At 73.2% G+C, this 112,718-nt stretch carries 107 protein-coding genes and 5 pseudogenes (1 of these 112 cut by a window edge); 58 read left to right on the top strand and 54 right to left on the bottom strand.

From position 1 onward, the window contains the following. Nucleotides 1-3, bottom strand: the start of a protein-coding gene (locus BU52_RS04095) for a PHP domain-containing protein (protein WP_037928220.1). Its footprint begins 1,038 nt before the window's first position; the window shows 3 of its 1,041 coding nt (coding positions 1-3); it begins with the start codon at nt 1-3; its stop codon lies off the left edge, out of view. 124 nt (nt 4-127) lie between these two features. Between BU52_RS04095 and BU52_RS04100 the strand changes: the two genes are divergently transcribed. After that, nucleotides 128-937: an SDR family oxidoreductase gene (locus tag BU52_RS04100; RefSeq protein ID WP_051857933.1), complete on the top strand. Its 810-nt coding sequence runs from the start codon at nt 128-130 to the stop codon at nt 935-937. 54 nt (nt 938-991) lie between these two features. Beyond that, on the top strand, nt 992-1,267 hold the full coding sequence (locus BU52_RS04105; RefSeq protein ID WP_037928223.1) for a hypothetical protein: 276 nt from the start codon (nt 992-994) through the stop codon (nt 1,265-1,267). Between the two features lie 124 nt (nt 1,268-1,391). Here the strand turns inward: BU52_RS04105 and BU52_RS04110 are convergent, their stop codons facing one another. The 3 genes from BU52_RS04110 to BU52_RS04120 all read right to left on the bottom strand — a co-directional run bounded on the left by BU52_RS04110 (nt 1,392) and on the right by BU52_RS04120 (nt 3,119). Continuing rightward, a complete protein-coding gene (locus tag BU52_RS04110; protein WP_037928226.1) occupies nt 1,392-1,868 on the bottom strand; it encodes a VanZ family protein in 477 nt (158 codons plus the stop codon). A gap of 61 nt (nt 1,869-1,929) precedes the next feature. After that, on the bottom strand, nt 1,930-2,592 hold the full coding sequence (locus BU52_RS04115; RefSeq protein WP_037928228.1) for a DUF4230 domain-containing protein: 663 nt from the start codon (nt 2,590-2,592) through the stop codon (nt 1,930-1,932). 146 nt (nt 2,593-2,738) lie between these two features. Further along, on the bottom strand, nt 2,739-3,119 hold the full coding sequence (locus tag BU52_RS04120; RefSeq protein ID WP_037928230.1) for an anti-sigma factor antagonist: 381 nt from the start codon (nt 3,117-3,119) through the stop codon (nt 2,739-2,741). Between the two features lie 261 nt (nt 3,120-3,380). On the opposite strand from BU52_RS04120, the gene BU52_RS04125 reads away from it, so the two are divergent. Further along, nucleotides 3,381-3,773 carry a VOC family protein gene (locus tag BU52_RS04125; protein ID WP_037928232.1) on the top strand — a complete coding sequence of 131 codons (393 nt, stop codon included), beginning with the start codon at nt 3,381-3,383 and terminating at the stop codon, nt 3,771-3,773. A gap of 7 nt (nt 3,774-3,780) precedes the next feature. Here the strand turns inward: BU52_RS04125 and BU52_RS04130 are convergent, their stop codons facing one another. Both BU52_RS04130 and BU52_RS04135 read right to left on the bottom strand, forming a co-directional pair. Further along, on the bottom strand, nt 3,781-4,080 hold the full coding sequence (locus tag BU52_RS04130) for a DUF4235 domain-containing protein (RefSeq protein WP_037928234.1): 300 nt from the start codon (nt 4,078-4,080) through the stop codon (nt 3,781-3,783). Between the two features lie 68 nt (nt 4,081-4,148). Then, the gene (locus BU52_RS04135; RefSeq protein ID WP_037928235.1) at nt 4,149-5,174 is read right to left on the bottom strand and encodes a glutathione S-transferase family protein; all 1,026 of its coding nucleotides are present in this window, start codon (nt 5,172-5,174) and stop codon (nt 4,149-4,151) included. 101 nt (nt 5,175-5,275) lie between these two features. Here BU52_RS04135 and BU52_RS04140 point away from each other — a divergent pair, with 101 nt between their 5' ends. Further along, nucleotides 5,276-6,232, top strand: a complete 957-nt coding sequence (locus BU52_RS04140) for a cation diffusion facilitator family transporter (protein ID WP_107061084.1) — start codon at nt 5,276-5,278, stop codon at nt 6,230-6,232. Between the two features lie 78 nt (nt 6,233-6,310). Here BU52_RS04140 and BU52_RS04145 read toward each other — a convergent pair whose 3' ends face one another. Continuing rightward, nucleotides 6,311-6,754, bottom strand: a complete 444-nt coding sequence (locus BU52_RS04145) for a nitroreductase family deazaflavin-dependent oxidoreductase (RefSeq protein WP_037928239.1) — start codon at nt 6,752-6,754, stop codon at nt 6,311-6,313. A 93-nt stretch (nt 6,755-6,847) separates the two neighbouring features. Then, nucleotides 6,848-7,214, bottom strand: a pseudogene (locus BU52_RS33000) (hypothetical protein). Between the two features lie 129 nt (nt 7,215-7,343). On the opposite strand from BU52_RS33000, the gene BU52_RS04155 reads away from it, so the two are divergent. Further along, a complete protein-coding gene (locus tag BU52_RS04155; protein WP_051857895.1) occupies nt 7,344-7,868 on the top strand; it encodes a flavoprotein in 525 nt (174 codons plus the stop codon). Nucleotides 7,869-8,040: 172 nt separating this feature from the next. Here the strand turns inward: BU52_RS04155 and BU52_RS33220 are convergent. Beyond that, nucleotides 8,041-8,526 (bottom strand): annotated as a pseudogene (locus BU52_RS33220) (DUF4232 domain-containing protein); the annotation flags it as partial. Nucleotides 8,527-8,591: 65 nt separating this feature from the next. Beyond that, nucleotides 8,592-10,970 carry a SpoIIE family protein phosphatase gene (locus BU52_RS04160; protein ID WP_037928246.1) on the bottom strand — a complete coding sequence of 793 codons (2,379 nt, stop codon included), beginning with the start codon at nt 10,968-10,970 and terminating at the stop codon, nt 8,592-8,594. Between the two features lie 232 nt (nt 10,971-11,202). Between BU52_RS04160 and BU52_RS04165 the strand changes: the two genes are divergently transcribed. From BU52_RS04165 to BU52_RS04180, 4 genes are all read left to right on the top strand, one after another. Further along, nucleotides 11,203-13,443 (top strand): glycoside hydrolase family 9 protein, encoded by a 2,241-nt coding sequence (locus tag BU52_RS04165; RefSeq protein WP_037928248.1) that lies wholly within the window; start codon nt 11,203-11,205, stop codon nt 13,441-13,443. Between the two features lie 175 nt (nt 13,444-13,618). Then, on the top strand, nt 13,619-13,864 hold the full coding sequence (locus BU52_RS04170) for a hypothetical protein (RefSeq protein WP_037928250.1): 246 nt from the start codon (nt 13,619-13,621) through the stop codon (nt 13,862-13,864). Nucleotides 13,865-13,867: 3 nt separating this feature from the next. Next, nucleotides 13,868-14,245, top strand: coding sequence for a toxin Doc (locus tag BU52_RS04175; RefSeq protein WP_037928251.1), 378 nt, complete (start codon nt 13,868-13,870; stop codon nt 14,243-14,245). A gap of 585 nt (nt 14,246-14,830) precedes the next feature. Next, entirely contained in the window at nt 14,831-16,471 is a 1,641-nt protein-coding gene (locus BU52_RS04180) for an RICIN domain-containing protein (protein WP_037928254.1), read from the top strand. Between the two features lie 114 nt (nt 16,472-16,585). Here BU52_RS04180 and BU52_RS04185 read toward each other — a convergent pair whose 3' ends face one another. After that, nucleotides 16,586-17,755, bottom strand: coding sequence for a lactate 2-monooxygenase (locus BU52_RS04185; protein ID WP_037928257.1), 1,170 nt, complete (start codon nt 17,753-17,755; stop codon nt 16,586-16,588). A 406-nt stretch (nt 17,756-18,161) separates the two neighbouring features. Between BU52_RS04185 and BU52_RS04190 the strand changes: the two genes are divergently transcribed. Then, nucleotides 18,162-18,596 (top strand): subtilase-type protease inhibitor, encoded by a 435-nt coding sequence (locus BU52_RS04190; protein WP_037928260.1) that lies wholly within the window; start codon nt 18,162-18,164, stop codon nt 18,594-18,596. 154 nt (nt 18,597-18,750) lie between these two features. Here BU52_RS04190 and BU52_RS04195 read toward each other — a convergent pair whose 3' ends face one another. Genes BU52_RS04195 through BU52_RS04205 form a run of 3 tightly spaced genes read right to left on the bottom strand, consistent with a single transcriptional unit; the run spans nt 18,751 to nt 20,618 of the window. Then, nucleotides 18,751-18,948 carry a CDGSH iron-sulfur domain-containing protein gene (locus BU52_RS04195; RefSeq protein ID WP_037928263.1) on the bottom strand — a complete coding sequence of 66 codons (198 nt, stop codon included), beginning with the start codon at nt 18,946-18,948 and terminating at the stop codon, nt 18,751-18,753. Then, entirely contained in the window at nt 18,929-19,624 is a 696-nt protein-coding gene (locus BU52_RS04200) for a HemK2/MTQ2 family protein methyltransferase (RefSeq protein WP_051857896.1), read from the bottom strand. Before BU52_RS04200 ends, BU52_RS04195 begins: the two co-directional genes overlap by 20 nt. Beyond that, a complete protein-coding gene (locus BU52_RS04205; protein WP_037928268.1) occupies nt 19,605-20,618 on the bottom strand; it encodes an iron-containing redox enzyme family protein in 1,014 nt (337 codons plus the stop codon). The genes BU52_RS04200 and BU52_RS04205 overlap by 20 nt, the downstream gene beginning before the upstream one ends. 79 nt (nt 20,619-20,697) lie before the next feature. On the opposite strand from BU52_RS04205, the pseudogene BU52_RS04210 reads away from it, so the two are divergent. Beyond that, nucleotides 20,698-21,306 (top strand): annotated as a pseudogene (locus BU52_RS04210) (flavodoxin family protein). Nucleotides 21,307-21,319: 13 nt separating this feature from the next. On the opposite strand, the gene BU52_RS04215 reads toward BU52_RS04210, so the two are convergent. The 6 genes from BU52_RS04215 to BU52_RS04240 all read right to left on the bottom strand — a co-directional run bounded on the left by BU52_RS04215 (nt 21,320) and on the right by BU52_RS04240 (nt 28,791). Continuing rightward, nucleotides 21,320-21,499, bottom strand: coding sequence for a hypothetical protein (locus BU52_RS04215; RefSeq protein WP_037928271.1), 180 nt, complete (start codon nt 21,497-21,499; stop codon nt 21,320-21,322). 28 nt (nt 21,500-21,527) lie between these two features. After that, nucleotides 21,528-22,538, bottom strand: coding sequence for a Ppx/GppA phosphatase family protein (locus tag BU52_RS04220; protein WP_037928273.1), 1,011 nt, complete (start codon nt 22,536-22,538; stop codon nt 21,528-21,530). A gap of 73 nt (nt 22,539-22,611) precedes the next feature. Then, complete coding sequence (locus tag BU52_RS04225; protein ID WP_037928276.1) at nt 22,612-25,437, bottom strand: NHLP bacteriocin export ABC transporter permease/ATPase subunit; 2,826 nt, start codon at nt 25,435-25,437, stop codon at nt 22,612-22,614. Between the two features lies 1 nt (nt 25,438). Beyond that, entirely contained in the window at nt 25,439-27,661 is a 2,223-nt protein-coding gene (locus BU52_RS04230; protein WP_037928279.1) for an NHLP family bacteriocin export ABC transporter peptidase/permease/ATPase subunit, read from the bottom strand. Continuing rightward, nucleotides 27,658-28,464: an HlyD family efflux transporter periplasmic adaptor subunit gene (locus tag BU52_RS04235; protein WP_037928282.1), complete on the bottom strand. Its 807-nt coding sequence runs from the start codon at nt 28,462-28,464 to the stop codon at nt 27,658-27,660. Before BU52_RS04235 ends, BU52_RS04230 begins: the two co-directional genes overlap by 4 nt. Nucleotides 28,465-28,575: 111 nt before the next feature. Then, nucleotides 28,576-28,791 (bottom strand): hypothetical protein, encoded by a 216-nt coding sequence (locus tag BU52_RS04240; protein WP_037928285.1) that lies wholly within the window; start codon nt 28,789-28,791, stop codon nt 28,576-28,578. Nucleotides 28,792-29,358: 567 nt separating this feature from the next. Here BU52_RS04240 and BU52_RS04245 point away from each other — a divergent pair. After that, entirely contained in the window at nt 29,359-30,651 is a 1,293-nt protein-coding gene (locus tag BU52_RS04245) for a S1 family peptidase (RefSeq protein WP_037928288.1), read from the top strand. A 154-nt stretch (nt 30,652-30,805) separates the two neighbouring features. Here BU52_RS04245 and BU52_RS37260 read toward each other — a convergent pair. Next, a pseudogene (locus tag BU52_RS37260) lies at nt 30,806-31,340 on the bottom strand (PAS sensor protein); the annotation flags it as partial. Nucleotides 31,341-31,518: 178 nt separating this feature from the next. Between BU52_RS37260 and BU52_RS04260 the strand changes: the two are divergent. Beyond that, the gene (locus BU52_RS04260; RefSeq protein WP_037928296.1) at nt 31,519-33,960 is read left to right on the top strand and encodes a SpoIIE family protein phosphatase; all 2,442 of its coding nucleotides are present in this window, start codon (nt 31,519-31,521) and stop codon (nt 33,958-33,960) included. Nucleotides 33,961-34,018: 58 nt separating this feature from the next. Here the strand turns inward: BU52_RS04260 and BU52_RS04265 are convergent, their stop codons facing one another. Further along, nucleotides 34,019-34,711, bottom strand: coding sequence for a type 1 glutamine amidotransferase domain-containing protein (locus tag BU52_RS04265; RefSeq protein ID WP_037928299.1), 693 nt, complete (start codon nt 34,709-34,711; stop codon nt 34,019-34,021). Between the two features lie 363 nt (nt 34,712-35,074). Between BU52_RS04265 and BU52_RS04270 the strand changes: the two genes are divergently transcribed. Further along, nucleotides 35,075-35,254 carry a hypothetical protein gene (locus tag BU52_RS04270; protein ID WP_037928302.1) on the top strand — a complete coding sequence of 60 codons (180 nt, stop codon included), beginning with the start codon at nt 35,075-35,077 and terminating at the stop codon, nt 35,252-35,254. A 57-nt stretch (nt 35,255-35,311) separates the two neighbouring features. Then, nucleotides 35,312-35,812 carry a metallophosphoesterase family protein gene (locus BU52_RS04275; protein WP_037928854.1) on the top strand — a complete coding sequence of 167 codons (501 nt, stop codon included), beginning with the start codon at nt 35,312-35,314 and terminating at the stop codon, nt 35,810-35,812. Nucleotides 35,813-35,996: 184 nt separating this feature from the next. Here the strand turns inward: BU52_RS04275 and BU52_RS04280 are convergent, their stop codons facing one another. Next, nucleotides 35,997-37,259: a YncE family protein gene (locus BU52_RS04280; protein ID WP_037928305.1), complete on the bottom strand. Its 1,263-nt coding sequence runs from the start codon at nt 37,257-37,259 to the stop codon at nt 35,997-35,999. Nucleotides 37,260-37,450: 191 nt separating this feature from the next. Here BU52_RS04280 and BU52_RS04285 point away from each other — a divergent pair, with 191 nt between their 5' ends. Further along, nucleotides 37,451-38,134, top strand: coding sequence for a TetR/AcrR family transcriptional regulator (locus BU52_RS04285; protein WP_037928309.1), 684 nt, complete (start codon nt 37,451-37,453; stop codon nt 38,132-38,134). A 122-nt stretch (nt 38,135-38,256) separates the two neighbouring features. Here BU52_RS04285 and BU52_RS04290 read toward each other — a convergent pair whose 3' ends face one another. After that, the gene (locus BU52_RS04290) at nt 38,257-38,622 is read right to left on the bottom strand and encodes a nuclear transport factor 2 family protein (RefSeq protein WP_037928312.1); all 366 of its coding nucleotides are present in this window, start codon (nt 38,620-38,622) and stop codon (nt 38,257-38,259) included. 121 nt (nt 38,623-38,743) lie between these two features. Further along, nucleotides 38,744-40,498, bottom strand: a complete 1,755-nt coding sequence (locus BU52_RS04295; RefSeq protein ID WP_037928315.1) for an ABC transporter ATP-binding protein — start codon at nt 40,496-40,498, stop codon at nt 38,744-38,746. 133 nt (nt 40,499-40,631) lie between these two features. Between BU52_RS04295 and BU52_RS04300 the strand changes: the two genes are divergently transcribed. The 7 genes from BU52_RS04300 to BU52_RS36135 all read left to right on the top strand — a co-directional run bounded on the left by BU52_RS04300 (nt 40,632) and on the right by BU52_RS36135 (nt 45,868). Beyond that, nucleotides 40,632-41,720, top strand: a complete 1,089-nt coding sequence (locus BU52_RS04300) for an S-(hydroxymethyl)mycothiol dehydrogenase (protein ID WP_037928318.1) — start codon at nt 40,632-40,634, stop codon at nt 41,718-41,720. Continuing rightward, nucleotides 41,720-42,349, top strand: coding sequence for an MBL fold metallo-hydrolase (locus tag BU52_RS04305; protein WP_037928320.1), 630 nt, complete (start codon nt 41,720-41,722; stop codon nt 42,347-42,349). The genes BU52_RS04300 and BU52_RS04305 overlap by 1 nt, the downstream gene beginning before the upstream one ends. 101 nt (nt 42,350-42,450) lie before the next feature. After that, nucleotides 42,451-43,365, top strand: a complete 915-nt coding sequence (locus BU52_RS04310; RefSeq protein WP_037928323.1) for an SDR family oxidoreductase — start codon at nt 42,451-42,453, stop codon at nt 43,363-43,365. Between the two features lie 50 nt (nt 43,366-43,415). Further along, entirely contained in the window at nt 43,416-44,213 is a 798-nt protein-coding gene (locus tag BU52_RS04315; protein WP_037928326.1) for an SDR family NAD(P)-dependent oxidoreductase, read from the top strand. Between the two features lie 132 nt (nt 44,214-44,345). After that, nucleotides 44,346-45,041 (top strand): L,D-transpeptidase family protein, encoded by a 696-nt coding sequence (locus BU52_RS04320; RefSeq protein ID WP_037928329.1) that lies wholly within the window; start codon nt 44,346-44,348, stop codon nt 45,039-45,041. Nucleotides 45,042-45,203: 162 nt separating this feature from the next. Next, nucleotides 45,204-45,389: a hypothetical protein gene (locus BU52_RS04325; RefSeq protein WP_037928332.1), complete on the top strand. Its 186-nt coding sequence runs from the start codon at nt 45,204-45,206 to the stop codon at nt 45,387-45,389. A 239-nt stretch (nt 45,390-45,628) separates the two neighbouring features. Further along, nucleotides 45,629-45,868, top strand: coding sequence for a hypothetical protein (locus BU52_RS36135; RefSeq protein ID WP_037928334.1), 240 nt, complete (start codon nt 45,629-45,631; stop codon nt 45,866-45,868). An 82-nt stretch (nt 45,869-45,950) separates the two neighbouring features. On the opposite strand, the gene BU52_RS04335 is transcribed toward BU52_RS36135, so the two are convergent. After that, nucleotides 45,951-47,330, bottom strand: coding sequence for a S1 family peptidase (locus BU52_RS04335; RefSeq protein WP_037928336.1), 1,380 nt, complete (start codon nt 47,328-47,330; stop codon nt 45,951-45,953). 208 nt (nt 47,331-47,538) lie between these two features. Here BU52_RS04335 and BU52_RS04340 point away from each other — a divergent pair, with 208 nt between their 5' ends. The 3 genes from BU52_RS04340 to BU52_RS04350 are packed head-to-tail and all read left to right on the top strand — an operon-like array spanning nt 47,539 to nt 49,853. After that, nucleotides 47,539-48,738, top strand: a complete 1,200-nt coding sequence (locus BU52_RS04340) for a MalY/PatB family protein (protein WP_037928339.1) — start codon at nt 47,539-47,541, stop codon at nt 48,736-48,738. Further along, nucleotides 48,731-49,462, top strand: a complete 732-nt coding sequence (locus BU52_RS04345; RefSeq protein WP_037928342.1) for a class I SAM-dependent methyltransferase — start codon at nt 48,731-48,733, stop codon at nt 49,460-49,462. Before BU52_RS04340 ends, BU52_RS04345 begins: the two co-directional genes overlap by 8 nt. Nucleotides 49,463-49,472: 10 nt before the next feature. After that, a complete protein-coding gene (locus BU52_RS04350; RefSeq protein WP_037928345.1) occupies nt 49,473-49,853 on the top strand; it encodes a PPOX class F420-dependent oxidoreductase in 381 nt (126 codons plus the stop codon). 42 nt (nt 49,854-49,895) lie between these two features. On the opposite strand, the gene BU52_RS04355 is transcribed toward BU52_RS04350, so the two are convergent. Together BU52_RS04355 and BU52_RS04360 are read right to left on the bottom strand one after the other, a co-directional pair. Next, entirely contained in the window at nt 49,896-50,312 is a 417-nt protein-coding gene (locus tag BU52_RS04355; RefSeq protein ID WP_037928346.1) for a Zn-ribbon domain-containing OB-fold protein, read from the bottom strand. Between the two features lie 163 nt (nt 50,313-50,475). Next, the gene (locus BU52_RS04360; RefSeq protein WP_037928348.1) at nt 50,476-51,195 is read right to left on the bottom strand and encodes a TetR family transcriptional regulator; all 720 of its coding nucleotides are present in this window, start codon (nt 51,193-51,195) and stop codon (nt 50,476-50,478) included. Nucleotides 51,196-51,326: 131 nt separating this feature from the next. Between BU52_RS04360 and BU52_RS04365 the strand changes: the two genes are divergently transcribed. Both BU52_RS04365 and BU52_RS33230 read left to right on the top strand, forming a co-directional pair. Beyond that, on the top strand, nt 51,327-52,172 hold the full coding sequence (locus BU52_RS04365; protein WP_037928349.1) for an ATP-grasp domain-containing protein: 846 nt from the start codon (nt 51,327-51,329) through the stop codon (nt 52,170-52,172). 137 nt (nt 52,173-52,309) lie between these two features. After that, nucleotides 52,310-52,879 carry a peptidoglycan-binding protein gene (locus tag BU52_RS33230; RefSeq protein WP_235216259.1) on the top strand — a complete coding sequence of 190 codons (570 nt, stop codon included), beginning with the start codon at nt 52,310-52,312 and terminating at the stop codon, nt 52,877-52,879. 13 nt (nt 52,880-52,892) lie between these two features. Here the strand turns inward: BU52_RS33230 and BU52_RS04375 are convergent, their stop codons facing one another. From BU52_RS04375 to BU52_RS04385, 3 genes are all read right to left on the bottom strand, one after another. Further along, on the bottom strand, nt 52,893-55,208 hold the full coding sequence (locus BU52_RS04375) for a PP2C family protein-serine/threonine phosphatase (protein WP_051857936.1): 2,316 nt from the start codon (nt 55,206-55,208) through the stop codon (nt 52,893-52,895). 188 nt (nt 55,209-55,396) lie between these two features. Further along, nucleotides 55,397-55,771, bottom strand: a complete 375-nt coding sequence (locus BU52_RS04380) for a hypothetical protein (RefSeq protein ID WP_200881149.1) — start codon at nt 55,769-55,771, stop codon at nt 55,397-55,399. A 397-nt stretch (nt 55,772-56,168) separates the two neighbouring features. Further along, nucleotides 56,169-57,086, bottom strand: a complete 918-nt coding sequence (locus BU52_RS04385; RefSeq protein ID WP_037928355.1) for a MurR/RpiR family transcriptional regulator — start codon at nt 57,084-57,086, stop codon at nt 56,169-56,171. Between the two features lie 176 nt (nt 57,087-57,262). Between BU52_RS04385 and BU52_RS35520 the strand changes: the two genes are divergently transcribed. Together BU52_RS35520 and BU52_RS04390 are read left to right on the top strand one after the other, a co-directional pair. Further along, entirely contained in the window at nt 57,263-57,427 is a 165-nt protein-coding gene (locus BU52_RS35520) for a hypothetical protein (RefSeq protein WP_167343493.1), read from the top strand. Between the two features lie 42 nt (nt 57,428-57,469). Continuing rightward, nucleotides 57,470-57,886: a DUF3662 domain-containing protein gene (locus tag BU52_RS04390; protein WP_037928358.1), complete on the top strand. Its 417-nt coding sequence runs from the start codon at nt 57,470-57,472 to the stop codon at nt 57,884-57,886. A gap of 13 nt (nt 57,887-57,899) precedes the next feature. On the opposite strand, the gene BU52_RS04395 is transcribed toward BU52_RS04390, so the two are convergent. The 3 genes from BU52_RS04395 to BU52_RS04405 all read right to left on the bottom strand — a co-directional run bounded on the left by BU52_RS04395 (nt 57,900) and on the right by BU52_RS04405 (nt 60,817). Further along, a complete protein-coding gene (locus tag BU52_RS04395) occupies nt 57,900-59,465 on the bottom strand; it encodes an ArnT family glycosyltransferase (protein WP_037928868.1) in 1,566 nt (521 codons plus the stop codon). Between the two features lie 143 nt (nt 59,466-59,608). After that, nucleotides 59,609-60,112: a GNAT family N-acetyltransferase gene (locus tag BU52_RS04400; RefSeq protein WP_037928360.1), complete on the bottom strand. Its 504-nt coding sequence runs from the start codon at nt 60,110-60,112 to the stop codon at nt 59,609-59,611. A 15-nt stretch (nt 60,113-60,127) separates the two neighbouring features. Continuing rightward, entirely contained in the window at nt 60,128-60,817 is a 690-nt protein-coding gene (locus BU52_RS04405) for a nucleoside/nucleotide kinase family protein (RefSeq protein ID WP_051857898.1), read from the bottom strand. 98 nt (nt 60,818-60,915) lie between these two features. Between BU52_RS04405 and BU52_RS04410 the strand changes: the two genes are divergently transcribed. The 3 genes from BU52_RS04410 (at nt 60,916) to BU52_RS04420 (ending at nt 64,010) form a co-directional block, all read left to right on the top strand. Continuing rightward, nucleotides 60,916-61,653 (top strand): HAD family hydrolase, encoded by a 738-nt coding sequence (locus tag BU52_RS04410; protein WP_037928363.1) that lies wholly within the window; start codon nt 60,916-60,918, stop codon nt 61,651-61,653. Between the two features lie 179 nt (nt 61,654-61,832). Continuing rightward, nucleotides 61,833-63,329, top strand: coding sequence for a hypothetical protein (locus tag BU52_RS04415; RefSeq protein WP_037928366.1), 1,497 nt, complete (start codon nt 61,833-61,835; stop codon nt 63,327-63,329). 192 nt (nt 63,330-63,521) lie between these two features. After that, nucleotides 63,522-64,010: a DUF5709 domain-containing protein gene (locus BU52_RS04420; RefSeq protein ID WP_037928368.1), complete on the top strand. Its 489-nt coding sequence runs from the start codon at nt 63,522-63,524 to the stop codon at nt 64,008-64,010. A gap of 82 nt (nt 64,011-64,092) precedes the next feature. Here BU52_RS04420 and BU52_RS04425 read toward each other — a convergent pair whose 3' ends face one another. Next, nucleotides 64,093-64,299, bottom strand: coding sequence for a hypothetical protein (locus BU52_RS04425; RefSeq protein WP_037928371.1), 207 nt, complete (start codon nt 64,297-64,299; stop codon nt 64,093-64,095). A 372-nt stretch (nt 64,300-64,671) separates the two neighbouring features. Further along, nucleotides 64,672-65,562 carry a Gfo/Idh/MocA family protein gene (locus BU52_RS04430; RefSeq protein WP_037928374.1) on the bottom strand — a complete coding sequence of 297 codons (891 nt, stop codon included), beginning with the start codon at nt 65,560-65,562 and terminating at the stop codon, nt 64,672-64,674. A gap of 411 nt (nt 65,563-65,973) precedes the next feature. Between BU52_RS04430 and BU52_RS33235 the strand changes: the two are divergent. Both BU52_RS33235 and BU52_RS04440 read left to right on the top strand, forming a co-directional pair. After that, nucleotides 65,974-66,078, top strand: a pseudogene (locus BU52_RS33235) (ABC transporter ATP-binding protein); the annotation flags it as partial. 113 nt (nt 66,079-66,191) lie between these two features. Then, nucleotides 66,192-66,449 carry a DUF5133 domain-containing protein gene (locus BU52_RS04440; RefSeq protein WP_037928382.1) on the top strand — a complete coding sequence of 86 codons (258 nt, stop codon included), beginning with the start codon at nt 66,192-66,194 and terminating at the stop codon, nt 66,447-66,449. 30 nt (nt 66,450-66,479) lie between these two features. On the opposite strand, the gene BU52_RS04445 is transcribed toward BU52_RS04440, so the two are convergent. Then, complete coding sequence (locus BU52_RS04445; RefSeq protein WP_037928877.1) at nt 66,480-67,451, bottom strand: GlxA family transcriptional regulator; 972 nt, start codon at nt 67,449-67,451, stop codon at nt 66,480-66,482. Between the two features lie 188 nt (nt 67,452-67,639). On the opposite strand from BU52_RS04445, the gene BU52_RS04450 reads away from it, so the two are divergent. Together BU52_RS04450 and BU52_RS04455 are read left to right on the top strand one after the other, a co-directional pair. Continuing rightward, nucleotides 67,640-68,113 carry a membrane protein gene (locus BU52_RS04450; RefSeq protein ID WP_037928385.1) on the top strand — a complete coding sequence of 158 codons (474 nt, stop codon included), beginning with the start codon at nt 67,640-67,642 and terminating at the stop codon, nt 68,111-68,113. Nucleotides 68,114-68,217: 104 nt separating this feature from the next. Continuing rightward, nucleotides 68,218-68,433 (top strand): hypothetical protein, encoded by a 216-nt coding sequence (locus BU52_RS04455; RefSeq protein ID WP_037928388.1) that lies wholly within the window; start codon nt 68,218-68,220, stop codon nt 68,431-68,433. A 21-nt stretch (nt 68,434-68,454) separates the two neighbouring features. Here BU52_RS04455 and tgmB read toward each other — a convergent pair whose 3' ends face one another. The 4 genes from tgmB to BU52_RS04475 all read right to left on the bottom strand — a co-directional run bounded on the left by tgmB (nt 68,455) and on the right by BU52_RS04475 (nt 71,526). Next, nucleotides 68,455-69,438 carry an ATP-grasp ribosomal peptide maturase gene (tgmB, locus tag BU52_RS04460; RefSeq protein WP_037928390.1) on the bottom strand — a complete coding sequence of 328 codons (984 nt, stop codon included), beginning with the start codon at nt 69,436-69,438 and terminating at the stop codon, nt 68,455-68,457. 16 nt (nt 69,439-69,454) lie between these two features. Continuing rightward, a complete protein-coding gene (gene tgmA, locus BU52_RS04465) occupies nt 69,455-69,646 on the bottom strand; it encodes a putative ATP-grasp-modified RiPP (protein WP_004935783.1) in 192 nt (63 codons plus the stop codon). 120 nt (nt 69,647-69,766) lie between these two features. Beyond that, nucleotides 69,767-70,093 (bottom strand): YkvA family protein, encoded by a 327-nt coding sequence (locus BU52_RS04470; RefSeq protein ID WP_037928880.1) that lies wholly within the window; start codon nt 70,091-70,093, stop codon nt 69,767-69,769. Between the two features lie 290 nt (nt 70,094-70,383). Beyond that, nucleotides 70,384-71,526 carry a hypothetical protein gene (locus tag BU52_RS04475; RefSeq protein ID WP_037928396.1) on the bottom strand — a complete coding sequence of 381 codons (1,143 nt, stop codon included), beginning with the start codon at nt 71,524-71,526 and terminating at the stop codon, nt 70,384-70,386. Nucleotides 71,527-71,974: 448 nt separating this feature from the next. Between BU52_RS04475 and BU52_RS04480 the strand changes: the two genes are divergently transcribed. From BU52_RS04480 to BU52_RS04495, 4 genes are all read left to right on the top strand, one after another. Then, nucleotides 71,975-72,379, top strand: coding sequence for a hypothetical protein (locus BU52_RS04480; RefSeq protein WP_037928399.1), 405 nt, complete (start codon nt 71,975-71,977; stop codon nt 72,377-72,379). Beyond that, nucleotides 72,376-73,155, top strand: a complete 780-nt coding sequence (locus BU52_RS04485) for a hypothetical protein (protein ID WP_037928402.1) — start codon at nt 72,376-72,378, stop codon at nt 73,153-73,155. The genes BU52_RS04480 and BU52_RS04485 overlap by 4 nt, the downstream gene beginning before the upstream one ends. A gap of 38 nt (nt 73,156-73,193) precedes the next feature. Beyond that, entirely contained in the window at nt 73,194-73,718 is a 525-nt protein-coding gene (locus BU52_RS04490) for a roadblock/LC7 domain-containing protein (RefSeq protein WP_037928405.1), read from the top strand. Between the two features lie 86 nt (nt 73,719-73,804). After that, a complete protein-coding gene (locus BU52_RS04495; protein ID WP_037928407.1) occupies nt 73,805-74,179 on the top strand; it encodes a roadblock/LC7 domain-containing protein in 375 nt (124 codons plus the stop codon). Nucleotides 74,180-74,238: 59 nt separating this feature from the next. Here the strand turns inward: BU52_RS04495 and BU52_RS04500 are convergent, their stop codons facing one another. Next, nucleotides 74,239-75,441, bottom strand: coding sequence for a globin domain-containing protein (locus tag BU52_RS04500; protein ID WP_037928412.1), 1,203 nt, complete (start codon nt 75,439-75,441; stop codon nt 74,239-74,241). A gap of 341 nt (nt 75,442-75,782) precedes the next feature. On the opposite strand from BU52_RS04500, the gene BU52_RS04505 reads away from it, so the two are divergent. Continuing rightward, on the top strand, nt 75,783-77,513 hold the full coding sequence (locus BU52_RS04505; protein WP_037928414.1) for a sensor histidine kinase: 1,731 nt from the start codon (nt 75,783-75,785) through the stop codon (nt 77,511-77,513). 81 nt (nt 77,514-77,594) lie between these two features. Next, nucleotides 77,595-79,967 carry a glycoside hydrolase family 65 protein gene (locus tag BU52_RS04510; RefSeq protein ID WP_037928419.1) on the top strand — a complete coding sequence of 791 codons (2,373 nt, stop codon included), beginning with the start codon at nt 77,595-77,597 and terminating at the stop codon, nt 79,965-79,967. 78 nt (nt 79,968-80,045) lie between these two features. Here the strand turns inward: BU52_RS04510 and BU52_RS04515 are convergent, their stop codons facing one another. From BU52_RS04515 to BU52_RS04530, 4 genes are all read right to left on the bottom strand, one after another. Beyond that, the gene (locus tag BU52_RS04515; protein WP_037928421.1) at nt 80,046-81,410 is read right to left on the bottom strand and encodes an FAD-dependent oxidoreductase; all 1,365 of its coding nucleotides are present in this window, start codon (nt 81,408-81,410) and stop codon (nt 80,046-80,048) included. Nucleotides 81,411-81,544: 134 nt separating this feature from the next. Further along, nucleotides 81,545-84,283, bottom strand: coding sequence for a SpoIIE family protein phosphatase (locus tag BU52_RS04520; RefSeq protein WP_107061079.1), 2,739 nt, complete (start codon nt 84,281-84,283; stop codon nt 81,545-81,547). Between the two features lie 183 nt (nt 84,284-84,466). Beyond that, a complete protein-coding gene (locus BU52_RS04525; RefSeq protein ID WP_037928426.1) occupies nt 84,467-85,012 on the bottom strand; it encodes a hypothetical protein in 546 nt (181 codons plus the stop codon). A gap of 29 nt (nt 85,013-85,041) precedes the next feature. Next, a complete protein-coding gene (locus tag BU52_RS04530) occupies nt 85,042-85,626 on the bottom strand; it encodes an ATP-binding protein (RefSeq protein WP_037928428.1) in 585 nt (194 codons plus the stop codon). Between the two features lie 167 nt (nt 85,627-85,793). Here BU52_RS04530 and BU52_RS04535 point away from each other — a divergent pair, with 167 nt between their 5' ends. Both BU52_RS04535 and BU52_RS04540 read left to right on the top strand, forming a co-directional pair. Further along, nucleotides 85,794-86,024, top strand: a complete 231-nt coding sequence (locus BU52_RS04535) for a DUF397 domain-containing protein (RefSeq protein WP_037928431.1) — start codon at nt 85,794-85,796, stop codon at nt 86,022-86,024. A 154-nt stretch (nt 86,025-86,178) separates the two neighbouring features. Beyond that, a complete protein-coding gene (locus BU52_RS04540; protein ID WP_037928882.1) occupies nt 86,179-87,093 on the top strand; it encodes a helix-turn-helix domain-containing protein in 915 nt (304 codons plus the stop codon). A 121-nt stretch (nt 87,094-87,214) separates the two neighbouring features. On the opposite strand, the gene BU52_RS04545 is transcribed toward BU52_RS04540, so the two are convergent. Then, complete coding sequence (locus BU52_RS04545) at nt 87,215-88,036, bottom strand: SAM-dependent methyltransferase (protein WP_037928434.1); 822 nt, start codon at nt 88,034-88,036, stop codon at nt 87,215-87,217. Nucleotides 88,037-88,265: 229 nt separating this feature from the next. On the opposite strand from BU52_RS04545, the gene BU52_RS04550 reads away from it, so the two are divergent. From BU52_RS04550 to BU52_RS04560, 3 genes are all read left to right on the top strand, one after another. After that, nucleotides 88,266-90,668 (top strand): molybdopterin oxidoreductase family protein, encoded by a 2,403-nt coding sequence (locus BU52_RS04550; protein WP_037928440.1) that lies wholly within the window; start codon nt 88,266-88,268, stop codon nt 90,666-90,668. Beyond that, nucleotides 90,665-91,156: a hypothetical protein gene (locus BU52_RS04555; protein WP_037928443.1), complete on the top strand. Its 492-nt coding sequence runs from the start codon at nt 90,665-90,667 to the stop codon at nt 91,154-91,156. Before BU52_RS04550 ends, BU52_RS04555 begins: the two co-directional genes overlap by 4 nt. A 144-nt stretch (nt 91,157-91,300) precedes the next feature. Beyond that, on the top strand, nt 91,301-92,986 hold the full coding sequence (locus BU52_RS04560) for a tetratricopeptide repeat protein (RefSeq protein ID WP_037928446.1): 1,686 nt from the start codon (nt 91,301-91,303) through the stop codon (nt 92,984-92,986). 57 nt (nt 92,987-93,043) lie between these two features. Here BU52_RS04560 and BU52_RS04565 read toward each other — a convergent pair whose 3' ends face one another. Next, nucleotides 93,044-93,226 carry a hypothetical protein gene (locus BU52_RS04565; protein ID WP_235216254.1) on the bottom strand — a complete coding sequence of 61 codons (183 nt, stop codon included), beginning with the start codon at nt 93,224-93,226 and terminating at the stop codon, nt 93,044-93,046. 138 nt (nt 93,227-93,364) lie between these two features. Here BU52_RS04565 and BU52_RS04570 point away from each other — a divergent pair, with 138 nt between their 5' ends. From BU52_RS04570 to BU52_RS04610, 9 genes are all read left to right on the top strand, one after another. After that, a complete protein-coding gene (locus BU52_RS04570) occupies nt 93,365-93,577 on the top strand; it encodes a hypothetical protein (protein WP_037928451.1) in 213 nt (70 codons plus the stop codon). Between the two features lie 324 nt (nt 93,578-93,901). Beyond that, complete coding sequence (bdeA, locus tag BU52_RS04575; protein ID WP_037928452.1) at nt 93,902-94,804, top strand: bis(hydroxyethyl) terephthalate hydrolase; 903 nt, start codon at nt 93,902-93,904, stop codon at nt 94,802-94,804. Between the two features lie 225 nt (nt 94,805-95,029). Continuing rightward, nucleotides 95,030-97,783, top strand: a complete 2,754-nt coding sequence (locus BU52_RS04580; RefSeq protein WP_037928888.1) for a helix-turn-helix transcriptional regulator — start codon at nt 95,030-95,032, stop codon at nt 97,781-97,783. A gap of 142 nt (nt 97,784-97,925) precedes the next feature. After that, a complete protein-coding gene (locus BU52_RS04585) occupies nt 97,926-99,185 on the top strand; it encodes a helix-turn-helix domain-containing protein (RefSeq protein ID WP_037928455.1) in 1,260 nt (419 codons plus the stop codon). Between the two features lie 347 nt (nt 99,186-99,532). Beyond that, nucleotides 99,533-100,315, top strand: a complete 783-nt coding sequence (locus BU52_RS04590) for an ABC transporter ATP-binding protein (RefSeq protein ID WP_037928458.1) — start codon at nt 99,533-99,535, stop codon at nt 100,313-100,315. Next, nucleotides 100,312-101,115 carry an ABC transporter ATP-binding protein gene (locus tag BU52_RS04595; protein ID WP_037928460.1) on the top strand — a complete coding sequence of 268 codons (804 nt, stop codon included), beginning with the start codon at nt 100,312-100,314 and terminating at the stop codon, nt 101,113-101,115. Before BU52_RS04590 ends, BU52_RS04595 begins: the two co-directional genes overlap by 4 nt. Continuing rightward, nucleotides 101,112-102,008: a branched-chain amino acid ABC transporter permease gene (locus BU52_RS04600; protein WP_037928463.1), complete on the top strand. Its 897-nt coding sequence runs from the start codon at nt 101,112-101,114 to the stop codon at nt 102,006-102,008. Before BU52_RS04595 ends, BU52_RS04600 begins: the two co-directional genes overlap by 4 nt. Beyond that, the gene (locus BU52_RS04605) at nt 102,001-103,146 is read left to right on the top strand and encodes a branched-chain amino acid ABC transporter permease (RefSeq protein WP_037928466.1); all 1,146 of its coding nucleotides are present in this window, start codon (nt 102,001-102,003) and stop codon (nt 103,144-103,146) included. The genes BU52_RS04600 and BU52_RS04605 overlap by 8 nt, the downstream gene beginning before the upstream one ends. After that, nucleotides 103,143-104,420: an ABC transporter substrate-binding protein gene (locus tag BU52_RS04610; protein ID WP_037928470.1), complete on the top strand. Its 1,278-nt coding sequence runs from the start codon at nt 103,143-103,145 to the stop codon at nt 104,418-104,420. The genes BU52_RS04605 and BU52_RS04610 overlap by 4 nt, the downstream gene beginning before the upstream one ends. Nucleotides 104,421-104,468: 48 nt before the next feature. Here BU52_RS04610 and BU52_RS04615 read toward each other — a convergent pair whose 3' ends face one another. Beyond that, the gene (locus tag BU52_RS04615; protein ID WP_037928474.1) at nt 104,469-104,951 is read right to left on the bottom strand and encodes an MSMEG_6728 family protein; all 483 of its coding nucleotides are present in this window, start codon (nt 104,949-104,951) and stop codon (nt 104,469-104,471) included. Between the two features lie 104 nt (nt 104,952-105,055). Further along, nucleotides 105,056-106,099, bottom strand: coding sequence for an L-glyceraldehyde 3-phosphate reductase (mgrA, locus tag BU52_RS04620; protein WP_037928477.1), 1,044 nt, complete (start codon nt 106,097-106,099; stop codon nt 105,056-105,058). Between the two features lie 229 nt (nt 106,100-106,328). Here mgrA and BU52_RS04625 point away from each other — a divergent pair, with 229 nt between their 5' ends. Continuing rightward, nucleotides 106,329-106,895: a snapalysin family zinc-dependent metalloprotease gene (locus BU52_RS04625; RefSeq protein ID WP_037928480.1), complete on the top strand. Its 567-nt coding sequence runs from the start codon at nt 106,329-106,331 to the stop codon at nt 106,893-106,895. A 252-nt stretch (nt 106,896-107,147) separates the two neighbouring features. Here the strand turns inward: BU52_RS04625 and BU52_RS04630 are convergent, their stop codons facing one another. From BU52_RS04630 to BU52_RS04645, 4 genes are all read right to left on the bottom strand, one after another. Next, the gene (locus BU52_RS04630) at nt 107,148-108,470 is read right to left on the bottom strand and encodes a lipase family protein (RefSeq protein WP_037928483.1); all 1,323 of its coding nucleotides are present in this window, start codon (nt 108,468-108,470) and stop codon (nt 107,148-107,150) included. Between the two features lie 163 nt (nt 108,471-108,633). Then, complete coding sequence (locus BU52_RS04635; protein ID WP_037928486.1) at nt 108,634-109,809, bottom strand: S1 family peptidase; 1,176 nt, start codon at nt 109,807-109,809, stop codon at nt 108,634-108,636. Nucleotides 109,810-110,005: 196 nt separating this feature from the next. Further along, entirely contained in the window at nt 110,006-110,914 is a 909-nt protein-coding gene (locus BU52_RS04640; protein ID WP_037928489.1) for a hypothetical protein, read from the bottom strand. Nucleotides 110,915-111,346: 432 nt separating this feature from the next. Then, nucleotides 111,347-112,657, bottom strand: a complete 1,311-nt coding sequence (locus BU52_RS04645) for a cation:proton antiporter (protein ID WP_037928492.1) — start codon at nt 112,655-112,657, stop codon at nt 111,347-111,349. Nucleotides 112,658-112,718: the final 61 nt, after the last annotated feature.

Raw genomic sequence — 112,718 nt, forward strand, 5'->3', positions numbered from 1 at the left:
CATCGCCACCTCCTGGCTCCAGGGTTCCCCAGGGCGCGTACGGCCGCACGGCGGAAGCGGGGGTTGGTTCCGTGCGGGCGGGGGTACTGCGATGCGGCGCACCCGCACCGCCGACCAGGAGGCCCGCATGTCACACCCCACCGCCCCGAGCACCAGGGCCGCCGTGATCACCGGCGCCGACTCCGGCATCGGCCGGGCCACCGCCGTGCGCCTGGCCGCCGCGGGCATGGACGTGGGTATCACCTGGCACAGTGACCGCGAGGGTGCGGAGGAGACCGCCGAGGAGGTCCGGGCGCACGGACGGCGGGCCGAGGTCGCGCCCATGGACCTCACCCGGCTGCCCGGGGCGGCGGACACCGTCGACGAACTGTGCGGTCGCCTGGGCCGGGTCGACGTGCTGGTCAACAACGCCGGTACGGGCACGATGACGCCCTTCCTCGACCTGGACCTGTCCACGGTGCGCGAGGTGCTCGACGTGGATCTGATCGGCCCGTTCCTGTGCGGGCAGAAGGCGGCGCGCCACATGATCCGGCAGGGCGACGGGGGCCGCATCGTCAACGTGACGTCCGTGCACGAGCACCAGCCCCGGGTGGGGGCGGCGCCGTACTGCGCCGCCAAGGGCGGTCTCGGGCTTCTCACCCAGGTCATGGCGCTGGAGCTCGCCGAGCACGGCATCACCGTCAACGCGGTCGCCCCGGGCGAGATCGCCACCCCCATGACCGGTCAGGAGGACACCGACCCGCACACCGAGCGCCGTCCCGGTGTCCCTCTCGGACGGCCGGGAGACGCGCGTGAGGTGGCCGCGGTCATCGCCTTCCTCGCCGGGCCCGACGCCTCGTACGTCACCGGTGCCTCCTGGAGCGTGGACGGCGGGATGCTCCGCATGGGCCCGCAGGCCGGGTCGCACCTGACCGGCGACGACTGGCGCAGGCCCTGAGCGCCGGTGCGCCCGGACGCCGCGTCCGCACCGTTTGCGCTCTACCCTCGAGGCATGACCGAAAGCGCGAGCCCGTACATGTCGCACCCGCGGATCATGGTGCTCGGGGTACAGCCCGGGACTCCGCCGTTCCGCATCGTGGAGATCGACGGACAGGTGGTCGGCGAGGCGAGGAGCGTCACCGACGTGCTGCACGCCGCCGCCGCGTTCGGGATCACGGTTCACGACCTGGACGATCCGGACGTGGTCCGCTGGGTGGGCGGGGACAAGTTCACCTGGACCCTGCGCCAGGCTCCCCGCGCCCGCCAGAGGCAGGAGGAGCGGCCCTAGGCAGGCGCTCTCTTCGTCTCCCGGCTTCCCCGCGCGGACAGGTGGCCCGGGGGGAGCCCGGCTGCCCACGGACGCACGGGACCGGTGGCCGGTGGCGGCGCTCACCCCACGGCGCCGGCGGCCGTCAGGCCTTCGGCTTCCGAGCGTGCACCGCCCGGCTGAGGCGCCGGCCGAGGAGCAGATACCCGATCAGCGCCCCGCCCGTGTTCAGGATGACGTCGTCGATGTCGAAGGCGCGTCCGGTCACCAGGGCGCCCTGGGCGGACTCCACCAGCAGCATCACGACGGCCGTCAGCACGAGCACCCGCAGGAATCCGCGGGTGCGCGGCGCGACGACCGGCGCGAGCACGCCGAACGGCACGCCGAGCAGGATGTTGCCGCCGATCTGGCGCACGGCGTCGCGCAGCCCGGGCTGGTCGAGATAGGCCCGCAGGGAGCGCCCCGGACGCAGGTTCGTGTGGGTCAGCGCCTCCGAGGCGGGGGAGGGCTGCAGGGTGAGCCGGGCCAGGACCACCGCGAAGACGACCATGAAGACGATGGCGCACAGCAGCACCAGGAGCCGCAGGGGCAGAGGGAGCGGACGTGGGGCGGCGCGGTCCATCGTGTTTCCTCCAGCTGTCAACTTCCGTGTGGGACAGGGCGCTTACCCGTGGAGAGGGAGGTCAGTCGCCATAGGTGACCCGCACCTCCTTGAACCCCAGTGAGCGCAGCAGGTTTTCGAGCATCTCGGTGGTGTTGGACTCGGCCCGCCCGGTGAGACCGCTCTCCTTCGCCGCGTCGCCGATGTGCCGCACCGCGAGCTTCTGCACGGCCTGTTCACTGTGGGGGTTGTCGGAGAAGAGGTCGCCCAGCCGGTCGAGCAGCCCGCGTTGCTTGGAGACGGCGTAGGACCGCTCCGGGTCCAGCGCCGGGGTGCCCAGGCGGGCGTGGGGCAGCCGCAGTGTGGCGGAGGTACGGTCGTCGTCGACCCGTACGTCGTCCCCGTCCAGCGCGCCGAGGTCGACATAGGCGTCCACGGTGCCGGCGCCGACGTACAGGGTGCGGCTGCCGCGAACCGCGTCGGGCAGGAACTTCGCGTCCTTCTCCAGGTCCACCACGACCTGGAAATTGCCCGAGGCGGCCTCGTAGCGGCTGATGTCCTGGATGGACTCCAGGAGTGCGGGTCCGGAGCGGTCCCGGGTCTCCGTTCCGAACAGGTCCTTCAGCCCGGGCAGCACGCTCAGCCGGAGCCCGGCGAACAGCACGGCCAGCAGCAGCACCACCGAGCCGACCACCTTCACCCACCCGGGTACGCGGCCGGTCGGTCCCTTCACGGGATTCGTCATGGCGACGGCCCTCCTTCCTCCCGTCCTGATGCCCCCCAGTTCCAAGAGCAGACAGGGGAGTTGACGAACGGGAGACCGCAGCGGAAGCACATCGGGGGCGCACGGTGGGTGATCCGGTCACCGGGCCGCCGGCGGGCATCGGCGGCTCAGAAAGTGCCGGGGGCGGACTCGGGCTGTTCCAGGGCCGCGTCCAGGGTCGGCCACGGGGGCAGCAGCCGGGACAGGCCGGTGACGCGGAGCATCCGCAGCGTCAGGGCGTGGGTGCAGACGAGACGCAGGCTGCCGGGCCCTTCCGTGGTCCGGTGCAGGGCCCGGTAGAGCAGGCGCAGCCCCGAGCAGTCGAAGAACTCGACACGGGTCAGGTCGATCACGACCCGCGTGTCCGGTTCGGCGGTCGCCCTGTCCAGATGCGGGACGATCTCCTCGGCCGCGGCGATGTCGATCTCACCGCGGAACTCCAGCACCGTGTGTCCCCGGTCCCGACGGACGCGCAGATGCCGGGTCAGCGGCGCAGGTTCGTACCGCACGACGCCATCGCCTCCAGCCTGCTCCGTGCAGCGGGGGAGGGGAGCGGGCCCCACACCGTCCCCCGCCCTGCAAGTTACCTTCGAACGAATGAATTTGAGCATGTTCGATTGACATATGTCTCCGCATGGCGACCAAGTTTCTTTTCCCGTCTCTTCGGCGCCCCTTCGGCGCCGCCGGACCGACTGAAACCGGCGAGCGGGGACAGGTGTCACCTACAGGGCGGGGCGGAGGCGCCCCGCGCCGGACCTCGCGGAGGAGACATGACACTGGTGACGACGGGTGTGGTGGTGCTGGACTGCGCCGAGCCCGAGAAACTCGCCGAGTTCTACAAGGAGTTGCTGGCCGCCGAGGAGGCCGACGCCAACGCCAACCGGGTGGAGATCCGGGCCGCCGACGGCTTCCGCCTGGCCCTGCGCCGCGACGTCAACGCCACCGCGCCCAGCTGGCCCCGCCCGGAGAACTCGCTCCAGGCGCACCTGGAGTTCGTGGTGGACGACCTCGACGAGGTGGAACGCCGGATCGTCAGCCTCGGGGGCCGCCCGCTGGACACGGGCGACCCCGCGGGGCCCGCCGAGGAGCGCGGTTACGCCGACCCGGCGGGCCATTCCTTCACCGTCCGCCGGGGCACCCCGACGGCGCCCAAGCAGGGCTGACCGGCTGTCAGTCGCGGCCGCCCTTGTCCGGGACCGGCCAGGTGCCCGTGGAGCGTTCGATCGCCTTGGCGCCCGCACGGTCCACGGCACTGCGCACCACCGCGAAGATGGCGCCCTGGATTGCCGCGGCCAGCAGGATCTCGCCCCACTTGCGGTCCCGGTCGAGTGCGTCCGGCGCGTCGTCCTCGTGCCGGACGATCTTCCAGGTCTTCTGGAAGGCCATCCCGGCCACGGTGCCGCTCGTCCAGCCCAGCGCGAAACCGATGGGCTTGTACGCGAGGGGCAGCTTCTTGCTCTTCTTCGCCACGTGGATCTCCTAGGTCGGCTCTGTCGTTTCGTCGGTCGATGGTTCTTGGGGCAGGGCGGCCGGGGAGGTCAGGGGTGGCCCCGTGCCGGGATCCGTTCGCCGTCCCGCACCGGCCCCGGCGGGGTGCCGTCCCCGAACGGCCTGCCGCCCAGTTCCTCGCGGTGGTGCGGCGCCGTCCAGCCGGACAGGTCGGGACCGAGCGGCACGATGCCGGACGGGTTGATGCCGGTGTGCACCTGGTAGTAGTGCCGCTTGATGTGGTCGAAGTCCACGGTGTCTCCGAAGCCGGGCGTCCGGTACAGGTCACGGACGTATGCCCACAGCACCCGGTTCTCCGTCAGTTTCCACCGGTTGCACTTGAAGTGGCCGTGGTACACCGCGTCGAACCGCACCAGGGTGGTGAACAGCCTGATGTCCGCCTCGGTGATGGTGTCGCCGACCAGGTACCGCTGCCGCTCCAGCCGCTCGGCCAGCAGCTCCAGGCGCCGGAACAGGGCCGTGCACGCCTCCTCGTACTCCTTCTGTCCGGTCGCGAAACCCGCCCGGTAGACACCGTTGTTGACGTCCCGGAAGACGTCGTCCATCACCGCGTCGATCTCGTCGCGCAGCGCCTTCGGATACAGGTCGGGTGCCCCCTCGCGGTGCAGCGCGGTCCACTCGGTGGCGAGATCGAGGGTGATCTGCTGGTAGTCGTTGGTGACCAGTCTCCCGTCGGCCGTGTCCACGATCGCCGGCACGCTCACCCCACCGGGGTAGCCCGTCCCGCGCCGGTCGTACGCCTCGCTCAGGTACCGGATGCCGAGGACCGGGTCACGGCCGTCCGGATCCAGGGTGAAGCGCCAGCTCCGGTCGTCCTGGAGCGGATCCGTGACGGCCAGGGACAGCGCGTCCTCCAGGCCGAGCAGCCGCCGGGACACCAGGGCCCGGCTCGCCCACGGGCAGGCCCGGCTCACCACGAGCCGGTAGCGCCCGGCCTCCACCGGCCAGCCGTCCCTGCCGTCCGCGGTGATCCGGTCCGCGAAGTGGGCCTTCGACCTGCTGAACGCCTTCCTGCCGTAGGAACTGTTGCCGCCGCCCCCGTCGTCGCGGCCCATGGTGTTCTCCTTGTCGCCGTCGGGATGTCCCTGTGACCGCGTTCCCCGTTTTCGGCCGACGGCACGGTGTGCGCTGGGCCGACCGGGGCAACCGGCCGAGGGTGAGTACTCGATCGGATCGCAGAACCCGGATCACCGTGCTGGTGGCGCTCGCAGCCAATCTGGTGATCGCCCTCGCCAAGGCGGTCGGAGGCCTCGCCGCGTCGTCCCCGGCGCTGCTGTCGGAAGCGGCGCACTCGGTCGCCGACAGCACGAACGAGGTGTTCCTGCTGGCCGCTCTGCGGCGCAGCCGGCGCCCGGCCGACCGCCGTCACCCGTTCGGGTACGGCAAGGAGCGGTTCTTCTGGTCGCTGCTCGCCGCCGTCGGAATCTTCGTCATGGGCGGCTGCTTCTCGTTCTACCAGGGCGTCGGGGCGCTCAGGAACGGGAGCGAGGAGCATCTGGGCGGCTATGTCGCCGGACTGATCGTGCTCGGTGTCGCCCTGCTCGCCGAGGGCGGCTCGCTGCTGCGGGCCGTGTACCAGGTGCGCAGGCAGGGCGGCGGACTCCACGACCCCGCGCTGCGCACGGTGATCGCCGAGGACGGCACCGCGGTGGTCGGCGTCACCCTGGCCATGGCCGGCATGGCGCTGCACATGATCACCGGGCAGGTGGTGTGGGAGGCGTCCGCGTCGCTGGCCATCGGGGTGCTGCTGGTCTACGTCGCCTACCGGCTCGGGCGTGAGGCCCGTGACCAGCTGATCGGCGAGGCCGCCGACCCGGAGGCGAGCGGGCGCATCAGGGAACTGCTGCGGGCACAGCCCGAGATCGACAGCGTGGAGGCTCTCCTCACCATGAAGACCGGCCTGGACACCATGCTGGTGGCCGCGCGCGTCGACCTGATGCCGGGACTGGACAGCGAGCGGGTGGAGGAGGTCGCCGTGCGCATCAAGCGGTCCATCGCCCACACCTTCCCCGAGGCGGACCAGATCTTCCTCGACGTCACCGAGCGGGGCGCCCCGGAGGCGTGCGAGGCATGGGAAAGCCCCGCCGCGACGGGGGAACGCGACGGGGCCTGAGGCACGGATGCCCGGCAGCCGGCGCTTCATGCGCACCGGGACGGAGAATCCCGGTTCCGCCCGCCGGGCCCGCACCCGTCAGTCCCGCTCGTGCCGTTCCAGCACGAAGACGGGGATCTCACGGTCCGTCTTCTTCTGGTAGTCGGCGTACGGCGGATAGGCCGCGACGGCGCGCTTCCACCACTCGGCCTTCTCCTCCCCGGTGACCTCACGGGCCGTCATGTCCCATTTCCCGGGCCCGTCCTGGACCTCGACGTGCGGGTCGGCCTTGAGGTTGTGGTACCAGACCGGGTGCTTGGGCGCGCCGCCCAGCGAGGCCACGGCCGCGTAGCGCCCCTCGTGCTCGACCCGCATCACCGGCGTCTTGCGCAGCTTGCCGCTCTTCGCGCCCCGGCTGGTCAGCAGGATGACGGGCATCCCCTGCATCGTCGTTCCCCGCGTGCCGCCGGAGCTCTCGTACAGCTCCACCTGTTCGCGCACCCAATTCGTCGGACTGGGTTCGTACTCGCCCTGGAGAGGCATGGCATCCGTCCCATCGTTCTGGCGTACTGCGGCTGAGTCGATCATCCGGAGAACACCACCGCACGCGGGATTCATCCGGACCGGGCCCGGGCGTCAGCCGCCATCCGCCATCCGCAGCGCGAGCGCCGTCATCACCCCGCTCGCCACCAGCGCGGTCACCGGACGGCCCCGGCGGCCGGTCGGGGCCCGGCCGAGCAGGGCGCCGCCCCCTGCCGGCAGCACCAGCACGCAGAGCCGGGGCCGGTCCGAGCGCCGGCTGCGGGACCGCCGCGAGGGCCGAGCCGCCCGGCGTGGCGGCGAGGGCGTACATCCCGTCGGCCGTGGCGACGCCCAGGGCCGCGCAGACCCCGGTGCGCAGGGAGGTACGGGCGGTGAGGGAGACGAGGTACGCGCCGACGGCACCCACGGGGACGGCGATGCCGTAGCCGGCGAGCAGCCCCACGAGAAGCGCCGCCGTCACCGGAGCGGCGGTGTCGGTCCCTCCCACGGGCCGACAGCAGCGGGAGTGGACGGGTCCTCATGGCAGGATCCTGTGGTTCCCCTCCGGGGACGGGCATGCGGTTTTCCGGGAAGTGACTAGGGTGTGCGGATGGCCCGGAAGCCCTTCCTCCATGTCGTGGTCTGCGCCGCGGGTGTCGCCGCGGACGTCAGCAAGCTGATCACCTGCGCGCAGGAGCGCGACTGGGAGGTCGGGGTCGTCGCGACACCGGCCGCCATGAACGGCTTCTTCGACACCGCCGCCGTCGAGACGCTGACCGGCCGGCCGATCAGGTCCGCCTGGCGCACCCCGGGCGAGCCGAGTCCGTTCCCCGCCCCGGACGCCGTGGTGGTCGCACCCGCCACCTTCAACACCGTCAACAAGTGGGCCGCCGGAATCGCGGACACGCTCGCCCTCGGCACCCTGTGCGAAGCCGCCGGTCTCGGCGTACCGATCGCCGTCCTGCCCTGCGTGGCCGGCGCGCTGGCCGCCCATCCCGCCTACCGGGACAGTCTCACCCGGCTGCGCGGCATGGGCGTGCGCTTCGGTGATCCGTACGCGGGCGGGGCCGAACCGGACGGCGGGCGGCCGGACTTCGGCTGGGAGCGGGCGCTGGACCTGCTGCGGCGGGACTGACGCGCCCGCCTGGACCGCGCGGCGGGCGTCCACCACTGAGCGAGGGGGTCAGGGACCGCTGCCGGGCCGCAGCACCGTGAGGCACACCGAGGAGGTGTTGCCGGACACCGGGACCGCGCCGGCCCGCCACGGCACCCTCGAACGGGTCCCGTTCATCCGGTGGAGTGACGAGGAGCGCCGCCGGGGTCGCCGCGCGTGCGCCGCTGACCCCGGGGCTCGCGTACCGCATGCCCGCCCGGACGCTGTCGCCGGATGCCGGCGTCACGGTCGCCGCGTCACCGGGCGCGCGCTCCGGGTCCCGGCCCAGCCGCTCGCCGGCCGCGTCCGCGAAGGCGGCGCCCGGATACCCGCGGAGGGTGCGGGTGCGCGAGGAGACGTTCGTCAGCACGACGGGGACGTTGCGCTGTCCCGCTCCCGGGTCCAGGCGGCCGGCCGTGGCGCTCAGGTCGGCGGTGCGGCACCTGGTTGCGGGACGGCCGGTGCGGCCGGTCGCCGTCCGGGTCCCGGGGCCGGGTGAAGCGGCGGATCCGCTCGCGACCGCGCTCCCCGGGGAGTTCCCCGGACGTGGGGACGGCGGACGCCGAGGGCCGGTCGGGGGCTCCTCGGGATCCGCTCCCGGTGGCGCAGGAGACCGGCGCGGCGAACACGGCGTGCGCACCCGCCCCCCCGACGGCCACCCGCCGCGACCCGTCCGTCATGGGGCACCCGCCTCATGTCCCGGTGTCACATCTCGTCCGCCAGGGTCAGTTCCGACCAGATGGTCTTGCCCTCGGCCGTGTGCCTGCTGCCCCAGCGCTGGGTGAGCTGGGCGACCAGCAGCAGGCCGCGCCCGCCCTCGTCCCACGTCTTGGCCCGGCGCAGGTGCGGGGCGGTGTGGCTGGTGTCGGACACCTCGCAGATCAGCGTCGAGGCGTCGTGGATCAGCCGCAGCCGGATGGGCGGGGCGCCGTACCGGATGGCGTTGGTGACCAGCTCGCTCACCACCAGTTCCGCGGTGAACGAGGCCTCGGTCAGCGCCCAGGTGCCCAGCTGGTCGAGGACCTGCTTGCGGATGGGGGCCACCAGCGCCGGGTCGGAGGGAATGTCCCAGGTGGCGACCTGCGCCGCCGGCAGCCCATGGGTACGGGCCAGCAGCAGGGCCACGTCGTCGGTCGCGCCGCCCGGCGAGAGCACGGTCTGCAGGACGCGGTCGCAGGTCTCGTCGAGCGGGCCGGTGGCGTGGGACAGCGCCTCGCGCAGCAAGGCGTGACCGGCCTCGGGGTCCCGCCCGCGCGACTCCACCAGCCCGTCGGTGTAGAACGCCAGCACCGCTTCGTCGGGCAGCTCCAGCTCGGCCGACTCGAACGGAAGCCCGCCCACGCCCAGCGGCGGGCCGGACGGCAGCTCCAGGTGCCGGGCCGCACCGCCCGGCGGGATCATGACCGGCGCGGGATGCCCCGCCCGGGCCAGGGTGCAGCGCCGCGACACCGGGTCGTACACCGCGTACAGGCAGGTCGCGCCGACCTCCCCGTGCCCGGGGTCGCCGCCCGACTCCTGCGACAGGTGGTGGACCAGGTCGTCCAGGTGGGTGAGGAGTTCGTCCGGGGCCAGGTCGATGTCGGCGAGGGTGCGTACCGCGGTGCGCAGCCGGCCCATGGTCGCGGACGCCTGGATGCCGTGTCCCACCACGTCCCCGACCACCATGGCCACCCGCATCCCGGACAGCGGGATGACGTCGAACCAGTCGCCGCCCACACCGGTGCGCGCGGCCGGCAGATAGCGGGTGGCCGCCTCCACGGCGGGCGTGCGCGGCAGGGTGCGGGGGAGCAGGCTGCGCTGGAGGGCGAGGGTGGTCTCGCGCTCGCGGGAGTAGCGGCGCGCGTTGTCGATGCAGACGGCGGCACGCGCGGTGACCTCCTCGGCCAGCAGCACGTCGTCGTGGGTGAACGCCTCGGGGTGGCTGAAGCGGGTGAAGGCGGCGACGCCGAGCGTGGTCCCGCGGGCCTGGAGCGGGACGGACAGGATCGCGTGCACGCCGTGCTGCAGGATCTCCCGGGCCCGCACGTCGTCCACGGCGAGCCACGGGTCGAGTTCGCCGGAGGACACCGAGGCCATGATGCTGTGACCCGCGATCAGTGAGTCGGCATGGGGCGCGGCGGCCGGGTAGACGACCACCTCGCCCACTTCGGTGGTCGCCTCGGGGTTGCCCGGCGTGCGGGACTGGTGGGCGACCCGGCGCAGCGAGACCGGCGCGGTCAGCGGGTGGACGGGCTCACCCCCGGGCTCGTCGGGCTCCAGCAGGTCCACGCTGACGAAGTCGGCCAGCGCGGGGACGCAGACCTCCGCCAGCTCCTGCGCCGTCCGGGCGACGTCCAGGGTGGTGCCGACGCGCATGCTGGCCTCGTTGACCAGTTGCAGCCGCTCCCGCCCCCGGTACTGCTCGGTGAAGTCGTGCACCGTCACGCACACGCCCCGCACGCGACGGGTCCGGTCGGTGAGCGGCGCGAGCCGCGCCAGCCAGGCGTGCGCACGGTCCTCGCCGGTCGCCTTCATGTAGGTCTGCATCTCGTACGGCCGGCCGGTGCGCAGCACCTGGCTCAGGTGCCGCTCGAGTTCGGCGTGCTGCGGACGGCTGCCGACGTCGGTGGGCCTGAGCCCGCGCAGATGGGCGGCCGGCAGCCCGAGGAGGAACGCCATGGCGTCGTTGACCCCGTGCAGTCGCAGCCCTTCGTCGAAGACCATCGCCGCGCAGGGGGACTGGAACACCGCCGCCCTGACCAGCGGATCGTCGGGCAGTTCGTGGTCCGAGGTCTCCAGCGGGGTGACGGCGAGCCACTCGCCGGGGCCGTTGCCCGACGGCTTTCTGTGATGGGCGAGCATCCACACGGTGACCGTGTCGCCGTCGCGGCGCCGCAGCACCAGGGTGCCGCTCCAGCGGGTGGCCGGCAGCCGGGGCGGGACCGCCGAATCGGCCAGCAGGCCGGCGGCCGGACGGCCGACGACCTCCTCGGCCGGATAGCCCAGCAGCAGGCGCGCACCCTCGTTCCACCGCACGAGCGTGCCGTCGGAGGCGATGACGGCCCGGGCCGTCACGGCATCGTCGAACGGGTCCTCCGGCCTCATCGCCACTCCATCGCGCACACTCACCGTGAACCGGTGCATCGCCAGGGTCCCAGCCTAGTGCGTCGGGGCGCGCCGCGAACGCGAGGACTCCGCCCGGGTGCGCACCGGGCGGACCGTCACCAGTCCCGTCCCAACCGTTGACGGACCGTCACACCTGCCACAACCATGGTCCGCGTACGGTGATGGGAGCGCTCCCATCACCCGGCCCCCGCCTCCCCAGAGGAGCCCATACGTGAACAGACGCCGCACCGCACTGCTGTCCCTGACCGGCCTGCTGGCGACCGCCCTCACCGCGCTGCCCGCCCCGGCCGGCGCCGACGAGGTCGAGCAGGTCCGCAACGGAACCTTCGACAACGGCACCGACCCCTGGTGGGCCTCCGCCGGCGTCACCGCGGAGCCGTCCGAGGGACGCCTGTGCGCCGACGTCCCCGGCGGCACCACCAACCGCTGGGACGCGGCCGTCGGCCAGAACGACATCACCCTGGTCAAGGGGGAGTCCTACCGCTTCTCGTTCAGCGCGACCGGCGCGCCCGCGGGCCACGTCGTGCGCGCGGTCGTCGGCCTGCAGGTGGAGCCGTACGACACCTACTACGAGGTGTCCCCGCAGCTCAGCGTCTCGGGCGACACCTACTCGTACACCTTCACCTCGCCCGTCGACACCGCACGGGGACAGGTCGGCTTCCAGCTCGGCGGCAGCGCGGACCCCTGGCGGTTCTGCGTGGACGACGTGTCCCTCCTGGGAGGGGTCGCCCCCGAGCCGTACGAACCGGACACCGGACCCCGCATCCGGGTCAACCAGGTCGCCTACCTGCCCGCGGGGCCCAAGAACGCCACCCTGGTCACCGACGCCACCGAGCGGCTGCCCTGGCGGCTGAAGGACGAAGGGGGCCGTGTGGTGCGGCGGGGCTGGACCGTGCCGCGCGGCACCGACGGCTCCTCCGGCCAGAACGTCCACTCCGTCGACTTCGGCGCCCACCGGGTGCGGGGGACCGGCTACACCCTGGTCGTAGACGGTGAGACCAGCCGGCCCTTCGACATCGACGCGACGGCCTACGAGCGGCTGCGGCTGGACTCGGCGAAGTACTACTACACCCAGCGCAGTGGCACCGCGATCCGCGACGACCTGCGTCCCGGCTACGGCCGCCCGGCCGGACACGTGGACGTGGCCCCCAACCAGGGGGACGGCGGGGTGCCGTGTCAGCCCGGAGTCTGTGACTACACCCTCGACGTCACCGGCGGCTGGTACGACGCCGGCGACCACGGCAAGTACGTCGTCAACGGCGGCATCAGCACCTGGGAGGTGCTCAGCACCTACGAGCGCGCCCGGCACGCCCGCACCGGCGAGGCGGACAGGCTGGGCGACGGGACGCTGGACATCCCGGAGAGCGGCAACAAGATCCCGGACATCCTCGACGAGGCCCGCTGGGAGCTGGAGTTCCTGCTGAAGATGCAGGTCCCCGACGGTGAGCCGCTGGCCGGAATGGCCCACCACAAGATCCACGACGAGCAGTGGACCGGACTGCCCCTGCTGCCCGGCGACGACCCGCAGAAGCGGGAACTGCACCCGCCGACCACCGCCGCCACCCTGAACCTCGCGGCCACGGCCGCACAAGCGGCACGGCTCTACCGCTCCTACGACAAGCAGTTCGCGGCCACGGCCCTGGCGGCGGCCCGCAAGGCCTGGGCGGCGGCCCTCGCCCACCCGGACCTCCTCGCCGACCCGGACGACGGGGTCGGTGGCGGCGCCTACCCCGACGACACCGTGGCCGACGAGTTCTACTGGGCGGCCGCCGAGCTCTACATCACCACGGGGGAAAGGCAGTTCGAGGAGTACGTGCTGAGCTCCCCGGTGCACACCGCCGACATCTTCGGCCCCCTCGGCTTCGACTGGGCACGCACCGCCGCGGCCGGCCGGCTGGACCTCGCGACCGTGCCGAACCGGCTGCCCGGCCGGGACAAGGTCCGCCGCTCCGTCGTCAAGGGCGCCGACGGCTACCTGGCCACGCTGAAGGCCCACCCGTACGGCATGCCGTACGCGCCGGCCGGCAACGTCTACGACTGGGGCTCCAGCCACCAGGTCCTCAACAACGCGGTGGTCCTCGCCACGGCCTACGACCTCACCGGGGCCTCCAAGTACCGGGACGGCGCGCTGCAGAGCATGGACTACATCCTGGGCCGCAACGCCCTGAACATCTCGTACGTCACCGGATACGGCGAGGTCAACGCGCACAACCAGCACAGCCGCTGGTACGCCCGCCAGCTCGACCCGAACCTGCCGAACCCGCCCGCCGGCACGCTCTCCGGCGGACCCAACTCCAGCATCCAGGACCCCTTCGCGCAGTCCAAACTCCAGGGCTGTGTCGGTCAGTTCTGCTTCATCGACGACATCCAGTCCTGGTCGACCAACGAGCACACCATCAACTGGAACGCGGCGCTGACCCGGATGGCCTCCTTCGTGGCCGATCAGGGCTGAGGCCGCTCCTCCCCGCGGGCCGGCGGCCACTCGGCCGCCGGCCCCTGCCCCACCGGTTCCGCAGGTGACCCGCGTCTCGGCGGGACGGTCCTGCCGTGTGTCTGTGGGTACCCCTTCGTCTACCGCTTGAGCTGGGCATATTTACGGGTCAGTACCCGCGCGGTACCGTGAACCCATGCCAGCTCTCAACGTGGAGTTCAGCGACCGCGAGCTCGAGGACCTGCGGCAGATCGCCAAGGAGCGGGGTACGTCCATGAAGGCGCTCGTGCGGGAGGCGGCCGCGGCGGACATAGCCCGCCACCGTGCCCTGCAGGAGGGCGCGGAGGCCTTCCGCCGGTTCTTCGCCTCCCACAAGGACGAGTTCGCCGCCGCCTTCCCGGACGACGAATCTCCCGCCAAGGGCGCGGGGCGGGCCGCCTGACCGATGGCACCCGAGCTGCACATCGACGTGCCCTGGCTGCTCCAGCGGCACGAGGAGGTCCTTCCGGACCAGCCCACCGTCACCGACTTCTCCGCCCTCGTCGCGGCCGTCGCCCGGCACCGCGTCGACCCGCCCCGGCTGGGTGTGAACTCCGACGCGGCCTGGCGGGCGGCCGCCCTGCTGCACACCCTGGCCGTCCTCCGGCCGCTGCCCTCGGCCAACGCACGCTTCGCCTGCGCCACGGCCGTGGCCTACATGTTCGTCAGCGGGGCCGGTATCGACCCGCCCTACGGCGCCCTGGTCGACCTCGCGCGCGATCTGATCTCCGGCGAGGCCGATGTCTACGCCGCGGCCGACCGGCTGCGCTCCTGGCAGATCTGAGCCCGCTTCGAGCGGCGCGCGGAGGGTCCGGCCCTCTGGCCGCCGGCCGAGGGCGGGAGGGTCGGGGCCGGTGGCCGTGCGCGCAGGGGAGCCGCCGTCCCTGCGCGTGACCTCCGAGAAGGGCCGTGACCAGTCGACTGCGTTCCGGCGTGCGCCGGGAGCGTGCGTGGAGCGCCGGCGCGAGCGCCGCATGCACACGGGGTGCGGCGCGTGCCGGGCGGACGGGCGGACGGGCGAGGAGGTGGGCGCCGGGCGTCCCCTGCGTCGTCCCGGATGTGAAGGCCGGGAATAACCAGGTCGGAAAGCCGGAGCGAGGATGGTCGGCCGCCTTCCCTTTCTGACTTTCTGTCAACGCGCGGATGTTGCCCGGCCGCCTTGTTGGCCGACTGCGGGTTGTGCGAGAGTGAGCCACCCGTGAGGGGGTAAAGGCCGGTGACGCAAGCGAGTTGAGGAACCGGATCCGATTCGCCGCAGGTGAATTCGCGCCCCCCGCGCCACGCCAAAGAGGTATGCACCAATCGGGCTTCCTTTTCGGCGTCGGAAATCGCTCGAATGTCACATGCGCTGTGGGAAGGAACCATCTCGGTGCACACCCCCCACCCCCCTCGACCTCCGTATCCCCCGCCGGGCGGGGACCCCGGGGAATCCGACGAGGCCCTCGCCGCCCTGCTGCGGGGCCGTCCGGAGGGCGAGGCCACCCGTGCCGTCGCGCTGCTGACGGCACGGCACTGGCAGTCGATGCACGACTACGCGGCGGTCTGCCTCGCCTCGTCCGGGCAGACCGCCGCGATGGTCTGCGCGGCCGCCCTGCACCAGGTGCTGGACCGGATCGCCACAGGTGAATCGGCCGTCGCCCTCCGGCCGGTGCTGCTGGTGGGGGTACGGGACACGGTCCGGGAGTGGGCCGCCGACGATCGAATAGCAGCAGTTCTGCCGGCGTTGCAGAAACCGGCCGGTGGCCGCGGCATGCGTGCGGCGGCGAGCATGACTCCGGAAAACCGCGCACTCGCTCATCGGGCATTCCGCACCCTGCCCGCACTCGCGCGCTGTTTGCTGTGGCACGTCGAGGTCGAGGCGGAGCCGATTTCCGTACCGGCCGGTCTGCTGGGCATGGATCCCGACATCGCGTCGGGCGCACTCGAACAGGCACGGGACACATTCCGTCACGGTTGTGTCCACGCCCATCAAGAACTGGCACCGACGAAGGACTGCCGCTTCTACAACCGTCTCCTCGACGTCCCCATCCGCCGCGGCGGAGCCCTGCTGCCGGACGTCCGGCAGCATCTGGCGGAGTGCCGCTACTGCCGGAACGCGGCAGAACAACTGAGCCACTTCGAGGGCGGTCTGGGCACGCTGATCGCCGAGGCGATGCTCGGGTGGGGGGCCCGGCGCTATCTCGACTCGCGTCCGAGGCGCGCGGCGGCCGGACCGCGCGGCGGCCGGGCGGCCCGCCGGCGCCGGGGCGGGGACGGTCCCTCCGGCAGCGGCAGGCACCGGCTGCTGTCCCGGATCCCCGTCCCGGACCGCCTCGCGGGCCTCGCGCTCCCGGACCCGGTGCGTTCCACCAGGACCCTGCTCACCGGCCTCGGCGCGGTGTCCGCCGGGGTGCTGGTGAGCATGCTCATCGCCGGATCCTCCACTCCGGACGGGGGCGCGGCCGACCCGACGGGCTCCCACGGCGCGGCGGGCGGCCGTGCCGCCCTCCCGTCCGCGTCCCCGCCCGGTGCCGCCGGACTCCCCACCGCCCCGGGCCGCACCCGGCTGCGCCATGTCGCCTCGGGCCTGTGCCTCGACACCCGGGGCGAACCCCAGGACGGTTCCGGGACGCGGCTGGCGGACTGCTCCTCGGAGTGGACCCAGCAGTGGACCTACGAGGACGACGGGCTGCTGCGCAACGTGGCCGACCCGGGCCTGTGCCTGGACTCGCACAAGGACGCCGGTGTCGTCGTCCTCGGAACCTGCGCCGACACCGGGGACCGGCGTCGCGACGACGTACGCTACGACCTCACGTCCCAGGGCGAGTTGCTGCCCCGCTGGGACGGACAGCTGGCCCTGACGCCCGCGACCCTTGACGCGAACGCCGACATCGTCGTCAAGGTACGCGACCGGACGGTGAACCAGCGCTGGGCGGCCGAGGCCGTACGGACCGCCACGGAATCCCTCTCCCTCACCGGCACGGACACCCCGCCGGCCCGACGGGCGGAACTGGCCGAACCGCCGGCGTGAGCACGCGCGGCCGGGTCGGGCCCTCCCGGGAGCCCGCCCCGGCCGCGCGGCACGCGACTCGGAGCGGCGGCCGGCATGCGGCGGAGCCGCCGGTGACGTATCACCCCGCGACCGTCAGACCGGGACGTCCGTGAGATCGCCGGGGCCGATCGTGGACGGTGTGGCGTGGCCCGACAGGGCGAGGGTGAGGTCGAGTTCGGCGAGCAGGCAACGGATCACGTGTTCGACGCCCGCCCGGCCGTCGAGTCCGAGCCCGTAGACGTACGGGCGCCCCAGCAGCACCGCCCGCGCACCGAGGGCGAGTGCCTTGAAGACGTCGTCCCCCGTGCGGACGCCGCTGTCGAACAGCACGGTGAGGCGGTCACCGACGGCCTCCGCCACGCCGGGCAGCGCGTCCGCCGCCGCGATCGCCCCGGCCACCTGACGGCCGCCGTGGTTGGACACCACCACGCCGTCCATTCCGGCGTCGGCGGCGAGCCGGGCGTCGTCGGGGTGGAGCACCCCCTTGAGCACGATCGGGCCGTCCCAGTTCTCCCGCAGGAACGCCAGGTCCGGCCATGACTTGGCGGGGTCGGCGAACATGCCGACGAAGTGCATCACCGCCGCGTTCGGGTCCTCGTGCACCGGTTTGGCCAGTCCCGCGAGGAACGCGGGGTCCGAGAAGTAGTTGGCGGTGCCCACGCCGTGCAGGAACGGCAGATAGGCCCGGTCGAGGTCGCGCGGGCGCCAGGACAGCAGGGGGGTGTCCAGCGTGACGACGAGCGCCGTGAACCCGGCGGCCCTCGCCCGGCCCAGGAAGCTCCGGGCCACCTCCACGTCCTTCGGCCAGTACAGCTGGAACCAGCGTTCCGCCCCGCCCATCGCCTCCGCGACCTGCTCCATCGGAGTGCTGGACGCGGAGGACAGGACGAACGGCACACCCTGCGCCGCGGCCGCGCGGGCGGCCGCGGACTCGGCGTCCGGATGCATGATCGACAGCACGCCGACCGGTGCCAGCGCCAGGGGCGCCGGCAGCGCACGGCCCAGCACCTCCACCGACAGATCGCGTTCGTGAACGTCCCGCAGCATGCGTGGCACGATCCGGCGCCGCTCGAACGCGGCCCGGTTGGCCCGCGCGGTGCTGCCGTCGCCCGCGCTGCCGGCGACGTACCCGACAGGACCGGGGCCGAGCCGCTGCTCGGTCAGCTCCTCCAGCCGGGTCAGATCGGTCGGCAGTCGCGGTACGGCACCCGTCATCCCGTTCAGGTAGATCTCGTACTGGAAGTCGGCCCAGTGCTTCGCCATACGTCCCGCCCTGTCTCCTCGAACCGTCTCGTCCCGACGCATACTGGCCGGTATGCGCGGGGCCCGTCCAGCGAGGGGCGACCGGCATGACCAAAGTGCGGGTGTTCCATGAACACAAGGGGACGTGGAGCGGTCTCCCTGCGGCAGATTCGGAATGTTTCAGGCCGTTTAAGCAGCAGCGGGTATTCGGCCATCCGGCACCTTCGCATATGCGACGACCGCCAGGTTGCAGGGCCGAGCCCTTGGCGCTCTGTCACTTCGCGCCACTGATTCAACACGCAAGGTTACTGAAACGTGCAGGGTCGATGTGAGTTTCCGCCGTGGACTCGGCAGACTCCGGCACGCCGGTTCGGCTCCACCGAGCACGGGCCGGCGACCCGTCGAACGAAGCGGAAGGATGCACACAATGCGGAACACCGCGCGCTGGGCCACCACCCTCGGCCTTACGGCCGCAGCCGTCTGCGCTCCCCTGTCGGGGGCGGCGCTGGCTGCTCCGGGAGATGCCCCGTCCGCGCTCTACGCCCCCTCGGCCCTGGTGCTCACCGTGGGCCACGGCGACAGCGCCGCGACCGTCACGCCGGAACGCGCGGTCACCCTGACCTGTGCGCCCGGCCCCTCGGGCACCCACCCGGCCGCCGAGTCGGCCTGCGCGGACCTGAACGGTGTCGGCGGCGACCTCGACGCGCTGACGATGAGGGACGGCGTCTTCTGCACACAGCAGTACGACCCGGTGCTCGTCACCGTCGACGGGGTGTGGCAGGGACAGCGCGTCTCCTACGAACGGATCTTCTCCAACGCGTGCGTGATGAGTGCTCACGGTTCGAGCCTCTTCGCGTTCTGAGACCGGGATCGCACGGTTCCCGTGACCGCGCGGCGGCCCGCAGACTTGGGGAGTGCGAGCCCCCTCGCGGAACGTGCGATCCCTGCAAGGAGGCCGACGGGCGGAGTGGGGCCGCCCGCCGGCCTCCGGGCGCTTCAGGGAGGACCGTGCGTCCTCACGCCCGGTCCCGGTGACTGGTGTCGCACCACGGATGGCGCCTGCTGCGGCGACAGGTGCACAGGGCCACACGGAAGCGGTCGGAGGACACCACCGTCCCGTCCTCCAGTTCCACCTCCACCGGCCCCTCCAGCAGCAGCGGCCCCTTGCGCTGCACGGTGACGCGTCGCGGGGCGTCAGACGGGGAGTTCGGCACGGACCACCACCAGCTCTTCCTCGTTGTCCGCCGCGGGCAACAGCCCCCGCTCCCGCAGCCACACCTCCCGGTCCCGCAGTACCGGACCGAACGCGATGCGCCGGCGCCGGGTCACCGCGGCCTTCATCCCGGCCGTCCGCAGCCGGCCGAGCGTCTGCTCGGGACCGCTGAGCGCGGACTGCACGAGCAGCACCACACCGCCGGGCCGCAGCAGCGCCGGGGCCTCCCGGCAGATCCGGTCCAGTACGAGCCGCCCGTCACCGCCCGCGTCCCAGGCCCGGGCGGCGCCGCGCGGCCGCCCGCGCCCGTCGGGGGCCGGAACGTACGGGGGATTGGCGAGAATCAGGTCGAAGGACCGGCCCCGCACCGGATCGAACAGGTTCCCCTGCCGGACCCGGACGGGCACGCCGGCCCGCAGCGCGTTCAGCCGCGTCGCGCACACCGCGCGCCACGACACGTCGACCGCGGTCACGCGGCTGCCGCGCCGGGCGGCGGTCACGGCCAGCGCGCCTGACCCGGTTCCCACGTCGAGCACGTCCGCACCCGGCGGGACGGGCTCCTCGACCAGGGCGCCGGCCAGCAGTTCGGTGTCCTCTTGAGGCGCGTACACGCCCGGCGGTACGAGTGATTTCACAGACCGCCGAGTACCCCCGTGCTCAGGAGGTATGGGTGACATCCTGAGGCAGGGGCGTGCGCAGACAGGAACGCCCCGCCCGCCAGTCGGCGAGCAGCCGGTCGCCGAGCAGGTCCTCGGTGAACACCGTGGCGTCGACGCCGAAGGCGATGTCCCGTTCGAGGTGCGGCTCGTCCTCCAGCAGACCGCCGATGACGTCGTGGCGCACCACCTGCTCGTGCACCGCGTCCGCCTCCACGTGCTCGTCGTAGAAGTGTTCGGCCGCGGGGCCCGCGCCCGTGCGGCGCATCGCCTCCGCGAGCCGCCGGGAACCGGGCGAGGAGGTGATCTCGACCGTCGCGAAGTGGCCCACCAGCGCTCCCCTGAGGGCGCGGTGCAGACCGAAGAGCGACATGAGGTTCACCGTGACGAGGACCTCGGCGCGGGCGGCGTCGAGATAACGGCCGTACGTGGTGTCCAGGCCCAGGTCGGTCATCAGCTCGGCGAACAGGTGGGCATGCACCCGGTCGGCCCGGCCGCCGCCGTACTCGTCGAACTCCACCGCCGCCATCGCCGCCTTGGCCCGTCCCCGCAGCCGCGGCAGCACCCAGGCGTGCGGGTCGGCCTCCTTCAGGTGGTACAGGGACCGCAGGGCGGCGTACTCGCGCAACTGCCACAGCTCGCCCTTGTCGCGCAGGAAGTGACTGACACCCGTGCCGTCCACCGGTTCCACCAGGAGTCCGGCGAGCGCGTCCTCGACGCTGTCGTGGCGCCGGGCGTCCGCACGGAGAGCGCCGAGGAAGCGCTCCTCCAGGGCGGCGCGGGTGCGCAGCAGCGCGGGGTCCCATTCGAGGTCGGGGGACACGCCCGCGAACCCGCGGTAGTGCAGTTCGTAGCAGAGGTACAGGGCGAGCTGGAGGTCGTCGCCGTACACCGGGGCGGCCGCGACGTCCCGCTCGGCGGGCAGCGGGCCGTCGCCCCGCAGATGGTTCTCCACGGCCAGGCTGAGGGGGCCGCGCGGTGCGGGCAGAAGGGGTTCCGATCGGGGGTGGTCCATGGGGCCCGGGTACCCGGACGGCGCACGGGCACCCCTGCTCGCGTGGCACCGGGCCGCCGACGGGGTACCCCATGACACCATGAAGGCATTAGTGATCAACTGCACCCTCAAGAAGTCACCCGAGACCTCCAACACCGAGGCACTGTTCCGGACCGTCACCGAGGAGCTGGAGAAGGAGGGCGTCGAGGTCGGCGTCGTCCGCGCGGTCGACCTGGACATCGCTCCGGGCGTGGTCAGCGAGGCCGTGCACGAGGGCGACGACTGGCCGGACGTGCACGCGCGACTGCTGGAGAGCGAGATCCTCGTCATCGCGACACCGACCTGGCTCGGACAGCCGTCGTCGGTCAGCAAGCGGGTCCTGGAGCGGATGGACGCCATGTTGTCCGAGACGGACGACCAGGGCCGGCCCGTCGCCTACAACCGGGTCGCCGGCGTGGTGGTCACCGGCAACGAGGACGGTGCGCACCACGTCATCAGCGAGATCACCGGCGGTCTGCAGGACATCGGCTACACCATCCCCGGCCAGGCGTGGACCTACTGGAACCAGGGCCCCGGCCCTGGACCGAGCTTCCTCTAGGGCGGGAGCGGCCACGACTGGTCCCGCAAGACGGGGCGTGCCATGGCCGCCAACCTGCTGGGCGTGGCACGGGCCCTCGAGGCCAGGCCGCTGGGCCCGCCACCCCCGTAGGAGGAGGCAGGGCTCATCCCTCGCCCTCGGATTCCTCCTGCGCCCGTGCGTTGGGCGTGATGGCCTCGCCGGCCTCACCGCGGTGCCGGCGGCTGTCGGGAGAGTCATGGGTGCGGCGCGCGGCCTCCTCGGCCTCGCTCAGCACCTCCTCGACGGCCGTCTCGGGCTTCTTTCCGTCGTCCTGCCGGGACACGGGGTCTCCCTTCGTCGTGCGTTTCCGGTCAGCCGCGCGCGCCCGCGACGCGCAGGGGCACGGGGTCGTCGGCGGCCGTCTCCTTCTCGTTGAGGCGGGTGATCTCCGCCCACCAGGACGGACCCTCCTCGATGTGGCGCAACAGCACCCCCTCACGCAGCGCCCACGGGCAGATCGTCACCGTCCGCAGCCCGGTCAGCTTCATCGCCGTGTGGGCCACGACCGCGCCCGCCAGGCTCTGCACCGAGCGCGGTGCGGAGATGCCGGGCAGCCGGGCGCGCTCGGACGCGGGCAGGGCGGCCAGGCGGTCGATCGCCACGCGCAGGTCGCCGCTGGAGAGCTCGCGCTCCACGAACGGTCCGTGCCGGCCGGGAGCCGCGCCGCACAGCCGCCCCAGCTGCTGGAAGGTGCGGGAGGTGGCGACCGCCGTGCGCGGTCCCTCCCAGCGGATCCGCGCCGCCGCGTCCCGCAGCTGGTGACGCACGCGGCGGCGCAGCGCCCGCACCCGCTCCAGCGACGGAGGGTCCTCGTCCTCGAAGTACTCGTGCGTCAGCCGGGCCGCGCCCAGCGGCAGCGAGGCCGCGAAGTCGGGCAGCCTGCCGCGCCCGAAGGCGACCTCCAGCGACCCCCCGCCGATGTCCAGCAGCGCCAGCGGCCCGCAGCGCCAGCCCATCCAGCGGCGTGCGGCGAGGAACGTGAGTTCCGCCTCGACCTCGCCCGGCAGGGTGCACAGATCGACGCCCGTGCGCTCCCGGACCGTGCGCAGCACCGCCTGCCGGTTGGGGGCCCCGCGCACCACGGCCGTGGCGAAGGCCACCGGCCCCGACGCGCCCCAGCGCGTGGCGGTCCTGTCCGCCGCGGCCACGGCCTCCACCAGGTCCTCCACGGCCCGCTCCGGGACCGGCCCGCCCGGCGTGACCTGTTCGGACAGCCTGAGCCGCCACTTGGACGTGTGGACCGGCAGCGGCGCACCGCCCTCCGTGTCCGACACGACGAGTCTGACGGTCTTCGATCCGACGTCCACCACGCTGGTTCGCATGGCACGTGGGTACCCAATTACCGCGTGGATCAACGGACCGGCCGCCCGGGGCGGCGAAGACGCGCCACGGGCCTCACGCGAGCTGCCGCCGCACGAGCTCGTGCAGCCGCCCGCCGGTGTCGGCGAGCAGCCGGGCGGGCGGGCCCTGCTGGACCACCTTGCCGCCCTCCATCACGATCACCCGGTCCGCGTCCAGGACCGTCGACAGCCGGTGCGCGATGACGACACGTGTCGCCTCCAGCGCCTTGGTGCTCTCGATCACCGTGCGCTGCGTCTCGTTGTCCAGGGCACTGGTCGCCTCGTCGAAGAAGAGGATCCGCGGCCGGCGGATCAGCGCCTGGGCGATCATCAGGCGCTGGCGCTGGCCGCCGGAGACCGCACCACTGCCGGACACCAGGGTGTGCAGCCCCATCGGCATCCGCCGGATGTCGTCGGCCAGCCCCGCCATCTCCGCCGCCGCCATCGCCTCCTCCGGCGTGTACGGCTCCGTCCCGCAGATGACGTCCAGGACGGACCCGGTGAACGGCTGCGCGTGCTGGAGCACCACACCGCACTGCCGGCGCACCGCCGACTGGTCGAGCGCGGCCAGATCCTGGCCGTCGTACAGCACACCGCCCGACACCGGCCGGTCGAAGCCGATCAGCAGCCGCAGCAGCGTGGACTTGCCGCAGCCGCTCGGACCGACCACCGCCACGAACTCGCCCGGCCGCACCTCGAAGGACACGTCGTCCAGGACCAGCGGCCCGTCGTCCGAGTAGCGGAACGACAGCCGCCGCGCCTCGATCGCCCCGGACAACGGGCCCGGCCGGGTGCTCGCCGCGCGCACCTCAGGGGTGGCGTCCAGCACCGGCCTGATCTGCTCGAACAGCGGAAGCGCCGCCACCGCGGAGACGAACGCGCCGGTCAGCTGGGTGACCGAGGTCAGCACCATCGTCACCGACGTGCTGAAGGTGAGGAACTCCGCCGCCGTCATCGAGCCGCGCGCCGGTCCCGCCAGCAGCATGAACATCGCCAGCGTGCACAGCGGCAGGTAGACCGCGCCCAGGACCGCCGTCAGGTTCCTGATCCGGCCGGCCTTCTGCTGGAGCTCACGGCTGCGGGCGAACTCCGACGCCCAGGCGGCGTACGCGTAGTTCTCCGCCGCCGCCACCCGCAGCTTCGGAAGACCGCGCAAGGTCTGGAAGGCCTGGTTGTTCAGCTTGTTGGTGAGCACCACCAGGCGCCGCTGCCAGCGCACCTGCCACAGCCCGAGCCCGAGGAACACGCCCGCGACGACGACCAGCATCCCGATCGCGGCCAGCGCCATCGGCACGCTGAACCACAGCAGCAGCGCCAGGTTCACCGCCCCCACGGTGACCGACTGGGCCACCGTGGGGCCCACCCCGGCCAGCAGCCGGCGGACGGCGCTGATACCCATGGCCGCGCTCGCCAGCTCACCGGTGGAGCGCTCGGTGAAGAACCGGGTCGGCAGCCGCAGTAGCCTGTCCCACACCGCCGGCTGGAGCGTGGCCTCCACCCGGCCCTCGAGGCGCAGCAGGGTGAGGTTCTGCAGCAGCATGAAGGCGGCCGCCACCACACTGCCGAGGATCACCGCGAGACACACCTGCACGATCAGCCCGGTCTGCGCCTTCGGCACGAACTCGCCGAGGACCTTCCCGGTCGCGAGGGGCACCAGGGCCCCGACGGCCACCGTCACCAGACCGCTCAGCAGCAGCCCGGTCAGATCACCCCGCGTTCCCGTCATGCAGAACCGCATCAGCCGCAGCGGGCCCAGGCGCCGCTCGGGCAGGGGGCGGTAGAGCATCACCGCGCGGGGCTCGAACTCCTCGGCGTTCGCCCTCTCGACCGGGGTCTCCCTGCCGGTCGAGGGATGCACCGCCACGTATCCGCCGCGCCGCCACAGCAGTGCCACGGGCGCACCCGACAGGGCCCGGTGCCCCACCAGTGGACCGACGTCCTCCCGCCACCAGCGGCCGGTCAGGCGCACGACACGGGTGCGCACCCGGGACGCCAGGGCGATCCGCTCGACCGGATCGAGCCGGTCCCCGCCGGTACCGGACTGCGCGGGCGCGGCGAGCGTGATCCCGGCCGTCCGCGCCACCAGCGTGCAGGCCGCGTACGTGGCGTCCGCGTCGGCCGCCGTCGTGCGCTGCCCACGCCGCTCGCCGATCGCGGCGAGCAGGGTCCGGTCGGCCTGTGCGCGGACCGCCTCACCGGCCCGGATGCCCTCGGCGGTCCGCGTCTCGTGGGTCTGCTCCAGTTGCTCGATCCACCGGTCCAGCGTGGTCATCAGCCGGTACTGCTGGTCGACCATGCTCTGCCACAGTGCCGGGTCCATCAGCAGGTCGGCCGCCGCCTCCGCTCCGTACAGCGCGCCGTACTGCACGCTGCCCGGCGGCACCTGCATCCAGAACACGTCGTCGTCCGTGGGGGCCGCGGCCCCTTCCGCGGCCATCGGCGCCTGGAACAGGACGGACAGGCTCCGTCCCACGCCCAGCGCGAGCGCGTACTCCAGCGGGCTCGTCGTCGGCGGTACGTACTGCGGGTTGCCGTACTCGTCGTACGACCAGGTCTGGGTGCTCGCCGGCTGGTACAGCTCGCGCAGCCCGATGCGGTGCACCACGCAGTCCCGCAGCGGACGCGCCACCAGCGTGTGCGCCGGGCCGGCCACCGGGCCCGGCACCAGCGAGCCCGCCTCCAGCCGGCCCAGGTGGTGCCAGTGGCCCTGTTGCCCGGCGTCCACCGCGAAGAGGTCCACGGCACCGGACGCGATCAGCCACAGCACCTGCGGCCCCTCCAGGTCCAGCCGGGCGAACCCGGAACAGTCGACCGGTGTGCCCAGCGACCCCAGCGCGCCCAGGACGAGGTCACCGTCCCGCCCCTCGTGCACGGCCGTCATCTCATCGCTCCCTGACCAGCGCCGCGTACGCGCCGCCGCGCGCCACCAGTTCCTCGTGCCGTCCGCGCTCCACGACCGTGCCGTGGTCCAGGACGACGATCTCGTCGCTGTCGCGCACCGTGCTCAGCCGGTGGGCGATCACCACGCACGCACAGCCGCGCCTGCGCAGGTTGTCCATGACCACCAGCTCGGTCTCGGCGTCCAGCGCGCTGGTCACCTCGTCCAGCACGAGGATGCTCGGCCTGCGCACCAGCGCCCGCGCGATCTCCAGGCGCTGGCGCTGCCCGCCGGAGAAGTTCCGGCCGTCCTGCTCGACCGGGCTGTGGATGCCGCCCGGCCGGCGCACGATCACGTCGTACAGCGCCGCGTCCCTGAGCGCCTCCACCACGGCCTCGTCCGGGATCGACGGGTCCCACAGCGCCACGTTGTCGCGGACGGTGCCCTCGAACAGGAACACGTCCTGGTCGACGAACGAGACGGAGGCTGCCAGCGCCCCGCGCGGGATGTCCTCGATGCGCCGGCCGTCGATCCGGATCACGCCCTCCCACGGCGTGTACAGGCCCGAGATCAGCCGTGACACCGTGGACTTCCCGCTGCCTGAGCCGCCCACCAGCGCCACCTGCTGGCCGGGGCCCACGGTCAGGTCGAACCCGGTCAGCAGCGGCTCGTCCAGCGGGTTGTAGCCGAAGGTGAGGTCCTGCAGCTCGACGTGACCGCGCAGCCGGCGGGTCGACTCGCCGGCTCCGGGACGGCCGTACAGCGGGTCCGCCCGGAAGTTCTCCACGTCCTTCAGCCGGGCCACGTCCGCGGCGAAGTCCTGGATCCGGCCCGCGACGCCGTTGAGCCGGGTCAGCGGAGCGGTGAACCGGGTGACCAGCGCCTGGAAGGCCACCAGCAGACCGACCGAGATGTGCCCCTCGACCGCCCGCATGCCGCCGATCCACAGGATCAGGGCGCTGTTCAGCGTGGCCAGGGTCGGCGCGACGATACCGAGCCAGGCGCTCGGCACCCCGAGCCGCTGCTGCTCCTCCAGGGTGGTCGCGTGCTGCCCGGCCCACTTGCGGAAGTAGCCGTCCTCGCCGCCGGTCGCCTTCATCGTCTCGATCAGCTGCAGACCCGTGTACGCCGTGTTGGTGAGCCGCGCGGTGTCCGCCCGCAGCTTCGCCGTACGGGTCGCGCGCAACCGGATGACGACCCGCATCGCCACGATGTTCAGCAGCGCCACACCGATACCCACGAAGGTCAGCTGCGGGTCGTACGTGTACAGCAGGACCGCGTACAGCACGACCACGACCGCGTCCACGCCCGCCGCCGACAGATCGCGCGCCAGCGTCTCGGCCACCGCGTCGTTGGACTGCAGCCGCTGCACCAGGTCGGCCGGGCTGCGCTGGGCGAAGAACGTCACCGGCAACCGCAGCAGATGGCGCAGGAAGCGGGCACTGGAGAGCGTCGACGAGATGAGCCGGCCGCGCAGCAGGTTGCCCTGCTGGAGCCAGGTCAGCACCAGTGTGAGGAGCACGCACGCGCCCATCGACGTGAACAGCACGTCCAGTGTCGAGGTCCGGCCGCCGATCAGGAACTCGTCGATGAAGGAGCGGCTGAGTCCCGGCACCGCCGCGCCCACCGCCACCAGCAGCAGACTCGACAGCACCACCGCGGGCATGGTGCCCGCCGTGCCGCGCAGCCGGGCCGGCATCGCACCGAGCACGCCCGGCTTGCGGCCGCCCCGGCTGAAGCCGTCACCGGGTTCCATCACCAGGACGACACCGGTGAAGCTGCCGTCGAACTCCTCCAGGGGAACGAACCGGCGTCCCTTGCCGGGGTCGTTGACGTACACGCCGCGGCGTCCGAACCGGCGGCCCATGCCGTCGTAGACGACGTAGTGGTTGAACTCCCAGAACAGGATGGCCGGCGCCGTCACCTCGGCGAGGGCGGCCAGGTCCATCTGCATGCCCTTCGCGGTCAGCCCGTAACCGCGGGCCGCCTTCAGCAGGTTGCTGGCGCGTGAGCCGTCCCGCGAGACGCCGCAGGCGATGCGCAGTTCCTCCAGTGGGACGTGGCGGCCGTAGTGGCCGAGCACCATCGCGAGGGAGGCGGCGCCGCACTCCACGGCCTCCATCTGCAGCACGGTGGGCGTACGGACGGTCTTCCCCCGCGGTTTGGGCACCTTGCGCCTCGGCGGGGCTGCCCGGCGTCTGCCGCGGTTCTCCTGGGCGGTGGTCACGGCAGCAGCCAGTCGACGGGGCGCTTGTCGGCCAGCCGCACCGAACCCGTGGCCAGGGTCATCGAGGTCAGTTCGAACGGCGGTCCCTCCGCCGAGGACCACTCGTAACCGCTCTTCGTCGCGGCCGACTTCCTCAGTTCGACCGTGACCGCCACCGGCCTGCCCTCCTTGGTGAACTGCTCGCCGAGCCGCCGGTCGCCGAGGAAGGCGGCGATGCGCTGGGCGGACTGGGCGGTGCGGTCCACCGACCGCACCGTGCCGCGCAGCACGCCGTACTCCTGGCTCGGGACCGACTGCACGGTCAGGTCGACGGAGGCGTGCGCCGGGATGCCGGCGGCGCTCTCGGCGGGGACGTACACCGTCGCGTACAGGGGGGCGTCCTCGCGGGCGACCTTCTCCACGGCGGCGACGTCCGCGCCGGTGCCGATGATCTGCCCGGTGCTGGCGGCGAGCGCGGTGATCCGGCCCGCGTCGAGGGTGCGGACGACCGTGTCACCCCGCTCGGTGCGCACCTTCAGGACGGGGGAGCCGGCCGGCAGCCGCCGGCCCTCCTCCACCAGGACGGCGGTGACCTGGCCGGCGACGGGGCTCTGCAGGACGTAACTGCCCTGCCCGTACGTGAGGACGGCGGGCGCGCCGACGGTGGACGTGACCGATCCGGTCAGCGCCCACACCGAGGCCGCCGCCATCGCGACCACGGTCACGGACAGCACCAGCCAGCCCTGCGGGCGGGCGAAGCGCACCGGGAGATCGAGCTCCTCCGGCGACTGGAGCCTGGCGAGGGCTTGTTGGCGGAACTGCACGGGTTGTGCCTCACCTGGGTGAACTGTGCGACGTGACGGGGAGACCGCGGCCGCGCCACGAAGTCCCGGAGCCGGGGGGCGGCTCCGGGACTCGGCGACGCGAGGGCGCGATCAGAGACCGGCGACCAGGTTGGTGACCGGGGCGGTGCTCAGGCCGGTGGCACCCTCGACGGTGCCGACGGCGGTGTCGACCAGGCCGGACACCGGGGCGATGCCGTCCACCGCGCCCGTGAGGGTGTTCACGGCGTTCACGGACAGGCCGCCGGAGACGTTGTCGAGGTCGGCGTCGGAGATCTCGACGGTCTCGACCTGGGGGGTGGAGTTCATGATGGAACTTCCCTTCGTATGGAATGTCACAAGGGGGGAGCGGCCCCCCTCCGGGGACGGATGAAGGCCGCGACCGCGGGCGCCGGACGCCCGTCGCCGGGAGTCCGGAACGGCCTTGCGGTGCGATGGATCAAAGCACGCTGCGGGCGGGCGCTTCCAATCAATCAAACGTCTCACCAGGCAACTTGCGTCGCTGGGGCGCGCAAGCGTGCAGACGGGGGCACGGGTCGGCGGCGAGTTCTTCACACGTTCCACCGCATCGCCCCGTCCGGCCACTTGCCTCCCGTGGCCGGAATCCGGCACACCGGCGCCAGAGGCGTGACGCGGGCGGCCGGGGTGTGGACGCCCGCGGACTCCCGTGACCGGGTTGGGCATTCGCTGTGCAGATTCCCTGAAGCCGGGATTCCGCTCCGCGTCCGGCACGCACCGCGCACGACCGGTCCCGGTGCGTGAGGGCCGGACGGGATTGAACGCGCCCGGCGCCACGTGCGTACCAACAGCCATCCAGGCGCCCCGAACGCCGCCGAACGGCGGCACGACTCCCGTCCCCCCAGGAGGTCGAGTAGTTTGAGTCACAAGCGAATTCCGAAGCGCAAGGCCGCGATAGCGGTGGGCGGTGCGGTGGCGCTCGGAGCCGCCGCGATCCTGCTCCCGAACGCCAACGCGTCGCAGGACGGCGCGTCGGACGCCGCCGCGGCGGCGCCGAAGACCCTCAAGGCGGGCGACGCCTCGGATCTCGCCTCCCAGCTCGCCGGGCTCCTCGGCGACGCGTTCGCCGGCTCCTACTACGACGGCGAGAACAAGCAACTCGTCGTCAACGTCGTACCGGGCGACAACAACAACGTCGTCGTGCAGGCCAAGAAGGCGGGCGCGGCCGTCCGCGAGGTCGACAACAGCATGACCGAACTGCAGGCGGGGGCGCGGACGCTGAAGGCGGAGGCGACCATCCCGGGCACCTCGTGGGCGGTGGACCCGCGGACCAACAAGATCCTCGTCACCGCGGACAGCACGGTGACGGGCGACAAGTGGGACCGACTGGAGTCCACCGTGCGGAGCCTCGGCTCCGGCATGGCGACCGTCAAGAAGTCCGCCGGCACCTTCAAGACGTTCGCGTCAGGCGGTGACGCCATCTTCTCCGGCGGTGCCCGCTGCTCGCTCGGCTTCAACGTCACCGCGGGTGACGGCAGTCCGGCGTTCCTGACGGCCGGTCACTGTGCGGCCGGGGGCGACCAGTGGTCCGACGCGCAGGGGGGACAGCCGATCGCCACGGTCGCCCAGGCGGTCTTCCCGGGTGAGGGCGACTTCGCCCTCGTCACGTACGACGACCCCGCCACCCAGGCGCCGAGCGAGGTCAACCTCGGCGACCAGAGGCTTCCCATCGTCCAGGCCGCCGAGGCCACCGTCGGCCAGGAGGTGTTCCGGATGGGCAGCACCACCGGGCTCGCCGACGGCCAGGTGCTGGGTCTGAACGCCACGGTGAACTACCCGGAGGGCACGGTCACCGGTCTCATCCAGACCGACGTCTGCGCGGAACCCGGTGACAGCGGCGGCTCGATGTTCACCCGGGACGGTCTCGCCATCGGTCTGACCTCGGGCGGCAGCGGCGACTGCACGTCCGGCGGAGAGACGTTCTTCCAGCCGGTCACCACCGCCCTGGCGGCGGTGGGCGCGACCCTCGGCGCGGGAGAGGGCGCCGGCGACCAGGCGGGCGGCGACCAGGCGGGCGGCGAGGAGGCCGGAGCCGGCGAGGCGGCCGGTGGCCAGGAGGCCGGTGCCGGCGGCGGGGAGGCCGGCGCGGGAGCCGGTGACGGAGCGGGCCAGAGCGCCGAGGACGGTTCCGGCCTGACGCAGTCCCACTGACACCCCCACCCGCCGTCGCTCCGGTCCGGCCCCGCCACCCCGCTGTGGCGGGGCCGGACCCCTGCCCGGAGCCGGCGCCCCGTCAGCCCTCCGCCGACGCAGCCCTGATCAGCAGTACCGCGATGCCGTCCGGGCGGCCCGACGCGTCCACGCCGGGGCGGACCAACGCGTCGGTGAGATCGTCCGGCGGCAGGCTCTGCTCGGCGGCCCGCTCCAGCCGCACCGCCGGCCGGTCGCAGGCGGCGGTCAGGTGGTCGCGCTCCCGGTCGGACAGGTCCGGCGGGCGCGCGCCGGGCCAGGTCACCAGAACCGCGCCCTGCGCCTGGGCGCGGTCGCCACCAGCAGGGCGGCCAGGGAGAGGGGACAGGGCAGCACCATGGCGATCCGGGGACGGTGGCGCGCCGTCTCCTTCCCGCCGCCCACCCGGACCGGCCGCCGTTCGCGCGCCGCGTCGGACACCGGGATCGGCGCGCTCAGCCCCACCCGTTCCCACGGGGCCGCGAAGGCACGCGGCAGGCCCGCCGGTACCGCCGTCTCCGGCACCGGCCGGTCCGGCGGGAGCAGGTGCACCGCCTCGGAGGCGCGCGCACCTCGTCCGTCGTCGAGGCCGGCGACGGTGACAGCCGAGGGCGGCCGACCGGTGCCCGCCCGCCCGTCGGCGCCTGCGCGGAGGACTGTCCCCCGGACACGCCATCACCTCCTCGCACGGCCGCGCCACCGGCCGCGGGACCCGATCTCCCTCCCGCGGGGGGCGTCGCGCACGACAAGCAGCGGGGAAGGGGAGGCCGGACGTCCGGCGCGGCCGAGGGCAACCGTCCTGCCGCCGAACGCTCCCAGGGGCTGCGCGGATGTCCCATAAGCGCTGTAATGGCCAACGTGGTCGGTGAGGGCGCTGCGGGACGCAGCACGAGAACGCTGCGTGCGGAAGGCGCCCTGACGGCGATCGCGGCCGACCGGGACTCACCCGAACGGGTGCGCCGCATCCTGGAGCAGGCCCTCGTCTTCGCGGGTGCCGCCTTCGCCGCCGTGTACACGCCCAGCGCGGACGGGGAGAGGCTCTATCTGGCGGAGTCCGCCGGGGTGCCCAGGACGCTGTGCGGGGTGCGCGACAGCTACCCCGTCGCGGGACACGCCCCGGTGGCCGAGGCGCACCGCGGGCGGCCGGTGTGGCTGGGCCCGGACGAGCTGGCCGCACAGGCCCAGTCGCGACGCGTGCCCAGCAGGGTCTTCCACCTGGCGGCACTCCCTGTCAGCCACGACGGCGGCTGCCTGCTCGCGGTGAGTGAGCGCGCCGGCGGGTTCGACGCCGACGACCGTGTCTGCCTCGGCCTCGTCGCCGACGCCGTCGCCTTCCCCGCGCCGCCCGCGGCCGCCGACGGCGCGGAGCTGCCGCCGGGTGGCTTCAGCCTCGCCATGGACACCGGCCGGGTCCGGGTCGACGAGGCCGTCCTGGAGCTGTTCGGGCTGGACCCGGACGACTTCGACGGGCGGGTGGAGACTCTGCTGGGGCTGACGGTGCCTGAGGACCTGCCGTCGCTGATGTCCGTCGTCGAGGCCGACCACATGACGATCGGCGAGCGGGAACTGGAGTTCCGGGTGCTCCAGCCCGCGGGCGCGCCCAAGTGGCTTCGGCTGCGGGGGCGGCTCACGCCCGGCGGCGAGGGGCGCCCGGCCCGTCTCGTGGGGTCCCTCGCCGACGTCTCCACGCTGCGCTCCGACATCACGGACGTCGCCCGCGTGCAGCGCCTCGCCGCCGCACTGGCCACCGCCGTCACCGTCCGCGACGTCGGCCGGGCCGTGGTGGCGGCGCTGCGCAGGCCGCTGCGGGCCGACCGGATAGCGGTCGCCGAGCTGGAGAACGACCGGCTCGTCGTGACCGTCCTCGACCCTCCCGAACCCGAGGCCTGGCCGGAGCTGTGGCGCGCGGAGTGGCGCACCGAGTGGCCCGACGCCCCGGTGCGCACGATGCCGACCCTCGCCGCGGCGCTGCGCGAGGGCCGCGCCGGTATCTGGCCCGCCGGTTCCCCGCTGGAAGTCGCCCTGGCCGAGGTCGGACCCGGCGGCCTGGCGGTGCTGCCGCTGCCCGCGGGCAACCGCATGGCCGGCGCCTGCCTCATCGGCTGGGACGCCCCGCACGACTTCGGCGCCGACGAACGCGCCCTGCTCACCGCCGCCGCCGGCCTCGCCGGACAGGCCCTCATGCGGGCCCGCGCCTTCGACGCCGAGCACGAGCTGGTCGGCATGCTCCAGCGCCAGCTCCTGCCGCGCCGCCTGCCCCGGCTGCCGGGCGCGATCGCCGTCGCCCGCTATCTGCCCAGCACCGCCGGACTGGAGCTGGGCGGCGACTGGTACGACGTGATCCCGCTGCCGGACAACCACGTCGCCCTCGTCATCGGCGACGTCCAGGGCCACAGCGCCGGCGCCGCCACCCTCATGGGCCAGATGCGCACCGCCCTGCGCGCCTACGCCGTCGAGGGACACCCCCCGGACGTGGTGGTCTCCCATGCCAACCGGCTGCTCATGGACATGGAGACCGACCTCTTCGCCACCTGCTGCTATGTGGACGTCGACATGGAGGAGGGCTTCGCCTGGTGTGTCAGGGCGGGACATCTGCCACCGGTGCTGCGTCACCCGGACGGGCGCACGGACATCGCCGAGGCCGAGGGCGGCCCACCGCTCGGGGTGGTGCGGCAGAGCGACTTCCCCATGAGTCCGCTGCGGCTCCAGCCCGGCACGGTGGTCGCCCTCACCACGGACGGCCTGGTCGAGTCGCCCGAGACCGACATCGACGAGGGCATGGAGCGCTTTGCCCGGCAGCTGTCCGCCTCCGACCCCGCGCACCTGGGGGCGGTCGCGGACGCCCTGCTCGGCAAGGCCCCGCGCAGCGACGACGTCGCCCTGCTGCTGATGCGCTACGACGGCATGGCCCTGCGCCCGCTGCGGGAGAGCTGGACGGTGTGGCGGGTGCCCCAGGCGGTGGGGCACGCCCGCCGCTTCACCCGGCGTACCCTGCGCTCCTGGGGCGTGAGCGACGACATCGACGCCGCCCTGCTCGCGGTCTCCGAACTGGTCACCAACGCCCTGGTGCACACCGACGGCCAGGTCCGCCTCGACCTCACCCTGGTCAACGACCGGCTGCGCCTTGCGGTCGCCGACGCCTCGCCCCGCACCCCCGTGAAGCCCACCAGCATCGGCTGGGAGGCCACCGGCGGCCGGGGCATCCTGCTCGTCGAGGCGGTGTCGGCGGCCTGGGGCACCCTCCCGGTCAGCGGGGGCAAGCAGGTGTGGGCGGAGTTCGTCGTACGGTGACGACGGCGGCGGCGGTGAGGGCGGCGGTGGGGGCTGGCCCTGCCGCCCGGGGCCGCTCTCAGAGACGCTTCAGCAGTTCCTCGGCGAGCGGAGCGGACGACGCCGGGTTCTGACCGGTGACCAGGGTGCGGTCGACCACCACGTTCGGCGCCCACGGCTCGCCCGTCCGTACCTGCACACCGGCCTCGGTGAGCCGGTCCTCGAGCAGCCACAGCACCTTGTCGCCGAGACCGGCCTGCGCCTCCTCGGCATTGGTGAACGCGGCCACCTCGTAACCGGCGAAGGCATTGCTGCCGTCCTCCCGCACGGCGGCGAGCAGCGCGGCCGGGCCGTGGCAGACGACGGCGAGCGGCTTGCCGGAGTCCAGCGCCTCGACGAGCAGCCGTCCGGAGCCGGTGTGGACGGCGAGGTCCTCCATGGGGCCGTGGCCACCGGGATAGAAGACGGCGGCGTACTCCTCCAGCCGGACGTCCTCCAGCGGCACCGGCCGCCGGAGCTCGGTGAAGGACTCCAGCGCCTTCGCGACGCGGTCCGCGTTCTCCCGGCCGCCGTTCATCTCGGGTGTGAGAGAGCCCCGGTCGACGGAAGGCACGACGCCGCCGGGAGTGGCGACGACGACCTCGTGGCCCGCGGCACGCAGCGCCTCGTACGGCGCCACGGCCTCCTCGGCCCAGAAGCCGGTGGGATGCGTGGTCCCGTCGGCCAGGGTCAGACGGTCGGCCCCGGTGACGACGAAAAGGATCTTGGACATGTGCTCACTTCCCGATGCGTGCGCGGTTGCTTGCGGCACCTCGACGGCAGAGGGCCCGTACCCCGCGTTTCCCATGCACTCCCGCATGCCCGTTATGGGCAAACCTATGGATACCGGCACCCTGGCCCTTCTCGACGAGCCCGAGGACGCACCCGTCGACACCGCTTTCCTGGTGCAGCGGCCCGGCACCTCCGCCCATCTCCACGAGGTGCTCGTCCGTGACCGTCCTCTCGACGCCGCACGCGCCTGGTCCGGTGCGGACCGGGGTGTGCGGCCGCGGCCGCGTGCCCGACGGCCAGGTGTTTGTCCGGCACGGCCCCGGGGACCCGGTGGCCAGTGGCTGCAGAAGGAAGATGATGCGTCGTGACCTCGGAGATCAGTGACACACCCCGGACCCGCCGGCCGGAGACGGGCTGGGCGCGGGCCCGGCGGCTGCGGGGCAAGGACCCGGTAAGGACCTGCCTGCCCGCCGTGGACCGCGGCAGCAGCTCCTCCGTCCCGGGGACCGGGACCGAGGAGAACATAGTGAGGGGCGTGGACTGACGGGTGTCCGGACGCACCGGTCGAGCCCCCACCGGCCGGCCGCCCCGTGCGGGTGCCGTGCGGCTGCTCCTGACGTCGGACACCCACCTGCCGAAACGCGCCAAGCGGCTTCCCGCTCCGCTGCTGGACGAGGTGGCCCGGTCGGACGTCGTCCTCCACGCGGGGGACTGGGCCGACACCGGCACCCTGGATCTGCTGGAGAGCCGCAGCCGCCGCCTGATCGCCGTGTACGGCAACAACGACGGGCCGGAGCTGCGCGCCCGGCTGCCCGAGATCGCGTACGCGGACATCGGCGGCCTGCGCTTCGGCGTCGTCCACGAGACGGGACCCGCACAGGGGCGAGAGACGCGCTGCGCCGCCCGCTTCCCGGACGTCGACGTACTGGTCTTCGGGCACAGTCACATCCCGTGGGACACCACCGCGCCCACGGGACTGCGTCTGCTCAATCCCGGCTCCCCGACGGACCGCCGTCGCCAGCCCCACTGCACCTACATGACCGTCACGGTGTCCGGGGGGTCGATCACCGAGGTGGACCTCCGCCGGCTGCCACCGCGCTGACGGGCCGGGCCGCTCCGTGTCGACGAAAACGGCCCGGGCGCTGCGAGTAGATGCGCTTTCACGGACCTCCTTCCCGCGATCGGAGGTGATGAAGGGCCCCTACCCGACTGCGCCGTCCTCACACACCCCCTCCCGGTCTCCCCGGAAGCCGCGGACGGGCCGTTCCGGGCTCCGCGCGTGCCGGTCAGCGGCGCGTCCGCGGACCTGACCAGTCGGCCTCCACCCGGCCGAGTCGCACCCGCTGGGGATGGTCCCCGACGGGTACGGAGACGGACTTCTCGCCGGTCGTGAAGTCGATGGCGGTGACCCGGTCGGCGCCGCTCTCGGAGACCACGCAGGACTTCCCGTCGCCGCTGACCGTGGCCCAGTACGGCTTGGACGCCGTGACGAGGGGCCCCTGCCGCAGGGTCGCGCGGTCGACGACGGTCGCGTAGTCGTCCATGGTGCCCGCGACGCACAGCTTGGTGCCGTCCGGCTTCATGGTGATGCCGTGGTGACGGGAGTCGTTGACCCACGTGGTGCGGTCGGTGCTGGTGGCCGGGTTCTCCGGCAGGGTCTTGGTACGGGTGATGCGGTCGGTGGCCACGTCGTACTCGAGGAAGCCGTTGAAGAAGGAGACCTGGAAGTACAGCTTCGACTCGTCCGGGGAGAAGGCGGCCGGGCGGACCGCGTCCGAGTGGTTCCTCAGGCCGGCGGCGTCGAGCCGCTCGCGCATGTCGATGACCTCGACCTGCTCGAAGGTGGTCGCGTCGACGACCGTGATACGGCGGTCGCCCTTCGTCCAGTCCAGCCAGGTCGCGTCGAGGGCGGTGTTCACCTCGCCGATGGACATGTTCCAGATGTGCCTGCCGTCGGCGCTGAAGGTGTTCTCGTGCGGCTTGTCGCCCGTGGCGAACGAGCCGAGTTCCTTGCCGGTCCCGATGTCCAGGACGTGCACCTTGCCGGAGGTCGAGGCCGAGACGGCGACGCGCTTGCCGTCGGGGGAGACGGCCATGTGGTCGGAGCGGTGACCGGAAACGGGGAAACGCCAGTTGATGTCTCCGGTGGCGAGGTCGAGGGAGACCACGTCGGCGAAGCTCGGCCGGGACACCACCACCGAGGTGCCGTCCGGGGTGGAGTACATGTCGTCGACGAACTGGTCGTGGCCCTCGCCGACGCTGTTGCGGATGGCCATGAAGTAGATCCAGTGGATCGGGTCGGCGTTGATCTCGGCCATCCGTTCGTCCTTGTCGGGGACGACGTCGATCCGGCCGATACGGGAGAAGTCGCCGGTGGACTCGAGGACATCGGCGGTGCCGTCCCAGTTGTTGCCCACGAACAGCACCTCGCGCAGACCCGCGGAGGAGCCGGGGGCGGAGCCGGCGGCGTTCGCGGCGGCGGGGGCGGTGACGGTCAGGGCGAGGGCGGCGGCGAGGACGCACACGGTCCTGGTTCTGTGGAGCGGCATGACGCTCTCTCCTCTGCGGGTGGGGGCCGGGCGGCAGCGCCCGTGAGTCGGACATGCCAAAACGGGGGGAGCGGGAATCTGAACACAGGCGCTTTCAGAATCAACTTACTGAAAAGTAAGGACGGGTGACCCTTCTCCACAAGACCGCGTACACGACAAAATTGGCCATGCCACCAAGGAGGGGAGGGCCGGTGCCGGACAGGCTGCGGGCACCGAGCGGCCGTTACGCGGGAAAGTCCGCCGAGGAGCGGAGGGCGGAGCGGCGCCGGCGGTTCCTCGACGCGGCGCTCGAACTGTTCGGTGCCGGCCCCGGCTACCGGTCCACCACCGTCGCCGCCCTGAGCGAGGCCGCGGGACTGTCGACGCGTCAGTTCTACGAGGAGTTCCGCAACCTGGAGGACGTGCTGGCCGCACTGCACCTCCAGGTCAACGACCGGGCCGAGGCCGCGGTCCTGACCGCGGCCGCCCGGACGGCACACACCCCGCTCCCCGAACGGGCGGACGCCGTCTTCCGCGCCTATGCCGCCGATGTCACGGGCGACCCGCGCCGGATCCGCATCGCGTTCGTGGAGATCATCGGCGTCAGCCCGCGCATGGAGGAACAGCGTCTGGCCCGCCGCGCCCAGTGGGTCGAGCTGATCTGCGCCGAGGCACGGGCTGCGGCCGCACGGGGAGAGGCGGAGCCCCGCGACCACCGCCTCGCCGCGACCGGATTCATCGGCAGTGTCAACGGTCTGCTCCACGACTGGAGCGCGGACCGGGTGGAGGCCACCCTGGACGAGGTCGTGGAGGAACTGGTCCGCCAGCTCCTGGGCATCCTGCGCCCGCCCGACCGGGTTCCGCGCAGGGACGATCGGGTCTTCCGGAGGAGCTGACCGTTCCGTCGGCCCCTCCGGTCCGCGAGACGCGGTGCGTGGCCCGGCCCGGAGCACACGCGAGAACGGGCTGCGTCAGCCGGTGCGGCCCGGCGACGGACTCCGCCGCCGTACGGGCCGTGTCACTCGTCCCACGCCTGGATCATCGTCTGCCCGGTGATCTTGCCGTCCCGCAGGGTGAGCATCGACTCCGAGAGCACCCTCACCCCGTCCGGGTACCGGCAGCTCTCGCAGTAGGCGGCGTGATCGCCCTGGACCACGCACGCCTCCAGCGAGTGCGTCATGTCACGGCTGTAGACGTCGTCGAGCACGGCGGCGATCTCGTCCCGTCCGTGCAGGACCTTGGGGTGACTGGGCTGGGTGTTGCGGTCGACGATGCGCAGCTCCGCGTCGTCCGCGTAGAGCGACACCAGCATCGCCGAGGTGTCCGCCTCGATGCCCCGGCGCAGCGTGTCGGAGCCGAAGGCGGGTTGTGCCGCGGTTGTCATGATGACCTACCTCCTCCGAGGCCGCGGCCCGGACCTCCGGCGGGCCGAGACGGCCTCTTCTACGAGCGTCCTCCGGCCCGGCGGGAACGGCAAGCCAGGTCCGACGCGGTATCCGCCCCGCTCACTCTCCCGTCGCCAGGAACTGCGTCGCCGCCAGCTCCGCGTACAGCGGATCGGCGGTCACCAGCTCCCGGTGCGTGCCGACGGCGCGGACCCGGCCCGCGTCCATCACCACGATCCGGTCGGCCATCGTCACCGTGGACAGGCGGTGCGCGACCACCAGGACCGTCGTCGTGCGCGCCACGTCGGCGACGGTGTCGCGCAGCGCCGCCTCGTTCACCGCGTCGAGCTGCGAGGTGGCCTCGTCGAGCAGCAGCAGCCGGGGCCGGCGCAGCAGGGCCCGGGCGATGGCCACCCGCTGGCGCTCGCCCCCGGACAGCTTGGTGCCTCGATGCCCGACGAGGGTGTCCAGCCCGTCCGGCAGCCGGGACACCAGACCGTCGAGCCGGGTCGTCTTCAGCACCCGCGTCACCGTGGCGTCGTCCGCCTCGGGGTTTCCCAGCAGCAGGTTGTCCCGCAGTGAGCCCGACAGCACCGGCGCGTCCTGCTCCACATAGCCGATCGCGGCCCGCAGCCGCGAGAGCTCCCAGTCGGCCAGATCCCGGCCGTCCAGTGCGATCACCCCGGACTCGGGGTCGTAGAACCGCTCGATCAGGGAGAACACGGTGGTCTTGCCCGCGCCGGACGGGCCGACGAACGCGGTCATGCCCTGGGCGGGCACCGTGAACGTCACGCCGTGATGAACGTACGGCAGGTCGTCGGCGTAACGGAAGCGCACGTCCGTGAACGCGAGCGCGGCAGGTGCCGTGCCGGGGGCGGGCAGCTCCACGGGGCCGGCGGCCGGCTCGGCGGGCAGCCGCAGGGCCTCCTGGATCCGGGCGAGCGCGGCGCTGCCCGTCTGGTACTGCGTGATCGCGCCGACGACCTGCTGGATCGGCGACATCAGATAGAAGACGAACAGCAGGAACGCCACCAGCGTCCCGATGTCGATGGCCTCCGTCGCCACTCGCGCGCCGCCCACCGCGAGCACCGTGATGAACGCGATCTGCATCGCCAGCCCGGCCGTGTTCCCCGCCGCGGCCGACCACTTGGCGGCGCGCACGCTCTGCCGCCACGACTCCTGCGCGGCCTCGTGCAGCGTGCGCTCCTCCCGGGGCTCGGCACCGGACGCCTTCACCGTGCGCAGCGCGCCCAGCACCCGCTCCAGTGAGGCACCCATCACGCCGACCGCGTCCTGCGCCCGCCGGGAGGCGCGGTTGATCCGCGGCACGATCACACCGAGCACCGTCCCCGCGGCCGCGATCACGCCCAGCGTGACACCCAGCAGCACCGGGTCGACGAAGCCCATCAGCACCACGGTCGCCACGAGCGTCAGACCGCCCGTGCCGAGACCGACCAGCGAATCGGTGGTCACCTCGCGCAGCAGGGTGGTGTCGGAGGTGATGCGGGCCATCAGATCGCCCGGCTCACTGCGGTCCACGGCCGTGATCCGCAGCCGCAGCAGATACGACGACAGCGAGCGCCGCGCCCCCAGCACCACCGACTCCGCTGTGCGCCGCAGCACGTACGAACCCAGCGCTCCCAGCACGGCGTTGGCGACGACCAGGGCGGACATCAGCAGCAGCGCGCCGGTGATGGCGCGGTCACCGGAGAGGTCGTCGATCAGCTCGCGGGCCACCAGTGGCAGCATCAGGCCCGTCGCACCGGTCATCAGCGAGAGCAGGGCACCGCCCACCAGCGCCCACCGGTGCGGCCGTACGTATCCGAGCAGCAGCCGCCACGCGGGCGGACCGGATTCCTCAACTGCGACGCTCACATGCCCCCCTCGGTCACGGTTGGAGGTTCAGGCTACGCGCAGGACACGGACCCGCCGCACGGCGGGCGGCATCGCCGATCATTCCCGCGTAGGGTCGAAGGGACGGACACCGGCCGACGAAGGAGTCAGCACCATGGCCCAGGAAGTACGCGGCGTGATCGCACCCGGCAAGGACGAGCCGGTGCGGATCGAGACGGTCGTCGTACCCGACCCGGGACCCGGCGAGGCGGTCGTGCGGATCCAGGCCTGCGGCGTGTGCCACACCGATCTGCACTACAAACAGGGCGGCATCAGCGACGACTTCCCCTTCCTGCTCGGCCACGAGGCCGCGGGCATCGTCGAGTCGGTCGGCGACGGCGTCACCGACGTCGGGCCCGGCGACTTCGTCATCCTCAACTGGCGTGCGGTGTGCGGCACGTGCCGGGCGTGTCTGCGGGGACGCCCCTGGTACTGCTTCGACACCCACAACGCGAAGCAGAGGATGACCCTCGCCTCCACGGGGCAGGAGCTCTCCCCGGCCCTGGGCATCGGTGCCTTCGCCGAGAAGACCCTGGTGGCCGCCGGACAGTGCACCAAGGTGGACCCCGCCGTCTCCGCGCAGGTCGCCGGGCTCCTCGGCTGCGGCGTGATGGCCGGCATCGGCGCCGCGATCAACACGGGCGACGTCGGCCGGGGCGACTCCGTGGCCGTCATCGGCTGCGGCGGCGTCGGCGACGCGGCGATCGCCGGGTCCCGGCTGGCCGGCGCGGCGAAGATCATCGCCGTGGACATCGACGACCGCAAGCTCGAGACCGCGCGCTCCATGGGCGCCACCCACACCGTCAACTCCCGCGAGAGCGACCCCGTCGAGGCGATCCGCGAACTCACCGGCGGTTTCGGCGCCGACGTCGTCATCGAGGCCGTCGGCCGACCCGAGACGTACCGGCAGGCCTTCTACGCCCGTGATCTGGCCGGCACGGTCGTCCTGGTCGGCGTACCCACCCCGGAGATGAAGCTCGAACTGCCGCTGCTGGACGTCTTCGGCCGCGGCGGCTCACTGAAGTCGTCCTGGTACGGCGACTGTCTGCCCTCGCGGGACTTCCCGATGCTCATCGACCTGCACCTCCAGGGGCGCCTGGACCTGGCGGCGTTCGTCACCGAGACCATCCGGCTCGACGAGGTGGAGCAGGCGTTCGAGCGGATGCACCGCGGCGACGTGCTGCGTTCGGTGGTGGTGCTGTGATGGCCGCCCGCGTCGAACGACTCGTCACCTCCGGGCAGTTCAGCCTCGACGGCGGCACCTGGGACGTCGACAACAACGTGTGGATCGTCGGCGACGACCACGAGGCGATCGTCATCGACGCCGCCCACGACGCCGACGCCATCGCCGAGGCGGTGGGGGACCGGCGTCTGACGGCCATCGTGTGCACCCACGCCCACAACGACCACATCGACGCCGCGCCCGCGCTCGCCGAGCGCACCGGAGCCACCATCTGGCTGCACCCCGACGACCTGCAGCTGTGGAAGCAGACCCACCCGCACCGCGACCCCGACTCCTGGCTGGTCGACGGCCAGGTGATCGAGGCCGCCGGCGCCGACCTGACCGTGCTGCACACCCCGGGGCACGCCCCGGGTGCCGTCTGCCTGTACGACCCGGGACTGGCGACCGTGTTCACCGGTGACACCCTCTTCCAGGGCGGTCCCGGCGCCACCGGCCGATCGTTCTCCCACTTCCCGACGATCATCGACTCGATCCGGGACCGGCTGCTCACCCTCCCGCCCGAGACCAAGGTCCTCACCGGCCACGGGGACCCGACCACCATCGGCGCGGAGGCCCCGCACCTGGAGGAATGGATCGCACGGGGGCACTGAACGGCCCGCCCGGGTGACCGGCGCGAAAAGGTGACAGAGGATGTCCGGCTTACCCGTCACGCTCGACGCGACAGCAGAGAACGGGTGACGGGAGGCCGTACATGTCGGAGCAGCTGAGGGGCAGGGTCGCGCTGGTGGCCGGGGCGACCCGGGGAGCCGGACGGGGCATCGCCGTGGAACTGGGGGCGGCGGGCGCGACCGTGTACGTCACCGGCCGCACCACGCGCGCCCGCCGCTCCGAGTACGACCGTCCCGAGACGATCGAGGACACCGCCGACCTGGTCACCGAGGCGGGCGGCCGGGGGATCGCGGTGCCGACCGACCATCTCGACCCCGCACAGGTCCGTGCGCTCGTCGACCGGATCGCCGGCGAGCAGGGCCGCCTTGACGTCCTCGTCAACGACATCTGGGGCGGCGAGTCGCTCTTCGAGTGGGACGCGCCCGTCTGGGAGCACGACCTCGACAAGGGCCTGCGCCTGCTCCGCCTCGCGGTGGACACCCACGCGATCACCAGTCATCACGCCCTGCCGCTGCTGCTGCGCAACCCGGGCGGACTGGTCGTCGAGGTCACCGACGGCACCGCCGACTACAACCGGGACACCTACCGCGTCTCCTTCTTCTACGACCTCGCCAAGTCCTCGGTCCTGCGCATGGCCTTCGCCCTCGGCCACGAACTCGGCCCGCGCGGCGCCACGGCGGTCGCCCTCACCCCGGGGTGGCTGCGTTCGGAGATCATGCTCGACCACTTCGGGGTCCGGGAGGACAACTGGCGCGACGCTCTGAAGAGCGTCCCCCACTTCGCCATCTCGGAGACCCCGCGCTACGTCGGCCGGGCCGTCGCCGCCCTCGCGGCCGACCCGGACGTGGCCCGCTTCAACGGCGCGTCCCTCTCCAGCGGCGGCCTCGCCGGGGAGTACGGCTTCACCGACCTCGACGGCAGCCGCCCGGACGCCTGGCGGTATCTCGTCGAGGTCCAGGACGCGGGCCGGCCGGCCGATGTGACCGGCTACCGCTGATCCGCTTCGGCCCCTGTCGCCGTGATCGACCCGATGGCTACCGTCACCCCATGACGACGGACACACGGCGTTTCGAGGGGTACGGGGTTCTCATCACCGGGGCGGCACGCGGCATCGGCGCGGCCACCGCCCTGCGGTTCGCCGAGGAGGGGGCGCGGGTGCTGGTGGCCGACGTGGACCCGGACGCGGCCGGGACGACGGCGTCGGCGCTGCGGGAGCGGGGGCTCGGCGCCGAGGCCTTCACCTGCGACGTGGCCGACCGGGCCTCGGTGGAGGCGGCCGTGGCGCACGCCGTGGGCACCTTCGGCTCGCTCGACGTGCTGGTCAACAACGCGGCCCACTGCACCCCGGACGCGCCCCGCTTCGAGGACGAGCCGGACGAGGAGTGGGCCGCGGACCTCGATGTCACCCTCACTGGCGCGTACCGCTGCTGCCGCGCCGCACTCCCGTACCTCGCCGCCTCCGGCCGGGGCGCCGTCGTGAGCGTCGGCTCCGTCAACGGACTGCAGGACTTCGGCAATCACGCCTACAGCGCGGCCAAGGCGGGCCTGGTGTCCCTCACCCGCACCCTCGCCGGGCACGCCGCGCCGCGCGGAGTGCGGGTCAACCTCGTCGCACCGGGGACGATCCGCACCCGGGCCTGGGCGGGCAGGGAAGAGGAGCTCGAAGCGGCCCGGCGCCTCTACCCGCTCGGCCGGGTCGGCGAGCCCGAGGACATCGCGGCCGCCGTCGCCTTCCTCGCCTCCCGTGACGCGTCCTGGATCACCGGGACCACGCTCGTGGTCGACGGCGGCATCACCGCGGTGAACACGGGGTTCCGGCAGGCGCTCGGCGAGGCGTCGCCGTAGCCGGGACGGCCCGGCGATGTCACCGTTCGGTTGCGGCCGGGACCGGTCCCACAACCGAAGGCCCCCGTGAATCGTCTACCTGGCAGAGTGCGCAGGCCTGGCGCACACTTCCGCGGGAAAGGCAGAAGGACCATGGGGGACATACGCAGACGGAGTACCGTCATCCTGGGGGTCACCTCGCTGGTGGCTCCGCTCGCGCTCGCGCTCGGCGCGGCACCGGCGCAGGCCGCGAGCTGCACCACCTCGGCGGGCCCGTACCAGAAGAAGGTGGAGAAGTTCCTCGGCCGCCCGGTCGACGGCAAGCAGTCCGCCGCCGACTGCAAGGCCATCCGCGCCTTCCAGACCAAGCACGGCATCACGCCGAACATCGGGTACGCCGGCCCCGTCACCTGGGGCGTGATGGACCTGATGAACAAACAGAAGGCCGTGGGCAAGAACCCGAACAAGTCCGGCAAGTGCCCCACGAACAAGGGCCGCATCGCCTGCGTGAACCTGACGCTCCAGCTCAGCTGGATCCAGGACGGCAAGAAGCTCGTCCACGGTCCCGTCCCGGTCCGCACGGGACGCAACGGGTACGAGACCCGCACCGGCCTGAAGAAGATCTACTGGCGCAACATCGACCACGTCTCGACCATCTACGACGTGCCGATGCCCTACAGCCAGTTCTTCGACGGCGGCCAGGCCTTCCACTCGGTCGGTGTCAGCATGTGGAACCCGCCCGGCTCCCACGGTTGCGTGAACATGACGAAGACCGCCGCCAAGAAGTACTGGTCGCTGCTGAAGAAGGGTGACGACGTCTACGTGTACGGTCGCAAGCCGGGCACCTGAGCCGTCCCGCCGCCCCCGGGACCATGGGCGAGGCCCGGGGCGGCGGTGTGAACTCGCCCATGCTTCCACGGCAGATCACGGCAGATGGACGTGATCAGCAACACTGTCGGAAATGTCCGATGTGCGTGCGATTACTCACAGCGTCTTCACGTCCGGCCCCGTATGCTTCACAGCATGTCCACCACTGTTGAACCCTCCTCCGAGCGATCGGCTGCCGAGGTCAACGAGGAGATCCGGGCCCTGTGGCTCCGGTCGGGCGGGACACTCAGCGTCGAACAGCGCGAGGAGTACCAGCGCCTGGTCCAGGAGTGGGCCTCGGCCCTCCCGCAGCCGGCCAGGGCGGCCTGACCGGCCCGTAACCGGCCTCGGCATCGTCACCGCGGCGACCGGGCACCCGCGACCGAATGGGTGCCCTTCTCGCACTGTCCTCTGCTACGGCATCGTCCACTTCGTCGGCGGATCGCTGTCCCGCCGTGTCCCGCATCCCGCCGTCACCCTCCTCGGCCAGACCGGCGGCCTGCTGTTCGCCACGGGGCCGCGCTCGTCCTGCCCGCCGACGACGTCACCGGCTCCGACCTGCTCCGGCCGTGACGGCGCTCACCGGCACGACCACGCTCATCGTGCCGCGACTGGGCGTCGCCCCCTCCGTCCGGTGCGGTGTCCTCCTTCTCGGCGACCGGCCCGGTGCTCTCGCCTCGCCGCGGACCGCCCTCACGGGTCCCGCACCGTGGTGCGTGTCCGGCGGTGGCACCCGTCTCGGCCGCGGGGCGACGGACGGACTCCTGGCCGGCCTCGGCCTCGCCGTCCTGCACGAACACGTCTCCTGACGGCAGACCGCCGGGCTGCTGGGAGCCGCCCTGGCGACGGTGCTCCTGACGGTGGGCTGACCCGTCCGCAACCACGGCCCGCTCAGCCCCACGTCGCCGAGTAGTGCCGCCGGTACGCCTTGCGGTCCTGCTCCGCCCGGATCCACCGTGAGGCCACCAGGGCGACCAGACTGCCCCCGATCACCAGCAGACCCGGCCCGACGTTGCGGGGGTCGGCCAGCCGTGACAGCAGCGTCGACGGATCAGGGACGATGCCCCTCACCGGGGTCGACGCCCCCGGTGTGGCCGCGTCCGGAGCCGCCGCGCCCCCGGCGTCCGACGGCGCGGGCGACGGCGCCGCCGCACCCCCGTCGGCTCCGGGCGCCACGATGAGCCGCACGTCGAGCTGCGCCAGCGCCTTCGTCACCGGCTGGAAGTACGTCGTACCTCCCGTCCGGCAGTCACCGCTGCCGCCGGACGTGACGCCGAGCGCGATGCCCTCGGAGAACATCGGCCCGCCACTGTCACCGGGCTCCGCGCACACGTCTGACTCGACGAGACCGCTGACCGTGCCCTCGGGATAGTTCACCGTCGCGTTGAGCGCGGTCACCTCCCCGTCGCGCAGTCCGCTGGTGCTGCCGCTGCGGAAGATCCGCTGCCCGACCGTCGGATCCGCCACCCCCGTGATCCGTACGCCCTTGCCACCGCCGATCGCCACCACGCCGGCGCCCTCGCCCGCCCGGCCGTCCGCGTACTCGATCAGGGAGTAGTCGTTCCCCGGGAAGCTGCCGCCGACGGTGGTGCCGACCTCCTGCCTGCCGCCGTTGTCGGCGAACCACACCGACCCGTCGGGGCCGCAGTGCCCGGCCGTGAGGATGAAGTCCCGTTCGCCGTCGGTCACGTTGAAGCCCGCCGAGCACCGGCCGGCCGTGGACAGGATGGGCCGCGCGCCGTTGAGGCGGGTGGTGAAGGTGCCTCCGGTCCGCTCCATGCGCACGAAGTCGCCGATGCCGTCGGCCACTTCGGTCAGCTCCGACCAGTCCCGCGCCGACACCGTGGTGTCGCCCCGGACGACCACCTGGTTGGACCGGTAGTCCATCGCCCAGGCGGTGCCGGGCACGCGCGGCGCCGAACCCAGCGTGCGGGCGGCGGACTTGAACTCGTCCATGCTGTGGCGCACCATTCTCGGCTCGGCGCCCGCCTCGCGCACCTCGGCCGCCGCCTCCTCGTCGGTGACCGCGACCACCGTCCGCCCGTCGGCGCCGATCCAGCTGCCCGCCGTACGGGACGTGCCCAGCTCGGTCACGAGGCCGGCGCCCGGGCCCACCGCCGGCTCCTCGGCGGTGGAGAACGGGACGGCCTCGGGCACCCGCGGCGGCTCACCGGCGACGGCGTGTGTGACCATCGTGGCCCCCAGGAGGAGTCCGCCGACGGCCGCCAGCCGTGTCACTCGCCGGACGACCCGTCGTCGTGCGTGCCTCATGCATGGCTCCCGAACCTCTGCAGCGCGGCGCGAACACCGCGGGGCCTCCCCTGAGTCGGGTGCCCTCTGTGCATACGGGCCCGGGACCCCTCGTGTTCACCCCGGGGCGATCCGCGCGCCGGGGTGCGGGGACACGCCGGCGCTCCCACCGCCCGGTCCGCACCGTCCGCCGGGGCCCGATCGCGCCACCGCGCCCTATCGTGTGCTCATGACCAGGATCCCGCACGAGACGTCCGGTGAACCGAATCCCCTGAACGCCCTCGGCCTCGACCGCCTGCGACGCCGCAGCAGCATGAAGTGGCGCACCTACCCCGAGGACGTGCTGCCCCTGTGGGTGGCCGAGATGGACGTCCCCCTCGCCGAACCGGTCGTGCGGGCCGTCACCGAGGCCATGGAACTCGGCGACACCGGCTACCCCGCCGGCAGTGCCTACGCCGAGGCGCTGGCCGCCTTCGCGGGCAAACGATGGGACTGGCACGGGCTCGCCGTGGAGCGCACCGCGATCGTGCCCGACGTCATGCTGGGCGTCGTCGAGATGCTCAAACTGGTCACCGGGCACGGCGATCCGGTCGTGGTGAACTCACCGGTGTACCCGCCCTTCCACGACTTCGTCCGGCACCTGGGCCGCCGGGTGGCCGAGGCCCCGCTGGGCGCCGACGCGCGGATCGACCTCGACGTCCTGCAGGACACCTTCCGGCGCGCGACGGCCCATGGGGGCCGGGCCGCGTTCCTGCTGTGCAGCCCGCACAATCCCACGGGGACCGTGCACACCGCCGAGGAGCTGACCGCGGTGGCCGCCCTGGCCGAGCGGTACGGCGTACGCGTCGTCGCCGACGAGATCCACGCGCCCCTGGTCGTGGGCGACACACGGTTCGTGCCCTTTCTGAGTGTGCCGGGCGGTGAGCGCGGCCTGTCACTCATGTCGGCGTCGAAGGCGTGGAACCTGGCCGGCCTCAAGGCGGCCGTCGCCGTCGCGGGGCCCGGGGCGGCCGAGGACCTGGCACGGATGCCCGAGGAGGTCGGACACGGGCCGAGTCACGTCGGCATCCTCGCCCACACCGCCGCCCTGCGGGACGGCACCGCCTGGTTGGACGCCCTCCTCGCCGGACTCGACGCCAACCGCCGGCTGCTCGCCGGGCTTCTGGCCGATCGGATGCCGGCAGTCCGCTACCGCCCGGGGGACGCCACCTACCTGGCCTGGCTCGACTGCCGCGCGCTCGGCCTCGGCGACGACCCGGCCCAGGTCTTCCTGGACCACGGCCGGGTGGCGCTCACCTCCGGCCTCCCCTTCGGCACGGGGGGCGCGGGCCACGCCCGGCTCAACCTCGCCGCCTCGGCCGAGGTGCTCACGGAGGCGGTGCGGCGGATGGCGGCGGCGGTGGAGGAGACGGGAGCCGTCGGTGGCTGACGAGTGCTTCGGCCGTCCACGGCTCGCGGCGCTCTACGACGCGCTCGAGGGCGACCGCGGTGACCTCGACGCGTATCTCCGTATGGCGGAGGAGCTCGGTGCCCGGCGCGTGCTGGACATCGGGTGCGGGACAGGGGTGTTCGCCCTGCTCCTCGCCGACCGGGGGATCGAGGTCGTCGGCGTCGAACCCGCGGGGGCGTCCCTCGACCTGGCCCGGGGCAAGCCGGGCGGCGCACGGGTCCACTGGATCGAGGGCGACGCGACCGCCCTGCCGCCGCTCGACGCCGATCTGGCGACCATGACGGCGAACGTCGCCCAGGCCATCGCCGATCCGGATGCCTGGCACGGCACCCTGCGGGGCGCCCGCGCGGCTCTGCGGCCCGGGGGACGGCTGGTGTTCGAGACCCGGGACCCGGCCCGGCGGGCCTGGGAGAGCTGGACCCGCCAGGAGTCGTACCGCAGGACGGACGTGCCCGGCGTCGGGACGGTCGAGAGCTGGCACCGGGTGACCGACGTGGACGGAGCGCTCGTGACGTTCCGCACCACCTACGTGTTCGCCGTGGACGGCGCGGTGCTCACCTCGGACTCGACGCTGCGTTTCCGCGAACGGCGGGAGGTCGAGGCCGACCTCGCCCGGCACGGCTACGAACTGGAGGAGGTACGGGACGCGCCCGACCGTCCGGGCCGGGAGCTCGTCTTCGTCGCCCGCCGCCTGGGCGCCTAGACTTCGCCGCATGGACGACGCGTTGCGGGACCGGCTGGGCGCCGGGAAGTACCTGTTGGTCACCAGTTACCGCAAGAACGGCACGCCCGTGGCGACGCCGGTGTGGGTGGTACGGGACGGTGACGCGCTCGGGGTGTGGACCGCCGCCGACTCGTGGAAGGTGAAGCGGATCCGTGCCCGCGGCGACGTCCTCGTCGGCCCGTGCGACGTGCGCGGCAAGCCGACCGGGGACCAGGTCCCCGCGACGGCGGAGATCTGCGACCCGGCCACCACCGCCCGCTACCGCCGGCTCATCGCCCGCAAGTACGGCCTCCTGGGACGGATGACCCTCCTCGGCAGCCGCCTGCGCAGGGGGCTGAACGGCACGGTGGGCATCCGCGTCACCTTCTGACCGCCCGAGGGCCCCGGCGGCCGGACCCCGCCCGGCGGTTCGTCAGGTCCAGGCCCGGAACGGCTCGTCCACCAGCTGGAAGACCGGCTCGCCCCGCACCGGGTCCTTGGCCGTCGACAGTCGTACCCGGTCACCGCTGTGGATCCCGATGGGCGGGCCCATGACCCGGCCGCGCACCACGAACCCCTCCGCCATCTCGATCAGGGACACATTGCGCGCCGCGGGGGTGTTGCGGTGCAGCACCGTGGAATGACGGACCGTGCCGACGCCCTCGCTGCGCTCCGTGCGCAGTTCGCTGCCCTGGCAGACCGGGCACAGCAGCCGGTGGTACGTGGCGGTGCCGCACCAGTTGCAGCGCTGGTAGAGCATGGCCTCCGCGTGGTCGGTGCCCCGGGGATCGAGGATGCCCGTCGCGGAGCCGGCTGCCTGCTGAGCGACGCTTCCTGAGTGGTGGTACACGCTGGTCAACTCCCTGCATTCGGCCGGAATCCCGCGTGCGCGGTCCGCCGGGCACGCGTGTGCCCGGTGGTCCGTGCCACCGCGCACAGCCTCAGCGTATGGCACTCAGTGCCACTCGTAAAGGCACTCCGTACCCTCATTTACCGAAGAGTGGCCGCGGCGCTCAACCCCGCCCGAGTGCCGTCTCTAGTTCCTGCACCACCCGCCACAGCGGTGCCCCGCGCCGCGAGACGATCACCACGACGTCGTCGGGACCCTCGGTCACCGGGGGGACGGCCGCGGAGCCGAACGCGGCCCGCACATGCTCCAGCGCGTGGTCCACCGCGGCCTCCGCGTCCCCCTTCCCGTCCGCACGCAGCCAGGAACGCAGCGCGTTGTTGTGCGCCGCCACCACGGCCGCGGCGATCACATCGGCCCGGAGGGTGCCGTCCCGCAGGCCGGCGAAACGGGCCCGCAGATATCCGGCCATGGCCCGCTCGTAGCGCCAGACCACGGACAACTCGTACGCCCGCAGTCCCGGCACCTGTCTGGTGAGGCGGTAGCGCTGCACGGAGAACGCGGGGTTCTCGGTGTACATCAGGAGCACCAGCCGGGCGGCGTCGCAGACCCTGTGCACCGGTTCGTCGTCGGCGCCCGCGGCCAGGAAGGCCGTCATGTCGGCCAGGCACCGCTCGTGATCAGGGAAGACCACGTCCTCCTTGGACGGGAAATAGCGGAAGAACGAGCGCCGTCCCACCCCGGCGAGGGCCACGATGTCGTCGACCGTGGTCTGCTCGTAGCCCCGCTCCAGGAACAACCGGAAGGCCGCCGCCACCAGGGCCTCCCGCATCGTCGGCTTCCCGGCCTTCTCACCGCGGCCGACAGCCGCACTGCTGGAGCTCATGCACGGAACGTAGCACCGGGAGGCCGGTCGCGGCACTCAGTGCACACCCGGCACGGAACTCAGTACCGTCACAGCGCTCCCGCGCAGGTCGTCCCTATGATCGAGCCACCGTCGTCCCCCTGGGAGCCCGCATGTCATCCGCCCGTCCCCGCGTCCTCTATGTCACCGACCTGGCCTACCCGGCCCGCGGGCGGCGCTACTGTGACGAGGACATCTTCCTGACCTCCCGGCTGCGCGAGCACGTCGACCTCGCCCTGTGCCACCCGCGGGACGCCGTCGCCCTCATGGACGGCTTCGACGCCGTCGTGGTCCGCAACAGCGGTCCGGTCATGGAGTACCGGGACGCCTACGACGCCTTCCGCGAGCGTGCTTCCGCGACCGGCACGCCGGTCTACAACCCGCTCACCGGCCGGGGCGACATGGCCGGCAAGCAGTACCTGCTCGACCTGACCGCCGCCGGCCGGCCCGTGATCCCCACCGTCGACCGGCTGGAGGACCTGCACCGGCTGCCCGAGGCCGACCGGTACGTGGTCAAGCCCAGGCTGGGCGCCGACTCCATAGGCCTGCGCGTCGTCCCCGCGGACGCGGTGCGCGGCCTCGTGAACGGCGACGTCCTGGTGCAGCCGCACATCGACTTCGCCTACGAGGTGTCCTTCTACTACGTCGACCACTCCTTCCAGTACGCCCTCTACGCCCCCGACCCCGAGCGGCGCTGGCAGCTGGAGCCGTACGAACCCTCAGCGGACGACCTCGGCTTCGCCCGTCGTTTCATCGAGTGGAACACCCTCGGCCACGGCATCCAGCGCGTCGACGCCTGCCGCGCCCCGGGCGGCGAACTGCTGCTGGTCGAACTGGAGGACCTCAACCCGTACCTCTCCCTCGACGCCCTCGACGACGCCGGCCGGGAAGCGTTCGTGTCGGCGATGGTGACGTCCCTGCGCGGCTTCCTCCGCGACACCGCGGCAGCCGGCCGCTGAACCCGCGGGGCCCTCGTCGCGTATCTCGTGACACAGGCGGTTCGACCGCCCGCACGGGACGGAAGGAGAGTGACGCGACGACACCGCCCGGGGCCGGGCGGCCGCACGGCGGACCGCCCCTCGAACCCGTCCGCGTCCTGCGTCCGCGCCGCACCGACGCGCTCGCCGAGCTGTTCAGGGAGTTCGAGCGGGAACGGCAGGGCGGTGACGAGCCGGTGCCGCCGCCCCGGCCGCCGGCCGGTTCCCAGGACCGGACACAGGAACTGCCGCCCGTTCCCGCTTGCCGGCCGCCGGCCACCCGGAGTCGCTCCGGGACGCGCCGCACCGCGTCGGCACTCGCCGTGGCCGCCGCCGCGCTGACCGGTTTCGGCGGCGCCCTCCTGCTCTCGGAACGGAACTCCGGCCGCCACGCGGCGCCCGCCCCCGGGCCGTCCGCCACCGCGCCTCCGGCTCCGCCCCCTTCCGCGGGCCGGGCATTCCTGCGCGAGGGCGACGCGGGACCCGAGGTGACCGAACTCCAGGAGCGGCTGCTGCGCGTCCCGGACGTCTACCGGGCCGGAACCACCGACGGCGGCTACGACGCCACCCTGTCGGCCGCCGTCGCCCGCTTCCAGCTCCGGTACGGAGTCAGGGGCGACGAGACCGGTGTGTACGGCGACGACACCCGGCTGGCGCTGGAGTCCCGCACGGGTGGCCCGGCCACCTGATCCCGGACGGCGGCTACCGCTCCTCGGGCACACGGATGTCCAGCACGCACACGTCGTCGCGGCGCTCGTCCTCCAGCATGCTGTCCAGCAGCGTGCCCAGGGACCCGGGCCCCTCGCCCGGGTGGGCGGCGACGGCCTCGGCCAGCCGCCGCAGGCCGAGGTCGATGTTCTCCGGGGGCCGTTCCACCAGGCCGTCCGTGTACAGGAGCACCCGGTCGCCCGGTTCGAGCCGGCACTCGGCCTCCTCGAAGTGCGGCGTGGCGGTCGCGCCGAGCAGCATGCCGGGAGGACGGCGCATGTAGGTGACCTCGCCGCCGCGCACCAGCAGAGGCGGGGTGTGTCCCGCCTGGGCCCAGAGCAGCCGCCGGTCCCCGGGCCGGTAGCGGGCCAGGACCATGGTCGCGGTGCCGTGGCTGTCCCGGGAGTGCAGCAGCAGCGTGTTGAGCCGGGCGAGCGCGCCGGTCATCGAGGAGCCGGTGATGACCATGCCCTTGGTGGTGAAGCGGAGCTGGGCCATGGTGGCGACCGCGTCCACCCCGTGCCCTGCGACATCGCCGACCACGAACAGGGCGTCGCCGTCGGGCAGTTCGATGGCGCTGAACCAGTCGCCCCCGACGTGGATGCCCGCCTGGGCGGGGAGGTAGGCGACCTCGACGCGCAGCCCGGCCAGGTTCACCTCCCGCTCCGGCAGGGGCAGCAGGGCGTTCTGCAACCGGGCGACCAGGGTCCGCTCGGACTGCAGGACGTCGTGCTGGGTGAGGATCGCCCGCTCGCTCTCCACCAGGGCGAGCTCGGCCCGCCGCCGGGCGGTCAGGTCCTGGACGATGCCGTGCGCCTCGACGGGCGTGCCGTGTGCGTCGGCCACCACCTCGGCGACGAGCCGCAGGTGCCGGACGCCGTGTGAGCCGCGGATCCGGAACGCGACGTCGAACGGCCGGCCCTCGCGGGCCAGGGCCGCGACGGCGCGGCGCAGCGCGGACCGGTCGCCGGCCATGGCGAGCCGGGGGAAGTCGGCCAGCGGGACCGGGCCGTCCACGGGGTCCCGGCCGAGGATGCCGAAGACCTGCGACGACCAGGACGACTCACCCGTGGTGAGGTTCCAGTTCGCCCAGCCCAGACTGCCCAGCCGCTGCAGTTCGGCGAGCCGTTGCTCCTGGCGGTCGGAGGAGGCGTGCCGGACCCAGGTGACGACCAGCGCGTCCTCCAGCCGCGTCACGCGCACGGAGTGCGTGGTGAGCTCCGCGGTGCCGTCCACCAGTTCCTGGTGTGCGAACGGCTCGCTCTCGTACGTCTCCCCGCCGGCCAGGGTGTCCAGGCAGCCCTGCCACACCGGCGTGTCCGGCAGACCGGGCCAGACCTCCAGCAGCCGCCGCCCGGCCGGGTCGCCGCCGGTGCCGCCCAGCAGGTCGGCCACCCGCGCCGTCGCGGCGTCGACCCGGAAGTCCTCGGTGTCGCCGGAGGGGCCGCGCAGCGGGCTCAGCAGCATCGCGGGCACCGGCAGTGCCGCGAAGAGCGCCTGGACGGCGTCCGGGGGCGCGTCGGACGCCTGCTCCGAGGGGGAGGTGAAGGCGCGCAGCCGTCCGGAGCACAGCCGGACGGCCCCCAGGAGATGGGCGCGGTCGCGCGGGGTGAAGGGGCCGGGGCGCCCGCGCAGCACACCGATGCAGACGCGGGAGCCGTCCCCGGCGGGCAGCGGCAGCCAGGCCCGGGACAGCCACCGCTCGGGCGGCTCTCCGATCAGCAGGTACCGCGTGCTGTCCGTGGCGAAGTCCTCCAGCCAGCGGGGTTCGCCGGCCTGCAGGGCGTCCCGCACGGCGACCCCGCTGAACGGGGGCACCCGGCGCCACTGGGCGGCGAGCCGTTCGTCGACACCGGCGTGCCCGAGCAGGTCGAGGCAGCCTCCGGTCCGGCGGGCGTAGATCATGACCGAGTCCGCGTCCAGGTCCTTCCCGAGATGTGCCAGAAGGCAGCGGGCCAGGTCCTGGTGGGTCTCGGCGTGTACGAGGGCCCGGCTCAGGCGGCTCAGCGCGTCGGCGACGTCGTCGGGGGTGGAGGGAGCCGTCGGCGGGTCGGCCACGGGCAGGCCCTCCATCGTGCCGTTCCCGTCCTCGGTGGAGCGTTCCGGGGACGTGCCGTCGCCGGAACGGGCCGGTGCCAGTTCCCCGAGGGTGATCCAGCACTCCTCGAGCAGGGTGCGACGGGCCGCCTTCGCCCGCTGGAGCAGGATCTCGCCCGCGGCGTCCGCGGAGCCACCGGTCAGCGCGATCACGACGCCCCTGGCCCGCTCCACGACGGCGGACGTCGCGGCCCGCTCGCGAAGCCGGTCCATCTCGGCGCGCTGCTGGGCGACGACCCTGGTCAGTTCCACCAGGTCCGGCGCGGCTCCGGGGTCCACCGGCGCAACGGGCTCGCTCTTCACGCGATGAGCATCGCACAACCCACCCGGTTCGTTGACCGGCTTGTTCCCCCGGATTCCCGGGACGGCCGGGACGTCGGGTGCCGCCGCGGCCCGGGCGGTCAGCGGCCGGTGCCGGTCAGGGCCCGGGTGACCGCCCGTACGCTGCGGGCGATGTGCTGCAGCTGCATGACCTCGGCCGCGTAGAGCTTGATGGTGTGCTCGATGACGCCCTCGGGCACTCCCAGCCCGGGCAGGTCCGCCCGGGCGGTCTGCAGGGCGGTGCGGGCGATCCGGATCTCGTGCTCGACCTGGATCTGTGCGTGCCGGGCCAGCAGGACGGGGTTCCGGATGAACGCCGGGTAGCTCGCGTAGCGCGCAGGCACCAGCTCACGCAGCCACTTGGCCGCCGAGCGTTCCCAGTCGTAGCTGCCGGGAGTCTTGACCTGGCAGGGCCAGTCGGGACTGAGGCGCGTGGACGTCAGGGGCATGATCATCGCTTCCGGGTGTACGGCGTCGCCCGCGTGGACGACGGGGTGGGGCGGCCCCGGTCTAGGGGATGACCGGGGCCGCCACATGCGGCCGGGCAGGGGAAGCCCGGCCGAACACCCTGGCCGCCGGAGCGGGTAGGAACCGGCGGCTCAGGGTGTCCGCGCAGGCGCCCGGGCGGTTCCGGCGTCATCCGCGGCGAGTGGTGCTGGCTGCGCATGGGCGGACCGTCGGCTTTCCGGGCGGAGCGGGTGGGGACGAGAAGGGTGCTGGACCGCGGTTCCGGGGCTGCCGGGCCGCGATCCGTGAGCAGTATTTATATATGCCATCTGGTTTGCAAGACGTATGAAAACATTCATGCGCGCTTTGATGCGGGGGTGTCGCGGAAGGCGCGGTGGGGAGGTGTCAGTCCCTGAGGAAGAACTGGTGCTCGTCCGCCACGTGCTCGTACTCGTCGAGCCGGGCCTGCGTCCGCTCCGGATCCGCGTCCGTCATGGCCTGCAGCAGCGCCGCACACATCACGCCAGGAGCGGCGTAGGAGTCGAAGACCAGCCGCGACCCGGTGCCGATGGCGAAGGAGACGTCGGCCTCGTCCACGAGCGGACCCAGCGCCAGATCGGTGATCAGCGCGACCTTCAGCCCGGCGCTGCGCGCGACCCGCACCGCCGTCAGGGTCTCCTGGGCATGCCGCGGCATGGAGAACGCCAGCACCCAGGTGCCGCCCGCTTCCCGCGACTGCAGCAGCGCGTCGTAGGCGACGCTGCCGCCCCGCGTCACGAGCCGTACGTCGGGGTGGATACGTCGGGCGGCGTAGGCGAAGTACTCGGCCAGGGAGACGGAGATGCGCAGCCCGAGGACGGTGAGCGGCGTGGAGGCGGACAGCCGGCGGCCCACCTCGATGACCCGGTCGGCGTCGGCGAGGTCCCGCCGCAGGTTCTCGAGGTTCCCGATCTCGGCGTCGACCGCCGCCTGGAGCTCGTTGGCCCTGATCTCCTCCGCGGGACCGCCCGCGCGGGTGCCGAGGGTGATCGACTGGAGCTTCTCCCGCAGCGCGGGGTAGCCGCTGAAGCCGACCGCCGAGGCGAACCGCGTCACCGAGGGCTGGCTCACCCCGACCCGGTCCGCGAGGTCCGTGATCGACAGGAACGCCGCCTCGGCGATGTGCTCGATCAGGTACTGGGCGATGCGCCGCTGGCCGGGGGAGAGCCGGGGCCGGTCGAACAGCGCGCGGAGCTGGGCCGTCGGGGACATCTCCGCGTCCGGGCCCGCCTTCCCCGAGGTGATCGCGGACGCCTGTGCGCGTGCCTGCTGCGGCGATGGCACCCGTGCGCCTCCTTCGTCTCCCACGAGGGTTCAACATAGCCCACGCACCGTGGTGACCAGGCTCCTCGCCCGAGTGCACCGGCCCGCTTCCCCCGGGGGATATCCACGCCGCTTCAGGGAACCCGACGGCACAGCGCAACAGAGGAACCCCCGCGAGACCCGAGGAGCCAGCGGACATGACCGTCCCCGAGGAGAACCGGCCGAAGACCCGGGACACCGACGACACCGTCGAGCGGCGTGAGGAGAACGAGACGCGCGCGCAGGGTGGCACCGGCCGCACGATGCGCGAGGCGCTGGAGGAGGCCGAGATCAGGCCCGACGACTACGACGAGCGCCGGTAATCCTCCCGTCCTCGACGCGACTACATTTGGGCAGGTGAGACCATGGGCGCTTTGAGCGCGCTGGAAGAGACACTGGAGAACCGATGGGAGGCGCTGTGGGCGCGGATGTTCGGCCGGGACCCGGTCGAACTCGTCGATGCCCTGCGGCGCGAGTGCGACAGCAACGCCGTGGTGTGCCGGGCGGGCCGGGTGATGGTCCCCAACGCCTACGACGTGGAACTGGCCGGCCCCGTCCACGAGGAACTGACGCGCAGGGGCGGGCGGGTGGGGCAGGTTCTCACCGACCGGCTGGCCCGGCACGCCGCGCGTCACGGCTACGAATGGGCGGGCCCGCTCGCCGTGCACGTACGCCGGTCCGCCGCCGAGGTGCCCAACGGGCGTTATCGCGTGGCGAGCAGCGTGATGCCGCACGTGAGCGCGGACGCGTTCCTGCGGGTGGGAGCCGCGGGGCGGACATGAACGCGGCCCGCGTTCAACGCCGGTAGACCGTGATCGAGTGACCGACGTCGTCGACCGGGCGGCTGCTCCGGAGCAGTTCGGCCAGCCGGCCTGTGGCCTTGGCCGCCGCGGAGTCCGACACCACCAGCACCCCGCGCACCTCGTCGGGCGGCACCCGGCGCGGATCGGCCGCGTCGATGCCGTAGTACGAGGGGACCCCGCTGCCCTTGTAGACGAGCCAGACACGCTCGCCCCGGTACCGCCCGCGCAGCCGGTCGGCCAGCCGGCCGAGATCCTGGCCCCAGTCCACATTGGAGTCGTGCAGCCGCAGCCGGGTCTTCGACGGACCGCCGAACGCCTCGTTGGAGTACGGCAGACAGTAGGGGTACGTCCGCAGAGAACTCACCGCGACGAGCGCGACGAGCAGCGCCGCCGCGGGAGGCGCCCACCGCCACCGCAGCGTGAGCACGCAGCCCGCCGCCACCGCCAGGAACATCGGCAGGAACACGGCGTACCGGGTGCCGAAGTCCCGTGATCCGTACATGGCGGCGGCCAGCAGGATCGCCGGCACCGGGAGCAGAAGGGCCGCCGCGGGGCGCAGCCGGCGCACCGTCAGCACCGAGGCGGCGCCCGCGGCCCAGAGCGCGAGCATGCCGAGCGGAGTCTTCACCAGCAGCGCGGCGGGCAGGTAGTACCAGAGCGAGCCGGTGTACACCCGCCCGAACAGGAAGCCCTGCCACGGCCGGTACTCGAAACCGAACTGGACGCGCATGCCGTCCCGGTACGGCTCGGGGAACGGCATCAGCTCCACGAACAGCCCCCGCAGCCCCCGTACCACGGGCACCCGCTGCTCCGGGTCCCAGCGCAGCCGGGGATCGACGGCCAGGTAGGCGGCCCAGACCACGGCGACAGCGACCAGCGCGAAGACGGCGGCGCCCGTGGCAGCCCGCACCAGCCGGCGCCGCCGGTCACCCGTGGACGCGGCCCACACCGACACGGCTGCCGTCACGACCAGCACCGGCAGCGCGGGCAGCACGCTCATCCTGGTCGCCAGTGCCGCCCCGAACGCCGCGCCGGCGAGCGGCAGAGGGAGGTGCGGCCGCAGGCGCGCCCGCCACAGCAGCCACACGGAGGTCAGCACGGACCCGGCGGCCGGCACGTCGAGCGTGGCCAGTGAGCCGTGCGCGATCACGTCGGGGGAGAGGCAGTACAGGGCGAGCGCCACCGACGCGCCCGCCGGGCCTGCCAGTTCCCGGGCGAAGGCGAAGACGACGAGCCCGAACAGCAGCGTCAGGACGATCACGGGCAGACGCGCCCAGAACATGACCCGCCACGGGTCGTTGCCCGACTCGTACAGCAGCCGCCGCCCCAACTCGCCCTGGCTGCCGTCGAACCCCGCGTCGAGGCGTGGGTCGGCGACCGCCACCCCGGTGGCGATCACCAGCTTCCCGAGCGGGGGATGCTCGGGATTGAACCGCAGGCTGTGCTCCCGCAGATAGACGGCGGCGGTGCCCACGTACACCGGCTCGTCGATCGTCGGCGTCTGCCGCACGGCGGCGGTCACCATCGCCACGGCCATCTGCCCGAGGAGCAGCACCATCACGACGGTCACCGGCCACCGCCGGCCGGTGCCCCTCGGGGCGGTGCCTCCCTCACCGTCGCCGGGAACCGGCTTCCGTGCGCGCGCCGCCACCAGACCCCTCATGGGCCCCTACTCTCGCACCCGCGCACCCGCCCGGCGTGTCACAACGCCCGGCTCCCGTCCGCCGGTGCCCGCGCGGCGAGCTCCTCGAGCGCGTCACCGGTCAGCCGGCACACCGTCCACTCGTCCAGGAGTTCGGCGCCGAGCGACTTGTAGAACGCGATCGCCGGCTCGTTCCAGTCCAGCACCACCCACTCGAAGCGCTCGAAGCCGTTCTCCCGGCAGATCCGCGCGAGCGTGGCCAGCAGCTGCTTGCCGTGTCCGGCACCCCGGGTGTGCGGGCGCACGTAGAGGTCCTCGAGATGCATCCCGCGGGTCCCTGTCCAGGTGGAGAAGCGCGGGAACCACAGGGCGAACCCCGCGACGTCGCCCGTTCCGTCGTCCTCGGCGATCAGCACGGAAGCGGCGGGGTGCTCACCGAACAGGGCCGCACGGAGCTGCTCATCGGTGGCGCGGGCCTGCTCCGGGGCCCGTTCGTACGTGGCGAGTTCCTTGATCATCGAACGGATCTCGGGGACGTCGTCGACAGTGGCTGCTCTGATCATGGAGGAGAGCCTGCGTCAGCCGGCCGCACCGCGTCCAGTCCGTTCCGACGGCCGGGACGCGTCCGGCAGCGCGGATGCCGGCACCACCAGATCGGCCCGCTCCCGGGTCGGGGCGATCAGCCCGGCGTTGCGCCGGTCCGAGCGCTCGACCCAGGCCACCGCCTCCTCGTGGCTCTTGCCGAACTCCTCGTGCCGGGCGATCAGGCGGCGCAGCCGCTCCGGCTCGTCCAGGTCGCAGAACCACACCTCGTCGAGCTGCGGCCGGACCCGCGCCCAGGCCCCGGTGTCCAGCAGCAGGTAGTTGCCCTCCGTCACCACCAGCCGGGCGTCCGGCGGCACCGGGACCGCTCCCGCCAGCGGCTGTTCCAGCACCCGCTCGAAGCCGGGGGCGTACACGACATCGCCGTACGGCTCCTCGCGCAGCCGCCGGAGCAGTGCCGCGTACCCGGCCGCGTCGAAGGTGTCAGGGGCGCCCTTGCGGTCCCGGCGCCCGAGCCGGCCGAGCTCGGCGTCGGCGAGATGGAAGCCGTCCATGGGCACGTGCGCGACCCACGGCTTTCCGCCGCCGTTCAGCTCCCGCACCACGTGTGCGGCGAGCGTGGACTTGCCCGCTCCCGGGCTTCCGGCGATGCCGAGGATCGCGCGGCGGCCGTCCCGCGGGAGCGAGCGGGCACGCAGGAGGAGGTCGTCGAAAGTCAGCGCCACACGGGAGAGTGTGCCACCCGGGCCCGGGCGGCCGGTTCCCCGCCGGTGTGCGGCCCGTCGCCCCACTGTCCGGCGCCGTACGGGGAACGGTGTCCTGTATGACGGATCTGGGTCTGCCCGACGACATCCTCGCCTGCCTCTTCGACCTCGACGGCGTCGTCACCAGGACGGCCGTCGTCCACGCGGCCGCCTGGAAGGAGACGTTCGACGCCTTTCTCCGTGAGCGGGACGGCGACGCCTTCCGCCCGTTCACCGACGCGGACTACGACGAGTACGTCGACGGCCTCCCGCGTGCCGACGGCGTACGCACCTTCCTCGCCTCCCGCGGCATCGCCCTGCCCGAGGGCGGACCCGGCGACCCGGCCGACGTCCGCACCGTGCACGGCCTGGGCAATCGCAAGAACGAACGGCTGCTGGCGAGGATCCGCACCGACGGCGTGGCGCCCTACGAGGGCACGCTGCGCTACCTCGCAGCGGTCCGTGCCCGGGGACTGCGCACCGCGATCGTCTCCTCCAGCGCCAACTGCCGCGACGTGCTGCGGTCCATCGGCGCCGAGGACCTCTTCGACGTCCGGATCGACGGGGTGGTCGCCGCCGAGCGGGGCCTGCCGGGGAAGCCGAGGCCCGACACCTTCCTCGCCGCCGCCCACGACCTCGGCGTGGAACCGCCCCGCGCCGCCGTGTTCGAGGACGCGCTCGCCGGCATGGACGCGGGCCGCGCCGGACACTTCGGATACGTCGTCGGCGTGGACCGGGTGGGCCAGGCCGACGCCCTGTACGCGCACGGCGCCGACCGGGTCGTGACGGACCTGGCCGAGCTCGGGGGCGATGCGTGAGCAGGCGGGGGCTCCCGGGCCGGATGCGACGGTTGGCTGTATATCACCCTGCGTGCCCGTTCCGCGCGGGTTAGGTTGTCCGTGATCTTCGGACGCCCGGTCTCCGCCGTCCCGGCCCCCCCGGGTGCCACGGCCCGTGGAACCCGGCACCCGTGACGCGCGAGAACGAAGGACGGACGATGACCGACGGCGCCGGTGCCCTGCTGGCCGCGACACGACGACGCGAGCAGCGGTCAGGTCCGGTCGCCTCCCGTCACCCGTACGACCCCAGGCCGTCCGCGGTGCTCGCCGCCGTCTTCACCCTCACCCAACTCGCCCTCGTGAGGCCCGTGCTTGGCCTCGGCTGGGACGAGATCGTCTACACCAGCCAGGTCACCTCCCACCATCCGGCCGCCTTCTTCAGCGCTCCGCGTTCCCGGGGCGTCTCCCTGCTGGTGGCGCCCGTCGCGTCCTGGTCCGAGTCCACCGTCCTGCTGCGCGTCCATCTCGCCGTCCTCTCCGGCCTCGCCCTCCACCTGGGCCTGCGCGCCTGGCGCGGCCTGTTCCCGACCCGGGTCCTGGTCACCGCCGGAGCCTTCTTCGCCTTCCTGTGGGTGACCCTCTTCTACGGTCCCCAGGCCATGCCCAACTACTGGGTCGCCGTCGGCGCGCTGTTCGCCGTCGGCGGTTTCCTGCGCCACCGCGCGGACCCCTCGTCGCGCGGCGCGCTGTGGACCGTCGTGGGCGGGGCGGCGCTCATGGCCTGGATGCGGCCCACCGACGCCGTCTGGGTGGCCCTCCCGCTCCTCGCCCACGCCCTCGCGGGCCGGCACAGACGGTCACTGCTCGCCCTCACCGGGGGCCTCGCGGCGGGTGGGGTCCCGTGGGTGGTCGAGGCGTACACCGCCTTCGGGGGCCTCGGGGAGCGGCTGGCCGAGGCGTCCCGCATCCAGGGCGGCCTCGGCTGGCACATCGCCCTCGACGACCAGCTGCGCAGCCTGGGCGGGCGCGCTTTGTGCCGCCCGTGCACCGGGTCGATGCCCCACCCCGTGATCACCCTCTGGTGGTTCGTCCTGCCCCTGCTCGCCGTCCTCGGCCTGGCCGTCGCCGTGCGGGCCCGCCGCACCGAGCGCACCCTGACCCCGCTGGCCTGCGCCGTCACCGCCGCGGTCCCGTACCTGTTCATGATCGAGTACGCGGCACCCCGCTTCCTCCAGCCCGCCTACGCCCTGCTCGCGATCCCGGTGGCCGACGCGCTGTGGCACCTGGTCACGGCACCGCGCGGAGCATGGCTGCGGGCCGCCAGGGCCCTGGTCGCGCTCGCGGTGGCGGGCCACCTCACCGTGCAGCTGACCGTCCTCGTGCACACCGTGGACCGCAACCTCGACAGCCGCCGCGACTGGGCCCGCACGGCGGACGCACTGCACCGGCTCGGCGTCCGCCCGCCCTGTCTGATCACCGGCCACGAGGCCATCCCCATCGGCTACTACGCGGGCTGCTCCTCCGGGGCGACCTCCGGCAACAACGAGAACACCACAGTCGCGGCGATCCTGCGCACGGCCGCACGTGTGCCGGTCGCCGCGCTCACCGGCCCCGGCGGCACCGCGCCCGGCTACTCCCGGTCCTGGCCCGCCCACCGGATCGGTGACCTCGAGGTCCGCGTCGCCCCACCACCCGGGCGGGACGCGCCGGGCTGACGGTGGCTCCCCGAGCCGGAGTCCGGCTCCTTGTCCGGCCGTCGTCGAGCGGTGACGGTTCCGGCCGGCCCGCACGCGGCCCTGAGGCCGTGCCCCTGTCGTCCGGGGGCGGGATTAGAGATCGCGTGACGGGAAACGCGGACCGGACACCACAGAGGACATGAGCCGACGCAGCGCGACAGGGAGGACGCCATGGGCTCCGAACCGATGGCCGACGACGCCTACCAGCCCACCGGGAGCAACGAGGAGCAGGAGGACGCCGCGCCGCTCGACATGCAGGACGCCCTCGACGAACGGACCTACGACGACACCCTCGACGAGGGCTACTCGCCCCCGGAGAAGCCGCTCGGCGTCACCAAGCACGGCACCACGGCCGCCGAGCAGCACGACGGGGAGACGCTCGACGAGCGGCTGGCCCAGGAGGTGCCCGAGGAGCCCGCGCCCGCGGGGGACGAGGTGGGCGACCTGCCCGGCGGCGAGGGCGAGCCGGTCGACCCGGAGGCGGGCGGTGCCCGTGCCGGACGCCTGGTCGCCCCCGACGAGGGCGCCCACGCGGACACCACCAAGGAGAGCGTCGCCGACGACGTGGGCATCGACGGTGGGGCCGCCGGCGCGGAGGAGGCCGCGATGCACGTCGTCGAGGACGAGACGGCGCTCCCGGAGGAGCGGGACAGAACCTGACCCGGCGCGCGGCATACGGCGCCGCCGGTCCGCTCGCGCGGCACCGGCGGCGCCGTCCTGCCGGGAGCAGGGAACAGGGCAGTCAGGGCAGGATCTTGTCCAGGGCGGCGGGCCCCTCCTCGGCCAGCTTCCGCCTGGCCCACTCGAGGTTCTGCGGGGTGATGTCCTTGCCGGAGGCAAGGACCAGGTCCTCCGGCGACACATCGGTGCCGGTGCGGGCGTGGAGCAGGCTGTCCGGGGTGGCACGGTCCTCGGGCTGCCGGGACGCGTCGGGCTGGGACGTCGACATCTTCTGGCTCCTCGGGTCCGGATCGCTGTTGCGGCCCCGGTGCTGTCATCGGGTCCGATACTCACCATTCAACGCGGGAGCCCGCCGTGCATCCGGAACGCTCGCGGCGCCGCGGTGAAGGGCCGCCTCCTGGATGCCGGGGTACCTTCCCGCGCCCGGGGGAAACCTGCCCCGCGGCTCACTGGAACGGTGTGAGGGCCGGCCGCGGGCAACCTCCGCCGGACAGGCCGATCGCGTAGTCGGCGAAGCCCTCGGGGCCGTTGTCCGAGGCGGGCCTTCGAGGGGCACTCGAGCCGGCCGGGCCGCGGTGGCCGCGGCCCGTGCCCGGGGCCGCTCCGGTGCGCAGCCGGTGGGGACGCCGGTGAGGGCCGTTCAGCGCGTCCCGCCGTGCAGCAGCGTCTCGGCCGTGGCCAGGACCCGCGTGACGCGGAGGGCGAACGCCGCGTCACAGGAGTGCGGGGTGCCGGTGCCCGCCGCGGTCAGGAGGGCGTCCAGGGCGCGGATGAGGGCGGGGACGGCTCCCTCCGAGGCCTGCGGCAGGCATGTGACCCCCGCCTCACCGCGCAGTTCGACCATGGAGCCGGCCGCGGCGGGCGGGGCGGTCAGGCTCAGGGTGACACTGCTCGACGCGCCACCGACGTGGTCGAGGACGAGATGGACGGTGTCGCCGGGGCCGTACGCCACCGCCGCCACCCGCCGCGCTTCACCGAGCAGCGGGAGCAGCACGGACAGGGCGTGCGGACCGACGTCCCACAGGGCACCCTTCTCGCGTCGCCAGGGTGAGGAGGCGAAGGGATTGTCCGCGGCGGTGAACACTGCTCCGAGCCAGTGGGCCCGTCCGGTGAACCAGCCGCCCACCCGGGCCTGTTCGCCGATCCAGGCCTCCGGCCCGGACTGGAAACGCGTGGTGAAGAAGACCACCGAGGCGACTCCGGCCGCGTCGGCCGCGTCGACCACCGCCTGCCCCTGGGCGACCGTCGGTGCGAGCGGTTTGTCGAGCAGCAGATGGCATCCCGCTCGCGCCGCGCGCACGGCCAGCTCCGCCTGCACGGCGGGCGGCAGTGCGACGGCGACCGCGTCCACGGCGGCGAGCAGCGCGTCGATGTCGGCGTAGGCCCGTGTTCCGTGCAGATCGGCCAGATCCCTGGCGGCGTCCGGCCGGCGGCCCCACACACCGGCGAAGTCCAGGTCCCGGTGCCCGCTCAGCGCGGGGGCGTGGGCCACCCGCGCCCAGGGGCCGGTGCCGAGCAGTCCGATCCGCATGCCGCCGCCTCTCCGTGGGCCGGCGTCCGCCGGACCGTGTCACCGTGGCGCTCCGCCGACGCCTTCCGGGAGACGATGATCCGCGTCGGAACGGCATGTCAACAGCCCGAGCCGTCGGCGGCAGGTCCCCGTGACCGCGCGGCGCCGAGCACCGAACGCTGCGGCGCCGTCCCGGGGTGGGCCCCTGATTCAGCGGCCCACCCGCTGAATGCGTTCGCGTTCTCCTCTTGGATTTCCGCCCGTCCCGCGGTCAGGCCGGTACGCGCGCTTTCCCCCTTCGTCGCGACGTCAGCCGGAAGAGGTCCCGCCCCCATGCACACCCGCCCTGTCGGTGAGGCGGAGGCCGGCGCCGCCGGCCTGGGCGCCGTGCCCATGTCGACCGATGGCGGCCCGGACGAGGCCCGTTCCCCGATCATCGTGATGGCGGACGGCCGCATCCAGGAGATCGGCACGCACGAGGAACTGCTGCGCCGTGGCGGGGCGTACGCGGCGCTGCACCGCGGTCGGGTGGCCTGACGGGCCGGCCGGGGTGCGACGGTTTTCGGTCAATTGCGGCCACTTGAACACATGGGGGGGCGTGCTTCCGTCCGGTCCGGGCATACGCAGCGATGACCAGAGAGGGGTGCTTCGTGCTCGTACCGGATCCGAAGGTCGTCAGGCGGCTCCTGACGCAGTACGCGACGCTGCAGATCGCCCAGGCGGAGAGGCATTCGCCGGTGGCGGCGCGCGAACTGGAGGACGTCAGCTACACGCTCTGCGTGATGATGGGGACGTCCGCCGTCCACGACGCCATAGCGCGGGCGGACGCCCTGCTCGGCCTGACCCCGCCCGCGCCCGGACGCGCCGCGGAGGCCGACGGCGAGAACGACCTGTCCCTGGCCGTCTGACCACTGGAGCGCTTCCGCTCCCGCGCGACGCTACGAGCCGTCCGCGGGGGCGGGACGCCGCCCGGTGAACGACGAGCGGTAGGCGTGCGGCGTGGTGCCCACCACCTTGCGGAACCGTTCGCGGAACGCCGTGGGCGATCCGAATCCGGCCTGCCGTCCGATCCGTTCGACCGTGTGGTCGCTGTTCTCCAGCAGGTACTGGGCGCGCCGCACCCGGGCCCGCAGCAGCCACTGCAGCGGTGTGGTGCCCGTCTGCTCGCGGAACCGGCGGCTGAAGGTGCGCTCGCTCATGCCGGCGCGTGCCGCCATCGCGCCGAGCGTGACCTCGTGCGCCAGGTTGTCCTCGATCCACTCCAGCAGCGGCTCCAGATGCGACCCGCGGGGCACGGGCGGGTGCTCGTGCACGATGAACTGGGCCTGGCCGCCTTCCCTCTCCAGGGGCATCACCGACATCCGGGCCGCGTTCGCCGCCACGGCCGAGCCGAGGTCCCGGCGGATCATGTGCAGGCACATGTCCAGCGCGGCGGCGGCGCCGGCCGAGGTGAGGATGCGGCCGTTGTCGACGTAGAGCACGTCCGGCTCGACGTCGACCAGCGGATAGGCGCGCGCGAGCCGGTCGGCGGCCACCCAGTGCGTGGTGGCCCGCAGGCCGTCGAGCAGCCCGGCCTCCGCCAGCACGAAGACACCCACGCACACCGAGGCGATCCGGGCACCCGCCGCGGCCGCCTGCCGCAGCGCGGCGAGCACCGCGGGGGAGGGCGGCGGGGCTCCCTCGGCGCGGCCCGGGACGACGACCGTGTCCGCGTCCGCCAGCGCCTGGAGTCCACGCTCGACGCGCAGGGTGAAACCGCCGTCCGCGGCCACCTCCGGCCGCTCGGCGCACAGCCGGACCCGGTAGGCGGGCCGGCCGTCGGGCAGCCGCGCGCAGTCGAAGACCTGCAGGGGCGCCGCCATGTCGAACGGCACCACCCCGTCGAGAACCAGGATCGTCACGGAGTGCATGGCGGCCACCTCAGGCGGATTCCCGCCACGCCCCTGATCGGGGACATCGGGGCCGCGGTGCGCAGAGGTTCCGTCAGGAGCTGTTGGCGGGAATCCGTTGAATCCTGTCGTTCCAGCCAGTGGGTGATCATCCGAAGGGCCCCTGACGTGAGCCCGGCACCGCTGATCACACCAAGGAAAGAGTTCCGGTGACCAAGCTCCTGCTGTCCCTCCATGTCCTGGCCGCCATCGTCGCCGTCGGTCCCGTGACCGTCGCGGCCAGCATGTTCCCGCCGGCCGTACGCCGCGCCGCCCCTGCGGAGGCCGACGGACCCGCCCCGAAGGCGGTCACCGCCGTCACCCTGCTCCACCGCATCTGCAGGGTCTACGCCCGCCTGGGGGTGCTCGTGCCCGCCCTCGGCCTCGCCACCGCCCTCGCGATGGGGGTGCTGGGCGACGGCTGGCTCATCGCCTCGATCACCCTGACCGCGGTGGCGGCCGGGGTCCTCCTCGCCTTCGTGCTGCCCCGACAGGACGAACTCGTCGGCCGGCTGGCCGCCCACCAGCCGGCCGACCCGCAGGACACCGTCCGACTCGCGGTGTTCACAGGGGTGTTCAACCTGCTCTGGGCGACTGTCACCGTGCTGATGATCGTCCGTCCCGGCTCGACGACGGGCGCCTGACCGACCGCCGTACGGGGGAAGTCCCACCGCGCGCCGGACGGGCGCCTACACTCGGCAGTCGCGTCCCCGCACCGGGGCCGCCGAGCAGAAAGGCGCGTTGACGGGTGTTCCAGGATTCCCCCATCTACGACCGACTCATCGCGGAGTGCGGCGATGTGCCGGCACAGGTCCGCCGCGAGGCCGAACGCGTGAGCAGGGAACTGGAGCTGGTCATGCGGCCCCTGCAGTCCCCCGGCTACGGCCCCGGCCTCGACCGGCCGCAGTCCCCCGGCAACGGCTGGCAGCGCGCCGCCATGCTGCCCGGACCGCGGCCCCACTGACCCCCGTGCGGTGACGGCCGCTCACCGCACCGTGGAACTCGCCCCGTTGAGTTCCACGGGGTCGTCGGGAATGGGACGGGACAGCCACTCGGCGATGGTCCGCGCGATCGGCTGTTCCGTCTCCACCTCCACGAATCCGAACTGACCCGACTGATTGCACTCCAGGAACCACCAGGTCCCGTCGGCGTCCTCGGCGAAGTCGAAAGCCCCATAAGCCAGTTCGGCCCGGCGCAGGTACGCGCGAACGGCGTCGGTGGTGCGCGCCGGGACCTCGACCGGCTCCCAGGGCGACCCGGGTGCGGCGAAACGCACGTCCACCTCCTCCGGATCCCCGTCCGGCGCCGTCGCCTTGCGCGCCGCCAGCAACCGCTCGCCCACCACGGTCAGCCGGATGTCGGCCCGCTTGGCGATCCGCCGCTGAAGCAGCGTCGGCCCGAACGCGACCGCCGAGAAGTCCGTGTCCGGCGCCACCCGGCTGGTCGGAACGGCCCGCGGGGGATCCTGCGGGTGCGCCCCCGACACCGGCTTGACCACCAGATCCGGGAAGCGCTCCGCGAACTCCCTGGCCGCGCGCGGGAAAGTGGTGATCACCGTGGCCGGCACGGGCAGGCCACAGCGCTGGGCCAGACGCAGTTGCCACGGCTTGTGGCGGGCCCGGCGGGCCGCGTCCGGATGGTTCATCCAGCGCGCGTCACAGCCGCGCAGCAGCCCGTAGAGCGCCTGCGAGGCCTCCTCGGTCAGCCATGCGGACGGCTGCGGCGCGCGTCCGGCCGGGGTGCCGGGCCGGCGCACCCACACGGACCTGAGTCCGCCGATGCTCACCAGCCGCCCCCCGACGGACAGATGGCCGCGGAAGCGGCCGTGGACGAACTCGCCGGACAGCGAGACGCCACCGGTCAGGTCGGCGGGGTCGAGACGCACCACCGGCACTCCGGAGCCGTTGAGATGCACGACCACCATGTCGGCGGTCACATCCTCCTCACAAGTGAGGATCAGCACGGTCATCGTCTACGGTCCGCGTTCAGTCGTCGAAGTGGGTCTTGGAACCCGCGGTGGACGTCGTCGTCCCCACCTCACGCAACAGCGCGTGGTCGCAGGCCGCGATCCGTCCGTCCCCGAGTACGTTCAACTGCAGTCCGGAGTCATACGCGTACGGAGTGGCAACAGCCAACTCAACTGCCGGACGTGCGTAGTTGAGCGCGAACGGTTGCATCGTCTCTCCCTCGTCGGTGCTGCGCCGACCGGGCAACGGCCCTCTGTGGCCCGTCGCTTGGTCCGCCGACTTCTTTTGGCTTCCAGAGACTTATACGAATCGAACGGGTGGTTGGTTTCCTTACGGAGCGTAGTCATCGGCGGGTTGTCGCGCCGTCCGCCGCCGGGGTGCGCCGGGCAGGCCCGCTCCGAGGGAGCCACGCATGGTGCGCAGAGCGAGCAGCAGGACGCCGATGTCGTCCAGATAGACGGGGTCGGGCAGCAGGTCCGCCGGCAGCACCAGATAGAGGACGGCGCCCCAGAACACCCAGCGGGGCCCCGTGGGCAGACCCGCCCGCCTCAACTCCCGCCGCGTGCGGACCAGACGGACCAGGACGGCGACGGCGCCGGCGAGCACCAGGATCGCGAGAACGGCGGCGACGATCAGCAGTACGGTGGTCGACTCCAACGCCACTGCCCTCCTCCGGGTGACCGGCGCGCCGCGGCCCCCTCGGCCACGGCACAGCCTTCTCTGGGCGGATTCCCGCTGACGGCCCCGGTATGGCGGCGGGGACCGGCCATGGGCGCACGCGTCCGATGTCCCGCCCGAGTCCCGCGAGACACGGGATCCTCGCAGGTCGTCCCGGTGGACCCGTCATCTGGCAGCACGTCGCGGGGACACCTGGTAATGGTCATCGGCCTTCCCCATGGAGCCGGGCATGACCACCTCGCCTTCGTCACCTCGCCCGAACGAACCGGTCATACCCGCGGCCGGCGCGCCGGTTCGCCGTCCCCGGCGGGTGCGGCGCGGCGGGGCCTGGGGCCGCCCGTCCGCAGGCGCTCCAGGGTGCGGGTCAGCTGCTGGAGGGGGGAGGGGGAGTCCGTCCGGGGCGGGGGCGGCTGCCGGGTGGCCGGGGTGCCGGCCGATTCCTGGTACGCGGCCAGCGCCTCGTGCGCGCGTTCGGCGGCCTCGCGGTACAGGTCCCGTGACTTGGTCATGGCCTCGAGTGCCTCGGCGTACATGGCGACCAGCGCCCGCTCACGGGCGAGTTCCTCCTCGGTCGTCAGCAGGTGCCAGTCCTCCCGCAACGCGGTCAGGGCCTCCCGCGCACCGTCCGGCAGCACGCGCGGCAGTGCGTCGAAGCGGGTCACCGCGTCGACCAGGCCGGCCGGTTCCGTACCGTCCAGGAACACGGCGCGCACGGCGAAGGCGTCGGCGTCGTACCCCTCCGGGACCGGAGCGCCCGGCAGCACCGCGGCCCCTCCTCGCGGGACCCGCACACCGAACTCCCGCAACGCCCAGTTCGCCACCCGCGACTGCTGGGGCGTGGCCCGGTGCTCCACGACCCGGTGCCGCAGTCCCGGCGGCAGCCAGCGCGTGAGCGGCACCCGGCCGCGCTCGTCCGTGGTCATCGCCTCGTGGACGACGACATGTACGTGCCACGCGTCACGCGCGCACGCGCGCAGCAGCCGTCGTACGTCCTTGTCCTCCTCCGGGAGCGGATGGATCGCGCCCGGCCGCAGGTCCGTCACCGCGTCGTGGTTCCAGTCGGCGTCCGGCTCCTGTCCCCAGAACATCCCCGCCGGGGACGGCCAGCCCTGGTCCCAGGGCTGCTCCGCCTCCGCGACCAGCGTCCAGTCCCGGCCCCGGTCCGTGCCGGGGCCCAGACTCAGCCGGGCGCGCACGGTGACACCGCCGGCCACCCGCGTCCGGGCTTCGAAGACCAGGTCGGGAGCGGTCCCGTCGGCGGGGAGTTCGAGGAAGTCCTCGATGTCCCGGCCGTCCTTGAGGCGGCGCAGGCTGCGCCTCAGTGCCTCGTCGGCCCGGCTTCCGGTGTGGCGGCCGCGGGCCAGCCGGACCGTGGGAGGGATCGTGGCGCGGGCTTCTGGGGAGTTCGGCATGGGTCCAGTCGTGAGCGGGGGCACGTGCTTCTGCCAGTATCGTCGCCGCGGGCCGGCGGCATGAGGCGGGGCTCCGCCGGACGGCGGTCACGCCTGCGCCTACCCGGCCGTACGGCCCTCATGTGGCGGGGCGCCCGGGGTGTCGCGCGCGGGGTGTGCGCGGCGCACACGCGGTCAGACGGTCCACCCGTGGTTCCGGCGGCGCCGACGTCATCACAATGGTCCCGCGAGCGGGGCCGGCCCACCATCCGCATCGGGGCCGGCCCTGCCCGCACCAGGCCGGACAGGGGCCTCGTCGTGAGGGCGAAAAAAACCGGACCCTACCAGGGCCGCGTCACTCCCGTCGCATATTCCGCCGGAAAACACCAAAGCTCTCACCTCGATCGAGCACACACCGTAGCGTCGACGTCACGTTCGCGGTACAGCCGTGCGAGGAGGGGGATCCGGCGTGCCCGGAATCGACGAGAGTCTGCTGGAAGCCATGCGACTGCCCGGGGCACGCGGCGCCCTCGTGGTCGACTGGATCAGCGGGCTCGCCCTGGGCGCGGTGGGCGACGCACCGGGCGGTGACGCGGAGGCAACGGCCGCCGAGACCGCCGAACTCGCCCGCCAGGCCATGGAGAGCGGCACGCTCGCACCGGCCGACGACAAGGCGGCGGGGACCGCCGGCAAGGAACCACCCGTCGAGGACCTCATCCTGACCGGTGCGGACGCGTACCACCTCCTGCGCTTCGTCGTCACGACCTTCGACAGCACGGTCTTCCTGTACCTGTGGCTCGACCGCGCCGACGGCAACCTCGCCCTGGCCCGCATACGCCTGGCCGAGATGGCGGACCGGCTGGTGCTCGGATGACCACGGCGGCACGCACCGGCGGGTCCGCGCCCGAGCTGCTCGGCACCCTCGCGGCCGACCACGCCACCGGGGCGCTCTCCACGGAGTCCGGGATCTTCTACCTCTCCGCGGGACACGTCGTCCACGTCGAGTCCGCGTACAGTCCCGACCTCGGCGACCTGCTCACCCGCAGCGGTGCCGTCCCACCGGCCGGCTGGTGGGACGCGGTCGAACGGGCCGGGGCCGTGCACCGGGTCGGCCGCCAGCTCGTGGACAGCGGGCGTCTGACCACGGGGGCCCTGGAGCTGTGCCACCTGGGCGCGCTGTTCGACGCCGCGTACTTCGCGCTCGTCCACGGCGGCGCCGCGCTCCGCTTCCGTCCCGGTGTCGCGCACTGGCTCGGCGCGGTCCGTCCGGTACCGGTGGCGACCGTGCTGCGCGAGTCGCGGCGCCGCCGTGACCTGCTGCACCGCATCTGGCCCGATTCAGCCGTCGACACCGCCCCGCTCACCCGCGCGGCAGGCGCCGACCCCGACCGGCTGCCGCCCCGGCGCGGCCGCACCCTCGCCCTGGTCGACGGCGGGCGCACCGCCGCGCAGATCGCCTCGGTTCTCGCCCACCGCACCTTCCACACCCTCGTCGAACTGCGCCGCCTGGCCGCCGACGGGCTGGTCACCCCCGCGCCACCCCCGCCCGCCACGCCCGTCCACCCCGTCCCCGACGCGGGCGGCGCGGCGTGGGACGAGCCCGACACAGCGCTGCTGAGACGGCTCCTGGACGCCTTGGAGGCACTGTGATCCGCGCGCGCCGGCAGCGTGCCGAAAGGAGACTGCTCATGGCCGTCGAGACCGACGTGCTGGACGAACTGCGTCGGCTCCGCACCCGCATACCGCGGCTGGCGGGCTCCCTCGCGGCCACCGTCGACGGACTCGTGCTGGCCCACGACGTACCGGACACCGAACCGGAGGGGCTGGCCGCACTCACCGCCGCCGCGCTCGGGGTCGCGTACCGCATGACGGACGCGGCCGCCCGCGGCGACTTCCGCGAACTCCTCGTGCGCGGCAGCCGGGGTTACGTCGCGACCTACGCCGCCGGGACCACCGCCGTGCTCACCCTCCTCGCCGACGACCGGGTCAACGTGGGCCGGCTGCATCTGGAGGGCCGGCGCAGCGGCGCCCGGATCGCCGAGCTGGTGGACACCCACATCGGCCCGGGCGGAGGGCGGCACGCCGACCGGGTCGCGCCCGGGGAATCCCCCGCGCGGGCCCAGGGCACCGATCCGGCCCGGCCCATCGGCACCCTCCCGGTGCGCACCCCGCAACTGCCCGCACACCGGCCCCGGACACAACCCGGCGGCTGACCTCCCGCGTTTCCTCCAGGCCGTGCGCCTCCGCGGGATCCGGCGCCCGGCCCGAACCACCCATCACGACGGAAAGGACACCACTCATGGCCAACACCGAGACCTCCCTCAAGGAATGCCTCAGCTCCATCGACGGCGCGACGGCCGCCGCACTCGTCGACTACACCAGCGGCATGGCCCTCGGCACGCTGGGCGGCGGCAAGGACTTCAACCTGGAGGTCGCCGCGGCCGGCAACACCGACGTCGTACGGTCCAAGCTGCGCACCATGGAGCACCTGGGACTGAACGAGGAGATCGAGGACATCCTGATCACCCTGAACAGCCAGTACCACCTGATCCGCCTGCTCAAGGGACGCGGCGGCAACGGCCTCTTCCTCTACCTGGTCCTCGAGGCGGGCCGCGCCAACCTGGCCATGGCGCGGCACCAGCTGCGCCGCATCGAGGCCGAGCTGGAGGTCTGAGACGGGCCCGGGTCCCCGCACGCCGTGCCGGCGCGCGGGGACCCGGGCCCGTGAGCGGGTCAGGCCGCCTCGGGCAGCCAGAGGTCGGGGCCGAAGACCTCGTAGTGGATGGACCGGGCGGGGACCCCGGCGCCGAGCAGCGCGCCGCGCACGGCGCGCATGAACGGCAGCGGCCCGCACAGGTACACCGTCGCGTCCGCCGGGACGTCGATGCCCTCCAGGTCCATCAGACCGCTGCGCGCGTCGGGCTCCTCGGGGCCGGGACGCTCGTACCAGAACACCGCCTCCGCGTCGGCCAGTCCGTTCACCGCCTCACGGGTCTCGGCACGCAGGGCGTGCTCGGCCGGTGCGCCGTCGGCGTGCAGGACGAGCACCCGCCGGGTGGAGCCGGTGGCCTGCAGCCGGGCGAGCATGCCCAGCATCGGGGTGCAGCCGATACCGGCCGAGACCAGGACCAACGGGGTGTCGGCCTCGTCGAGCGCGACGTCGCCGACGGGCACGGAGAGGGTGAGCTCGTCGCCGGTGCCGATCCGTTCGAACAGCAGGTTCGACACCTCGCCGTCCGGTGCGCCGTCCTCGCCCGCGACGCGTTTGACGGTGATGCGGCGCAGCTCCTCCCCGGGGTCGGAGGACAGGCTGTACTGGCGCAGCTGGTGCACGCCGTCGGGCATGAGCAGCCGCACGCTGACGTACTGGCCGGCCCGTGCCTTCGGGGCGGGCTCGCCGTCGGCGGGGCGCACCAGGAACGAGACCACGTCGTCCGTCTCCTCGTGGCGCTCCACGACGGTCCAGGGACGCCAGATGTCACCCGGTTCGACACCCGCGTCGTGGTAGAGACGGGCCTCACGGGCGATGAGGGCCCCGGCCATCAGCCAGTACACCTCGTCCCAGGCGGCCGCCACCTCGGGGGTCACCGCGTCGCCCAGCACGTCCGCGATCGCGCCGAACAGGTACTTGTGGACGATCGTGTACTGGTCGTCGGTGATGCCGACCGCGACGTGCTTGTGCGCGATGCGGGCCAGCAGGGCGTCCGGCCGGCTGTCCGGGTCGGCGAGCAGTGCCTGGGCGAACCCGGCTATGGATCCGGCGAGCGCCCGGCGCTGGGCGCCGCTGGCCTGGTTGCCCCGGTTGAACAGGCCGTCCAGGAGCTCGGGCCGGTCACGGAACATGGTGCCGTAGAAACGCGTCGTGATCTCGTCGAGCGCCCCGGCCACGGCGGGCAGGGTGGCCCGCAGCACTGCGGCGGACTCTTCGGACAGCATGAGGTCTCCCAAGGACGGGGCGGGACTGGGGGTTTGACCGCGGATCCGGACCGGCGGCAGAACCTGTATAGCAAGCGCGAACGTCTGTTCCCGCGGGTAACGGCGCCCCTGCGGGCGACGCGGGACCGTCGTCCCGGCGGAACGGGACCTGTGGCCCAGGCGGACGGTCGCCGGACAGGGCCGACCGGCCCAGCGCCCCCAGGGACGGACCCCGCCCGCGGTCCCCGCCGGACCCGCCGCCCGGCCGATGCCGTACCGTCGCCTTTACTGGACCGTTACCGGTTGCCGGTCGGGAGGCAGCCGGGCGGCGGTGCCGAGGCGAGCGGACGGGAGGCACACGGGTGGAAGGCTCCGGGCGGGACGAGGACGCCCGCGTACGGCTACCGCAGCTGCGCCTCGACGAGCTGCTGGAGGAACTCCAGTCCCGTATCGACGCGGCCCGCGGCACCCGCGACCGGGTGCACAGCCTGCTGGAGGCCGTGCTCTCGGTCGGCCGGGAGCTGGAGCTGGAACAGGTGCTGCACAGCATCGTGGAGGCCGCTGCGGCGGTGGTGGAGGCGCAGTACGCCGCCCTTGGCGTGATCGGCCCGGACGGCAAGCGGCTGTCCGCCTTCCACACCGTCGGTGTCAGCGAGGAGGAGATCGCCCGCATCGGCCACTACCCCGAGGGCCACGGCATCCTCGGAGAGCTGATCCGGCATCCGGAGCCACTGCGGGTGGCGAAACTCTCCGACCACCCCGCCTCGTACGGTTTCCCGCCCCACCACCCGCCGATGAACACCTTCCTCGGCGTCCCCATCCGGGTCCGTGACCAGGTGTTCGGCAACCTGTACCTGACCGAGAAGCGGGGCGGGGCGCAGTTCGACGAGGAGGACGAGTCGGTCCTGTCCACCCTGGCGGTCGCCGCCGGGGTCGCCATCGACAACGCGCGCCTGTACGAGGAGTCCCGGCAGCGCGAACGCTGGCTGCGGGCCAACGCCGAGATCACCCACGCCCTCATGTCCGGCAGCGAACGCGGCACGGCCCTCCTGCTCATCGCGGAGCGCGCCCGGGAGATCACCGGGGCCGCCCTCGCCGTGGTCGCCGTACCCATGGCCGGCACCGACTCGCTCACCGTGGAACTGGCCATCGGCCAGGGCGCGGACAGTCACCGCGGGCTCGTCGTGCCCGTGGACGGCAGCCTGCTCGGCCGGGCCTTCACCGCCGGAGCCCCGGTCACCAGCCCGGACATCGCCGGCGACGAACGGGTCTTCCCGGGCCCGCAGCGCCTCGACGAACTCGGTCCGGCCGTCGCCGTGCCCATCGGGTCGGGCGACAGTGTGCGCGGCATCGCCCTGCTGGCCCGGTCCGCCGACCGCAACCCGTTCACCGAGGAGGAGATCGAGCCCCTGCAGGGCTTCGCCGCCCAGGCGGCCGTGGCGATGGAGCTGGCGGAACGCCGCCAGGACGCCGAGCAGATCGCCGTCCTGGAGGAGCGCGACCGCATCGCCCGCGACCTGCACGACCTGGCCATCCAGCGGCTGTTCGCCACCGGCATGACGCTCCAGAGCGCCGGCCGGTTCATCGAGCACAAGGAGGCCTCGGAGCGGGTGCTGCGGGCCGTCGACGACCTCGACGAGACCATCAAGATCATTCGCTCGACCATCTTCGGCCTGCGCTCCCGCGCCGCCGCCGGCGGCGGCGCCACCGGTCTGCGCGCCCGTGTCGTACGGGTCGTCGGCGAGGCCGCGCCCCTGCTCGGTTTCCCTCCCAGCGTGCGGATGGAGGGCCTGATCGACACCGACGTGCCCAAGGAGACGGCCGATCACCTGGTGGCCGTGCTCTCCGAGTCCCTGACCAACATCGCCCGGCACGCCCGCGCCGACCGCGCCGACGTGGTCCTCCAGACCGACGGGCGCGAGGTGCGGCTGACGGTCGCGGACAACGGCGTGGGCATCCCCTCCGGGGGCCGCCGCAGCGGCCTGCGCAACATGGCCGAGCGCGCGCAGCAGCTCGGCGGCACCTTCGACGTCACCGGATCCGCGGGCGGGGGCACCACACTCCTGTGGCGGGTTCCGGTGGGGGAGCGGTAGGGCGCCGGCCGGCTCCGTGTGTGGTGGGGACCCGGCGGGGGTACCCATGGGGCGACCCCGGCCGCGGCGGAGGAGTGTCGAGTGACGGAGTGGACCTGGGAGTACAAGGGTTACGACCACGCCGACGCCCGCCTCAGGGAATCGCTGTGCACCCTGGGCAACGGGTACTTCGCCACCCGGGGCGCCCTGGCGGAGTGTTCCGCGGACGAGGTGCACTACCCGGGGACGTACGCGGCCGGCGTCTACAACCGGCTCACCTCCCAGGTCGCCGGACGGCAGGTCGAGAACGAGGACATGGTCAACCTGCCCAACTGGCTCCCGCTGCGCTTCCGCCTGCCGGGGGAGCCCTGGCTCACCCCCGACACGGCGGCCGTGTCCGACCACGTCGTGACGCTGCACCTGGCCTCGGGGCTGCTGGAGCGCAGGACGCGCTACGGTCTGGGCGCGGGGCGGGCGCTGCTCGTGCGCCAGCTCCGGTTCGTGCACATGGCGGACCCCCATCTGGCGGGTCTGCGCACCGAGTTCACCGCCGAGGGGTTCTCCGGCACCCTGGAGACCGAGGCGGCGATCGACGGCGGTGTCACCAACGCCGGGGTGCCGCGCTACCGGGATCTGGACGGTCGCCATCTGACCCACGTGCTCACCGGAACGGCCGCCGCGGACACGGTGTGGCTGCGGTGCCGCACCCGCACCTCGGACGTGCGGATCGCCTTCGCCGCCCGTCTGACCTCGCCCGCGCCCGTCACGATCGGGGACGAGCGCTCCCGCGCCGTGCAGACGACCCGGCTGGAACTGGCCGCCGGACGCACCGTCACCGTCGACAAGATCGTCGCCCTGCACACCTCCCGGGACCCCGCGATCAGCGACCCGCTGCACGCCGCGGTCGACCGGGTGGGCCGGGCGGGTGACTTCGACGCGCTGCTGGCGCCGCACCTGACGGCCTGGGAGCAGCTCTGGCGCAGGGCCGAGCTGGACGTGGACGACGAGGCGGAACGCGTCCTGCGGCTGCACCTCTTCCACGTCCTGCAGACCCTCTCCCCGCACACCGCGGACCTGGACGTCGGGGTCCCCGCACGGGGACTGCACGGGGAGGCCTACCGGGGGCACGTCTTCTGGGACGAGCTGTTCGTCCTGCCCTACCTCAACCTGCACTTCCCGGAGGTCTCGCGGGCCCTGCTGCACCACCGGCACCGGCGTCTGGAGCGGGCCCGCACCGCCGCGTCGGACGCGGGGCGCCGGGGCGCGATGTACCCGTGGCAGAGCGGCAGCGACGGGCGGGAGGAGACCCAGCAGCTGCACCTCAACCCCCGCTCGGGGCGCTGGCTGCCCGACCACTCCCACCTCCAGCACCACGTGGGCTCGGCGATCGCCTACAACGTGTGGCAGTACTGCGAGGCCAGCGGCGACGAGGAGTTCCTGCACACCAAGGGCGCCGAGATGCTGCTCCAGATCTCCCGGTTCTGGGCGGACTCGGCCGTCTTCGACGACCGGCTCGGCCGGTACCGCATCAAGGGTGTCGTCGGTCCCGACGAGTACCACGACGCCTACCCGGACGCCGCCGAACCGGGCCTGGACGACAACGCCTACACCAATGTCACGGCCACCTGGGTGCTCGCCCGCACCCTGGACGTGCTGCGCGGCCTTCCCGAGCCTCGGCGCCGCGAGCTCGCCGAGCGGACCGGACTGGACGGGGGCGAACTGGAGCAGTGGGAAGACGTCTCCCGCCTGCTCCACGTCCCCTTCCACGACGGTGTCATCAGCCAGTTCGAGGGCTACGCGGAACTCGCAGAGCTCGACTGGCGGGGCTACCGGCGCCGGTACGGCGACATCCGGCGCCTGGACCGGATCCTGGAGGCCGAGGGCGACACCGTCAACCGCTACCAGGCGTCCAAGCAGGCGGACGTCCTGATGCTGGGTTACCTCTTCTCGCCCGCCGAGCTCCAGGGCGTCTTCCACCGGCTGGGGCTGAGTTTCGACGAACGGATCTGGCGGCGCACGGTGGACCACTACCTGCACCGCACCAGTCACGGCTCCACCCTCAGCGGCCTGGTCCACGGCTGGGTCCTGGCCCGGGCACGGCGCGCGGACGCCTGGAAGTTCTGCCAGGAGGCCCTTCAGGCGGACATCGCCGACATCCAGGGCGGCACCACGGGAGAAGGCATCCACCTCGGCGCCATGGCCGGCACACTCGATCTGGTCCAGCGCGGACTGACCGGTCTGGAGACCCGCGGCGGAGCCCTGTGGCTCGACCCGGTGCCCCTGCCGGAGCTGTCCTCCTACGGCTTCACGCTGCGCTACCACGGCCACTGGGGCGTGCGGCTGCGGCTGGAGCGCGGTCTGCTGGAGATCACGGTGCCCGCGTCCGGCCGTTCCCCGATCGACGTGCACCTCCCGGACCGCCGTACGGTCCGTGTCGAGCCGGGCGAGACCGGCCGGCTGACCCTTCCGGACTGACCGGCGCCGGGCGCCCGCCAGGTCCGGGACCGGGCGGGCACCCGACGGGGCGGCCCTCGAAGGGGCGAAGGGCGCGGTTCAGGCGCCGCTCTCCCGCAGCATGTCCTCGCGCTCCACGATCTTCACGCGCTCGCGGCCCTGGGGCTCGCCCAGCGCCTTCTCCGCGGCGTCCAGGCGGTACCAGCCGTCCCAGGTGGTGAAGCGGACGCCGCGCTCGGCGAGGAACGCGTCCACCGCCTCCGGAGCCGGGGACTCGGGCGCGAGGAGCCGCCCGCCCGCGTAGTCCTCCAGCAGGTTCGCCACGGTCTCGTTGGCGTCGCCCTTGGTGTGACCGATCAGGCCCACCGGACCGCGCCGGATCCAGCCGGTGACGTACGTGGACGGCAGGTGCTCCCCGGTGTCCTGGACGACGCGGCCGCCCCGGTCCGGCACGGTGCCGGAGTCGATGTCCCAGGGCAGCTTGGGGAGTTCGTCGGAGAGGTAGCCGACGGCCCGGTAGACCGCGCTGACGTCCCAGTCCTTGAACTCGCCGGTGCCCTTGACGTTACCGGTGCCGTCGAGCGCGGTGCGCTCGGTGCGCAGGCCGACGACCCTGCCGTCCTCGCCGAGGATCTCCACGGGGGACTCGAAGAAGTGCAGGAACAGCTTGTGCGGGCGGTCGCCGGTGTCGCGGATCGCCCAGTTCTCCAGGGTCTTGGCGACCATGTCGGCCTGCTTGTTGCCGCGCCGGGTGGCGATCGACCCCTCGTCGTAGTCGATGTCCTCGGGGTCGACGACGACCTCGATGGTGGGGGAGTGGTCGAGCTCCCGCAGCTCCATCGGGCTGAACTTCGCCTGCGCCGGGCCACGGCGCCCGAACACGTGGATCTCCAGTGCCTTGTTGGCCTTCAGGCCCTCGTACACGTTGGCCGGGATCTCCGTCGGCAGCAGCTCGTCGGCGGTCTTGGCGAGGATCCGGGCGACGTCGAGGGCGACGTTTCCGACGCCGAGCACGGCGACCTTCTCGGCCTCGAGCGGCCAGGTGCGCGGCACGTCGGGGTGGCCGTCGTACCAGGAGACGAAGTCCGCGGCGCCGTAGGAGCCGTCCAGGTCGATGCCCGGGACGGGCAGCGCGCGGTCGGCCGTCGCGCCGGTCGCGAAGATCACGCCGTCGTAGAACGTGCGCAGGTCGTCGAGGTGGAGGTCAGTACCGTAGTCCACATTGCCGAACAGACGGATCTGCGGCTTGTCGAGCACCTGGTGGAGGGCGGTGATGATGCCCTTGATCCGCGGGTGGTCGGGGGCGACGCCGTAACGGATCAGTCCGAACGGCGCCGGCATGCGCTCGAAGATGTCGATGGACACGCCCGGTTCGGCGGCGACGTCGGACTTGAGCAGGGCGTCGGCGGCGTAGATCCCGGCGGGGCCGGATCCGACGATGGCTACCCGCAGGGGGCGGGGCATGGTCAGGTTCCCTTCGAGTGATGACAGGCGACTCGTGAGGAAGCCTAAACTGAGGCATGCCTAACTTGGTACGCGGGTCCTCTCTATGAGGTCATAAGCATCACTTATGGGCACTCCACGGTAGTGCTTATGCCTCAGGGGAGGGGCTGCTCCGCCCAGATGACCTTGCCGGCGGGAAGGTAGCGGGTGCCCCAGCGTTCTGCGACCTGGGCCACCAGGAACAGCCCGCGTCCGCCCTCGTCCGTCATCGTCGCGTGCCGCAGATGCGGCGAGGTGCTGCTGCTGTCGTAGACCTCGCAGACCAGACTGCGGTCGTGCAGCATGCGCACCTGGATGGGGCTGCCGCCGTAGCGGAGCGCGTTGGTGACCAGCTCGCTCAGGATCAGCTCCGTGCCGAACGTGAGTTCCGCCAGTCCCCACTCGGCCAGCTTCCGGGTCACCGCGGCCCGCACCTCGCCGACGGCCGCCGGATCCGGCGGCACCGGCCACTCGGCTATCCGGTCCGCGGCCAGCACCCGCGTCCGCGCCACGATCAGGGCGATGTCGTCCCCGGCCCGGACCGGGCGCCGTGAGTCCAGTACGACCCTGCAGGTGTCCTCGGGGGAGTCCCCGGCCCGGGACAGCGCCTCACGCAGCTGGTCCAGACCGACGTCGATGTCCCGCGTGCGGTCCTCGACCAGCCCGTCGGTGTAGAGGACCACCCTGCTGCCCTCCGGCAGCTCCAGGTCGGCCGACTCGAACGGCAGACCGCCGAGTCCCAGCGGGGGACCGGCGGGCACGTCCGGGAACTCCACGGTGCCGTCCGGCCGGACCACGGCCGGCGGGGGATGGCCCGCGCGGGCGACGGTGCAGTGCCGCGTGACCGGGTCGTACACGGCGTACAGACAGGTCGCCCCGGTCACCGGTGCCGCCTCCTCGTCCTGTGCCTCGTCCTGGTCGATGCGGGCGACGAGCTCGTCCAGCAGACCGAGGAGCTCGTCGGGCGGGAGGTCGAGCGCGGAGAAGTTGTGCACCGCCGTACGCAGCCGTCCCATCGTGGCCGCCGCGTGCAGGCCGTGCCCGACGACGTCGCCGACCACCAGCGCCACCCGCGCGCCGGACAGCGGCAGGACGTCGAACCAGTCCCCGCCCACCCCGGCCTGCGCCGGAAGGTAGCGATAGGCGATCTCCAGGGCGCTCTGCTCCGGCAGGCTGCGCGGCAGCAGGCTCTGCTGGAGCGTCACCGCCATGCTGTGCTCGCGCGTGTAGCGGCGCGCGTTGTCGATGGAGACCGCGGCCCGGGCCACCAGTTCCTCGGCCAGGGCCAGCTCCTCGGCGTCGAACGGGCCGGGCTTGCGGGAACGCCAGAAACTGACCACGCCCAGCACCAGGGAACCGGCCCGCAGCGGAACGGTGATCAGCGAGTGGATGCCGTAGTCCACGACCTGACCGGAGCGCTGCACGTCCTGCGCCCGCCAGCCCGGCGCCTCACCGAGCCGGGGCTCGAGGACCGGGCGGCCGCTCGCCAGGCTCCGGCCCTGCGGGGACGACGCGACGAAGCGGATCTTCTCGTCCCCGGGGTAGAGCGGCGCGTCGTCGGCGATCCCCGTCACGGCCGTGCGGCGCAGGGCGGCGGCAGCGTCGGGCTGGCCGCCGGCCAGCACCGACTCGAACAGGTCCACCGTGACGAAGTCGGCGAACCGGGGCACGGCCAGCTCGGCGAGCTCCTCGGCCGTGCGGGTGACGTCCAGACTCGTCCCGATGCCCACCCCCGCGTCGTACAGCATGTCGAGCCGCTCGCGGGAGGCCTCGGCCCGGCCGGACAGGGCACGCAGCTCGGTGGAGTCGCGGACCGTGGCGACGCTGCCGCGCGGGCCGCCCGCGCGGTCGGTGGGCCGCTGGTTGACCGCCAGCAGCCGGTCGCCCACCCGGTGCACCTCGTCGGTGGCCACCCGTCCCGAGGACAGCAGGCCTGCGGTGCCGGGATCGAGGCCGATGTCCAGCACATGCCGGCCCTCGGCGTCCTCGGGCAGGCCGAACAGACGGCGCGCCTCGTCGTTGGCGAGCATCAGGGTGCCGTCGCCGTCGACGATGATCACGCCCTCGCGCACCGAGTGGAGCACCGCGTCGTGGTGTTCGTACATCCGGGTCATCTCGCGCGGGCCGAGGCCGTGGGTCTGCCGCAGCAGCCGTCTGCTGACCAGGGCCGCGCCCCCGGTGGCCAGGGCGAGCGCGGCGAGCGCCGCGCTCAGGACGAGCGGCAGCTCGGCCTCGGCGGCGCCACCGACGTTCTCGGTCGTGATGCCGGCCGACACCAGGCCCACCACCGTGCCGTCGTCGTCCTCGACCGGTACCACCGCCTGCACCAGCTGTCCGATGGTGCCCTTGACCTCCTCCACGACCGGCTCCCCGGCCAGTGCCGGCTCGATGGTGCCGACGAACTGTTTGCCGATGCGGTCCCGCTTGGGATGCGTGTAACGGATGCCGTCGGTGTTCATGACGACGACGAAGTCCACACGCGCCAGCTTGCGGGCCGCCTCGGCGCGCGGCTGGAGCACCGCCGTGGGGTCGGGGGAGTCCAGTGCCTCGGTAAGACCCGGCGCGTTCGCGAAGGTCTCCGCCACGGCCAGCGAACGGTTGCGGGCCTCCTCTGTGCTGTCCCTTCGCACCTGGAGCACCAGTGCCACGACGGCGGCCACGACCAGCAGCAGGACGATCACCAGATACAGGACGAACACCTGTCCGGCGACACTGCGCCCGCTCAGTACCGACCGCAGTGCCGCCACCGGATGCCACCGGGAGCGGCCGTCTCCCTCCCGGCTGAGCCGTGCGGACGCCGCGGCGCCGGATGACAGGGGCGACCGGGTCCGGGATCGACCCATGAGTCGGACCATGTGCCATGTCTACACCCGCCGCGCCGCACGAGGCGAGGGCCGGCCCTCGCCTCGCACCGGTCCCGCGGGTCGCGCGCGGCCTTCCCCCTCGGCCGCGCGCGACCCTCCCCCCGCGCGCGACTCGTCCCCCGAAGGCCGCGCGCGTTCCATGACCGGGCCACCCCGGAAAGTCCGCCCGAGGCCTCAGTCGGCCAGGGCGCGGGCGAGTTCCGTGGTGGCGCGGGCGATCTCGGTGTCCGGCTCGGTCATCAGCCGGTTCAGGTCGCCGCGCCGGGCGCGCACCGCCTGCCGGGCGGCCCGCTCCCAGGCCACCGGGTTCTCCCGGTGGTTGAGCAGCTTGGGGTACGCGGCGGCGGTGCTCTCCCACTGCCGGGCGTCGGCGATGGCCTTGAGCAGCTCGATGATCCGGGCCCGGCAGGTGACGTGCGGGAGCTGGGCCAGCTCCCAGAGGAAGGGGACCGTGGCGGCGGTCGCCTGCTCCGTGACGAAGCCGTACTGGCAGATCCGTTTCCGCAGGTCCTCAAGGGCGGCCAGGGCCGTACCGGAGTCCCCCCAGGCGATGCCGTTGAGCAGCAGCGGGATCGCCGCCGCCGATCCGGTGGAGTCCTGCATCTCGGCCCACGGCACGCGGGACACTGCCGTGAGGGGCGTGGTCCGTGCCACTCCGGTGGGGGACGTGTGGCGCACAGGGCGCTCGCTGCTCGGCTGTTCCGTCGAAGCGCTGCGCATGGCGTGGGTGCCTTTCCGCGGCAGTCGTGTCAGGTGGGCGGGTGGGTCGACAACCGGGCCCACACCGTCTTGCCGGCCGGAGCCGCCGGGGCCCAGGCCCCCGCCTCGGACAGGGCGTCGACGATGTACAGCCCCCGGCCGTGCTCCTCCAGGCCGGAGCACGCGCCGGGCGTGTGGACGGGCGGGTGGTCGTCGGGGTCGGAGACGGTGAGCAGGAGGTGCGCCGGTCGCGGGTGGAATCCGAGACGGACGTCCGGCGCACCCGCGCGGCCCGGTGCCGCGTGGATCACGGCGTTGGCGGCCGGCTCGGTCATCACGAGGGTGGCGTCGTCACAGCGGTGGCCGAGTGACCGGACGCCCAGCGTGTCCCGCGTGAAGGACCGCGCACGGGCGAGGTCCTCCGGACCGCACGTGATGCGCAGCGCCGCCGAGGCGGACACGGCGCGGACCGTCTCCCGCACCGGGTGAGGATCCTCGTGGGGCACCGCCGGGAGCGGTGCGTGGGGGGATGCCGGGGCCGTGCCGGGGCCACCCGCCGGTACCACGGCCACGGCCGGTGACCGGAGCACTGGATGCGCAGGTGATGACACGGCATCTCCTCGATGCGACGTCAGGACGTGGCGTCCGCACAGGGGTTGACGCCGCGGCTATTATCCACGCTGTCAGCACCCGCGTGCAATTGCACGAGAAATTGCGCGAGATTTTTCGCCACGCGCGGTGGGAAGCCGACGGTGGCGGGAAGCCGGGGGCGGTGGGGAACGCGAGCAGCAAGGAGACAGCGGTGCCAGGAGTGCGCAACGGAGTGCGGGCCAGCCAGTTGGACGCCCGCTGGATCAAGAGCCGGCACAGCAACGCCGAGGGCAACTGTGTCGAGGTGGCTCCGCTGACCGGCGGGGGGATCGCCATGCGCAACTCCCGTGACCCCGACGGCCCCGCCCTCGTCTACACGGCCGCGGAGCTGGCCGCCTTCCTGGCCGGTGCGAAGGACGGCGAGTTCGACCACCTCCTCTGAGGCGGCCCGGGAGCCGGCGCCGGGCGCCCGGCGCGGCGCCGGTGAACGGAGCTCCCTCCCTCATTTCCGCGTGGCTTCTCCGCGCGGATGCGGTGAGTGCCTGTCAGATGCGATAATGTAAACCGCCCTTGTGCCCGGTCTGCTGGGAGTCAGGATGTCCGCCGCGTCGCATCGCATCTCCCGTCTGGAACCCTATCTGGACAGGCCGGAGCCCGCGCCGACCCTCTTGAAGATGCTGGTCGGCGTGCAGCTGGCGGGCTTCCGCGAGGATGCCGGGCTGTCCCAGGACCAGGCGGCGCGCTCCGTCGGCTTCAGCGGGGCGAAGCTGTCCCGTATCGAGTCCGGCAAGGGCCGCCGCCCGCCGACCGAGCGCGATGTCCGCGCACTGCTGGAGCTGTACGGCACCGACGGCTACGAGGCCTCGGTGCTGCTCAAACTGCTCCAGCGGGCCGGAGAGCCGGGCTGGTGGCAGCGGTACGACAAGCGGCTGATGCCCGAATGGTTCGACCGTCTGGTCGGACTCCAGGAGGCCGCCGCCACCATCCGCACCTTCGAGATCCAGTACGTCCCCGGACTGCTGCAGACCGCCGCCTACACCCGCGCGGTGGTCGAACGAGGGCTGCCGAACGCCCCGGCGAGCGAGGTGCAGCGCCGGGTCGAACTGCGCATGCGGAGAGCCGAGTTGCTGCGGCGCGACGGCGCGCCGCAGCTGTGGGCCGTCATCGACGAGTCGGTCCTGCTGCGTGTCCTGGGCAGTCCCGCGGTGATGCGCGAACAGCTCGAGCACCTGGTGACGATGGCCGAGCGGGCCAATGTGACCCTGCAGATCGTGCCGCTGGACGTGACGAACGCGTCGGCCCCGGCGATCCCGGTGACCTATCTGCGCTTCGGCGGGCTCGATCTGCCCGACGTGGTCTACCTGGAACACATCAGGAGCGCCAACTTCCTCGAGGACCTGGACGAGACGGAGGAGTACCGGATCGCGCTGGACCGCCTCGCCGACGAGGCGCTCAAGCCCCGGGACTCCGTGGAACTGCTGCGCGCCACCATCCAGAAGCGCTACGCCTAGTCGTGGTGGTGGTGGTGGTGGTGGTGGCGGCGGCGCCGCGGCTGCCGCCCGTGCTCGCACCGACGCCCCTGACCGGATCCTTCCAGCGGACCGGCGAGGGGCGTCGCGTCGCCGGGAGGGGCTACAGCGGGAGCCGGCCGACACCGCCGAACTCGATCCATTCCTGGGTGAGCTGACGCGGCGCGACCTCCGTGTCCGGGCGCCACGTGGACACCTCCACCAGCCCCGGCTCGAGGATCTCCAGTTCCTCGAAGTAGCTCTCGACGTCCTTCGGTTCACGCACCCGGCCCCAGTGCCCCTGCGTCGCCTGGTCCATGAAGTTCGTGACGAACTCGCGCAACTCGGGATCCTCACTGACCAGCTGGCACATCACCATGAAGCTGCCCGGCGCCAGCCGTTCGCGCACCCGGCGTGCCAAGGCGAGCGGACCGTCGGTGTCGCTGTCGGGGATGCAGTGGAAGACCGAGTTGAACAGCACGCAGACCGGCTCGGAGAAGTCGATCAGCCGCTGGGTCTCGGGGTGCCCGAAGATCCCGTCGGTCTCGCGCATGTCGGCCTGTATGACCACGGTGCGCTCGTCCTGCTCCAGCAGGGCACGGCCGTGGACCAGCACCATCGGGTCGTTGTCGACGTACACCACGTGTGTGCTCGGATCGATGCGCTGCGCGACCTGGTGGACGTTGTCCTGGGTGGGCAGGCCGGAGCCGTGGTCCAGGTACTGCCGGATCCCGTACTCCTGGGTGAGTGTGCGGACCACCCGCTGCAGGAAGCGCCGGTTGTTCAGGGCCAGGCGGCGGGTGCTGGGCACCACCTTGTCGAGTTCCTCGGTCGCGGCGCGGTCCGCCGCGTAGTTGTCCTTGCCCCCCAGGTAGTAGTCGTACATACGCGCGGCCGTCGGCACGGTTGCGTCGATCTCGGTGGACAGCTGCTTACCGGTGTGCATCGTTCCCCCTGCGGAGTGCCGCGCCAACTGGACTGGCTGGACAGGGAGTACATCCTAGGGAGCGCCACGCGGCCCCGGCCAGCCGGTCGGGAAATGAGGCCGCGAAGGAATGGTGTTCGACTCCTCCGCGTCACGTTCGGTGTTCGAGTGAAAGCGCGGTGCGAGCGTCTGGCGGTGTGGCGGCGGGGTACCCGTGCACCTGATGCCGTTTCCCGTGGGAGGTCGGACCTTGGACAGCTCGACGGACCGGATCGCGCGCCCCTGGGGAGCGCGGACCCCTTACGCGCCCGGCACCCCGTGGCCGGCCCGCACCGACCTGCACCTGGCGGACGGGGTCCGCGAGGAGGACGTGGAACGGTGGGTGCGGTCCGCCTCCCTCCTGCACTCCAACGGCGACGCGATGGACATCGCGGTGCGCGGCGGGCGGATCGTGGGCGTCCGGGGCCGGGCGGCGGACCGGGTGAACCGCGGACGGCTCGGCCCCAAGGACCTCTACGGCTGGCAGGCCAACCACTCACCGGACCGCCTCACCCGGCCCCTCGTCCGGGAGGACGGGCGGCTGGTGGAGTCGGACTGGGACACCGCCATGGACCGGATCGCGTCCCGGACCAGGACCCTGCTGGACGAACGGGGACCCGGGGCCGTCGGCTTCTACACCACCGGGCAGCTCTTCCTCGAGGAGTACTACACCCTCGCCGTGCTCGCCCACGCCGGCGTCCGCACCAACCACCTGGACGGCAACACCCGGCTGTGCACCGCGACGGCCGCCGAGGCCCTGAAGGAGAGCTTCGGCTCCGACGGCCAGCCCGGCTCCTACGAGGACATCGACCACGCCGACACCATCGCCCTGTTCGGTCACAACGCGGCGGAGACCCAGACGGTGCTGTGGATGCGCATGCTGGACCGTCTGGAGGGCTCCGATCCGCCCCGTCTGCTGTGCGTCGACCCCCGGTACACGCCCGTCGCCCGGCGCGCCGACGTGCACCTGGCGCCGCGCCCCGGCACCAACGTCGCGCTGCTCAACGCCCTGCTGCACGAGATCATCCGCACCGGCCGGATCGACCACGACTACATCGGCGCGCACACCGTCGGCTTCGACGAGCTCGTCTCCCGCGTCGAGGCGTGCACCCCGACGTGGGCCGCGGAGATCTGCGACGTCCCCGCCGCGCAGATCGAACGCGCCGCGGAGCTCCTCGGCGGCGCGCGGCGGCTGCTGTCCACGGTCCTGCAGGGCGTCTACCAGTCCCACCAGGCCTCCGCCGCCGCCGTCCAGGTCAACAACCTGCACCTGATCCGGGGCATGCTCGGCCGGCCCGGCTGCGGGCTGCTCCAGATGAACGGCCAGCCCACCGCCGAGAACACCCGCGAGTGCGGTGCGAACGGCGACCTGCCGGGCTTCCGCAACTGGCAGAACGACCAGCACGTGGCGGAGCTCGCCGAGATCTGGAACGTGGAGCCGGACGACATCCCGCACTACGGGCCTCCCACCCACGCGATGCAGATGTTCCGCTACGCCGAGCAGGGCTCGCTCGGCATGCTGTGGATCAGCGGCACCAACCCGGCCGTCTCCCTGCCCGAACTCGCCAGGATCCGTTCCGTCCTCGCCCAGGAACGGCTGTTCGTGGTGGTGCAGGACCTGTTCCTCACCGAGACCGCCCAGCTCGCCGACGTCGTCCTGCCGGCGGGGACCTGGGGCGAGAAGACCGGCACGTTCACCAATGCCGACCGCACCGTCCATCTCTCGGAGAAGGCCGTCGAACCGCCCGGCGAGGCCCGGGCCGACCTCGACATCTTCCTCGACTTCGCCGCCCGCATGGACTTCCGCGACAAGGACGGCGCCCCCCTGATCGGCTGGCGGGACCCCCAGGGCGCGTTCGCCGCCTGGCAGCGGTGCAGCGCCGGACGCCCCTGCGACTACACCGGCCTCAGCTACGAGAAACTGCGGACGACGGGCAGCGGCATCCAGTGGCCCTGCACCGAGGACGCCCCCGACGGCACCGCACGCCTCTACACCGACGGCATCGCTTACGCGCACCCCGACCGGTGCGAGAGCTACGGCAAGGACATGGTGACCGGCGCGACGGTCACCCCGGTCGAGTACCGCTCCCTCAACCCGGAGGGCAAGGCGGTGATCAAGGCCGCCGAGTACCTCCCGCCCCACGAGGACCGCTCACCCGGGTACCCCCTCCAGCTGATCACCGGCCGCACGGTCTACCACTTCCACACGCGCACCAAGACCGGCCGCGCGCCCGAACTGAACGCCGCCGCGCCGGACGTGTGGGCGGAGATCTCGCCCGCGGAGGCCGCCGCACAGGGTCTGTCCGACGGCGACCTGGTCCAGGTCGCCACCCCGCGCGGAGCGATCCGGGCCCGTCTGCGGACCACGGCGATCCGTGACGGCGTGGTCTTCGTGCCGTTCCACTACGGCTACTGGGACACCCCCCAGGGGTACCGTCCGCCCGACGACGGCCCCGGGCGCGCGGCCAACGAGACCACCATCACCGACTGGGACCCCCTCTCCAAGCAGCCCCTGTTCAAGACGGCCGCCGCGCGCATGACGCTGGTCGCCCGGCGCGGCACGGGGCACGCGACGGACACGGACGGCACCGGGACCGAGGGAAGCACGGCATGAGCGGCATCGGCGTCACCCTGCGCACCCTGCACGACGACGAGCGCGACCTGGAGCAGGACCTGCTCGCCGCCGCCGAACGTCATCGCGTCGAGCACGAGTTCCACCACATCGCCACCGACGTGGCCCGCTGGTCCCGGGAGCACGCCACGCGGCTCGCCGCCCTCGGCCGCGACCACGGCCTCGACCTGTCCGGCCCCCGCGACCATCCGTCGCCGGGCGCGCTCGCCGCGCTGCGGGAGAAGGCCTCGCAGGCGCTCGGGCGCCGTCCGGAGACCGGACTGCTCCTGCTGCACGACCTGCGGGACCTGCACCTGGCCGCCGTCCGCAACTCACTCCACTGGGAGATGCTCGCGCAGGCGGCACAGGCCACCCGCGACGAGCGGCTCCTGGAGCTGGTCTCCGCCTGCCATCCGCAGACCCTGCGCCAGATGCGCTGGACCAACACGATGATCAAGGTGCTGTCGCCGCAGCTCCTCGTCAGCGCGTAGGCGGCAGGGGCGGCACCGGGGAGCCGGATCCCCGCAGGGCCTGCGCGAGCGCTTGTGCCCCGCTATCGTCGATTTCGTCCCCACGGGACGTCCGTCGCCGGCGGGGCAGCGGCGGTCCGTCGCTTTCCCGGGAGGCAGGCACCCATGGACGACTACTACGACCTTGGCCCCTACCGCCGGCCGGTGACGACGTCCTCCGCCGCCGCCCAACTCTGGTTCGACCGCGGACTGATGTGGACGTACGCCTTCAACCACGAGGAGGCGGTCGCCTGCTTCGAGAAGGCCGCCGAGGCCGACCCGGACTGCGCCATGGCGCACTGGGGCATCGCCTACGCCCTCGGCCCCAACTACAACAAACCGTGGGAGGCCTTCGACGGCGACGAACTCGCCGACACCGTCGAACGTACCCACGGGGCGGTGGAGCGGGCGCACGCGAGGACCACGCACGCCACCCCCGTGGAGCGGGCCCTCGTCGAGGCACTGCGCGCCCGCTACCCCCAGGCCGAGGCCGCGGACGACTGCTCGGTGTGGAACGAGCCGTACGCGGACCGGATGCTCGCCGTGTACGAGAACGCCCCCGGCGACCCGGACGTGGCCACGCTCTGCGCCGACGCCCTGATGAACCTCACCCCCTGGCAGCTGTGGGACCTGGGGACCGGCCGGCCCGCCGAAGGCGCCCGCACCCTGGAGGCCAAGGCGGTCCTCGACGGCGCGCTCGCCACCGACGCCGGCGCCCGCCACCCCGGGGTCCTCCACCTGTACATCCACCTAATGGAGATGTCGCCCACCCCGGAAGCCGCCCTCACCGTCGCCGACCGCCTGCGCGGCGCCGTGCCCGACGCCGGGCACCTGCACCACATGCCCTCGCACCTGGAGGTGCTGTGCGGCGACTACCGCAGGGTCGTCTCGGACAACACCGTCGCCGTCGCGGCCGACGAGAAGTACCTCCGACGCGCGGGCGCCATGAACTTCTACACGCTCTACCGCGCCCACAACCACCACTTCCGGATCTACGGCGCCATGTTCGCCGGGCAGTCGGAGGTGGCCCTGGACGCCGCCGCACGGCTCGAGGCCGCCGTCCCCGAGAAGCTGCTCCGGGTGCAGAGCCCGCCCATGGCCGACTGGCTGGAGGGGTTCCTCGCGATGCGCGTCCACGTCCTGATCCGCTTCGGACGCTGGGACGACATCCTGGCGCTGCCGTTCCCCGACGATCCCGGACTCCACTGCGTGACCACCGCCATGCTCCACTACGCCCGCGGCGTCGCCCTCTCCGCGACCGGCGCCGTCGACGGGGCCGAGGCCGAACGGGAGCGCTTCCGCGCGGCGGTGCGGCGCGTGCCCGGGACCAGGATGCTGTTCAACAACACCTGCCACGACATCCTCGCCATCGCCTCGGAGATGCTGGACGGCGAACTCGCCTACCGCAAGGGCGAGTACGACGCCGCCTTCGCCGCGCTGGAGCGGTCCGTCGCACTCGACGACAACCTGCCCTACGACGAGCCCTGGGGCTGGATGCAGCCCACCCGGCACGCCTACGGGGCGCTGCTCCTCGAGCAGGGCCGCGTCGCCGAGGCCGAGGCCGTCTACCGCGCGGACCTCGGTCTGGACGACACCCTGCCGAGGCCCCTGCAGCACCCCAACAACGTCTGGGCGCTGCACGGGTTCCACGAGTGCCTGCTGCGCGCCGGCAGGACGGGCGAGGCCGCGATCCTCGCCCCACAGCTCAGGCAGGCGGTCGCGCTGGCGGACGTCCCGATCGAGGCGTCGTGCTTCTGCCGTCTGGAGGCACTGCAGCCGGAGGCCTCCGGCGACGGCCACCCCTGTCACTGAGGTCGGTGACGGGGCGGCCGGCGAGGAACCGCGGCGGTCCGGAGCGTGCCGTGGTCCTCAGCGGGACGCCACGACGGCCTGGAACGACTGCATGCAGGAGAAGCAGTGCCGGTCCGTCGTGTGACGGCGCGGCGACTCCTCCTCCTTCTCCACCCCGCACAGCGTCGACGTCCTGTCCGGGGTGAGGACATGCCACACCGGCTCCCCCGAAGTGTCTGCACCGCACCACATCTCGTGCATTCCCAGCTCCCTCCGGGTAGGCGTGGAGGCCGCTTCCATACCAGCACGGCGCGGCCCCGGACGGCGCGCCGTGCGGGCCAGTCGGGTGACGTGCCGGGCCGGGATGCGTGTCCGCGGCACCGGCCGGATGCTGGAAGGGTGAGAAAGGCGCCGATCGTCGTACACCCGCCGCTCGGCACGGGCGGCCGCCGGGTGACCGTGCGCGGTGAGATCGTCGGCCTCGCGGGCTCCGACCGGGACGTGGTGGAGTTCCTGCGCCGCGCGGGGCTGCCCGAGGGCGAACGGCTGCTGGACGACCCGGCCTGGGTGAAATGGGCCGGCGGCCGGGCCCACGTCTACGACGCGGCGTGACAGATCCGCCGCGCGCCACCGCCCCACGGTGAGGGACGCGTGCGCCGCGCGCACAGCGGTCACCGTCGGCGCCGACTCCGACGGTGACCGTACCCGTCCGGGTACCCCCGCCCCTCCGCTGCATGCACCGGACGCGGCCGCCTTCGCCGCGTGCCGGCGGCACGGCGCACGAGACCGGTGATATTGCCGGTCCCCACCCGCCCCCTCCTCTCCGACAGTGGCACCGCCAGTCAATCGGCGGCGCCCCGGCCGGGCACGGCCCCAACCCACGCCATCGTCCCGTGCCCGCCGGGCGGTCCGCCGCGACAGAGAGGACCACTCGTCGTGCAGCAGCACCCCCACACCCGCAGGCGCGGGACCGGCCGGTTCGCCGGGCTGGCCGCGGCCCTCGCCGCCGTCGTCGGGCTGACCACCCTCACCGGTCCCGGCGCTCACGCGGCGGACAACCCCTACGAGCGCGGCCCGGCACCCACGGAATCGAGCATCGAGGCACTGCGCGGCCCGTACGCCGTGTCGGACGTCTCCGTCTCCCGGCTCTCCGTGACCGGCTTCGGCGGAGGCACCATCCACTACCCGACCAGCACCGCCGACGGCACCTTCGGCGCGATCGCCGTCTCGCCCGGCTTCACCGCCTACGAGTCCTCCATCTCCTGGCTGGGGCCCCGTCTGGCCTCCCAGGGCTTCGTGGTCTTCACGATCGACACCAACACCACGCTCGACCAGCCCGCCTCCCGCGGTGACCAGCTGCTGGCCGCGCTCGACTACCTCACCCAGCGCAGCGCGGTCCGCGGCCGCATCGACAGCAGCCGGCTCGGTGTCATGGGCCACTCGATGGGCGGCGGCGGAAGCCTCGAAGCCGCCAAGGACCGGCCTTCGCTCCAGGCCGCCATCCCGCTCACGCCCTGGAACCTCGACAAGACCTGGCCCGAGGTGCGGACCCCCACCCTCATCTTCGGCGCCGACGGCGACACGGTGGCCCCGGTCTCCACCCACGCCGAGCCCCTCTACACCGGCCTGCCGTCCTCCCTTGACCGGGCCTACCTGGAGCTGAACGGCGCCACCCACTTCACGCCCAACTCGTCGAACACGACGATCGCGAAGTACAGCATTTCCTGGCTGAAGCGGTTCATCGACAACGACACCCGCTACGAGCAGTTCCTGTGCCCGCTGCCGCGGCCGAGCCTGACGATCGAGGAGTCACGGGGGAACTGCCCGCACACCTCCTGAGCCCCGGGCTCCTGCCCGACGGTCACCCGGTGGCGGTCCGCACACGGTGCGGGCCGCCACCGGCGTTGTGCGTGTGCACCACCGGGCACCGGCCGCCTTGGGCCACGGCACACTCGTCTCCCAGGGTGACAGGCGAAGAACCGCTGGTGAGGCGACAGTTGAGCGTTCACCGAGGAGTGGACGCGTTCCTTCCCTGTCACGTTACGTGTGAGTAAGGTCACCGAGATGACCGGACAGACGACCTCTCGGCGGCAGGTGATCTCCGCGCTGCTGGACGTGCTGCGCACCGACGGCGGCGTCCGTGTCGTGACCGGTGAACCCGGTTGCGGCCGCACGGCGTTCCTCGAACACGCCGCGCGCTCCTTCCGGGCCGGACCGGTGTGGCACGTACGCTCCGGCCCGGCCCCCGCCGCACGGCGTCCGAGCGGTCTGCACGCCCTGCTGCGCGCGGCCGGCCACGACGCGCCCGCGCCGAACGGTTCGGCGGGGGAGGAGCTGTTCGAGGCCCTGCGCACGGCGGCCGGCACGTCACCGCTCCTGGTGTGCGTGGACGACGTGCACCGGTGGGACGCGCCGTCGCGCGCCGCGCTGGGGCAGGCGGCCGCCCGGGTGCACGCGGCGGGGATCCGGGCGGGGCTGCTCCTCACGGTCGCCGGCCACCGTCCCGTCGGCCGGGAGCTCGCGGCGCTGCCCCGGCTGCGGCTCGGCCCGCTCGGACCCGCGGACGCGGCACGGCTGGTCGACGACGCGACGGACGGCGCCGTCCACCCCGCCGTGCGCGAGGAACTGGTGACGGCGGCGGAGGGCAACCCCGCGCTGCTGCTGGCGCTCGTCCACCGGCTGACCCCCGCCCAGCTGGGCGGACGGCGGGCGCTGCCCCGGCCGCTGGCCGACGGGGAGGCCCTGGCCGGCGTCGTGGGCGGGTGCCCGGCCGGCGTACCGCCGGAGCAGGCCGGACTGCTGCTGACGACGGCGGCAGCCGTACGGGCGACGGGGGAGCAGGACGCCGACGCGGACCTCGTCCGCCGAGCGGCCGGAGCGGATGCGGAAACCCCGGTGCCCGACGTCCTGGCCCTGGCCGGAGGCCGGCTCCGGTTCCGCAGCACACTGCTGGGCAGGGCGGTGTACGCCGGTGCGCCGCCCGAGCGACGGCGCGCCGCCCACCGCGCACTGGCCGAGGCCCTGACCGACCCCCACGGCGTCCCCGCCCTGCTGCACCGTTCCTGGGCCGTCACGGGCCACGCCCCCGTCCTCGCGGCCGCGCTGGCGGCGGCCGCGGCGGACCCGCCGGCCGTGCTCCCGCCGGGGCTGCGCCGCGCGGCGCTCGTCCGGGCCGCCGATCTCACGACGGACGCCACGGAACGGGCCCACCGGTACACCGCCGCCGCCGAGCAGGCCGTCCTCGCCGGTCAGCCGTCCGAGGCCCTGCGCCTGCTCGACGCCGCCCGGAACCGCCCGGCGCCGGCGTCCGCACGCGGCGCAGCGGAACTCCTGCGGGGCGCGGTGCTCCTGGCCGACGGCCCGGTGGACGACGCCCGTGAGTCCTTCCTGCTCGCCGCGTCCCTGCTGGCCACCGCCGGGCGCGAGGCCGCCGCCACGGCGACCCTGGGCGCGGCGCACGCGGCCTGGTCCGCGGGTGATACCGCATCCTGTCTGGAGGTCCTCGCCGCGGACACCGCCCCTGCCCTCGCCGACGCCACCGCCCGGCCCGTCCCCCTGCCTCGGCCCGCCGACGCGCCGGAGACCGCCGGAGCCGCCGCCCCGCGCGAGGCCACGCTCCACGACCACCGCGACGGCATGCGGGCCGTGCTGATGGGACGGTTCGACCGTGCGGCCGGACCGCTGCGCCGGGTCGTCGAGCGGGGGCTGTGCGCCGACGAGCCCGAACTGCTGCTGCGGTCCGCCGCCGCCGCGCTCATGCTCGGGGAGGTGACCGCCGCCCGCCGCGCCGGCGCACGGGCGCTCGCGGCGGCACGGACCCTCGGATCCGCGGCCCTGGAACCCAGGGCGCTGGAGTACCTGGCGTACGCGGAACTGCGGGCCGGGCACCACCAGCTCGCCCGTACCCATGCCGAGGAGGGTCTGCGCACCGCCGTGCGGACCGGCCAGCGGAACGCGGCCGCCCACCACCACGCCGTACTGGCGCTCGCCGCGTCGATCGAGGGGGACGGGGAGCTCGTCGCCGAGCACGCCGAGGCCGCCCTGCGTACCGCCCGCCGCCACGGACTGGCGCAGGCCGCGACGCTCGCGCAGTGGGCCGCGGCCCGCGCCGACCTCGGTGCCGGCCGCCCGGGTGAGGCCGCGGACCGGCTGGGCGCGCTGGTCCGCCCCGGTGCGCGGCGCGGCCACTTCGCGGTGTGGATGCTCGCCGTCCCCTGCTTCGTGGAGGCCGCCGCGCTCGCCGGCCGGCCCGAGCACGCGGCCGCGGTGGTGGAGGACTTCGCCCTGTGGGCCGCCTGCGGAGCCGACCCGCAGGCCCCCGCCCAACTGCTGCGCTGCCGCGCGCTGCTGGCCGGCCCGGAGGCGGCCGACGCCCTGTACCTGCGTGCCCTGGACCGTCACGAGGAGACGGCCGGTGACTTCGAGCGGGCGCGCACGGAACTGCTCTACGGCAAGTGGCTGCGACGCCGGCGCCGGCTGCGCGAGGCACGGGCCCGGCTGGGGGAGGCGCTCATCGGCTTCGAACGCTGCGGCGCGCACCAGTGGGCCCGGCAGGCCGCCGCCGAACTGCGGGCGGGCGGCGCCGCCCCGGCGGCCGCCGAGGCCGGGGACCTGTCCCGGCTGACCCCGCAGCAACTGCGGATCGCCCGGTGTGTCGCCGAGGGCGCGACCAACCGTGAGGTGGCCCTGAGCCTGTCCGTGAGCACCCGCACCGTCGACTATCACCTGCGGAACGTGTTCGCCACCCTCGGCGTCCGCTCCCGGGTCGAGCTGGTCCGTCTGGTCGGGCAGGCGGAAAAGACCGGTGCACAGCTCTAGGGACCGACCGGACGGTATGCCATCCTTCGGGGCAGGACGAGTCCGGCGGCGGCCGGCCCACGGGCTCCCCGGCCGGCCCGGCGCCGGTGCGGGGGCCGCCGCACGGACACCGCCGGGAAGCCGACCCTGGGGGAGATGCGCGATGCGACACGCCGTACGGACCCGTACCCTGCTTCGCCCCGGACCCATGCCCGCTCCGCGCCGGAGGACCCCGCGCGTGCGGTCGCTGATCGACGCCGACGCGCTGCGCGTGCTGCACCGGGCCGCCCGCGTCCTGCTGGACGACCTGCCCCAGCTCACCGACCGGCTGGTCGCCGCGCTGCAGGAGCAGGAGCCCGCCTACCGGACCGCGGTGGACGGGGACGCCGCCGCCACCTGGCAGGAGGTGCACCGCTCGCTGCGGCACAGCATCACGTCCCTGCTCGACCCCCGGGGCGCCCGGGACGCGGCGCGCCGCTGCTCCTGGAAGATCGGTGCCACCCGCGCCGAACAGGGACTTCCCCTGGACGCGTTGCTGCACGCCTTCCGGCTGGGCGGCTCACTGGTGTGGCAGGGCCTGGTCGACGAGACGTCGCGGACGGCCCCCGAGGACGTACGGCTGCTGGTGCACGTGGCGTCCGACGTGTGGGACTTCGTCGACGAGCACTGCACCCTCGTCGCGGACGCTTACCGGCAGACCGAGCGGCAGCTGGCGTGGCGCAGGGAGAACAGGGTGCGTCTGCTGGCCGCGGCGCTGCTGGACGGTACGAGCAGGATCGCCGACCTGCCCGAGGCAGCGCAGGCGCTGGACCTGCCGGAACGAGGGCGGTACGTGGTCGTCGCGGCCGTCGGCGGCCGGCTCGCCGGTTGTCCCGGTGCCCAGGCGGTCCTGTCCCCGGGTGTGCGCGTGCACTGGCACACCGGTGTGGACGCCGATTACGGCATCGTCCCGGTGGAGGACGGCGAGGAGTCGATCGTGCCGGACGAACAGGCACCCGGGACACGGGTGGGCGTCAGCAGCGCGGTCGACGGACTGGCCGCCGTGGGCCAGGCGCGGCGACTGGCGGACACCGCGCTGAGTCTGTGCCCCGGGTCGGGCGGCACGGTCCGCCTCACCGAGCACCTGCCGGCGGCGCTGGTCGCCTCGAGTCCCGAACTCGGCACCGCACTGGCCGAACGGCTCCTCGGGCCCCTCGACCGGCTCGAACCCGCCGACGCCGAGGTCCTGCTGGACACCCTGGCCACCTGGCTGGCCTGTGACGGCTCCGCCCAGCGGGCGAGCCGGCGCCTGTACTGCCACCGCAACACCGTCCTCAACCGCCTCCGCCGCTTCGAACAGCTCACGGGCCGCTCGCTCTCCCGCCCCTCGGACCTGGTCGAGGTGAGCCTGGCCCTGACGGCGCACGCCCTCCTGCGGCGCTGACCCCGCGGGGGCCGCGGGCAACCGCGCCTCCCCGGGGCCCAAGCACCCGCGCAACACGTTCCCCAAGCACCTCCGCCGCTTCGAACGGGGCCGCTCGCTCTCCCGCCCCCGTGGCCCGAGCCTGGCCCTGACCGCCCACACCCCGGTGCGCCGCCGGCCCCGCGGGACCGCGGGCGATCGTGCTGCCCCAGGGGCATGGGCACCCGCACAACGCCCGCCCGCGCCCGTTGGTACGCCGCAGCGAGCAGGCCCGGAAGGGTGTCCCGGCCGGTCCGGCCCGTGCTGTCGTGAGCTCCCCTTCCCCCGAAGCCGTCGCCGCCCCCGCGGCGCGGCCCCGAGGAGCCGTGATGCTCGAAGCACCACCGGACGGCCCGCCCGCACTGCACGTCGAGAACGTCGACGTCACGTACGGGCGCGCGCTGTCCGCTCTCCGTTCCGTGTCCCTGACCGTGCCGTCCGGCGCCGTCGTGGCGCTGCTCGGCGCCAACGGCGCCGGCAAGACGACCCTGCTGCGGGCGGTGTCCGGCACGTTGCGCCTGCACCGCGGCGCGATCACGGCCGGCCGCATCCGCTACGGCGAGACGGTGCTCGACGGCAGGGACCCCGTCGCGGCGGTACGGGCCGGAGTCGTCCAGGTTCCCGAGGGGCGGCGGGTCTTCGCCGGACTCTCGGTCGACGAGAACCTCCGCTCCGGCGGACTCGGCCTCGGCCGGCGCGGACGCGCCCAGGTCCAGGAGGCCCGCGAACGGGTCTTCGCGCTCTTCCCCCGGCTCGCCGAACGCACCCACCAGGCGGCCGGACTGCTCTCCGGCGGCGAACAGCAGATGCTCGCCATCGGCCGGTCCCTGATGGCCGCCCCGCGCCTGCTGCTCCTCGACGAACCCTCCCTCGGCCTCGCGCCGCGAATGGTGGACCGGATCGCCGAGGTGATCCGCGAGATCAACGCCCAGGGCACCGCCGTCCTCCTCGTCGAGCAGAACGCCGGCATGGCGCTCTCCCTCGCCGACCACGCGCACGTCCTGGAGGTCGGCGAGACCCGCCTGTCCGGCCCCGCCGGCGAACTCGCCCGCACCGACGCCGTACGCCGCCTCTACCTGGGCGAGTCCGCCGAGGACCAGGGGGCGGCGTGAACGACCGCACCACCACCGCACCGCCCGTGCTCGAGGTACGGGACGTCACCGTCCGCTTCGCCGGCCTCACCGCACTCGACGACGTCTCCTTCACCGTCGCGCCCGGCTCGGTGCACGCGCTCATCGGCCCCAACGGCGCCGGGAAGTCCACCTGCTTCAACGTGCTGTCCGGCCTGTGCCGTCCCGCCGCGGGAACGGTGACGCTCGGCGACACCGAACTGATCCGGCTCGCCCCGCACCGGATCGCCGCGCTCGGCGTGGCCCGCACCTTCCAGAACATCGTCACGACCCACGGCACGGTCGCCGACAACCTCATGCTCGGCCGCCACGCCCTGTCCCGCGCCGGTTTCGCCGCCAGCGCGCTGCGCCTGCCGAGTGCCCGGCGCGAGCAGCGCGACCATCTCGACCGTGCCCGGGAGATCGCCGGACTCACCGGCCTGGCACGCCACTTCGACAGCCCGGTCGCCCTGCTGTCGTACGGCGACCGCAAGCGCGTCGAACTCGCCCGTGCCCTCTGCCTGGAGCCCCGCGTGCTGCTCCTCGACGAACCCGTGGCCGGCATGAACGCCGCCGAACGCGCCCGCACCGCCGAGGTCGTGGGCGAACTGCGCGCCGAACTCGGCCTGTCCATCGTCCTCGTCGAGCACGACATGGGTCTCGTCATGCGCCTCGCCGACGACGTCACCGTGCTGGACTTCGGCAGGCCCATCGCCCACGGCACCCCCGACGAGGTCCGGCAGGACCCCGAGGTGCTGCGCGCCTACCTCGGAACCGACACACCAGGGGAGGACGCGGCATGACCGGGTTTCTCGACCATCTCCTCGGCGGGCTGGCACTCGGCGCGGTCTACGCGCTGGTCGCCCTCGGCTTCGTCGTCATCTTCAAGGCCTCGGGCGTCCTCAACTTCGCCCACGGCTCCCTGCTCCTCTTCGGCGGCTACCTCATCGCCGTCCTCCACGACCACCTCGGCTTCGCCGGGGCGCTGGCACTGGCGGTGCTCGCCACGGCCGCCCTGGCCGGCGCGCTCGACCGCTTCCTGCTGCAGCGCGGCGGCCAGGACGCCCACTCCGCGCACGTGCAGACCATCGTCACCATCGGCATCGACATCGTCCTGCTCACCGACCTGGCCCGGCGCATCGGCGGCGACCTGCTGTCGCTCGGCGACCCGTGGGGCGACGCCGTGACCGAACTCGGTCCGCTGACCGTCGCCGACAGCCGGCTCGCCGCGATCGTGGTGTCGGCCGTGGTCATCGGCGCGGTCTTCGCCCTGTTCCGTTTCACCTCCTGGGGGCTGTCCCTGCGGGCGGCGGCCGAGGACCTGGAGGCCGCCGCGCTCATGGGCGTACGGCTCGGCCGGGTCCGCGCGGGCGCCTGGTGCCTGGCGGGCGCGCTCGCGGCGCTGGCCGCCGTGTTCCTCGCCGCGTTCCCCGCGCCGGGCCTCGAACGCACCACCGGCCAGATCGCGCTCAACGCCTTCCCCGCCGCCATCCTCGGCGGACTCGCCTCCCCCGCCGGCGCCCTCGCGGGCAGCCTCATCATCGGCCTGACCGAGGCGCTCGTCGTCGGCTACCAGTCCGAACTGCACGTCCTCGGCGAAGGGTTCGGCGACGTGGCGCCGTACGCGGTGATGCTGCTGGTGCTCCTCGTCCGGCCCACCGGACTGTTCGGCGCGAAGGGAGCGGCCCGTGTCTGACCGGCTTCCCGCGGCCCTGACCCGCCGAAGGGCGCGGCTCCTGCTGCTCGCCGCGGTCCTGTGCCTGCCGCCGTTCTACCTGGACGCCTTCTGGCTGCGCATCGGCCTGTTCTCCATGGCAGCGGCCATCGGCGCCGTCGGTCTCGCCCTGCTCAGCGGCACCGCGGGACAACTCTCCCTCGGGCACGCCTTCTTCCTCGCCGTCGGCGCCTACGGCTATGCCTGGCTGGCGGGCGAACCCGGGCCTGGACTGCCGCCCGCGCTCGCCGCGCTCCTCGCGGTGCTGCTCGCCGGAGCGGCGGGCGGGCTGTTCAGTCCCGTCGCCGCCCGCGTCAAGGGCATCTACCTCGGCATCGCGACCCTCGCCCTGGTCTTCCTCGGCCACCACGTCCTGCTGACCGCCGACTCCGTCACCGGCGGCTTCAACGGCCGCTCCGTTCCCCCGCTGAGCCTCGGCGGGTTCACCTTCGCGGAGAGCGAGCCCGAACTCACCGTTCTGGGCGTCCCGTTCGGCTCGGAGGAACGGCTGTGGTTCCTGGGCCTGGCCCTGTTCGCATTCACCTGGTTCTCCGCCCGAGGCCTGCTGCGCGGACGTCCCGGCCGGGCGCTGGCCGCCCTGCGCGACAGCGAGACCGCGGCCGCCGTGATGGGCGTCGACGTCGCCCGGCACCGCTCCGCGGCCTTCGTGGTCTCGTCGATGTACGCCGGCCTCGCGGGAGTGCTCCTGGCGCTCGCCTTCCGCCGCGTCGTCCCGGACTACTTCTCCCTCGCCCTCTCCGTCGACTATCTCGCCATGATCGTCATCGGCGGACTCGGTTCCGTCGCCGGAGCCACCGCCGGCGCCGTGTTCGTCACCGCGCTCCCGCTGCTGATGACCCGCTACGCCGACCAGCTCCCGCTGGTGGCCGCCCCCGGCTCCACCGAGGGCACCGTGGGCCCCACCGAGGTGGCCCGCTACCTCTACGGCGCCGCCATCGTCCTCGTCCTGCTGTACGCACCCGACGGCCTGCACGGCCTGGCCCGCAGGGCCCGGGACCGTCTGCGGCGCCGCCGGTCCCCCGCCCCCGCACCGCCCACCACCGCCCCCACGCCCCCGGAACCGGCCGCAGCCGCACGATCCAAGGAGCACACCCCGTGAACACCACGCACCGCACCCGGCACCGCACCGCCGGGACCGTCCTCGCCGGCGCACTCGCCCTGCTGCTCGCGGCCACCGGATGCAGCTCCAAGGCGGAGGGCGGCGACAAGGGCGGCGAGGCCGCCGACGGCGTCCGCACCGGGCCCGGCGTCGGCGCCGGCACCATCAAGCTGGGCGCGCTCACCGACCTGACCGGCCCCTACGCCACGCTCGGCAAGAGCATCGTGCAGGCCCAGCAGATGTGGGCCGACGAGGTCAACGCCGACGGCGGCATCTGCGACCGCAAGGTCGAGATCGTTGTCAAGGACCACGGCTACGACGTGCAGAAGGCGGTCACCGCGTACGCCGACATCGCCCCCGACGTCGTGGCCCTTCCCCAGGTCATCGGCTCCCCGGTGGTCGCGGCGCTGCTCGACGACATCGAACGCGACAAGATGCTCACCTTCCCGCAGGCCTGGGCGGCCTCCCTGCTCGGCAAGGACGCCATCCAGGTGCTGGGCACCACCTACGACGTCGACATGATCGCCGCGGTGGAGTTCCTCACCCGCACCAAGGGCCTGAAGAAGGGCGACACCGTCGGCCACGTCTACTTCGAGGGCGACTACGGGGCCAACGCGCTGGAAGGTTCCACCTGGGCCGCGGAGAAGGCCGGTCTGAAGGTGACCGGACAGAAGATCAAGGCGACGGACACCGACCTGTCCGCCCAGGTCTCGGCACTGCGCAAGGAGGGCGTGAAGGCCGTCCTGATCAGCGCCGGCCCCGCGCAGACGGCCTCCCTCGTCGGCGTCGCGGCCTCCCGCGGCCTGAAGGTCCCCGTCGTCAGCAGCGCACCCGGCTTCGCGCCCCAGCTGATGAAGACCCCCGCCGCGCCGGCCCTGGCGGCGATGCTGAACGTGGTGAGCGCCGCCCCCGCGGTCAGCTCCGACCTGCCCGGTGTGAAGGACATGGTGGCGTCGTACCGGAAGAAGTACCCGGACTCACCGGTCGACTCCGGCGTGCTGTCCGGGTACAACGCCGCCCAGCTCATGGGCGCCGACCTGAAGAAGGCCTGCGAGGCGGGCGGCCTCACCCGTGAGGACGTCGTCAAGGCGCACCGGTCGCAGACGAACGCCGACACCGGCCTCGGCACCCCGCAGAACTTCTCCGACGTCGACCGCCCCGCCGGCGTCAGGACGTACGTGCTCAAGCCGGACGCCAAGGCGGTCGGCGGCGTGGTGAACGAGGAGGAGGCGCACGAGGCTCCGGGAGTGGAGGAGTACCTGGCCGCGCGGTGACGGCCGGCCCCCGCGCCCCGGCGTACCCCTGGGGGAGGGGACGCCGGGTCAGCCGGCGGCCGCCCCCGGATCGCGGTCGGACGGCGGCCAGACGTACGGCAGGTCGCCCGGCTCCCCGGGGAAGACCTCCCCGTAGACCTCCGGGTCCTTGCGCACCAGCGCCGAGCGGTGGCTGCGGTGCAGCGCCTCGTCCCCCAGCCAGGGCGGGAGCTCGCCGGCCTCGGCCAGCTCCCGCTGACCGCGCACCGGGGCGCCGGGCCGGACGCCCGCGAGGTCGGCGACGAGGGTGGCGGCGCAGCTGTCCTGATGGCCCCGCTCGCGCCAGACCCGGCAGACCTCCAGGCCGTACCGCACCAGCGCCTCCTCGTAGCCGGTCCACATGCGCACGGCGGGATGGCGGCGCCACCCGTAGCCCGGCACGATCAGGCCGCGCAGCACCTGCAGTGCCTCCACCCGCTGCTTGCCGAGCCGGCGCCGGTCGAGCACCAGCGCCGACTCGCGGAAATCGGGGTACGGCATGAAGGTCTGCATACGACCGTCCGAAGGGCCGGGGACCGCCCGCGCCTCGCCGCGCGGCTCACCGCACCGCAGTTCCCCTTCGCCGGTTGCGCACACCTCGCCGCCGGCGGCGGGGCTCAGCCCATCGTGCCGAGCCGCGCCTCGCGCCACAGGTCGACGTCGCCCTCGATGGCGTACCGGTCGATCTCGGCCAGCTCCCCGGCGGTGAAGTCGAGGTTGTCCAGCGCGGCCACGTTCTGCTCCAGCTGTTCGGTACGGGAGGCGCCCATGACCAGCGAGGTGACCCGCCGGTCCCGCAAGGCCCAGGCCAGCGCCATCTGCGCGAGGCTCTGCCCGCGCCGGGCCGCGATGTCGTTCAGGGCGCGCAGCCGGCGCAGCATGTCCTCGGTAAGCCACCCGGCGTCGAAGGACTTGCCGGCCGCCGCCCGGGAGTCCTGCGGCACGCCGTCGAGGTAGCGCCCGGTCAGCAGTCCCTGCGCGAGCGCCGTGAACCCGATGATCCCGAAGCCCTCCTCCTGGGCCACGTCCAGCAGGCCGTCCGTCTCGATCCAGCGGTTCAGCATGTTGTACGACGGCTGGTGGATCAGCAGCGGGGTGCCGAGGTCGCGGAGGACGGCCACGGCCTCGCGGGTGCGCTCGGCGTCGTAGGAGGAGATGCCGACGTAGAGCGCCTTGCCCTGGCGGACGGCGGTGTCCAGGGCGCCCATCGTCTCCTCCAGGGGAGTGGTCGCGTCGAGCCGGTGCGAGTAGAAGATGTCGACGTACTCCAGTCCCATGCGCTTCAGGGACTGGTCCAGCGAGGCCAGCAGGTACTTGCGGGAGCCGCCGCCCTGACCGTAGGGGCCGGGCCACATGTCCCAGCCGGCCTTGGTGGAGACCACCAGCTCGTCCCGGTACGGCGCGAGGTCCTGTTTCATCAGCCGGCCGAAGTTGATCTCGGCGGCGCCGTACGGCGGGCCGTAGTTGTTCGCCAGGTCGTGGTGGGTGATGCCCAGGTCGAAGGCGCGCAGGGCGATCTCGCGCTGGGTCCCGAAGGACCGGTCGTCGCCGAAGTTGTGCCAGTAGCCCAGGGACAGCAGGGGAAGGTCGAGCCCCGAGCGGCCGGTGCGCCGGTAGCGCATGGTGCCGTCGTAGCGCTCGGGACGGGCGACGTGGTTCATCGTGCGGACTCCGGTGGTGCGGTCGGGGTGACCCGTGGCATCGTGTGGGAACTTCTGCCCCACAGTGCCCCCGGGCGAACAGGAAGTCCAACCGGCCTTCCCCGGCATGCGGCGGTACCGCTTCTCGCCCGGGCCGGCCGGAATGAGGGATTGCCGGGCATTCCGGTGGGGCAGGAAGGCCAGGTGTGTCATGTGCACGACTGCCCTTCCCCCCACATGGAGGTCGACCATGCACGTTCGCAGGATGACCGGCGGCCTGGCCGCGGTCGTCACGATGTCCCTCGCCCTGCTGGGCGGCCAGGCCGCGGCCGCGCCCTCCGGTGAGACCGCGCGACCGGCCGCCGCCCGGGTGCTCACCTACGACGCGAGCGGCTCCGCGGAGTTCCGGTCCGCGGTCGACCGGGGCGCGGCGATCTGGAACGAGAGCGTCGACGCCGTGGAACTGCGTCCGGTGACGTCCGGGCAGCGCGCCGACATCCGGGTGCTGGCGGACAACGGCTGGCCGCGTGCCCTGCCCGGCTCGCTGGGCAGCGGCACCGTCTACATCGGCCGCCAGGCCGTGAACCAGGGATACAGCACGGTCCGCATCTCGTCGCACGAACTCGGTCACATCCTGGGCCTGCCCGACCGCAAGCCGGGGCCCTGCTCCAGCCTGATGTCCGGCTCCACCGCGGGTGTGGCGTGCACGAACCCGTACCCGAACGCGGCGGAGAAGGCGGAGGTCGAGGACAACTTCGCCCGGGTGGCCGCGGGGCAGCCGGTGCCGGCCCCACGAGCCGTCCCGGTCGGGGACTGACGGACCGGCCGACGCCCGCAGGGAGGTTTCCCGCCCCGGTGTTCATGTGACTGATGTGCATGCTGAGGCGAAGACCGCTATGGTTGTCGTACGTCACGGCGCCGGGGCAACCCGCGGCCCGACGGTGCGTTGGTGGTCCAAGGAAAGACGCCCCGCTTCCTGCGGGGAGATGCAGGTGCAAGGCCTGCCCGGCGCTCTCACACGAGCCCCGTCCCGAAGCACCGGGACGGGGCTCGTCACGTTGCGGGCCGCTCAGCGCCGCGCCGGCACGGCCCAGCAGTTGGAACCCGTCGGCCTGCCCTCGAGCCGGTCGGTCAGCCACTCCACCGCGTCGCCCTGGTCGGTCAGCAGCGGCGCCAGGTGGTTGGTCAGGATCTTGTCGCCGAGGTTGGGCAGCAGGACGGCCTTGTAGGTGACGTTGCCGCCCCTGGCGCACCAGTCCACCGCCAGTTGGCGTGCCTGCTCGTGCGGGACGATGTCGTCCTGGACGCCGGTGACCAGCCGGACCGGCCCGGTGGGCCTCAGCGTGCCGAGGCGCTGCTTCTCGAGGACGGCCCGGGCGGCGGGTTCGGCGGCGATGACCTCGGCCATGGACTTGCCGCTCGTCGTCCATTTGGTGCTCTTGGTGAATCCGTGACCGAGGATCGCGTCGCCGACGCAGGCGGTGGAGATGTCCTTCAGCGCCTCGCGCCCGGTGGCGTTGATGTTCGCCTCGACGACCCTGCGCAGTGCGGGCTCGGCCTGGGCGAAACCGTTGATCGACCACCCCAGCGCGCCGGCCAGCGCGCTTCCGTCGATGCCCTTCATGACCTCCGTCAGGTCGGCGGGCGGCGCACCGCTGTAGGTGCCGACGAGTGGTACGTCGGGCGCGTAGGACCGCTGGAGTTCGGCCGCGGAGGCACTGGCCCCGCCGCCCTGGCTGTATCCGTACATGGCCACGCGGGAGGCGCCGGTGACCGAAGCGCCCGGCACGGACCGCGCGACGCGGGCCGCGTCCAGCATGGCGTGACCCTCGTCGAGGCGGTTGACGTACGTGTGGAGCCGGTCCGTCGCGCCGAGACCGGCGTAGTCGGTCACGACCACGGCCGCGCCGGTGGCCAGCAGCCGGTGGACCGCGAGCGTCTCGTACCCGAACGACACGGTCCGGCCGTTGAGCGTCAGGGGGTTCTGCAGGGCGAGCGAGGGCGCGCACTGGTCGCCCTGGCCCATGGTTCCCGAGCCGAGGACCACCAATGGCCGGGGGCCGTCGCCCTTCCAGGCGGCGGAGGGCTCGATGTAGGCGCCGGTGACCGCCACCGGCTGCCCGGCCGAGTCCGTGGAGGTGTACATCAGCCGCGTCGCCGTACCCGGCAGGGTGCGGCCGTCCAGGCCGGGCAGGCTCAGCCCCAGACGCAGCGGCTCGTGGCGGACCAGGACGCCGTTGCCCGCGGGCAGTGCGGCGGGGGGCGTGTAGAAGGCGGGGATGGTGACGCCCCGAGAGACCACGGGGTCGCTCGCGGCGGCGGGCGGGGCGGACACGCACACACAGGCCGTCGTGGCGACCACGGTGGTCAGCACGCTGCTGATACGGCTCACGGCTCACTCCTCGCTCTGCTCCAGAAGGTGAAACGTGAAACTAGCAGCGCTCACTTACCGTCGGTAACCCATGGGTAAGTTACGGCACGGTAACTCTTGATGGGTGCATGGAGGAGCGGGCCCGCAGGAGGTCCGGCGGGCCCGCTCCCGAGGTTCCGGGCCGTCAGGCGGTGTGCAGTGTCAGCCCGTAGCGGCTGAGGATCTCGTTGACCGGCTGGAACCAGGTCTCGCCTCCGCCGGAGCAGTTGCCCCAGCCCCCGGAGGTGACGCCCTGCGCCTGGTCGCCGCTGATGAAGGAGCCGCCCGAGTCGCCGCCTTCGGCGCAGACGCTCGTCTTCGTCATCTGATACACGGCGCCCTGGCTGTAGTTGACGGTCTCGTTCTTGGCCAGGACCCTGCCGCAGTGCCAGTGGGTCGTGGAACCGGAGCGGCAGATCGAGGCGCCGACCGGTGCCTCCGCCGAGCCGCGCACCAGCTGGTCCGGGACCGTGCCCCAGCCGAGCACCACCGGCACCGTCCACCAGCCGCTGCCCACGTTGACCCAGGCGTAGTCGTTGCCCGGGAACGAGGAGCCCTGGAAGTTGCCGATGTAGGAGCCGTCCCAGCCCCTGACCTGCTGGCCGACCCCGCCGCAGTGCCCGGCGGTGACGAAGCCGCCGTGCACCGAGAAGCCTATGGAGCAGCGGACGTTGCCGGTGTAGTAGGGGTCGCCGCCGACGGTCCCGGCGGCGAAGGTCTCGGCCGGGGCCGGCACGGTCCGCACGGTGACGGGACCGGCCTTGCGGGCCTTGGCCACGAAGGAGCGGACATCGTTGTCGGCGCGCTGGTCGTCGACGACGTTCACCACGACCGTGCCGGCGGCCGGGTCCACGGACCAGCTGCTGACGCCCGACGGCGCGTCCAGGCGGTCGATACGGGACTTGGCCGCGTCGAGCTGCTTCGCGCTGTGCTCGACGGTTCGGACGGCGGCGCCGGAGGTGCGCAGGGCGCGGACCGTCGCGGCGTCGGCGTCCTCGGTGACGGCGACGGTCAGCTTTTCGCTCTCGGCGTCGAACCAGGCCCCGCCGTAGGCGGATCCGGCCGTCCTGCGCGCCTCGGGTGCGAGGCCGGTGGCCGCGCGTTCGGCGGCCAGCCGGTCCTCGGCCTCGGCGCGGGTCAGGCCGAAGTCCCGCTGCATGGCGTCCAGCAGGGCGGTGGAGGCGGGTGCGGAGCCGGTGGTACGGGCGGTGGGGGAGCCGGGGGAGTCCTGCGCCGCGGCCGGCGAGGTGCCGGCCGCGGTCCAGCTGCCGATCATGAGCAGGGCGGCCACGGCGGCATGGGTGAGTCCGGTGCGTCTCATGGAAGGTTGCCCTTCGTCGTTCCAGCAAGGTGGGGGTGGAACAACCGCAATGTGAGAGCGCTCTCACGGTGAGGTGAGCAGAGCTTAGCGAGACGCTGGTGTCAGGTCTATGCCAATGCGCGCCAATGTCGCCGACAAGCCGTCAAAAAGGTTTCAGCAAGGGGACGTTGCCCCGTCGTCGACGCCCGGTCCCCGGTCAGCGGGTGCCCTTCTCCGCCCGCTCGGCCTCCCTCGCGGCTTCCTCCGCTTCGCGCCGGGCCCGGGTGACCGTGTCCGCGGCGGTCCGCTGCCGCTTCTCCGCGTCCCCCTTCTCCCGCTCCGCCCGTTCCCACTCCGCGCGGCTTCGCCGGAGTTGCTCCTCCAGCGCGGACACGCGCTCCTCGGTCTCCAGAGCGTGCTCGCGCGCCCGCTGCAGCGCCGCCTCGGCGTCGTCCTGCTCCGCCCGCCGGTCACGCAGCCGTTCCTCGGCCTCCCGGGCCGCTTGCCGCGCCTCGGCCAGCCGCCTCTGCCGTTCCGCGCGCCGCTCCGCCGGCTCGTCCCTCTTCCTCTTGCGCACCGGAGCCGGCGGCGTACGCGCCGGCTCCGCCGTGGCCGCTCCCGCGGGGAAGCCCGACGGCGGGGTGAGCGCGCTCTCCACCCGGCCCGTGGCCCACACGCCGGCCGCTTCCGGATCGGCGAGCACGGCGCGCAGCGTCGTCTCGACGTCCCGCTGGACCGCGTCGGACAACGGGTGTCCTGCCTCCCGGGCCAGCCCCGCCGCCTGCCGGGACAGCTCGGCGACGATACGCCGTCGCTGGGCCGACAGCTCCTTCAGCCCGCTCGGATCGAGGGTGGCGTGGGCTTCGCGCAGCGCCCGCCCCAGCTCCAGGAACCGCTCGGTCTCGTCCGGCCGGGAACGCCGGAGCAGATTGGCCGCCCAGGCCGCGAGGGTGGGGCGGCGGGCGGCGTGGATCCGGCGCGCGTCCTCGGCCCGCCGGGCCGTCCGGGCCGCCGCGGCCCGCTCTTCGCGCCGGGCGACGAACTCGGACGGCGGCAGCGCGTAGAGCTCGTCGAGGACCGTCTCCACGTCGCCGTCCCCACCGTCCCGCACATCCTTGCGCCGCATGATCCCCAGACTCCACCGAAGCCGACGGCCGCGCACATCGGACGGGACCCCGAACCTGCGGAACGCGGCACACCACCAACCGGCACGCGGGCCCGGAGACCGCGAACCGGGTGGCCCGTGCGATGTCGGCGCTGCGGCAGGACGGACCGGCGGACCGCTGTCCGGGGGCGTGTTCCCCGGGGACTCCGGAGCCGGCCCGTCAGCTAGACGATCGTGCCCCGGAGGGCAGCCTCCCGCCGGACGTGAGCCGGAGGGCGGTGCGTCAGGGCCCGTCCCGGCCGGCCGTGGGCCCGGGGCCCGGTCGCCAGGTGGCCGGGCGGGTGGCGAGAGCCCGGTGGGCGGCCGTTGACCTGGCCGGGACTCGGCCGGACGCCGGCTCGAGCAGCGGAACCGCCGGCACCCGGCCGGCCGCCCCGCCACGCCGCCCGGACGTCACAGCCGCTCGCCCGCCACCGTGTCCTCGTCCGGGTCCCTTCCCGCGTCGCCCGAACGGGCGCGGTGCAGGCGAAGCCGGTCGAGACGGGAAATGACGGGAGTGGCGCTCACTCCGTGCAGGACCACCGACACCAGCACCGTGAAGGTCACCACCGCCCACAACTGCCCGGCCGGGACGTCGAAGCCGGGGGAGCCGAGCGCGTACGCCAGATAGAACAGCGAGCCGATGCCGCGGATCCCGAAGAAGGCGATCACCAGGCGCTCCCGGGGACCGGCCGGCGTGCCGAGCTGCGCCACCCACCCGGTCAGGGGCCGGACCACCAACAGCAGCAGCACTCCCACCAGCGCGCCCTGCCAGGTCAGCGGCGCCAGTCCGCCCTGGGCGACGAACACGCCGAGCAGGAACAGCAGCCCGGCGGTCAGCAGCCGTTCCACCTGCTCGACGAAGTCGTGCAGCACCGTGTGGAAGCCGTGCGCACGCTCCGCCGCACGGATCCGGCAGGCGGTGACGAACACGGCGACGAAGCCGTAGCCGTGCAGCAGCTCCGTCACCCCGTAGGTGAGGAACGTGGCACCGATGGCGACGAAACCCTCCCGGTGCTCGGACAGCCGCATCGCCCGCCACCCCGCCCGGAAGAACAGCCAGCCGAGCAGTGCCCCGACGGCCAGTCCCGCGAGCACGCCCACCGCGCCCTTGTACAGCACGTCGACCAGAACCCAGTGGGCGATCCCCCCGCCGGTCACCCGCCCGCCCGCGGCGGCGGCCAGCGCGACGGCGGCCATCACGAAGGGAAAGGCCAGCCCGTCGTTCAGTCCGGCCTCGCTGGTCAGTGTGAAGCGCACCTCGTCCTCGTCGTGCTCGGAGTCGGTGGGCGCGCCCACCCGCACCTCGGAGGCGAGCACCGGATCGGTCGGCGCGAGCACCGCGGCCAGCAGCAGCGCCGCGGCCGGCGCCCAGCCCAGTACACCCCAGGCAAGGAAGCCCACCGCCGCGATCGTCAGCGGCATGGTGACCCCGAGCTGCCGCCAGGTGGCCCGCCAGCTGCGGCGGCCGAAGGGCCGGTTGAGGGCCAGACCGGCACCCATGAGGGAGATGACCACACAGATCTCGGTGATGTGCTCCACCCACGCCCGGTCCCCCACGGGGTCGAGTTCGGGCATCGGCAACGGCAGCAGCTCGAGGCCGACCCCGCAGACCAGGAAGACCAGGGGCAACGACAGCGGCATGCGGGCCACCAGCCGTGGCAGCACGGCCGCACCGAGGGCGCCGGCCCCGAGCAGGGTGAAGAGGAATTCAGGGGAAGTCACCGGTCACATGTGCCCTGCTCCGGCCGACGGCACGCCGCCCATCTGGCCGAAAACTCGACCC

This window comes from Streptomyces toyocaensis (assembly GCF_000725125.1).
In the GTDB taxonomy this organism is placed as follows: Bacteria; Actinomycetota; Actinomycetes; order Streptomycetales; family Streptomycetaceae; genus Streptomyces; species Streptomyces toyocaensis.

What these genes read in the sequence shown, in the direction of transcription:
- BU52_RS04100 (WP_051857933.1), top strand. Translation starts at nt 128, where the DNA reads ATGTCACACCCCACCGCCCCGAGCACCAGGGCCGCCGTGATCACCGGC.
- BU52_RS04105 (WP_037928223.1), top strand. Translation starts at nt 992, where the DNA reads ATGACCGAAAGCGCGAGCCCGTACATGTCGCACCCGCGGATCATGGTG.
- BU52_RS04110 (WP_037928226.1), bottom strand. Translation starts at nt 1,868, where the DNA reads ATGGACCGCGCCGCCCCACGTCCGCTCCCTCTGCCCCTGCGGCTCCTG.
- BU52_RS04115 (WP_037928228.1), bottom strand. Translation starts at nt 2,592, where the DNA reads ATGACGAATCCCGTGAAGGGACCGACCGGCCGCGTACCCGGGTGGGTG.
- BU52_RS04125 (WP_037928232.1), top strand. Translation starts at nt 3,381, where the DNA reads ATGACACTGGTGACGACGGGTGTGGTGGTGCTGGACTGCGCCGAGCCC.
- BU52_RS04135 (WP_037928235.1), bottom strand. Translation starts at nt 5,174, where the DNA reads ATGGGCCGCGACGACGGGGGCGGCGGCAACAGTTCCTACGGCAGGAAG.
- BU52_RS04145 (WP_037928239.1), bottom strand. Translation starts at nt 6,754, where the DNA reads ATGCCTCTCCAGGGCGAGTACGAACCCAGTCCGACGAATTGGGTGCGC.
- BU52_RS04155 (WP_051857895.1), top strand. Translation starts at nt 7,344, where the DNA reads ATGGCCCGGAAGCCCTTCCTCCATGTCGTGGTCTGCGCCGCGGGTGTC.
- BU52_RS04160 (WP_037928246.1), bottom strand. Translation starts at nt 10,970, where the DNA reads ATGAGGCCGGAGGACCCGTTCGACGATGCCGTGACGGCCCGGGCCGTC.
- BU52_RS04170 (WP_037928250.1), top strand. Translation starts at nt 13,619, where the DNA reads ATGCCAGCTCTCAACGTGGAGTTCAGCGACCGCGAGCTCGAGGACCTG.
- BU52_RS04175 (WP_037928251.1), top strand. Translation starts at nt 13,868, where the DNA reads ATGGCACCCGAGCTGCACATCGACGTGCCCTGGCTGCTCCAGCGGCAC.
- BU52_RS04185 (WP_037928257.1), bottom strand. Translation starts at nt 17,755, where the DNA reads ATGGCGAAGCACTGGGCCGACTTCCAGTACGAGATCTACCTGAACGGG.
- BU52_RS04190 (WP_037928260.1), top strand. Translation starts at nt 18,162, where the DNA reads ATGCGGAACACCGCGCGCTGGGCCACCACCCTCGGCCTTACGGCCGCA.
- BU52_RS04200 (WP_051857896.1), bottom strand. Translation starts at nt 19,624, where the DNA reads ATGTCACCCATACCTCCTGAGCACGGGGGTACTCGGCGGTCTGTGAAA.
- BU52_RS04205 (WP_037928268.1), bottom strand. Translation starts at nt 20,618, where the DNA reads ATGGACCACCCCCGATCGGAACCCCTTCTGCCCGCACCGCGCGGCCCC.
- BU52_RS04220 (WP_037928273.1), bottom strand. Translation starts at nt 22,538, where the DNA reads ATGCGAACCAGCGTGGTGGACGTCGGATCGAAGACCGTCAGACTCGTC.
- BU52_RS04225 (WP_037928276.1), bottom strand. Translation starts at nt 25,437, where the DNA reads ATGACGGCCGTGCACGAGGGGCGGGACGGTGACCTCGTCCTGGGCGCG.
- BU52_RS04240 (WP_037928285.1), bottom strand. Translation starts at nt 28,791, where the DNA reads ATGAACTCCACCCCCCAGGTCGAGACCGTCGAGATCTCCGACGCCGAC.
- BU52_RS04260 (WP_037928296.1), top strand. Translation starts at nt 31,519, where the DNA reads ATGGCCAACGTGGTCGGTGAGGGCGCTGCGGGACGCAGCACGAGAACG.
- BU52_RS04265 (WP_037928299.1), bottom strand. Translation starts at nt 34,711, where the DNA reads ATGTCCAAGATCCTTTTCGTCGTCACCGGGGCCGACCGTCTGACCCTG.
- BU52_RS04280 (WP_037928305.1), bottom strand. Translation starts at nt 37,259, where the DNA reads ATGCCGCTCCACAGAACCAGGACCGTGTGCGTCCTCGCCGCCGCCCTC.
- BU52_RS04290 (WP_037928312.1), bottom strand. Translation starts at nt 38,622, where the DNA reads ATGACAACCGCGGCACAACCCGCCTTCGGCTCCGACACGCTGCGCCGG.
- BU52_RS04300 (WP_037928318.1), top strand. Translation starts at nt 40,632, where the DNA reads ATGGCCCAGGAAGTACGCGGCGTGATCGCACCCGGCAAGGACGAGCCG.
- BU52_RS04305 (WP_037928320.1), top strand. Translation starts at nt 41,720, where the DNA reads ATGGCCGCCCGCGTCGAACGACTCGTCACCTCCGGGCAGTTCAGCCTC.
- BU52_RS04310 (WP_037928323.1), top strand. Translation starts at nt 42,451, where the DNA reads ATGTCGGAGCAGCTGAGGGGCAGGGTCGCGCTGGTGGCCGGGGCGACC.
- BU52_RS04315 (WP_037928326.1), top strand. Translation starts at nt 43,416, where the DNA reads ATGACGACGGACACACGGCGTTTCGAGGGGTACGGGGTTCTCATCACC.
- BU52_RS04320 (WP_037928329.1), top strand. Translation starts at nt 44,346, where the DNA reads ATGGGGGACATACGCAGACGGAGTACCGTCATCCTGGGGGTCACCTCG.
- BU52_RS04325 (WP_037928332.1), top strand. Translation starts at nt 45,204, where the DNA reads ATGCTTCACAGCATGTCCACCACTGTTGAACCCTCCTCCGAGCGATCG.
- BU52_RS04335 (WP_037928336.1), bottom strand. Translation starts at nt 47,330, where the DNA reads ATGAGGCACGCACGACGACGGGTCGTCCGGCGAGTGACACGGCTGGCG.
- BU52_RS04340 (WP_037928339.1), top strand. Translation starts at nt 47,539, where the DNA reads ATGACCAGGATCCCGCACGAGACGTCCGGTGAACCGAATCCCCTGAAC.
- BU52_RS04350 (WP_037928345.1), top strand. Translation starts at nt 49,473, where the DNA reads ATGGACGACGCGTTGCGGGACCGGCTGGGCGCCGGGAAGTACCTGTTG.
- BU52_RS04360 (WP_037928348.1), bottom strand. Translation starts at nt 51,195, where the DNA reads ATGAGCTCCAGCAGTGCGGCTGTCGGCCGCGGTGAGAAGGCCGGGAAG.
- BU52_RS04365 (WP_037928349.1), top strand. Translation starts at nt 51,327, where the DNA reads ATGTCATCCGCCCGTCCCCGCGTCCTCTATGTCACCGACCTGGCCTAC.
- BU52_RS04375 (WP_051857936.1), bottom strand. Translation starts at nt 55,208, where the DNA reads ATGGACCGGCTTCGCGAGCGGGCCGCGACGTCCGCCGTCGTGGAGCGG.
- BU52_RS04380 (WP_200881149.1), bottom strand. Translation starts at nt 55,771, where the DNA reads ATGATCATGCCCCTGACGTCCACGCGCCTCAGTCCCGACTGGCCCTGC.
- BU52_RS35520 (WP_167343493.1), top strand. Translation starts at nt 57,263, where the DNA reads ATGACCGTCCCCGAGGAGAACCGGCCGAAGACCCGGGACACCGACGAC.
- BU52_RS04390 (WP_037928358.1), top strand. Translation starts at nt 57,470, where the DNA reads ATGGGCGCTTTGAGCGCGCTGGAAGAGACACTGGAGAACCGATGGGAG.
- BU52_RS04395 (WP_037928868.1), bottom strand. Translation starts at nt 59,465, where the DNA reads ATGGTGCTGCTCCTCGGGCAGATGGCCGTGGCGATGGTGACCGCCGCC.
- BU52_RS04400 (WP_037928360.1), bottom strand. Translation starts at nt 60,112, where the DNA reads ATGATCAGAGCAGCCACTGTCGACGACGTCCCCGAGATCCGTTCGATG.
- BU52_RS04410 (WP_037928363.1), top strand. Translation starts at nt 60,916, where the DNA reads ATGACGGATCTGGGTCTGCCCGACGACATCCTCGCCTGCCTCTTCGAC.
- BU52_RS04415 (WP_037928366.1), top strand. Translation starts at nt 61,833, where the DNA reads ATGACCGACGGCGCCGGTGCCCTGCTGGCCGCGACACGACGACGCGAG.
- BU52_RS04420 (WP_037928368.1), top strand. Translation starts at nt 63,522, where the DNA reads ATGGGCTCCGAACCGATGGCCGACGACGCCTACCAGCCCACCGGGAGC.
- BU52_RS04425 (WP_037928371.1), bottom strand. Translation starts at nt 64,299, where the DNA reads ATGTCGACGTCCCAGCCCGACGCGTCCCGGCAGCCCGAGGACCGTGCC.
- BU52_RS04430 (WP_037928374.1), bottom strand. Translation starts at nt 65,562, where the DNA reads ATGCGGATCGGACTGCTCGGCACCGGCCCCTGGGCGCGGGTGGCCCAC.
- BU52_RS04445 (WP_037928877.1), bottom strand. Translation starts at nt 67,451, where the DNA reads ATGCACTCCGTGACGATCCTGGTTCTCGACGGGGTGGTGCCGTTCGAC.
- tgmB (WP_037928390.1), bottom strand. Translation starts at nt 69,438, where the DNA reads ATGACCGTGCTGATCCTCACTTGTGAGGAGGATGTGACCGCCGACATG.
- tgmA (WP_004935783.1), bottom strand. Translation starts at nt 69,646, where the DNA reads ATGCAACCGTTCGCGCTCAACTACGCACGTCCGGCAGTTGAGTTGGCT.
- BU52_RS04475 (WP_037928396.1), bottom strand. Translation starts at nt 71,526, where the DNA reads ATGCCGAACTCCCCAGAAGCCCGCGCCACGATCCCTCCCACGGTCCGG.
- BU52_RS04485 (WP_037928402.1), top strand. Translation starts at nt 72,376, where the DNA reads ATGACCACGGCGGCACGCACCGGCGGGTCCGCGCCCGAGCTGCTCGGC.
- BU52_RS04490 (WP_037928405.1), top strand. Translation starts at nt 73,194, where the DNA reads ATGGCCGTCGAGACCGACGTGCTGGACGAACTGCGTCGGCTCCGCACC.
- BU52_RS04495 (WP_037928407.1), top strand. Translation starts at nt 73,805, where the DNA reads ATGGCCAACACCGAGACCTCCCTCAAGGAATGCCTCAGCTCCATCGAC.
- BU52_RS04500 (WP_037928412.1), bottom strand. Translation starts at nt 75,441, where the DNA reads ATGCTGTCCGAAGAGTCCGCCGCAGTGCTGCGGGCCACCCTGCCCGCC.
- BU52_RS04515 (WP_037928421.1), bottom strand. Translation starts at nt 81,410, where the DNA reads ATGCCCCGCCCCCTGCGGGTAGCCATCGTCGGATCCGGCCCCGCCGGG.
- BU52_RS04520 (WP_107061079.1), bottom strand. Translation starts at nt 84,283, where the DNA reads ATGGTCCGACTCATGGGTCGATCCCGGACCCGGTCGCCCCTGTCATCC.
- BU52_RS04525 (WP_037928426.1), bottom strand. Translation starts at nt 85,012, where the DNA reads ATGCGCAGCGCTTCGACGGAACAGCCGAGCAGCGAGCGCCCTGTGCGC.
- BU52_RS04540 (WP_037928882.1), top strand. Translation starts at nt 86,179, where the DNA reads ATGTCCGCCGCGTCGCATCGCATCTCCCGTCTGGAACCCTATCTGGAC.
- BU52_RS04545 (WP_037928434.1), bottom strand. Translation starts at nt 88,036, where the DNA reads ATGCACACCGGTAAGCAGCTGTCCACCGAGATCGACGCAACCGTGCCG.
- BU52_RS04555 (WP_037928443.1), top strand. Translation starts at nt 90,665, where the DNA reads ATGAGCGGCATCGGCGTCACCCTGCGCACCCTGCACGACGACGAGCGC.
- BU52_RS04560 (WP_037928446.1), top strand. Translation starts at nt 91,301, where the DNA reads ATGGACGACTACTACGACCTTGGCCCCTACCGCCGGCCGGTGACGACG.
- BU52_RS04565 (WP_235216254.1), bottom strand. Translation starts at nt 93,226, where the DNA reads ATGCACGAGATGTGGTGCGGTGCAGACACTTCGGGGGAGCCGGTGTGG.
- BU52_RS04580 (WP_037928888.1), top strand. Translation starts at nt 95,030, where the DNA reads ATGACCGGACAGACGACCTCTCGGCGGCAGGTGATCTCCGCGCTGCTG.
- BU52_RS04585 (WP_037928455.1), top strand. Translation starts at nt 97,926, where the DNA reads ATGCGACACGCCGTACGGACCCGTACCCTGCTTCGCCCCGGACCCATG.
- BU52_RS04590 (WP_037928458.1), top strand. Translation starts at nt 99,533, where the DNA reads ATGCTCGAAGCACCACCGGACGGCCCGCCCGCACTGCACGTCGAGAAC.
- BU52_RS04600 (WP_037928463.1), top strand. Translation starts at nt 101,112, where the DNA reads ATGACCGGGTTTCTCGACCATCTCCTCGGCGGGCTGGCACTCGGCGCG.
- BU52_RS04615 (WP_037928474.1), bottom strand. Translation starts at nt 104,951, where the DNA reads ATGCAGACCTTCATGCCGTACCCCGATTTCCGCGAGTCGGCGCTGGTG.
- mgrA (WP_037928477.1), bottom strand. Translation starts at nt 106,099, where the DNA reads ATGAACCACGTCGCCCGTCCCGAGCGCTACGACGGCACCATGCGCTAC.
- BU52_RS04625 (WP_037928480.1), top strand. Translation starts at nt 106,329, where the DNA reads ATGCACGTTCGCAGGATGACCGGCGGCCTGGCCGCGGTCGTCACGATG.
- BU52_RS04635 (WP_037928486.1), bottom strand. Translation starts at nt 109,809, where the DNA reads ATGAGACGCACCGGACTCACCCATGCCGCCGTGGCCGCCCTGCTCATG.
- BU52_RS04640 (WP_037928489.1), bottom strand. Translation starts at nt 110,914, where the DNA reads ATGCGGCGCAAGGATGTGCGGGACGGTGGGGACGGCGACGTGGAGACG.